Annotated in this window: 112 protein-coding genes, 5 tRNA genes, 5 pseudogenes and 1 other annotated feature (1 of these 123 cut by a window edge); of the genes and pseudogenes, 63 read left to right on the top strand and 59 right to left on the bottom strand. The window is 63.8% G+C overall.

The window, feature by feature from the left end; translation table 11 throughout:
* Positions 1–229 precede the first annotated feature (229 nt).
* The 8 genes from QFZ94_RS22620 to QFZ94_RS22585 all read left to right on the top strand — a co-directional run bounded on the left by QFZ94_RS22620 (position 230) and on the right by QFZ94_RS22585 (position 7,518).
* Positions 230–1,603, top strand: a complete 1,374-nt coding sequence (locus QFZ94_RS22620; protein ID WP_429459623.1) for an LLM class flavin-dependent oxidoreductase — start codon at positions 230–232, stop codon at positions 1,601–1,603.
* Complete coding sequence (locus tag QFZ94_RS22615; protein ID WP_429459621.1) at positions 1,596–2,456, top strand: ABC transporter permease; 861 nt, start codon at positions 1,596–1,598, stop codon at positions 2,454–2,456. The genes QFZ94_RS22620 and QFZ94_RS22615 overlap by 8 nt, the downstream gene beginning before the upstream one ends.
* 30 nt (positions 2,457–2,486) lie before the next feature.
* Complete coding sequence (locus QFZ94_RS22610; RefSeq protein WP_429459619.1) at positions 2,487–3,242, top strand: ABC transporter permease; 756 nt, start codon at positions 2,487–2,489, stop codon at positions 3,240–3,242.
* 48 nt (positions 3,243–3,290) lie between these two features.
* The gene (locus QFZ94_RS22605; protein ID WP_429459617.1) at positions 3,291–4,109 is read left to right on the top strand and encodes an ABC transporter ATP-binding protein; all 819 of its coding nucleotides are present in this window, start codon (positions 3,291–3,293) and stop codon (positions 4,107–4,109) included.
* A gap of 8 nt (positions 4,110–4,117) precedes the next feature.
* Complete coding sequence (locus QFZ94_RS22600; RefSeq protein ID WP_429459615.1) at positions 4,118–4,681, top strand: RBBP9/YdeN family alpha/beta hydrolase; 564 nt, start codon at positions 4,118–4,120, stop codon at positions 4,679–4,681.
* Between the two features lie 51 nt (positions 4,682–4,732).
* Positions 4,733–5,509 carry a class II aldolase/adducin family protein gene (locus QFZ94_RS22595; RefSeq protein WP_429459613.1) on the top strand — a complete coding sequence of 259 codons (777 nt, stop codon included), beginning with the start codon at positions 4,733–4,735 and terminating at the stop codon, positions 5,507–5,509.
* 77 nt (positions 5,510–5,586) lie between these two features.
* A complete protein-coding gene (locus QFZ94_RS22590) occupies positions 5,587–6,315 on the top strand; it encodes a gluconate 2-dehydrogenase subunit 3 family protein (RefSeq protein ID WP_429459611.1) in 729 nt (242 codons plus the stop codon).
* A gap of 30 nt (positions 6,316–6,345) precedes the next feature.
* Complete coding sequence (locus tag QFZ94_RS22585; protein WP_429459609.1) at positions 6,346–7,518, top strand: alpha-hydroxy acid oxidase; 1,173 nt, start codon at positions 6,346–6,348, stop codon at positions 7,516–7,518.
* On the opposite strand, the gene QFZ94_RS22580 is transcribed toward QFZ94_RS22585, so the two are convergent.
* From QFZ94_RS22580 to cysK, 5 genes are all read right to left on the bottom strand, one after another.
* On the bottom strand, positions 7,515–7,883 hold the full coding sequence (locus QFZ94_RS22580; RefSeq protein WP_429459607.1) for a c-type cytochrome: 369 nt from the start codon (positions 7,881–7,883) through the stop codon (positions 7,515–7,517). The genes QFZ94_RS22585 and QFZ94_RS22580 overlap by 4 nt on opposite strands.
* 21 nt (positions 7,884–7,904) lie before the next feature.
* Positions 7,905–9,677, bottom strand: coding sequence for a GMC family oxidoreductase (locus QFZ94_RS22575; protein ID WP_429459605.1), 1,773 nt, complete (start codon positions 9,675–9,677; stop codon positions 7,905–7,907).
* Positions 9,678–9,751: 74 nt separating this feature from the next.
* Positions 9,752–10,657, bottom strand: coding sequence for an ABC transporter substrate-binding protein (locus tag QFZ94_RS22570; RefSeq protein ID WP_429459603.1), 906 nt, complete (start codon positions 10,655–10,657; stop codon positions 9,752–9,754).
* A 275-nt stretch (positions 10,658–10,932) separates the two neighbouring features.
* Positions 10,933–13,206, bottom strand: a complete 2,274-nt coding sequence (locus QFZ94_RS22565; protein ID WP_429459601.1) for a TonB-dependent receptor — start codon at positions 13,204–13,206, stop codon at positions 10,933–10,935.
* Between the two features lie 41 nt (positions 13,207–13,247).
* On the bottom strand, positions 13,248–14,195 hold the full coding sequence (cysK, locus tag QFZ94_RS22560; RefSeq protein WP_429459599.1) for a cysteine synthase A: 948 nt from the start codon (positions 14,193–14,195) through the stop codon (positions 13,248–13,250).
* 477 nt (positions 14,196–14,672) lie between these two features.
* Here cysK and QFZ94_RS22555 point away from each other — a divergent pair, with 477 nt between their 5' ends.
* The 7 genes and pseudogenes from QFZ94_RS22555 to QFZ94_RS22525 all read left to right on the top strand — a co-directional run.
* On the top strand, positions 14,673–15,395 hold the full coding sequence (locus QFZ94_RS22555; RefSeq protein ID WP_429459597.1) for an energy transducer TonB: 723 nt from the start codon (positions 14,673–14,675) through the stop codon (positions 15,393–15,395).
* Positions 15,396–15,401: 6 nt separating this feature from the next.
* Complete coding sequence (locus tag QFZ94_RS22550) at positions 15,402–16,436, top strand: IS630 family transposase (RefSeq protein ID WP_429455271.1); 1,035 nt, start codon at positions 15,402–15,404, stop codon at positions 16,434–16,436.
* A 98-nt stretch (positions 16,437–16,534) separates the two neighbouring features.
* Positions 16,535–17,356, top strand: coding sequence for a MotA/TolQ/ExbB proton channel family protein (locus tag QFZ94_RS22545; RefSeq protein ID WP_429459595.1), 822 nt, complete (start codon positions 16,535–16,537; stop codon positions 17,354–17,356).
* A 30-nt stretch (positions 17,357–17,386) separates the two neighbouring features.
* Positions 17,387–17,812, top strand: a complete 426-nt coding sequence (locus QFZ94_RS22540) for an ExbD/TolR family protein (RefSeq protein ID WP_429459593.1) — start codon at positions 17,387–17,389, stop codon at positions 17,810–17,812.
* Positions 17,813–17,828: 16 nt separating this feature from the next.
* A complete protein-coding gene (locus QFZ94_RS22535) occupies positions 17,829–18,257 on the top strand; it encodes an ExbD/TolR family protein (protein ID WP_429459591.1) in 429 nt (142 codons plus the stop codon).
* A 40-nt stretch (positions 18,258–18,297) separates the two neighbouring features.
* Positions 18,298–19,494: a tetratricopeptide repeat protein gene (locus QFZ94_RS22530; RefSeq protein ID WP_429459589.1), complete on the top strand. Its 1,197-nt coding sequence runs from the start codon at positions 18,298–18,300 to the stop codon at positions 19,492–19,494.
* Positions 19,495–19,649: 155 nt separating this feature from the next.
* Positions 19,650–20,078: pseudogene (locus tag QFZ94_RS22525) on the top strand (tyrosine-type recombinase/integrase); the annotation flags it as partial.
* A gap of 48 nt (positions 20,079–20,126) precedes the next feature.
* Here the strand turns inward: QFZ94_RS22525 and QFZ94_RS22520 are convergent.
* Positions 20,127–20,768 carry a substrate-binding domain-containing protein gene (locus tag QFZ94_RS22520; RefSeq protein ID WP_429459587.1) on the bottom strand — a complete coding sequence of 214 codons (642 nt, stop codon included), beginning with the start codon at positions 20,766–20,768 and terminating at the stop codon, positions 20,127–20,129.
* 99 nt (positions 20,769–20,867) lie between these two features.
* Here QFZ94_RS22520 and QFZ94_RS22515 point away from each other — a divergent pair, with 99 nt between their 5' ends.
* Entirely contained in the window at positions 20,868–21,161 is a 294-nt protein-coding gene (locus QFZ94_RS22515; RefSeq protein WP_429459585.1) for a helix-turn-helix domain-containing protein, read from the top strand.
* A 24-nt stretch (positions 21,162–21,185) separates the two neighbouring features.
* Here QFZ94_RS22515 and QFZ94_RS22510 read toward each other — a convergent pair.
* From QFZ94_RS22510 to QFZ94_RS22500, 3 genes and pseudogenes are all read right to left on the bottom strand, one after another.
* Positions 21,186–22,075: pseudogene (locus tag QFZ94_RS22510) on the bottom strand (LysR family transcriptional regulator).
* 271 nt (positions 22,076–22,346) lie between these two features.
* The gene (locus QFZ94_RS22505; protein WP_429459584.1) at positions 22,347–22,580 is read right to left on the bottom strand and encodes a hypothetical protein; all 234 of its coding nucleotides are present in this window, start codon (positions 22,578–22,580) and stop codon (positions 22,347–22,349) included.
* Positions 22,581–22,629: 49 nt separating this feature from the next.
* Positions 22,630–23,355, bottom strand: coding sequence for a RibD family protein (locus QFZ94_RS22500; RefSeq protein WP_429459583.1), 726 nt, complete (start codon positions 23,353–23,355; stop codon positions 22,630–22,632).
* A gap of 223 nt (positions 23,356–23,578) precedes the next feature.
* On the opposite strand from QFZ94_RS22500, the gene QFZ94_RS22495 reads away from it, so the two are divergent.
* The 3 genes and pseudogenes from QFZ94_RS22495 to QFZ94_RS22485 all read left to right on the top strand — a co-directional run.
* On the top strand, positions 23,579–24,340 hold the full coding sequence (locus QFZ94_RS22495) for a LysR family transcriptional regulator (protein ID WP_429459582.1): 762 nt from the start codon (positions 23,579–23,581) through the stop codon (positions 24,338–24,340).
* A gap of 47 nt (positions 24,341–24,387) precedes the next feature.
* Positions 24,388–25,625 (top strand): IS3 family transposase gene (locus QFZ94_RS22490; RefSeq protein ID WP_429458928.1). Its coding sequence is split into 2 segments (ribosomal slippage): positions 24,388–24,691 and positions 24,691–25,625, totalling 1,239 coding nucleotides; the frame shifts between segments, so codons are not numbered across the junction.
* Positions 24,678–24,794, top strand: a sequence feature (AL1L pseudoknot). Its footprint overlaps the gene before it by 117 nt.
* Before the next feature lie 39 nt (positions 25,626–25,664).
* Positions 25,665–25,805: pseudogene (locus tag QFZ94_RS22485) on the top strand (LysR family transcriptional regulator); the annotation flags it as partial.
* Between the two features lie 120 nt (positions 25,806–25,925).
* On the opposite strand, the gene QFZ94_RS22480 reads toward QFZ94_RS22485, so the two are convergent.
* The 3 genes from QFZ94_RS22480 to QFZ94_RS22470 form a co-directional block, all read right to left on the bottom strand.
* Positions 25,926–27,065 carry an NAD(P)-dependent alcohol dehydrogenase gene (locus QFZ94_RS22480; protein WP_429461886.1) on the bottom strand — a complete coding sequence of 380 codons (1,140 nt, stop codon included), beginning with the start codon at positions 27,063–27,065 and terminating at the stop codon, positions 25,926–25,928.
* 175 nt (positions 27,066–27,240) lie between these two features.
* Complete coding sequence (locus QFZ94_RS22475; protein ID WP_429459580.1) at positions 27,241–28,458, bottom strand: arabinose transporter; 1,218 nt, start codon at positions 28,456–28,458, stop codon at positions 27,241–27,243.
* Between the two features lie 364 nt (positions 28,459–28,822).
* The gene (locus QFZ94_RS22470; protein ID WP_429459578.1) at positions 28,823–29,101 is read right to left on the bottom strand and encodes a cyclophilin-like fold protein; all 279 of its coding nucleotides are present in this window, start codon (positions 29,099–29,101) and stop codon (positions 28,823–28,825) included.
* Positions 29,102–29,127: 26 nt separating this feature from the next.
* Between QFZ94_RS22470 and QFZ94_RS22465 the strand changes: the two genes are divergently transcribed.
* Positions 29,128–29,292 (top strand): hypothetical protein, encoded by a 165-nt coding sequence (locus tag QFZ94_RS22465; RefSeq protein WP_429459576.1) that lies wholly within the window; start codon positions 29,128–29,130, stop codon positions 29,290–29,292.
* Between the two features lie 58 nt (positions 29,293–29,350).
* On the opposite strand, the gene QFZ94_RS22460 is transcribed toward QFZ94_RS22465, so the two are convergent.
* From QFZ94_RS22460 to QFZ94_RS22445, 4 genes are read right to left on the bottom strand one after another with little or no spacing between them, the layout of a single operon-like run.
* Entirely contained in the window at positions 29,351–30,433 is a 1,083-nt protein-coding gene (locus QFZ94_RS22460) for an alpha/beta hydrolase (RefSeq protein WP_429459574.1), read from the bottom strand.
* A 32-nt stretch (positions 30,434–30,465) separates the two neighbouring features.
* On the bottom strand, positions 30,466–31,053 hold the full coding sequence (locus QFZ94_RS22455; RefSeq protein WP_429459572.1) for a cytochrome P460 family protein: 588 nt from the start codon (positions 31,051–31,053) through the stop codon (positions 30,466–30,468).
* 45 nt (positions 31,054–31,098) lie between these two features.
* Positions 31,099–31,920: a carboxymuconolactone decarboxylase family protein gene (locus QFZ94_RS22450; protein ID WP_429459570.1), complete on the bottom strand. Its 822-nt coding sequence runs from the start codon at positions 31,918–31,920 to the stop codon at positions 31,099–31,101.
* Positions 31,921–31,942: 22 nt separating this feature from the next.
* Positions 31,943–32,410, bottom strand: coding sequence for a (R)-mandelonitrile lyase (locus QFZ94_RS22445; RefSeq protein ID WP_429459568.1), 468 nt, complete (start codon positions 32,408–32,410; stop codon positions 31,943–31,945).
* A 504-nt stretch (positions 32,411–32,914) separates the two neighbouring features.
* On the opposite strand from QFZ94_RS22445, the gene QFZ94_RS22440 reads away from it, so the two are divergent.
* From QFZ94_RS22440 to QFZ94_RS22430, 3 genes are all read left to right on the top strand, one after another.
* A complete protein-coding gene (locus QFZ94_RS22440; RefSeq protein WP_429459566.1) occupies positions 32,915–33,676 on the top strand; it encodes a glucose 1-dehydrogenase in 762 nt (253 codons plus the stop codon).
* A 70-nt stretch (positions 33,677–33,746) separates the two neighbouring features.
* Complete coding sequence (locus tag QFZ94_RS22435; RefSeq protein ID WP_429459564.1) at positions 33,747–34,484, top strand: SDR family oxidoreductase; 738 nt, start codon at positions 33,747–33,749, stop codon at positions 34,482–34,484.
* A gap of 97 nt (positions 34,485–34,581) precedes the next feature.
* Positions 34,582–35,592 carry an aldo/keto reductase gene (locus QFZ94_RS22430; protein ID WP_429459562.1) on the top strand — a complete coding sequence of 337 codons (1,011 nt, stop codon included), beginning with the start codon at positions 34,582–34,584 and terminating at the stop codon, positions 35,590–35,592.
* Between the two features lie 264 nt (positions 35,593–35,856).
* Here QFZ94_RS22430 and QFZ94_RS22425 read toward each other — a convergent pair whose 3' ends face one another.
* From QFZ94_RS22425 to QFZ94_RS22390, 8 genes and pseudogenes are all read right to left on the bottom strand, one after another.
* Entirely contained in the window at positions 35,857–36,963 is a 1,107-nt protein-coding gene (locus QFZ94_RS22425; protein WP_429459560.1) for an IS5-like element ISBph2 family transposase, read from the bottom strand.
* A 309-nt stretch (positions 36,964–37,272) separates the two neighbouring features.
* A pseudogene (locus QFZ94_RS22420) lies at positions 37,273–37,791 on the bottom strand (hypothetical protein); the annotation flags it as partial.
* 788 nt (positions 37,792–38,579) lie between these two features.
* Positions 38,580–39,383: pseudogene (locus QFZ94_RS22415) on the bottom strand (NtaA/DmoA family FMN-dependent monooxygenase); the annotation flags it as partial.
* A gap of 46 nt (positions 39,384–39,429) precedes the next feature.
* Entirely contained in the window at positions 39,430–40,293 is an 864-nt protein-coding gene (locus QFZ94_RS22410; protein ID WP_429459558.1) for a MetQ/NlpA family ABC transporter substrate-binding protein, read from the bottom strand.
* A gap of 80 nt (positions 40,294–40,373) precedes the next feature.
* Positions 40,374–41,597: an SfnB family sulfur acquisition oxidoreductase gene (locus QFZ94_RS22405; RefSeq protein ID WP_429461884.1), complete on the bottom strand. Its 1,224-nt coding sequence runs from the start codon at positions 41,595–41,597 to the stop codon at positions 40,374–40,376.
* 26 nt (positions 41,598–41,623) lie between these two features.
* On the bottom strand, positions 41,624–42,874 hold the full coding sequence (locus QFZ94_RS22400; RefSeq protein WP_429459556.1) for an SfnB family sulfur acquisition oxidoreductase: 1,251 nt from the start codon (positions 42,872–42,874) through the stop codon (positions 41,624–41,626).
* Between the two features lie 508 nt (positions 42,875–43,382).
* Positions 43,383–44,177 (bottom strand): phosphate/phosphite/phosphonate ABC transporter substrate-binding protein, encoded by a 795-nt coding sequence (locus tag QFZ94_RS22395; protein ID WP_429461882.1) that lies wholly within the window; start codon positions 44,175–44,177, stop codon positions 43,383–43,385.
* A gap of 54 nt (positions 44,178–44,231) precedes the next feature.
* Positions 44,232–45,287 (bottom strand): fatty acid desaturase, encoded by a 1,056-nt coding sequence (locus QFZ94_RS22390; RefSeq protein ID WP_429459554.1) that lies wholly within the window; start codon positions 45,285–45,287, stop codon positions 44,232–44,234.
* 445 nt (positions 45,288–45,732) lie between these two features.
* On the opposite strand from QFZ94_RS22390, the gene QFZ94_RS22385 reads away from it, so the two are divergent.
* On the top strand, positions 45,733–46,176 hold the full coding sequence (locus QFZ94_RS22385) for a winged helix-turn-helix transcriptional regulator (protein ID WP_429459552.1): 444 nt from the start codon (positions 45,733–45,735) through the stop codon (positions 46,174–46,176).
* A gap of 101 nt (positions 46,177–46,277) precedes the next feature.
* On the opposite strand, the gene QFZ94_RS22380 is transcribed toward QFZ94_RS22385, so the two are convergent.
* Positions 46,278–47,060, bottom strand: a complete 783-nt coding sequence (locus QFZ94_RS22380) for an HAD-IIB family hydrolase (RefSeq protein WP_429459550.1) — start codon at positions 47,058–47,060, stop codon at positions 46,278–46,280.
* Positions 47,061–47,266: 206 nt separating this feature from the next.
* Here QFZ94_RS22380 and QFZ94_RS22375 point away from each other — a divergent pair, with 206 nt between their 5' ends.
* From QFZ94_RS22375 to QFZ94_RS22345, 7 genes are all read left to right on the top strand, one after another.
* Positions 47,267–48,064 carry an ABC transporter ATP-binding protein gene (locus tag QFZ94_RS22375; protein ID WP_429459548.1) on the top strand — a complete coding sequence of 266 codons (798 nt, stop codon included), beginning with the start codon at positions 47,267–47,269 and terminating at the stop codon, positions 48,062–48,064.
* The gene (locus tag QFZ94_RS22370) at positions 48,064–48,924 is read left to right on the top strand and encodes an ABC transporter permease (protein WP_429459546.1); all 861 of its coding nucleotides are present in this window, start codon (positions 48,064–48,066) and stop codon (positions 48,922–48,924) included. The genes QFZ94_RS22375 and QFZ94_RS22370 overlap by 1 nt, the downstream gene beginning before the upstream one ends.
* Before the next feature lie 82 nt (positions 48,925–49,006).
* Positions 49,007–50,083 carry an ABC transporter substrate-binding protein gene (locus QFZ94_RS22365; RefSeq protein ID WP_429459544.1) on the top strand — a complete coding sequence of 359 codons (1,077 nt, stop codon included), beginning with the start codon at positions 49,007–49,009 and terminating at the stop codon, positions 50,081–50,083.
* Positions 50,080–51,234 (top strand): LLM class flavin-dependent oxidoreductase, encoded by a 1,155-nt coding sequence (locus tag QFZ94_RS22360; RefSeq protein WP_429459542.1) that lies wholly within the window; start codon positions 50,080–50,082, stop codon positions 51,232–51,234. The genes QFZ94_RS22365 and QFZ94_RS22360 overlap by 4 nt, the downstream gene beginning before the upstream one ends.
* A 71-nt stretch (positions 51,235–51,305) precedes the next feature.
* Positions 51,306–51,752, top strand: a complete 447-nt coding sequence (locus QFZ94_RS22355; protein WP_429459540.1) for a MarR family winged helix-turn-helix transcriptional regulator — start codon at positions 51,306–51,308, stop codon at positions 51,750–51,752.
* Positions 51,753–51,799: 47 nt separating this feature from the next.
* Positions 51,800–52,072: a hypothetical protein gene (locus QFZ94_RS22350; RefSeq protein ID WP_429459538.1), complete on the top strand. Its 273-nt coding sequence runs from the start codon at positions 51,800–51,802 to the stop codon at positions 52,070–52,072.
* The gene (locus QFZ94_RS22345) at positions 52,060–52,323 is read left to right on the top strand and encodes a hypothetical protein (protein ID WP_429459536.1); all 264 of its coding nucleotides are present in this window, start codon (positions 52,060–52,062) and stop codon (positions 52,321–52,323) included. Before QFZ94_RS22350 ends, QFZ94_RS22345 begins: the two co-directional genes overlap by 13 nt.
* 280 nt (positions 52,324–52,603) lie before the next feature.
* On the opposite strand, the gene QFZ94_RS22340 is transcribed toward QFZ94_RS22345, so the two are convergent.
* Positions 52,604–52,690, bottom strand: a tRNA-Leu gene (locus tag QFZ94_RS22340).
* A gap of 367 nt (positions 52,691–53,057) precedes the next feature.
* The gene (locus QFZ94_RS22335; RefSeq protein WP_429459534.1) at positions 53,058–53,645 is read right to left on the bottom strand and encodes a glutathione binding-like protein; all 588 of its coding nucleotides are present in this window, start codon (positions 53,643–53,645) and stop codon (positions 53,058–53,060) included.
* A gap of 131 nt (positions 53,646–53,776) precedes the next feature.
* On the opposite strand from QFZ94_RS22335, the gene QFZ94_RS22330 reads away from it, so the two are divergent.
* From QFZ94_RS22330 to QFZ94_RS22315, 4 genes are all read left to right on the top strand, one after another.
* Complete coding sequence (locus QFZ94_RS22330; RefSeq protein ID WP_429459532.1) at positions 53,777–54,130, top strand: winged helix-turn-helix transcriptional regulator; 354 nt, start codon at positions 53,777–53,779, stop codon at positions 54,128–54,130.
* Between the two features lie 144 nt (positions 54,131–54,274).
* Entirely contained in the window at positions 54,275–54,748 is a 474-nt protein-coding gene (locus QFZ94_RS22325; RefSeq protein ID WP_429459530.1) for a MarR family winged helix-turn-helix transcriptional regulator, read from the top strand.
* On the top strand, positions 54,741–55,442 hold the full coding sequence (locus tag QFZ94_RS22320; RefSeq protein WP_429459528.1) for an SDR family NAD(P)-dependent oxidoreductase: 702 nt from the start codon (positions 54,741–54,743) through the stop codon (positions 55,440–55,442). Before QFZ94_RS22325 ends, QFZ94_RS22320 begins: the two co-directional genes overlap by 8 nt.
* A gap of 475 nt (positions 55,443–55,917) precedes the next feature.
* Positions 55,918–56,379 (top strand): hypothetical protein, encoded by a 462-nt coding sequence (locus QFZ94_RS22315; protein WP_429459526.1) that lies wholly within the window; start codon positions 55,918–55,920, stop codon positions 56,377–56,379.
* A 316-nt stretch (positions 56,380–56,695) separates the two neighbouring features.
* Here QFZ94_RS22315 and QFZ94_RS22310 read toward each other — a convergent pair whose 3' ends face one another.
* From QFZ94_RS22310 to QFZ94_RS22300, 3 genes are all read right to left on the bottom strand, one after another.
* On the bottom strand, positions 56,696–57,982 hold the full coding sequence (locus QFZ94_RS22310; protein ID WP_429459524.1) for a tyrosine-type recombinase/integrase: 1,287 nt from the start codon (positions 57,980–57,982) through the stop codon (positions 56,696–56,698).
* A gap of 165 nt (positions 57,983–58,147) precedes the next feature.
* A tRNA-Leu gene (locus QFZ94_RS22305) sits at positions 58,148–58,234 on the bottom strand.
* Positions 58,235–58,461: 227 nt separating this feature from the next.
* Positions 58,462–58,548: transfer RNA gene (locus QFZ94_RS22300), tRNA-Leu, on the bottom strand.
* Between the two features lie 413 nt (positions 58,549–58,961).
* Here QFZ94_RS22300 and rnr point away from each other — a divergent pair.
* The 5 genes from rnr to QFZ94_RS22275 all read left to right on the top strand — a co-directional run bounded on the left by rnr (position 58,962) and on the right by QFZ94_RS22275 (position 65,875).
* Complete coding sequence (gene rnr / locus QFZ94_RS22295; protein ID WP_368582790.1) at positions 58,962–61,457, top strand: ribonuclease R; 2,496 nt, start codon at positions 58,962–58,964, stop codon at positions 61,455–61,457.
* 132 nt (positions 61,458–61,589) lie between these two features.
* The gene (rlmB, locus tag QFZ94_RS22290; protein ID WP_013089240.1) at positions 61,590–62,333 is read left to right on the top strand and encodes a 23S rRNA (guanosine(2251)-2'-O)-methyltransferase RlmB; all 744 of its coding nucleotides are present in this window, start codon (positions 61,590–61,592) and stop codon (positions 62,331–62,333) included.
* 266 nt (positions 62,334–62,599) lie between these two features.
* Positions 62,600–63,295 carry a ribose-5-phosphate isomerase RpiA gene (gene rpiA, locus QFZ94_RS22285; protein WP_368582791.1) on the top strand — a complete coding sequence of 232 codons (696 nt, stop codon included), beginning with the start codon at positions 62,600–62,602 and terminating at the stop codon, positions 63,293–63,295.
* Positions 63,296–63,727: 432 nt separating this feature from the next.
* On the top strand, positions 63,728–64,957 hold the full coding sequence (locus tag QFZ94_RS22280; RefSeq protein ID WP_429459521.1) for a glycosyltransferase: 1,230 nt from the start codon (positions 63,728–63,730) through the stop codon (positions 64,955–64,957).
* 495 nt (positions 64,958–65,452) lie between these two features.
* Positions 65,453–65,875, top strand: coding sequence for a helix-turn-helix domain-containing protein (locus QFZ94_RS22275; protein ID WP_368582793.1), 423 nt, complete (start codon positions 65,453–65,455; stop codon positions 65,873–65,875).
* 173 nt (positions 65,876–66,048) lie between these two features.
* On the opposite strand, the gene QFZ94_RS22270 is transcribed toward QFZ94_RS22275, so the two are convergent.
* Entirely contained in the window at positions 66,049–67,434 is a 1,386-nt protein-coding gene (locus QFZ94_RS22270; RefSeq protein WP_429459518.1) for an undecaprenyl-phosphate glucose phosphotransferase, read from the bottom strand.
* Positions 67,435–67,470: 36 nt separating this feature from the next.
* Complete coding sequence (locus tag QFZ94_RS22265; RefSeq protein ID WP_006048767.1) at positions 67,471–68,205, bottom strand: Crp/Fnr family transcriptional regulator; 735 nt, start codon at positions 68,203–68,205, stop codon at positions 67,471–67,473.
* A gap of 222 nt (positions 68,206–68,427) precedes the next feature.
* Here QFZ94_RS22265 and QFZ94_RS22260 point away from each other — a divergent pair, with 222 nt between their 5' ends.
* Positions 68,428–68,670, top strand: coding sequence for a hypothetical protein (locus QFZ94_RS22260; protein WP_368582796.1), 243 nt, complete (start codon positions 68,428–68,430; stop codon positions 68,668–68,670).
* A gap of 164 nt (positions 68,671–68,834) precedes the next feature.
* On the opposite strand, the gene QFZ94_RS22255 is transcribed toward QFZ94_RS22260, so the two are convergent.
* From QFZ94_RS22255 to QFZ94_RS22235, 5 genes are read right to left on the bottom strand one after another with little or no spacing between them, the layout of a single operon-like run.
* Positions 68,835–71,486: a glycosyl hydrolase 2 galactose-binding domain-containing protein gene (locus QFZ94_RS22255; protein ID WP_429459515.1), complete on the bottom strand. Its 2,652-nt coding sequence runs from the start codon at positions 71,484–71,486 to the stop codon at positions 68,835–68,837.
* 15 nt (positions 71,487–71,501) lie between these two features.
* Positions 71,502–72,575, bottom strand: coding sequence for a DUF1839 family protein (locus tag QFZ94_RS22250; protein WP_429459513.1), 1,074 nt, complete (start codon positions 72,573–72,575; stop codon positions 71,502–71,504).
* Complete coding sequence (locus tag QFZ94_RS22245) at positions 72,572–73,645, bottom strand: amino acid--[acyl-carrier-protein] ligase (protein WP_429459511.1); 1,074 nt, start codon at positions 73,643–73,645, stop codon at positions 72,572–72,574. The genes QFZ94_RS22250 and QFZ94_RS22245 overlap by 4 nt, the downstream gene beginning before the upstream one ends.
* Positions 73,646–74,953 (bottom strand): acyl-CoA dehydrogenase family protein, encoded by a 1,308-nt coding sequence (locus tag QFZ94_RS22240; RefSeq protein ID WP_410851980.1) that lies wholly within the window; start codon positions 74,951–74,953, stop codon positions 73,646–73,648.
* Positions 74,950–75,201, bottom strand: a complete 252-nt coding sequence (locus tag QFZ94_RS22235; protein ID WP_368582801.1) for an acyl carrier protein — start codon at positions 75,199–75,201, stop codon at positions 74,950–74,952. Before QFZ94_RS22235 ends, QFZ94_RS22240 begins: the two co-directional genes overlap by 4 nt.
* 368 nt (positions 75,202–75,569) lie before the next feature.
* Here QFZ94_RS22235 and QFZ94_RS22230 point away from each other — a divergent pair, with 368 nt between their 5' ends.
* A complete protein-coding gene (locus QFZ94_RS22230; protein WP_368582802.1) occupies positions 75,570–76,103 on the top strand; it encodes a GNAT family N-acetyltransferase in 534 nt (177 codons plus the stop codon).
* 9 nt (positions 76,104–76,112) lie between these two features.
* Here QFZ94_RS22230 and QFZ94_RS22225 read toward each other — a convergent pair whose 3' ends face one another.
* A complete protein-coding gene (locus QFZ94_RS22225) occupies positions 76,113–77,582 on the bottom strand; it encodes an oligosaccharide flippase family protein (protein ID WP_429459508.1) in 1,470 nt (489 codons plus the stop codon).
* A gap of 456 nt (positions 77,583–78,038) precedes the next feature.
* Here QFZ94_RS22225 and QFZ94_RS22220 point away from each other — a divergent pair, with 456 nt between their 5' ends.
* The 5 genes from QFZ94_RS22220 to QFZ94_RS22200 all read left to right on the top strand — a co-directional run bounded on the left by QFZ94_RS22220 (position 78,039) and on the right by QFZ94_RS22200 (position 84,415).
* Entirely contained in the window at positions 78,039–79,901 is a 1,863-nt protein-coding gene (locus QFZ94_RS22220) for an alpha/beta fold hydrolase (protein WP_410851978.1), read from the top strand.
* 116 nt (positions 79,902–80,017) lie between these two features.
* Positions 80,018–81,598 carry a mannose-1-phosphate guanylyltransferase/mannose-6-phosphate isomerase gene (locus QFZ94_RS22215; RefSeq protein WP_429459506.1) on the top strand — a complete coding sequence of 527 codons (1,581 nt, stop codon included), beginning with the start codon at positions 80,018–80,020 and terminating at the stop codon, positions 81,596–81,598.
* Positions 81,570–82,133 carry a flavin reductase family protein gene (locus QFZ94_RS22210; RefSeq protein ID WP_368582807.1) on the top strand — a complete coding sequence of 188 codons (564 nt, stop codon included), beginning with the start codon at positions 81,570–81,572 and terminating at the stop codon, positions 82,131–82,133. Before QFZ94_RS22215 ends, QFZ94_RS22210 begins: the two co-directional genes overlap by 29 nt.
* Before the next feature lie 338 nt (positions 82,134–82,471).
* Positions 82,472–83,191, top strand: a complete 720-nt coding sequence (locus tag QFZ94_RS22205; RefSeq protein WP_368582808.1) for a FadR/GntR family transcriptional regulator — start codon at positions 82,472–82,474, stop codon at positions 83,189–83,191.
* A 177-nt stretch (positions 83,192–83,368) separates the two neighbouring features.
* Positions 83,369–84,415, top strand: a complete 1,047-nt coding sequence (locus tag QFZ94_RS22200) for a Gfo/Idh/MocA family protein (RefSeq protein ID WP_429459503.1) — start codon at positions 83,369–83,371, stop codon at positions 84,413–84,415.
* Between the two features lie 33 nt (positions 84,416–84,448).
* Here QFZ94_RS22200 and QFZ94_RS22195 read toward each other — a convergent pair whose 3' ends face one another.
* From QFZ94_RS22195 to QFZ94_RS22165, 7 genes are all read right to left on the bottom strand, one after another.
* Complete coding sequence (locus QFZ94_RS22195; protein ID WP_368582809.1) at positions 84,449–85,108, bottom strand: amino acid ABC transporter permease; 660 nt, start codon at positions 85,106–85,108, stop codon at positions 84,449–84,451.
* A gap of 185 nt (positions 85,109–85,293) precedes the next feature.
* Entirely contained in the window at positions 85,294–86,088 is a 795-nt protein-coding gene (locus tag QFZ94_RS22190) for a cystine ABC transporter substrate-binding protein (protein WP_429459501.1), read from the bottom strand.
* A gap of 107 nt (positions 86,089–86,195) precedes the next feature.
* The gene (locus QFZ94_RS22185) at positions 86,196–87,218 is read right to left on the bottom strand and encodes a quinone-dependent dihydroorotate dehydrogenase (protein ID WP_368582811.1); all 1,023 of its coding nucleotides are present in this window, start codon (positions 87,216–87,218) and stop codon (positions 86,196–86,198) included.
* A 126-nt stretch (positions 87,219–87,344) separates the two neighbouring features.
* Positions 87,345–88,190, bottom strand: a complete 846-nt coding sequence (locus tag QFZ94_RS22180) for an arginyltransferase (protein WP_429459499.1) — start codon at positions 88,188–88,190, stop codon at positions 87,345–87,347.
* A 102-nt stretch (positions 88,191–88,292) separates the two neighbouring features.
* On the bottom strand, positions 88,293–89,030 hold the full coding sequence (gene aat / locus QFZ94_RS22175) for a leucyl/phenylalanyl-tRNA--protein transferase (protein WP_368582813.1): 738 nt from the start codon (positions 89,028–89,030) through the stop codon (positions 88,293–88,295).
* Between the two features lie 9 nt (positions 89,031–89,039).
* On the bottom strand, positions 89,040–89,585 hold the full coding sequence (locus QFZ94_RS22170) for an NUDIX hydrolase (RefSeq protein ID WP_074284429.1): 546 nt from the start codon (positions 89,583–89,585) through the stop codon (positions 89,040–89,042).
* Between the two features lie 378 nt (positions 89,586–89,963).
* Positions 89,964–90,040 (bottom strand) — tRNA-Met (locus QFZ94_RS22165).
* Between the two features lie 223 nt (positions 90,041–90,263).
* On the opposite strand from QFZ94_RS22165, the gene QFZ94_RS22160 reads away from it, so the two are divergent.
* Both QFZ94_RS22160 and QFZ94_RS22155 read left to right on the top strand, forming a co-directional pair.
* Positions 90,264–90,761, top strand: coding sequence for a heme-degrading domain-containing protein (locus QFZ94_RS22160; RefSeq protein WP_429459496.1), 498 nt, complete (start codon positions 90,264–90,266; stop codon positions 90,759–90,761).
* A 4-nt stretch (positions 90,762–90,765) separates the two neighbouring features.
* The gene (locus tag QFZ94_RS22155; protein WP_368582815.1) at positions 90,766–91,104 is read left to right on the top strand and encodes a DMT family transporter; all 339 of its coding nucleotides are present in this window, start codon (positions 90,766–90,768) and stop codon (positions 91,102–91,104) included.
* Positions 91,105–91,149: 45 nt separating this feature from the next.
* Here QFZ94_RS22155 and QFZ94_RS22150 read toward each other — a convergent pair whose 3' ends face one another.
* Positions 91,150–91,539, bottom strand: a complete 390-nt coding sequence (locus QFZ94_RS22150) for a hypothetical protein (protein WP_368582816.1) — start codon at positions 91,537–91,539, stop codon at positions 91,150–91,152.
* 82 nt (positions 91,540–91,621) lie between these two features.
* Positions 91,622–91,813: a hypothetical protein gene (locus tag QFZ94_RS22145; protein WP_429459493.1), complete on the bottom strand. Its 192-nt coding sequence runs from the start codon at positions 91,811–91,813 to the stop codon at positions 91,622–91,624.
* Between the two features lie 284 nt (positions 91,814–92,097).
* Between QFZ94_RS22145 and QFZ94_RS22140 the strand changes: the two genes are divergently transcribed.
* Both QFZ94_RS22140 and QFZ94_RS22135 read left to right on the top strand, forming a co-directional pair.
* Positions 92,098–92,385 (top strand): hypothetical protein, encoded by a 288-nt coding sequence (locus tag QFZ94_RS22140; RefSeq protein WP_429459491.1) that lies wholly within the window; start codon positions 92,098–92,100, stop codon positions 92,383–92,385.
* Between the two features lie 198 nt (positions 92,386–92,583).
* Entirely contained in the window at positions 92,584–92,868 is a 285-nt protein-coding gene (locus QFZ94_RS22135; RefSeq protein WP_013089272.1) for a DUF1488 domain-containing protein, read from the top strand.
* 42 nt (positions 92,869–92,910) lie between these two features.
* On the opposite strand, the gene QFZ94_RS22130 is transcribed toward QFZ94_RS22135, so the two are convergent.
* Positions 92,911–93,885 (bottom strand): NAD-dependent epimerase/dehydratase family protein, encoded by a 975-nt coding sequence (locus tag QFZ94_RS22130; protein ID WP_429459489.1) that lies wholly within the window; start codon positions 93,883–93,885, stop codon positions 92,911–92,913.
* A gap of 145 nt (positions 93,886–94,030) precedes the next feature.
* On the opposite strand from QFZ94_RS22130, the gene QFZ94_RS22125 reads away from it, so the two are divergent.
* Together QFZ94_RS22125 and QFZ94_RS22120 are read left to right on the top strand one after the other, a co-directional pair.
* Positions 94,031–94,864 (top strand): TetR/AcrR family transcriptional regulator, encoded by an 834-nt coding sequence (locus QFZ94_RS22125; protein ID WP_429459487.1) that lies wholly within the window; start codon positions 94,031–94,033, stop codon positions 94,862–94,864.
* Positions 94,865–94,910: 46 nt separating this feature from the next.
* Positions 94,911–96,047 (top strand): enoyl-CoA hydratase/isomerase family protein, encoded by a 1,137-nt coding sequence (locus QFZ94_RS22120; RefSeq protein WP_429459485.1) that lies wholly within the window; start codon positions 94,911–94,913, stop codon positions 96,045–96,047.
* Positions 96,048–96,122: 75 nt separating this feature from the next.
* On the opposite strand, the gene QFZ94_RS22115 is transcribed toward QFZ94_RS22120, so the two are convergent.
* Together QFZ94_RS22115 and QFZ94_RS22110 are read right to left on the bottom strand one after the other, a co-directional pair.
* The gene (locus QFZ94_RS22115) at positions 96,123–96,548 is read right to left on the bottom strand and encodes a hypothetical protein (RefSeq protein ID WP_368582824.1); all 426 of its coding nucleotides are present in this window, start codon (positions 96,546–96,548) and stop codon (positions 96,123–96,125) included.
* Between the two features lie 162 nt (positions 96,549–96,710).
* Complete coding sequence (locus QFZ94_RS22110) at positions 96,711–97,052, bottom strand: hypothetical protein (RefSeq protein WP_429459482.1); 342 nt, start codon at positions 97,050–97,052, stop codon at positions 96,711–96,713.
* Positions 97,053–97,072: 20 nt separating this feature from the next.
* Between QFZ94_RS22110 and ssuD the strand changes: the two genes are divergently transcribed.
* From ssuD to QFZ94_RS22090, 4 genes are all read left to right on the top strand, one after another.
* Positions 97,073–98,233: an FMNH2-dependent alkanesulfonate monooxygenase gene (gene ssuD / locus QFZ94_RS22105; RefSeq protein ID WP_429459480.1), complete on the top strand. Its 1,161-nt coding sequence runs from the start codon at positions 97,073–97,075 to the stop codon at positions 98,231–98,233.
* Between the two features lie 25 nt (positions 98,234–98,258).
* Positions 98,259–99,107 carry an aliphatic sulfonate ABC transporter permease SsuC gene (gene ssuC, locus QFZ94_RS22100; RefSeq protein WP_429459478.1) on the top strand — a complete coding sequence of 283 codons (849 nt, stop codon included), beginning with the start codon at positions 98,259–98,261 and terminating at the stop codon, positions 99,105–99,107.
* Positions 99,104–100,105, top strand: a complete 1,002-nt coding sequence (locus tag QFZ94_RS22095; protein WP_429459476.1) for an ATP-binding cassette domain-containing protein — start codon at positions 99,104–99,106, stop codon at positions 100,103–100,105. Before ssuC ends, QFZ94_RS22095 begins: the two co-directional genes overlap by 4 nt.
* A gap of 66 nt (positions 100,106–100,171) precedes the next feature.
* Complete coding sequence (locus tag QFZ94_RS22090; protein ID WP_008922916.1) at positions 100,172–100,387, top strand: TOBE domain-containing protein; 216 nt, start codon at positions 100,172–100,174, stop codon at positions 100,385–100,387.
* A 35-nt stretch (positions 100,388–100,422) separates the two neighbouring features.
* On the opposite strand, the gene QFZ94_RS22085 is transcribed toward QFZ94_RS22090, so the two are convergent.
* Positions 100,423–100,683, bottom strand: coding sequence for a hypothetical protein (locus tag QFZ94_RS22085; protein ID WP_368582829.1), 261 nt, complete (start codon positions 100,681–100,683; stop codon positions 100,423–100,425).
* Between the two features lie 158 nt (positions 100,684–100,841).
* Between QFZ94_RS22085 and QFZ94_RS22080 the strand changes: the two genes are divergently transcribed.
* Together QFZ94_RS22080 and QFZ94_RS22075 are read left to right on the top strand one after the other, a co-directional pair.
* Entirely contained in the window at positions 100,842–101,039 is a 198-nt protein-coding gene (locus QFZ94_RS22080; RefSeq protein ID WP_013089281.1) for a hypothetical protein, read from the top strand.
* A 119-nt stretch (positions 101,040–101,158) separates the two neighbouring features.
* Complete coding sequence (locus QFZ94_RS22075) at positions 101,159–101,401, top strand: DUF6566 family protein (protein WP_410851964.1); 243 nt, start codon at positions 101,159–101,161, stop codon at positions 101,399–101,401.
* A gap of 157 nt (positions 101,402–101,558) precedes the next feature.
* On the opposite strand, the gene QFZ94_RS22070 is transcribed toward QFZ94_RS22075, so the two are convergent.
* The 4 genes from QFZ94_RS22070 to QFZ94_RS22055 form a co-directional block, all read right to left on the bottom strand.
* The gene (locus QFZ94_RS22070; protein ID WP_368582832.1) at positions 101,559–101,828 is read right to left on the bottom strand and encodes a hypothetical protein; all 270 of its coding nucleotides are present in this window, start codon (positions 101,826–101,828) and stop codon (positions 101,559–101,561) included.
* Between the two features lie 351 nt (positions 101,829–102,179).
* Positions 102,180–102,255: transfer RNA gene (locus QFZ94_RS22065), tRNA-His, on the bottom strand.
* 89 nt (positions 102,256–102,344) lie between these two features.
* Positions 102,345–103,346, bottom strand: coding sequence for a tRNA dihydrouridine(20/20a) synthase DusA (dusA, locus tag QFZ94_RS22060; RefSeq protein WP_410849200.1), 1,002 nt, complete (start codon positions 103,344–103,346; stop codon positions 102,345–102,347).
* 141 nt (positions 103,347–103,487) lie between these two features.
* A complete protein-coding gene (locus QFZ94_RS22055; RefSeq protein WP_429459473.1) occupies positions 103,488–103,859 on the bottom strand; it encodes a hypothetical protein in 372 nt (123 codons plus the stop codon).
* A 390-nt stretch (positions 103,860–104,249) separates the two neighbouring features.
* On the opposite strand from QFZ94_RS22055, the gene QFZ94_RS22050 reads away from it, so the two are divergent.
* Complete coding sequence (locus QFZ94_RS22050) at positions 104,250–104,483, top strand: hypothetical protein (protein ID WP_368582836.1); 234 nt, start codon at positions 104,250–104,252, stop codon at positions 104,481–104,483.
* Here the strand turns inward: QFZ94_RS22050 and QFZ94_RS22045 are convergent.
* Together QFZ94_RS22045 and QFZ94_RS22040 are read right to left on the bottom strand one after the other, a co-directional pair.
* Positions 104,459–104,704: a hypothetical protein gene (locus QFZ94_RS22045; protein WP_176367880.1), complete on the bottom strand. Its 246-nt coding sequence runs from the start codon at positions 104,702–104,704 to the stop codon at positions 104,459–104,461. The two genes, QFZ94_RS22050 and QFZ94_RS22045, sit on opposite strands and share 25 nt — an antisense overlap.
* A 246-nt stretch (positions 104,705–104,950) precedes the next feature.
* Complete coding sequence (locus tag QFZ94_RS22040) at positions 104,951–105,178, bottom strand: DUF3820 family protein (RefSeq protein WP_368582837.1); 228 nt, start codon at positions 105,176–105,178, stop codon at positions 104,951–104,953.
* A gap of 169 nt (positions 105,179–105,347) precedes the next feature.
* Here QFZ94_RS22040 and QFZ94_RS22035 point away from each other — a divergent pair, with 169 nt between their 5' ends.
* Positions 105,348–106,400: an NADP(H)-dependent aldo-keto reductase gene (locus QFZ94_RS22035; RefSeq protein WP_410849198.1), complete on the top strand. Its 1,053-nt coding sequence runs from the start codon at positions 105,348–105,350 to the stop codon at positions 106,398–106,400.
* Between the two features lie 96 nt (positions 106,401–106,496).
* Here the strand turns inward: QFZ94_RS22035 and QFZ94_RS22030 are convergent, their stop codons facing one another.
* Positions 106,497–107,921 (bottom strand): M20 family metallopeptidase, encoded by a 1,425-nt coding sequence (locus tag QFZ94_RS22030; protein WP_429459470.1) that lies wholly within the window; start codon positions 107,919–107,921, stop codon positions 106,497–106,499.
* 208 nt (positions 107,922–108,129) lie between these two features.
* On the opposite strand from QFZ94_RS22030, the gene QFZ94_RS22025 reads away from it, so the two are divergent.
* Positions 108,130–109,113, top strand: coding sequence for a LysR family transcriptional regulator (locus QFZ94_RS22025; RefSeq protein WP_429459468.1), 984 nt, complete (start codon positions 108,130–108,132; stop codon positions 109,111–109,113).
* Positions 109,114–109,394: 281 nt separating this feature from the next.
* A complete protein-coding gene (locus QFZ94_RS22020; RefSeq protein WP_013089291.1) occupies positions 109,395–109,817 on the top strand; it encodes a hypothetical protein in 423 nt (140 codons plus the stop codon).
* Positions 109,818–109,864: 47 nt separating this feature from the next.
* Here QFZ94_RS22020 and QFZ94_RS22015 read toward each other — a convergent pair whose 3' ends face one another.
* Positions 109,865–110,284: the 3' portion of an ABC transporter permease gene (locus QFZ94_RS22015; protein ID WP_368582841.1), read on the bottom strand. Its footprint extends 408 nt past the window's final position; 420 of the gene's 828 nt are visible here — the last part of the coding sequence; the start codon falls outside the window, past its right edge — the gene reads right to left on this strand; its stop codon occupies positions 109,865–109,867.

Raw genomic sequence — 110,284 nt, 5'->3', positions numbered from 1 at the left:
GGAAGTGTGGAATCTTCAAATAGATATTCATTCCGGATTGAATTGTTTGTCTTGGGTTGCGAATAACGAGGCTTGGAAGCGGTAGTCGTGGGAATATAGTTAGGATATCTTTTTTTACTAAAGAAGCCTGCCGGATGGACCGCATCGGGATGGGATCGGGTTACTTGCCGGAAGCACGGCCGGTAGCCGTCGACGGGCCGGATTTGACCGAAGGATGGAGAGGGATGGTATGGCAAACAGAACGAGGACCCAGTTGCGGCTCGGCATTTTTCTGCAGGGAGGCGGAGGGTATTGGCGGGAACCGGGCATTCGGCCCGATGGCGCATCGAATATCGACGCCTATATCGAATCCGCGAAAATCGGCGAGGACGGGAAATTCGATTTCGGCTTCATTGCGGATTCGGCGTACATATCGAGGGAATCCACCGAGCCGTTTCTCACGCGCCTCGAACCGCTGAGCGCGCTATCGGCCATTGCCGCCCGGACTTCGCGTCTCGGTCTGGTGGGGACGTTCACCACGTCGTACAGCGAGCCTTTTACCACCGCGCGCCAGCTGGCGTCGCTGGACCGGATCAGCGCGGGCCGCGCCGGCTGGAACGCGGTCACGTCGGCGCTCGAAGGGCTGGCGCGCAATCATGGGCACGACAAGCTGTACGACCACGACCTGCGATATCGCATTGCGCGCGAATACATCGACGTCGTGCGCGGACTGTGGCATTCGTGGGACGACGACGCGTTCCCGAGAGACCGGCAAACCGGGCGATATGTCGACTGGGACAAGATGCACACGCTCGACCATAAAGGAGCGTTCTTTTCGGTTCAGGGGCCGCTGAACATCGAGCGCTCGCCGCAGGGGCATCCGGTCATCTTCCAGGCGGGCGCTTCCGAAACTGGCCGGGATCTGGCGGCAAGGGATGCGGACGCCGTGTTCTCCGACTTCGAAACGTCGGGCGACCTGGCGCGCGGCAAAGCGTACTACGCCGACCTCAAACACCGGGCGGCTTCGTACGGCCGCAACCCGGACGAGCTGCTGATCTTTCCGTCCATTTCGCCGGTCGTCGGCCAGACGGACGAAGAGGCGCGCCTTTTCCATCAGCAGGACAACCGCTTCATCGACGTGCAGTTCGCGCTCAAATACCTCGGCAGGTACTTCAGCTTTTTCGATTTTTCCCGTTTTCCGCTCGACGAACCGCTGCCCGATCTCGGCGATATCGGACACAACAGTTTCAAGAGCACGGCGGAAACCTATCTGCGGCTCTCCCGCGAAAACGGGCTCACGCTGCGGCAGCTCGCGCTGCGCGCCGCCAGCACCAATGACGACTTCGTCGGAACCGCGGTCGCGATTGCCGACAAGATCGAAAAATTTTTCGTCGAGGGCGCGGTGGACGGCTTCATCATCGGCGGCCCGCATCGGCGGCTGCGCGATTTCACGAGCCAGGTGATTCCGATTCTGCAGGAGCGCGGACTGTTTCGCCGCGAATACGAACATACGACGCTGCGCGGCAATCTCGGCTTGCCGCTGCGAACGAGGCGCGAGGGGCTGGAGCGGATTGCGGACGACGAACGCGGGGTGCCTGAAGGTGCAGTCGGACGTCATGACTGATCGGTCCGGCGACGCCGGCGGGCCGATGGCCCGACGCCTGTCGCCGTTCCGACGATCGGCGGCGTTCGCGGCGGCGGACCGCTTGCACGCGGGCCAGTGGACGAAGCTCGGCCCGTCGTTGCTGGCGTGGCCGGTGCCACTCCTGCTCGGCGTGCTTTGGTGGTACGGATGCCGGCATGGATGGATTTCCGCGCAGGTTCTGCCGCCGCCGTCGCAGGTCGGCCAGGTGCTGGTGGACGACTGGTCGAGCGGCGAGCTGCAGCGCAACCTGACGATCAGTCTCCTGCGCGTGGCCGGCGGCGCGTCGCTCGGCGTGTTCGTCGGACTGCTGCTCGGCGTGTCGATGGCGCTGTCGGAAACGGTGAAGGACTATCTGTACCCGACGTTCCGCGTGGTGGCCTACATCCCGTTGCTCGGCTGGCTGCCGCTGCTCGTGCTTTTCGTCGGCATCGGAGAAACGCTGAAGATCCTGCTGATCGCCAAGGCGGCGTTCGTGCCCGTCACGTTGAACACGTATCGCGGGATCCGCGACGTGCCGGGTCATTACCTCGAACTCGGCCGCGTCTATCGCTTCAGCGCGTGGCAGTCGCTTTGGCGCATCGTGGTGCCGGCGGCCTTTCCACAAATCTGGGCGGGCGTCCGGTACGCGCTCACGCAGTCGTGGCTGCTGCTCGTCGTGGTGGAATTTCTCGCTTCGTCGGAAGGGCTCGGCTACATGATGATCAGCGGGCAGCAACTGTTCCAGCTGGATCAGGTCGCCGCGGCGATAGGCGTGGTCGGCGTGATCGGGCTGCTTCTCGATCGCGCGCTGCGGGCAGTCGAGACGGTGATGTCGAAACACAGAAAGAGATGAGTGCGAATGGCGACGCGACGAAGTGACCGTATGCGCAGATTCCGCCGGGGCGCGCTGCTGCCGTTGGCGCTGCTCGCGACGTGGTGGTGGTTCAGCGCGTCGGGCGGCGCGGCGTCCCGGCTTTTCGTTCCGCCCGGCCGGGTGCTGGAGACGGGCTGGCACATGCTGCTGTCCGGGGAGTTGCTCACGGCGCTCGGCGCCAGCATCTGCCGCGACGTGGCCGGGCTCGTCGTCGGCGCCGCGGCGGGCGTCGTGGCGGGCGTGCTGCTCGCGTTGTCGGCCACGGTCCGGCATCTGTTCGCGCCGACGCTCGACGCGGTCAGGCAGGTCTCGCTGTTCGCGTGGATTCCGCTGCTGATCGTGTGGTTCGGCCTCGGCGAGCTCGGCAAGATCGTCTTTATTTCGCTGTCCGCGTTCTTTCCGGTGGCGTTGAACACGATGCAAGGCGTCGCTCACGTGCCCAAGCAATACACCGAGCTTGCGCGGGTATTCCGCTTTTCCGCGGGGCAGCTATTTTTCAGGATCGTGCTGCCGTCCGCGTTGCCTTCCGTCTTCACGGGCATCTACGTGGCGCTGGTCAGTTCGTGGATCGCCACGCTGGGCGCGGAATATCTGATGACGTCGGGTGCCGGAATCGGAAACCTGCTGACCGACGGACGCGAGAACTTCCTGATGGACCAGGTGCTGCTGGGCGTGGCGATCGTCGGCGGCGTCGGCGCGCTGCTGCACTACGTTGCGAGCCGCCTCGAACTGAAGGTTCAGCGTTCTTCGGGAAAGGACGCCTGATGGGCGGCGCAGATGCCAATTCAAGGAGCCGTTTTGCCGGAACACAGGATGAATCGCATACCCATGCTCGAAATCGACCGGGCCAGCAAGCATTACCGTTCCGCGGTGGGGGATCTTCCCGTGCTGCAGGACTTGACGTTATCCGTCGCGGAAGGCGAATTCATCAGCATCGTCGGGGCGAGCGGATGCGGGAAGTCGACGCTGCTGCGGCTCGTGGTCGGTCTCGACGACGACTACACCGGTGAAATCAGGCTAAGGGGCAAGAAGGTTCGGGGCACGGCGCTCGAGCGCGGCATCGTGTTCCAGGAGCCGCGTCTGCTGCCGTGGCTCACCGTGCGCCGCAACGTGGCCATCGGTCTTCTGAATTCGGGACTCGGCGACAAGGAAAAGGCGGAGATCGTCGCGGACCATATCCGGCTCGTGCGCCTCGAAGGTTTCGAGGACGCCTATCCGCATCAGCTGTCCGGCGGCATGTCGCAACGGGTCGCGATTGCCCGCGCGCTGGTGAATCGCCCCGCCGTGCTGTTGCTGGACGAGCCGTTCGGCGCGCTCGACGCGATGACTCGCGCGCATATGCAGCGGACGCTGGAGGACATCTGGTCGAGCCAGCGCGTGACGATGCTGCTCGTCACGCACGACGTCGAAGAGGCGGTGTTTCTCGGCGATCGCGTCGTGGTGATGGATGCGAGGCCGGGACGGGTGAAGCGGATCGTCGACGTTGCGCTTCCGAGGCCGCGCCGGCGTGCGGCAGCCGATTTTTCGCTGATCGAACGGGCAATCCTGAACGAATTCTCCGACGACTGCGTTGCCGGACAGCCGGATCGGACCGGCGAATCGCGGGTGTTTTTTTCGGATCATCAAGCTTAGGCGAGGCAATGAAAAACGAACACGAATTCAGAGTATTGATTCTGCCGGGTCGCGGCGACTCGGGCGCCGATCACTGGCAGACGCACTGGGAGAACAAACATCCGGCCTATCGGCGCGTGATCCAGCGCGAGTGGGACAACCCCCGCCGCGAAGACTGGGTGGCGCGCCTCGACGCCGCCATTCGGGACGATCCACGCCCTGCGCTGCTGGTCGCCCACTCGTTGTCGGTCAGCCTCGTCGTGCATTGGGCCGCGCGCCATGCGGGGCCGGTGGCGGGCGCGCTGCTGGTCGCGCCGAGCGACGTCGAGTCCGATACCTATCCGCCCGGCACCACGGGCTTTGCACCGCTGCCGACGTCACCGTTGCCGTTCCCGTCGATCGTCGTCGCCAGTACCGACGATCCGCGCGTCACGCTGCCCCGCGCCGGCGCGTTCGCCGACGCGTGGGGATCGAAGTTCGTCGTGGCGGGCGCGTACGGCCACCTCGGCTCGGCGTCGCGGCTCGGCGACTGGCCGTTCGGCGAGCAGCTGCTTTCGGATCTTGCGGCCACGGCCGCCCGCACGCCGGCGTGAAGCGCGCTGCGGGCAACGCATGCGGACGGATAACGGATGGAGAGACTCACGATGACTCACGAAACGATCACCTTCGCAGAAACCGCGGCGTTCGACAGACCGGCGAAACCGGTGTTCGACACCTGGGACGACGAGCGTCAGTACCGGAAGCAGCGGCTCGCGGCGGCATTTCGCCTGTTCGCGAAGTACGGCTTCGACGAGGGCGTGATGGGCCACATCTCGGCGCGCGACCCCGAGAAGGTCGACGAATTCTGGATCAATCCGTTCGCCGTCAGCTTCGACCGGATCACCGCGAGCAGTCTTATCCGGACGAACTATCGCGGCGAGCGGCTGGACGGAAGCGGCTACCTGCATCCCGGCGGCATTCCGCTGCATGCCGCGATCCTCGCTTCGCAGCCCGACGTCGTATCGGCCGTGCACACGCATTCGCAGTTCGGCAAAGTGTGGTCGTCCGTTGCCGCGGAAATCGTGCCGGTGTCCAACGAAGCGGCCGTGTTCTATCGACGCCACGCGATATACGACAGCCATGCGAACGGCGAAGGGCGTCTTCTCGGCGACGCATTGGCCGGCAACAAGGCGCTGATCATGAAGAATCACGGCATCCTGACCGTCGGGCAGAGCGTCGACGAAGCCGCCTATCTGTTCATCTCGCTGGAAAAGGTTTGCCGCGAGCAGGTGCGAATTCTTTCGATGAACGTCGCGCCCCAGGCGATCCCGCACGAACGCGCGGAAGCGATGGCCGCGCGGCAGCAGCCCTATAACGGCTGGCTGAATTTCCAGCCGCTTTATACGAGCATCGTCGCCGAGCAGCCGGATCTGCTCGACTGAACGCGGCGGCGCCGTCGGTGCGCCGTCGGCGCGAAACGATCACGGGCGCACGCCGCCCGGCTAACAGGAGAGAGCGCATGAGCGCCGTTTCATCCAGCAGGCGCCGGTTCATGCAGGCGACCGTTGCCGGTGCCGTCACGTTGCCGGCATTGCGCAGCGAGGAAGTGGCGGCGGCTTCGTCCGCCGGCGGCGGGGAGCCCGGCGCGAGACGCGCGACCGTGGCGGAAGTGCAGGGCTACCTGTTTCTTCAGCCGGCTGAAGCGGATTTCGTCGAAGCGCTGGTCGATCACATGGTGCCGGCCGATGCGCTGTCGCCGAGCGGAACCGGCGTGGGTATCAACACGTATTTCGACCGTGCGCTCGGCGGCGAGTGGGGGCGCGGGAGCCGCCTTTATCTCGCGGGGCCGTGGGCGCCTGGCGTGCCGAGCCAGGGCTACCAGTTGCCGTTGACGCCGGCCGAGCTGTTTCGCGCCGGTTCCGCCGCGCTGGCGCGCCATCTCGACGGACAGTTCGGCAAGCCGTTTTCCGCTCTCGACGCCGATCAGAAGGAGCAGGTGCTGCGCGAACTCGAATCGGGCCAGCTCGCCGTCGAATCGGGACCACCTTCGCACGAGTATTTCAGGCTGCTTTATCAACTGGTAGTGGAAGGATTGTTCGCGGATCCGATCTACGGCGGCAACGTGAACAAGGCGGGGTGGAACATGATCGGCTTTCCTGGCGTGATCGCCGTGCACGCGGATGATGTTGTGCGTTTTCGCGACCGGCCTTACGTTGCGCAGCCGGCCGGAATCGCCGACGTTTCGTGAGCCTTCGCGGTACGAGGCGACGGGAGCCCGATGCGAATCAACAAGCTGTTGTCGGTCGCGGACTTCGAGCGCAAGGCGCTTTCGATCCTGCCTCGCGCCGTGGTGGGATTCCTGTGCGGAGGGGCCGAGGATAACGTGTCGTTGAACGAGAACCGGCAGGTCTTCGAGCGCCTGCTGTTTCTTTCGCGCTCGCTGTCGGGGGCGACGGAGGTGTCGAGACGCGTATCGCTGTGGGGGCGGCAGTACACGGCGCCGATCGGCATTGCGCCGATGGGCGTCGGCGCGCTTTTCGCGTACGAGTGCGATCGCGCGCTTGCCGACGCTGCAAGCGCGCACGGCATTCCGCACATCGTCAGCGGCATGTCGACTGTCCCGCTGGAGCGTCTGCAGAAGACGGCGCCCGGCGGTTGGTATCAAGCCTATGTGTCCGCGGATACGGCATCGATCGGCCGTCTCGCCGATCGGCTGCACGCGGCGGACGTCGACGTTTTCGTGCTGACTGTCGACACCGCCGCCCGCGGGAACCGCGAAAACAACCTGCGTGCCGGCTTCTCGATTCCGCTGCGCCCGAACTGGCGGCTTCTGGCCGACGGCGTGCTGCATCTCCGCTGGGCGGCTACGGTGTTCGTCCGCACGCTGATAGCGGACGGGATTCCGCGCTTTTGCAACGTCGGCGATGGAGCGGGGCAGCGGATCACAGCCGCCGCGCCGCCCGGCCCGCGCAACGGCGCGGGGCTATCGTGGACGCACGTGGCGTGGATCCGCGAACGCTGGAAGGGCAGGCTGGTGCTCAAGGGGCTGCTTCATCCCGGCGACGCCGCGCGGGCGGCTGCACCCGGCGTGGACGGCGTGATCGTATCGAATCACGGCGGCCGTCAGCTCGACGGCGCGTCGTCGCCGCTGCAGGCGCTGCCCGGCGTGCTGGCGGCCGTACCGCAAGGGTTTCTCGTGATGATCGACGGCGGCTTCCGGCGCGGCGCCGACGTGCTGAAGGCGGTCGCGCTGGGCGCGTCGCTGGTTTTTCTCGGACGTTCGATGATGTACGGCGCGGTGGTCGGCGCCGCCGCCGGCGTCGGCGCGGTCATCGACCTGCTCAATGCGGAGATCGACCGGAATCTGGCGCTACTCGGATGCCGCGGCATCGCGGATCTGTCCGCCGACCTGCTCGTCGCAGCGGCCGCGCCCGCGTTGGGACGCGGCTAGCGCAGCGTTTGCAGATACCGCACGACCTGTTTTCGTTCGACATCGTCCGTGATGCCGGAAAACGGCATGTGATTGCCCGCCACCACACGTTGCGGATTCCTCAGGAAATCGTCCAGCGTCTGTTCGTTCCATTCGATGCCGCTGTGCTTCATGGCGCGCGAATACCGGAAGCCGGCCACGCTGCCGGCAGGCCGGTGAAACACGCCGGACAACGACGGTCCTATGCGGTTGTCGTTGGGCGCCGTGCCGTGACAGGCGATGCACGACGAGAACGCCGCCGGCGCGGCGGGCGGCGTCTGCGCGTCGGCGCAGACGCTCGCCGAGGCTACGGCGAGCGCAACCGCAAGGTGTTTGAAGAGATGCATCGTGAAAAGGATTCCTTCAGGTCAGACGAGCGGCCCCGGATGCCGCGTATAGCGGCGGCGAATCGCATCGGCCGCGAAATAGGCGAGCGCGCCGATCGTGCCCGTCGGGTTATAGGCCGCGTTGTGCGGCATGATCGCGCCGCCGGCGACGAACAGATTGTCGAAATCCCATGCCTGTCCGTATTTGTTGACGAACCCGGTGTCGGGGCTCGCGCTCATGATTGCGCCGCCCGTGTTGTGCGTGCCCTGATAGCGGTCCACCGAATACGGTGCGATGCGAGACTGCGCCGCTGCATGATGCGTCGGGTTGGTGGCCCTGGCGACGGCGTTGACGACCGACGCGGCGTGCTGCGAAACGCGCCGTTCGTTGTCGGGGAAGTCGAAGGTCAGCCGGAGCATCGGCCGGCCTGTCGTGTCCCGGTAGGTCGGATCGAGGTCGAGGTAGTTGTAGCGGTTCGGCATCACGCTGGCCATGGCGCCGATCGGCATCGACTTCTGATACCACCTGGCCATGCCGCTTTTCCAGTCGCTGCCCCAGCGCGGCGTGCCGGGAGGGACCGGATGATAGCCGATCGGCCGCCCGCCCGGATGGCCCGAAACGAGCACCGACCCGCCGACGAAACGGGCTGCCGAACGGTCGAATTGCCGGTTGGTGTAGAAGTCGTCGATCGCCGCAAACGAGCCGCCGGCTCCGATGAACGGATTGAAGGTGCGATCCTCGAAGAACAGCATCGAGCTTGCCCCGGTGTTGTAGCAGTAGTTCTTCCCGATCGTCCCGCTGCCCGTTGCCGGATCGTACGGGCGCCCGATGCCCGACGTGAGCAGCAGATGCACGTTGCTGAACGTGTATGCGCTCAGGATCACGATCCGCGCAGGCTGAAAGACCGACTTGCCGGTCAGCGCATCCAGGTATTCGACGCCGGTCACGCGCCGGTTACCGTCGTCGGTGGTGACGCGGGTGACGCGGGAGTGCGGACGCAGCGTAAACGTAGCGCGCTTCATCGCTGCGGCGATCACGGTGTTGTGCGGGCTCGCCTTCGCATTGGCCTCGCAGCCGAAGCGGTCGCAGAATCCACAGTACTGGCATTGGCCGAGCGCGATGCCGTCGGGATTCGTGTAGGCCCGCGACGCGTTCGACGCCGGAACCGGGAACGGGTGGTAACCCAACTTCCGTGCGGCGTCGGAGAATAGCTCCGCCGCGAGGCCGGCGTGCAGCGGCGGGAGCGGGTAATCGCGCCGGCGCGGCGCCTCGAACGGATTGCCGCCGGCGACGATTTTGCCGCCGAGGTTGCCGGCCTGTCCCGACGTGCCCGCCGCGTATTCGAACCTGTCGAAGAACGGCTCCAGCTCCGCGTAGGTCACGCCCCAGTCCTGAATGGACATGTCGTCCGGGATGAACTGTTTGCCGTAACGTTCCTCGTAGTAGCTGCGGATGCGGAAGTCCATGTCCGTCCATCGCCATGTCAGTCCGTTCCAGTGCGCGCCGGACCCGCCGACGCCGTCGCCGGGCAAAAAGGAGTCGAGGCGGCGCATCGGCAGCGCGGACTGCGCGGGATGGTTGCGGAACGTGAGCGTGTCCTGGCGGATGTCCTGCATCAGTTCGTAACGGATTGCGTAGCGTAGCTCGTCGCGGATGAGCGGAATCGAGAAGTCCTGTTCGGTGCTTCTCGGTCTTCCGCGTTCGAGCGCGACGACCTGCAGTCCGTGCGCGGACAGTTCGTTGGCGAGAATGCCGCCGGCCCATCCCAGACCGACGACGACTACGTCGGTCTCTTTCAGTTTCACGTCGATCATTGGTTATCCGGATTTGTGTTTCCGCTCGTGTCGTGGTCCGGCGCGCCTGCCGTAGCGGGTGCGCCCGTCGGCGTTCAGCGCCTGGAGGCGCGGCCCTGGCTGTCGAGTACCGGCCAGTAGTTCTGCAGCCCCTGGGCGGCGACCGAGCGGTCGACGAAGCTGCTGTCGATCCACTGGCGGACGTCGAATCGCGGGCCGCGAAGCAGGCCGAGCGCTGCGAGTTCGTCCTCGGTCTGCTGGTAATGGGCGACGAGAAACGAATCGAGACGCGGGCTCAGCCGGTCCTCCCACGGGCGGTCGCTATAGTCCGCGGCGAAGTTTCCGGGTCCGAAGAAGCCGGCGAGGATCGGCGTCACTTCCTGCCGGTTCGCGGGATCCGACGCATAGCGGGCGGCGCGCACGAGCACGTCGATGAAGCGTTGGGTAATGTCCGGATACCTGGCAATGAAGTCCTGGCGCGCGATCAGTCCGTTGTAGGACGTCAGTTCGGGATGCCCGCGGGTGCTGTAAGCGATGCGCGCGATGCCCTTGTCCTGCGCCGACAGCAGATCGGCGCCGCCGAAGGTCGCATCGATGTCGCCGCTGACGAGCGCGGTCAGGGCCGTGCCGGCGTCGAGGTTCACCGACTGGATGTCCTTCTCCGACAGTCCGTTCGCGGCGAGAATGCGCAGCACCTGAAGATGGATCTGATTGCCCTTGAAATAGGCCACGCGCTTGCCGCGCAGATCGGCGATGGTGTGGATGGGCGAATTGGGCGGCACGGCCAGGTAAGCGTTCAGCAGCTTGCTGAACGGCAGCACAAGACGCGTATTCATGCCCGCGGACCGCCCGATCACGGACAGCAGATCGCCCTGCCACGCGAAATCGATCTGGTTGTTCGCGAGGGCCTGGCCGACCATCGGCGCGCCGCCGCGAAACCCGGCGAATTCGAACTTGATGCCGTCGCGCCTGAACGCTTCGTCCAGCCAGCCTTTTTGCACGGCGAGGCCCAGCGTGCCGCCTGCGAAGAACTGCTGCTGTTTGCCCGGCTGGCTGAACGCGGGTGCGCCAATGCGGATTACACGCGGCGCCGGGGCATCCGTGCCGGCGGAGTGCGCAAACGAAGAGAACAGAACGATGCCCGCACAAACGGCGGTACGGACGATCGATTTTTGAAGAGAGTGGTTTGGATTGCGCTCAATCTGGAGGCTCCTGTGCGGGGAATCTGCGTTTGTGATTCCCCTGGGTCCGACGGTGGGACGGCGGTGGCTGCGACTCAGAAGTCGTAACGTAGTGACGCTGTGAACGTGCGGGGCTGGTTGTACGCGATGCCGTAGATCTGGTACGACGGAACCGATGCGATGCTGACCGGATAGACGCGGTTCAGCAGGTTCCTCGCGAGGAACGTCACGCTCCAGTGCCGGCCCGGGAACTGGTACACGAGGTCGAGATCGACGTCGGTGTGGCTCGGGATCTTCAGCGTGTTGCCGTTGTCGGTGAACGAGTAGGACTCGTAGTAGACGCTGGCGTCGGCGGTGAGTCGGCCGGGAATCCTGACCGGAACGTGATAGTTCACCGTCGTTCCGAGCGTCAGGGTCGGCGTATTCGGCAGCCGGTTGCCGGCGTAATCGGCGTTGGGGTTGCCGGTCGGATTGGCAAACTGGATAAAGCTCGCGTGCAGCGCGGTGGCCGTTACGCCCCAGCGCAGATCCCGCGTGACCTGCAGCTTGCCGTCGAACTCGACGCCATACGTATGGGCCTTGCCCGCGTTGACCGTGACCGCGCCGTTGACCACCTGACCGTTCACGATCGGGTTCTGCACCGCAGACTGCAGATCCTTGTAGTCGTTGTAGAACAGCGCGAGATTGGTCTGCGCGCGGCCGCCCAGCCAGCTGTTCTTGAAGCCGACTTCGTAGGCGGTGACCTTTTCGGGGTCGACCGGAATCTGCGCGACGGCGAGCGCGCCGGCCACCGGATTGTAGCCGCCGGCTTTTTCGCCCTTGGTGATGCTGGCATACGTAAACGCATTCGGCGTCAACTGGTAATCGATGCCGAATTTCGGCGTGACTGCCGTCGTTCGCTGGCCGAGGTTGTTCAACGAAGCCGTCTGCGCGAGATGCTCGAATGCGGCATTCGATTTATACGCCTGCCATGAATAGGCATCGTTCTCCACGTTGTAGCGGATCCCCGCAGTCACGCCGAGGGCCGGCGTAATCGCATAGCGGGCCTGCGCGTACGCTCCGAGGTTGCTGACGTTCGTCTGGCTGCTGATGCCGGAGTAGACGTTGTTCGTGTAGTTCGGACGATCGACCCAAAACTGCTCTCTCGATGCGGCGACGCCGCCCGTGAAAGTCCATCGGCCGTAATTCCCGAGCAGCTGGAATTCCTGCGAAATCTGGTGCTCCTGCAGATTCAGCTGCCATCCGTAAAGGTTGCCCGGATAGCCGTCGTACGACCAGGGGTCGGGTTTGTCGGTGAATCCGCGGTAGGCGGTGATCGACTTGAACGTCAGATGGCTGTCGATCACCTTCGACACGTGCAGCGTGACGCCGCCGCCGTCCGTGTGAGTCGTGAGGGAGCGCGGGTCGTAGGTCGTGCGTTCGGACCAGCCGGGCACGTTCGTGCGGGTGTACGAGCCGTTGTCGGAGCGATCGCGAATGCCGTCGATGGCGAGGACGGCATCCCAGCCGTCGCCGGGGGTGAGATGGAACTTGACCCGGCCGAGATCCGTATGGACGGCGTTGACGTGGTGGCCGAGCGCGGGATTGTAGACCGTTCCGTTCGTCTGGTTGTGCGCATACGCCACGCTCGCGGAAAGGAGGCCTTCCTTGATCGGCGCGCTCGCATAGCCTTTTGCCTCGAACATGCCGTAGCTGCCGACGGACGTCGCGACCCACGCAGTCGTTTCGTCGCCGGGGTCGCGCGACACGATCTTGATCGCGCCTGCGCTCGTGTTCTGTCCGTACAGCGTTCCTTGAGGGCCGCGCAACACCTCGATCCGTTCGACGTCGGGCAAGCCGAAAATGCCGCTGTTGATGATCCGCGGAATGTAGACGTCGTCGATATAGAGGCCCGCCGCGCCGTTCAACGTCGGCGCGGCGGTTCCGATGCCGCGGATGTACAGATACTGCAGGCTCGGCGAAAAAGGCTGCGGCAGCACGAGGCCGGGAACTTGTCCCGCGAGATCGCGCAGCAGCGACATGCTTTTCTTTTCGATGTCCGACGAACCGATTACCGCGACGGCCACCGGCGTTCTTTGCAGCTTCGTCTCGCGCCGTTCCGCGGAGACGGTCACCTGCGGAAGCGTCGCGGTCTGCTGTTGTGGCTGCTGCTGCTGCGCTTCGCGCCCGCGCTGCGCGTCGGAGGACGAGGCCGCCGGCGCGGCGGCCGGCGGCTGTCCGGCCGATTGACCGAACGCGGCCGCGGCGGGAAGCAGCAGCGACGCGCCCAGCATGGTTCGTTTGCGCGCGAGAGAAAGCACGCCGGAGCGAAGGCTCGTTTTGGTGTTTGCCCGTGCGCCGTAGGCCTTTTTATGATTTTCGCGTTTCATGTTTATATTTCGTGCGTGGAGTATGAATTGAAATTCCGGCTTCAATCTTTATCGAACAGGTCGGTCGACAGATACCGTTCCGCAAAGCTGGGGACGATCGCGACGATCAGCTTGCCGGCGTTGTGCTCGCGTTGTCCGAGCCGGATGGCGGCGGAAATCGCCGCGCCGGAACTGATGCCGGCCGGAATCCCTTCGAGCGTCGCCGTCTGCCGCGCGATGCCAATCGCTTCGTCGTCGGTGACGGTCAATATCTCGTCGAGAATCGAGCGGTCGAGAATGTCGGACAGGAAGCCCGAGCCGATGCCCTGGAGTTTGTGAGGGCCGGGCTTGCCGCCCGAGAGCACCGCGCTGCCGGCGGGCTCGACGCCGACGACCTGCAGGCCGGGCCTCAATTTCTTCAGCGCCTGCCCGACGCCCGTAATCGTTCCGCCCGTTCCGATGCCGGCCACGAACACGTCGACCTCGCCGTTCGAGTCGCGCCAGATTTCGTCGGCCGTCGTATCGCGATGAATCGCCGGGTTGGCCGGATTGCGGAATTGCTGAAGGATCAGCGAGCCCGGATGCGCGGCCCGGATTTCCTCGGCGCGCTCGATCGCGCCTTTCATGCCGTCGTTCGCCGGCGTCAGCTCGACGGTCGCGCCGAGCAGCGAGACCATCTTTCTGCGCTCGACGGATGCGCTTTCGGGCATGCACAGAACGAGGCGGTACCCCTTCGCTGCGGCGACGAACGCCAGTGCGATGCCCGTATTGCCCGAGGTCGGTTCTATCAGCAGCGCGCCGGGGGAAATCGCGCCCGCCCGTTCGGCATCTTCGATCAACGCGACGCCGATGCGATCCTTGACCGACCCCAGCGGATTGAAGAATTCGAGCTTGGCGACGAGCTGGGCGCGACAGCCGTGAGCCGCGGCGAGCTTGCCGAGCCGCACGAGCGGCGTGCCGCCCACCGTGCCGGTGATGCTGTCGTAAATCCGGCCTCTGAAATAACTCACGTTTTTCCTTAATGAACGGATGAGGTCGTGCCAATCGCACGTTGAACGCATGCCTGCTTCGTTTCGGAGAACGGCCGAATTGACGAAGCGTTGCCGTCACCGATGGTACGGGGACGTCGCCGGCGCGTTGTCGGCGCCGCGGTCAATTTCTTTTGAGAATCCGACAGATCCCGTCAGAGCGTTATGGCTTGGGAAAAGCAGCAGCTAAGATGCGCATATTGAAATTCCGTAGCGTGCGCAACAGGCACGTTACGGCGGCCGTCGTCGACGGCATTCGATGCAGCGAGCCGGTTATCGGTCATGCCGATTCCGTGCGGACCGATTTGTTTTCAATGAAAGATCATTTTTGAATTCGGTCCGTTGTGGATAGCATGAGCAAGCTCGCAACGCGAGCGATGCCGCCGGGCTGTCCCGAAGGCGAACATGCCGGCAGCTCGATCGTCGGCGCGAACAGGACGTAATAGTGAGGAGTGCGTTATGGGTAACGGCGTCGCTGCCGGAACGAGGTCAGGTCGGCGCGTGCCGGGATATTCGCCGCATCGGCAATGTCCTGCGCGTCGCTATGCCGGCATCGCGGCCGTTCTGCTGCTGCACGTCGCGTTCATCTACGCATTGATGAACGGCCTCGCGAACAAGGTGGTGCAGGTGATCCGCAAGCCGATCGAGACGAAGATCATCGAGCCGGTGGCGCCGCCTCCGCCGCCGCCGATGCCGACGGTCAGGCTTCCCTCGCCGACGCTCGCGCCGCCGCCTCCGCCGTTCGTCCCGCCGCCGGAGGTGCCGGTGCAGGCGCCTGCGGCGCCGACGATCGTCCATCAGGCGGTTCCGCCGCCGACGCCGGTTGCCCCGCCGCCGGCTGCGCCGCCTGCGCCGCCCGCGCCGGCGCCCGCGAAGCCGGTCAGCCACGAAGTCGGCGTCGTGTGTCCGAATTCGGACGAAGTACGCCGTTCGATCGTCTATCCGCAGGAAGCACAGGAAAACGAAATTACCGGCGACGTAGTGGTCTCGTTCGTCGTCGACCCGCAGGGTCGCTTGACCGACGAAAAGGTGGATCAGTCGGCCGACCGGATCCTCGACCGCGCAGCGTTCAACGCGGTGAAGAAATTCAACTGCATCTCGCAGGGCCAGCCGGTGCGCGTGCAGGTGCCGTTCTCGTTCAACCTTACTGACCGGTGCACCAAATACTGCCCTGTGCGTTAGAGAGGTATGAATACGCAAACTGATGCAAGGAAGCTGGGCGAGGCAACGCAGGCGCACCTGAGGAAGATGGTGGTGCAAGCGGTGCGTAGCGGCATGACGCGAGTGGAAGCGGCTCGAACGTATGGCGTTAGCCTGCGTGCGGTGGGCAACTGGATGAAGTTGGCACGAGAGGGTGGCTTGAGGGCACTGAGGTCCGGCAAGCGTGGCCGTCGGCACGGAAGCGGCCACCTGACTCATCCACAAGCCGTGAAAATGCGCAAGCTTATCATCGAGCGCATGCCCGACCAGCTTGCGCTGCCGTTCTACCTGTGGACCCGCGAATCGGTGGCAAAGCTGATTGAGCGCGAGTGCGGCGTGAAAGTGTCGAAGTGGACGGCGGGCCGATACCTCAAGGCATGGGGCATGACCGCCCAGAAACCTGTTCGACGCGCGTACGAGAGAAAGGACGAGGAAATCGAGCGCTGGCTGAACGAGGACTATCCGGGCATTGCGAAAGAGGCGAAGCAGGAAGGGGCAACCATCTATTGGGGCGACGAAATGGGCTTGCGCAGCGACCACGTGAGCGGTACCAGCTTTGCCCTGAAGGGCGAAACGCCGGTCGTCAGGGCGACCGGAAAGCGCTTCGGCTGCAACATGATTTCTGCGATCACGAATCGTGGAGAACTGAGCTTTATGGTCTTCGAAGGGACGTTCAAAAACGCGACCTTCATCGATTTCCTGAAACGCCTGCTCAAGCAGGCCACGCGCATGATCTACCTGATCGTCGATGGGCATCCTGTGCACCGGTCCAAAGCAGTCAAGCGGTACGTCGCCGATAACGCTGCACATCTGCGCCTGATCCGGTTGCCGGGGTATTGCCCCGAGCTCAATCCTGACGAGCTGCTCAACCAGGACGTCAAAACCAACGCGCTCGGCAAAAGCCGACCGGCGACCAAGGCGGAACTGATCGGCGCGATCCGGCGACACCTGCATCGCCGACAGAAGGAGCCTCACATGATTCGCAACCTCTTTAAAGAAAAACATGTCCGGTACGCAGCCTGAGAAGAGGCACTATTTGATGCACCAGTCAGTAACTGAGCGCGCTGTGCGCGCAGTTCGACTGCCTGACAACCTCTTTGCTGAAGGCATCTGGAGCATTCATGAACAAGCGTTCTATTGCCGCGCGGGCGGCCAGCCTGATGATCACGGTCCCGGTGGCCGCCACTCTCGTCGTTGCGCCGCGCGCATGGGCGCAGGCCGGTGCCGGCGGCGACTCGCCGGCGGGCGCCGGCGGGAACCCATATGGTCTCGGCGCGTTGTGGGCGGGCGGCGACTTCGTCGCGCGCTTCGTGCTGGTGATTCTCGTGCTGATGTCGATGGGCAGCTGGTACATCATGATCACCAAGTTCTTCGAGCAGGCGCGGGCGAACCGCCGCGCGAAATCGGCCGACGAGCAGTTGTGGGCCGCGCCGTCGCTCGCGGAGGGAGCGGCCCAGCTGGATGCGAATTCGCCGTTCCGCTTCATCGCGCAGACGGGCATCGAGGCAGGCGAGCATCACGACGACGCGCTGCTCGAACAGGTGGACCGTAACACGTGGATTCAGGTGTCGGTGGAGCGTGCGATCACGAACGTGTCGAACCGGCTGCAGGACGGCCTGGCGTTCCTCGCGACGGTCGGCTCGACTGCGCCGTTCGTCGGCCTGTTCGGCACCGTGTGGGGCATCTATCACGCGCTGACCGCGATCGGCATCGCGGGGCAGGCGTCGATCGACAAGGTCGCGGGTCCGGTGGGCGAGGCGCTGATCATGACGGCGATCGGGCTGGCCGTCGCGGTGCCGGCGGTGCTCGGCTACAACTTCCTCGTGCGTCGCAACAAGTCGGTGATGGAGCGGGTGCGTGCGTTCGGCGCGCAGCTGCACACGGTGCTGCTCGCCGGCGCGAAGCGTCCGGTGCGCGTCGCGGTGGCGGTGAACGGCAAGTAGCGCGCACGGCTTCACGGGGAGCATCCACGCATGGCAATGAACGTTGGACAGGAAGGCGACGAGGACGAGGTGATCGCCGCCATCAACACGACGCCGCTGGTGGACGTGATGCTGGTGTTGCTGATCATCTTCCTGATCACGATCCCGGTCGTCACGCACACGGTGCCGGTGCGGCTGCCGAAAGAGACGGTGACACCGCTGCAGACGAAGCCCGACAGTATCGAGGTCGCGGTGAACCGCGACGGCGCGCTGTTCTGGAACGAGCAGCCGGTGGACGCCGCGACGCTGCTGGCGCGGCTGAAGGCGGCGTCGACGAGGCAGCCGCAGCCGGAGGTGCACGTGCGCGGCGACGAGGCGTCGCGCTACGAGGCGATCGGGCGCGTGGTGAGCGCCTGCGAGCGGGCGGGCATCGCGAAGGTGTCGTTTATCACGCAGCCGCCGGCGCGCGGCGGTTAGGCAGGGAGTCGGGACGATGGCGATGAACGTGGGTTCGGGTGGAGGAGGCGGCGAGCCGGAGGTGATGGTGGACATCAACACCACGCCGTTGATCGACGTGATGCTGGTGCTGCTGATCATGCTGATCATCACGATTCCGATCCAGATGCACGCGGTGCAGATGAACCTGCCGGCGGGCAACCCGCCGCCGGCGGAGCAGCCGCAGGTGGTGCAGGTGAACGTGGACTTCGACGGCACGATTACATGGAACGGTGCGCCGGTGTCCGGCGAGGCGGAGCTGGACAGGCACATGGCCGATGTGGCCGCGCAGGCGGAGCAGCCGGAAATCCATCTGTTTCCGAACCGGCTTGCGCCGTATCGCGTGGTCGCGCAGGTAATGGCCGCGGCGCAGCGCGAGGGCGCGACGAAGATCGGCCTCGACGGCGGCGAGCAGTACGTACAGTGAGCGGCGAGTGCGACAGACGGACAACAGCAAGGAACGACGCGTGACGACGATTTGCCGAAGCTTTCAGCGCGTAGCGACCGCGGCCGTGCTCGGCGTAGTGCTGGCGCTTGCCGGGCCATCGGCCCATGCGGACGACAGACTGCGCCCGGAAGTAGCGAAGCCGTTGAACGACGCGCAGAGCCAGTACCGCGCGCACAACTATCGCGGCGCGCTGGAAAAGATCGCGCAGGCCGCGGCGGTGCCCGGCAAGACGCCGCATGAAACGAGGATCGTCGAGGAGATGCAGGGCGCGGCGGCAATGGCGGCCGGCGACACCGGCACTGCCGCGCAGGCTTACGAGGCGCTGCTGTCGTCGGGACAGCTCGACGTCGCGGGTCAGCAGCGCTTCGCGGCGGCGCTGGCCGGCATCTACTTCGGACAGAAGAACTATCCGGCGACGATACGCACTGTGCAGCGTTACGCGAAGGCCGGCGGCGACGCGTCGGTGCGCGAACTGCTGCTGCAGTCGTATTACCTGGCGGGCGACTGCGCGAACGTGGTCGCGACGCTGAAGCCGGCCGTCGACGCCGCGCTGAAAGCCGGCCGCGCAGCGGCGGAAACGCAGCTGCAGATGCTCGCGGAATGTGCGCAGAAGGTGAACGACGGCGGAGCGCGCGCAGCCTCGCTTGCGGCGCTCGTCGCGTACTATCCGAATCCGGCCTACGAGGCCCGGCTGTTCGGCGAAGTGCGCCGCCGGCCGGGCTATCTTGCGTCGCTGGACCTCGACGTCTACCGGCTGCGGCGCGCGACCGGCACGCTGACGACGGCGGACCAGTACATGGAGATGACCCAGCTTGCACTCGTCGCCGGGCTGCCGGCGGAGGCGAAGCAGGTGATCGACCAGGGCTTTGCGTCCGGCGTGCTTGGCCGCGGCGAGCAGGCTGCGCGTCAGAAACGGCTGCAGGTGCTGGTGATACGGCGTCTTCAAGGGCAGCAAGACGGCGGCCGTGCGCCGGTGGACCCGCTCGACGGTGCCCTCGATCTCGTGTTCGCGGGCCGGTCGCAGCAAGGGATCGAGGCGATGAAGGCCGGGGTGGCGAACGGAACTCCGCATCCGGATGCGGCCAGGCTGCGGCTCGGCGAAGCTTACTACTACGCAGGGCAGAAGGAGCGTGCGATACAGGTGTTTCGCACCGTGAAGGGAACCGACGGCTCGGCCGAGCTTGCGAGCCTGTGGGCACTCATAGCGGGTAGATGAACGTCGTGGTTCGCGGCCGCGCGGGCCTGCACGGCCATCCCCTGCGATACGGCCATCACGAACGCAGCCAGCGTCGCGCAGTCCGCCGAGCGAGGCAGATCGCCGTCCTTCTTCGCCCGTTCCAGCCGCTTGCGCAGCGCCTCCTGTGACGCCGTTCGCCGAACAATCTGCCGGTGCCGCTGTTCGGTAAGCTGGCCGGGAAATCCAAGGACCAGATCAACCGCGAGCTGAAGGCGGGCAAGCTGCTGTCGATCAGCCTGGGCAACCGGGGGCAGCGGGTTCCCGACTGGCAACTGGTGCCGCTCAAGCACAAGCTGGCTCAGGTGCTCATGAACCAGTGCCCGGACGCGGATTCGTGGGACCTGTACCGCATGCTGACCCAGCCTCATCCCGACCTGGGGGATCGTGCGGCCATTGATGCGGTCACCCCGACCAACGTGCCCGCGGTCATTCGGGTCATCATGGGCGACTACCAGCGTCATGAGGATGCGCCCGAAGCGATTGCCATGCGGCCCATCCCCGAGGATGTGCGGTTGAGCGTCCGTCGGCTGGTGGATAGCGCTGTGGTGCTTGAGGGGGCCTAAACCATGGGTCGGCCTATGGGCGGAATGACGCTTCCGGCCATAGGCCCATCACCTTGCCCCTGTACCAGCAATTTGTAGTGCTCTGCGCTCGAAGCGCTCAGTCGCCGAGCCGGCTTGTCCATGAGGCCGTTGCAGGTACGTCACAATCTCGTAGGGGCCATCGGCGAGCGGCCGCATCGTGATCCCCCATCCATGGCCATGCTCGATGCGTGATTGTGCGGACACCCCGACGCCGTAGCCGGCCGCAACCCAAAGCGCCATCATCTCGAATGAAGACACCTGCTGGATGCTCTCCCGGTCCAGCGGCGTGAGCGAGGCCAGCCTCTCATCCAGCAGGGGACAAGCCTCGGCCTGCCAGCGGTAGATGGGGTAGTTCTGGAGGTCGGCGATGGTGAGCTTTGCTCGGTCGAGTAAATGGAATCGCGGCGGCATGGCAACTGCCAAGTTCTCAGTCCACAAAGGTTGTGTCTTGAGTGCCGGGTCGGTCGCCCCTTGGAGCGACAGCCCTGCGTCGTAGCGGCCTTCACGAAGCCCCTGAAGCAGGACGTCACCTGCGACCTCGAAGAACGCGAGCGCGACGCCTGGATCTTCCGCGCGTAGTCGCGCGAGAAGCGACGAAAGGTTTGATGAAGGTATACCAGGCGCTACCGCAAGCCTGAGACGTGGGGGCTGGCTGGTGGCTGCGCACATAAGAGCCCTCAAGAAAATTGGTCAATAAAACACAGCCATGATAACAATGAGTTAAATTTGACGTGGTTAAATTTTAGTCATTGCTTGACGCTTCTGCTAATGCAGAAGCGTACTGATCAACGAGGTCGCCCCCCAGGCACAACCAGATATGAAGCCGAACCAGCCCTGGCTTTCGGCAAAGCTGTGCGCGCGTTTCGCAAGGATCAGGACGTTGCCCAAGAAGAATTGGCTGCGCTGGCTGGGATCGAGCGCTCGCACATGGGCAAGATCGAGCGGGGGGAGCATATGCCCTCCTTGACCCTGATATTGAAGATTGGCACCGCGCTCGGAATCAGTGCGACAGAGTTGATGAGTGCCACTGAACGCAATCTCCAGGCCGGCAATGGGGCGTGAGGCGGCCAGGCAACGATGGATGCGTCAATCTGACCAGGGTCCGCGTAGGCGATCAATAAATCGCTCCAACGAAGCCAGCGAGCGGTCGCTATCGGGACGCAGCAGGTACGTGGTGATTACCGCGGAATCCAGGTCCAAGGAACGGATCACGACGTCCGGCCGTTGGCTTGCCGTATTTTCGTTGCCGTCATGAAGCCGATGCCGTAGCCGGCGCCGACCAAGGTGAGCATCATGTCCAGCGAGGATACCTCCTCCACGACATTGAGCTTATGCTCTACCGCCTGCAGCACTCGAGTCAGTTCGCGACAGTAGCCTTCGCACGCTTGCGGATCGCAAAACACTAGGGGATGGCCCCGAAGTTCGTGGAGTGGAACCTTCTTGTGGGCGAGCAGCGCGTGCCGGGCTGGTACAGCGATGACCAGCGGATCTTGCCAGATGGGTTCGGCAACGATGCCGTCGCCGACATCCGCTGTATGCGCGAACCCGATCGTGAAATCGCCCGATCTTAAACCCCGTAGTTGGTCGGCCAATGGCACTTCAGACATGCGTATCTCGACTTCCGGCTCTTCTGCGCGGCACCGGGCCAGGAACGCAGAAAGCCTCGGATCAGTCGCACCATCGGATACTGCAATTCGCAGGCTGCCCCGCAGCCCCGATGCAACGGCCTTGGCGTTCTCCCGGGCTTGCTCCAGGACAGTGAAAAGTCGGCGAGTGTCCTGCAAAAAAGCGGCACCGGCTGCGGTCAAACGGGTGCCCCTGCGATCCCTATCGAAAAGCACGACGCCCAGTTCATCCTCTAACTCCTTGATCGCCCGGGACAATGGTGGCTGCTCGATATGCAGTCTCTCCGCGGCCCGCGTGAAATGCAGCTCCTCGGCCAACGCGACAAAGCAACGCAGGTGTCGCAATTCCATGGAGCGGCCTCCTTCAGATGTGATCCCTTAGAAGCTTGCTGCGCTCAAGGGCATCTAAGGCGACTGTGAAACAAGGAAGAGAACGCCTTGTGTCCAGGCGCCTCCAAAAAGTCTTGGAAACTAGTGTTATGAATTTACACAGCCATACACGCTGGCACCAGATGGAAAGGTGCGAATGCAGCCATGAGCAACTTTCATGAATCTCGGCGGCGGCTGCCTGCTCTAAGCGGCTTGATGCAAGTCCGTCGTGCCTGTCATGCACCGTCCAAGGTCAATCTACGCTGACCGACCATCTGGTATAGCCTCGGATCGCGTCATCGATCCAGATTGGTTCGCCGATCCTAGGAGTCACGAGTCGAAAGCTCCGCTCTTCGCTGGCGGCCGCGATCCGCTTGAGTCGTCCGTCCCAAGGATGGACGCCCATGGCGAACCGCCCGACGTGCGCAGGCAGCAGCACCTTGGCATGCAACAACTCTGCGGCATCGGCGGTCTGCTCAGATGTCATGTGCCGGCGAGCCAGCGTATGTCGCTGCCGTTCATCACAACCCGGCCCACTACGCCGCAGTCCGTCTATCGACGGCATAGCGCATCCATACGATGTCGGCAGCAAGAGTTTCAACGGAAAGCAGGCGGAGAGTGCGCCCGGCCGCGGGTAACTCATTGGCCGATTTGCCGTGGTACTCGAAGATGCTGGGTATGCCAGCCAGACCATCGATGCCGGGATACACCAATAAGCTGATCTCATCGATCAGATCGGCCTTCAGGAATGCCCCGTTGATCGTGCCACCTCCTTCCAGGAGCACGGTCTCGATGCCAAACTCATCGCCAAGTGTTGCCATGGCCGTGTGCAGATCCTGGCCGTCGGCGCCAGCGAATAGATAGGACACCCCGTCGTTGCGCAACTCTGCCAGGTACTCGTCCGATACCTGCTCACCCAGTATCGCTACCAGATGCTCAGCCCCGACATGAGCTGTGCCGTAGTGGAGCTTTCCGGCAGGATCGACGGCAGCCGCGACGGCACGATCCCCGCGGTTCCCGATGTAGGTGCTGCGGGCGCTTGACGTGGCGGCAGCGCCATGCGAGCGAGCGGTCCCACTGACCATATCGGCCATGGTCTTGCGGCCGACGATCCACCCCTGTGCGTTCAACCGTTGTGCGGCTTCGTCATAGACCGAGAGGATGGTGCCTGGCTCCGCTTCTTCGGGAAGTGGGGTCCAGCGATCAGATAGGAGTCTGCCGTCAATAGAGCCGATCATGTGACAGATGATTTTCGGGCGCATGTGCGTTCTCGATTCGATGGATGCAGGTCAAGACAGCGTCCATCCATCAATGGTTGGTTCCAGCGGCGGGCTTGCCCAAGGGATACGTCTCCCAGAGCTGGCGAGCACAGATCAGCCAAGGGCGCACATGCTGCCGGACTGTGAATGTCTTGACATTGTGGCAAGAGATCAGTAAGGGGATAAGCTGGTATAATAAGAATACACTCATGAAGGAGTTTCATGAATGCCTCGTGACAACTACAGCGGCTTGCTCGCCTTCGTGACCGTTGCTCGTGAAGGCAATTTCACTCGCGCGGCAGCTCGATTGGGTGTCTCTCAGTCGGCGTTGAGCCATAGCATTCGAACGCTTGAAACCAATCTCGGCATTCGACTGCTGACACGGACGACTCGCAATGTTTCGCCCACGGAGGCCGGTGAACGCCTTTATCGGAACATCGCCCCACAGATGGCCGAGATCGATAACCAGGTACAGGCGCTCAGTGAATTCCGGGATAAACCTACTGGAACCATCCGCATTACAGCAACTGACTATGCGATCAAGACGATTCTTTGGCCGACGCTTGTGAAGTTTCTTCCAAAGTATCCTGATATCAAGGTTGAGTTAGTCAGCGACTATTCGATGAGCGATATAGCGGCTGATCGCTACGACGCAGGTGTCCGCTTTGGCGAATCACTGGCGCAGGACATGATCGCAGTCAGGGTCGGCCCCGACATGCGCTTTGCGCTCGTGGCAACGAAGGGGTACCTTGCCAAGAACCCACCTCCCAAGACACCCCACGACCTGGTGCATCACCGATGCGTGAACCTGCGCCTGCCCACGCATGGTGGCCTGTACGCCTGGGAGTTCAAGAAAAAGGGAGGGCGAGAGTTCACTGTTCGTGTCGATGGCCAACTGGTTGTCAATAGCATCTATGAAGCTCTCGACGGAGCTCTTGCGGGATTCGGATTCGCATACATGCCAGAGCCCATGGTGGAATCGCATTGAACCGCCCCGGGTTTTCCGGAGACTCCACTTCTTGAGAAAATGGAGCTATGGAAAACACGAAGAAGAAATCCCCAAGATACTCGCCGGAAGTGCGTGAGCGGGCTGTGCGAATGGTGCTGGAACATCAAGGCGACCGGGAATCGCAATGGAAAGTGATCGCGTCGATTGCGGCGAAGTTTGGCTGCTCGGGCGAGACGCTGCGTAGCTGGGTGCGCAAGGAGGAGCGGGATCGGGGTTTGCGCCCGGGCACGAGTACGCAGGAGCAGGATCGGCTCAAGGAACTGGAGCGGGAAGTACGTGAGCTTCGGCAGGTCAATGAAATCCTGCGCAAGGCGTCAGCGTATTTCGCACAGGCGGAGCTCGACCGCCGACCGAAGTGATGATCACGTTCATCGATGATCACCGGCACGTCTACGGGGTCGAGCCGATCTGCAGGGTGCTGCCAATCGCACCGTCGACGTACTACACCCATGTGGCTCGCCGCGCCAATCCTGACCTGGTGCCGCCGCGGGCCCAGCGTGACAGGATGCTCAAGGATGAGATCCGGCGCGCGTGGGAAGAAAACTTCCAGGTCTATGGCGCAGACAAGGTCTGGACGCAATTGAAGCGCGAAGGCATTGTCGTGGCGCGCTGCACGGTCGAGCGGCTGATGAAGCAGATGGGCCTGCGCGGCGTGGTGCGGGGCAAGACGGTACGTACGACAGTGAGCGATGGTTCGACGCCGTGCCCGAAGGATCTGGTGAAGCGGCAATTCACGGCCGAACGGCCCAATGCGCTGTGGGTTTCAGATTTTACCTATGTATCGAGCTGGCAGGGCTTCGTCTATGTCGCGTTCATCATCGACGTGTTCGCCCGACGCATTGTCGGCTGGCGCGTGTCGAGCTCGGCGCGCACGGACTTCGTTCTGGACGCACTGGAGCAGGCCTTGTACGAACGACAGCCGGCGCAGCAGGACGGGCTGATCCATCACAGCGACCGCGGCGTGCAATACGTATCGATCCGCTATACGGATCGGCTGGTCGAGGCGGGCATCGAGCCGTCGGTGGGCAGCGTGGGCGACTCCTACGATAACGCACTGGCTGAAACGATCAACGGCTTGTACAAGGCAGAGGTCATCCATCGCCTCGGACCGTGGCGCAATCTGCAGGCCGTTGAAATGGCGACGCTCGAATGGGTGGACTGGTTCAACAATCGTCGGCTCTTCGGCCCCATCGGCAACATTCCACCCGCGCAGGCCGAAGCCGCTTATTATGCAAATCTCGCTGGGTCTGCCGCCGTGGCATGACTCAAGCAAAATAGTCTCCGGGAAACCCGGGGCGGTTCACATGTTGCGAAGGGGCGTCTCGTGCGAATCCTTGAGGACTGGTGCCCTCTCTGGTCGGGTTATCACTTGTACTACCCCAGTAGAAGGCAGCCCTCGCAAGCCATGAAGCTGTTCATCGAAGAACTGCGCTACCAACCCTAGTTCCCTCTCTTGACCGTGGCATGCCGAGTATTGAGCAAGCAAAATGCGATGTCGCCCGTGCCGAGCACAGCAAACAAGCTCGGTTGCTGCACGAACTGCACGCAAATTGCTCATACGTCCTCACGCCCGGTTATCTTTGTTGAAGTCGATGACGAAACGGTACTTGACGTCCTTCTTCTTGATACGTTCGAAGGCTTCATCGATTCGGTTTGGCTGAATCAGCTCGACATCCGCCCCAATATTTCTGCTCGCGCAATAGTTGATGAACTCCTGCGTTTCAGCCATGCCTCCCATCAAGGACGCGGAGACGTTTCGACGCTGAAGCCAGAGGCCAGAACCTCGTACGTCTTCGATAGGTTCGCGAGCCCCGACGATGACAAGCGTTCCATCAAGTCTCAGCATGTTCGTAAATGGATGAGTTGGGACGGCCTGAGGGACGGTGGAGATCAGAAGGTCAAACTGGTTCGTAAAGGGCTCCAGGCTCGCCGCGTCCGACCACATGACAGCACGCTCCGCGCCTAGGCGCTTCGCATCGCTGACCTTGAACTCGGTTGTTGTAAAAACGGTCACATTCGCTTTTCGAGCTGCGGCGAGCTTGACGGCCAGATGCCCCAGCCCCCCCAGCCCAATGACGCCAACACGTTGCCCGGCTTTGAGGTTCCAGTGCTGCATGGGAGAGAAGGTAGTGATGCCGGCACACATGAGGGGAGCCGCAGCCGCCAGGTTCATGCCGGGGGGGATGTGCACGGTAAAACGCTCAGGGATGACGACCCGTTCTGAGTAGCCGCCGTAGTTATATCCACCAGAGATTTTGTCTGGCGAGTTGAAATTGAGCGTCCATCCCTTCAGGCAATACTGCTCCAAGTCGGCCAAGCAGTTATCGCACGTTCCGCAGGAGTCAATCATCGCTCCTGCGCCGGCAATGTCACCAACCTTGAGCTTCTTCACAGCGCTCCCAACAGCGACCACGCGCCCAATGATTTCGTGGCCGGGAACGCATGGATAATTTGTCGCGGGGTATGGAGGGCCCCATTCTTGTCGCGCAATATGAATATCCGAGTGGCACACTGCGCAGTACATGATGTCGACGAGCACATCGTTGGGACGCACCGCACGTCGGGGAATTTGAATGGCTCGGAATGGTGCGTTGGGGCTGGCATTTCCGTAGGCGCGCACCTTGGAAGCAGCTCCAGATATAGGCGTGCTCGCTGACTCCTGGGAGGGTGCTGCGTTGGCCCCCCCGACGAAAGGTGCGGCCATGAGGCCGACTGCGCTGCTCAACAGGACTTTCCGGCGGCCGGGGAGCAATAGTTCTTCGGTATGCGTGATGTCGCCACAGTTTTGGCACATGACTACCTCTCAGGTTTGATATCGTTGAAACAACGAGTCCTCAGTCCATCAGTCCTCATCGACTTCAAGCGCGAGCCCCGAAACCTCAACTGCTCTTGTGCGGCTGTGTGACGGCTGGACGTTGTATGAGGCGAACAGCTATGCCGGCAGTGCATAACACGACAACCGCGCTGGCGATAAACACCGCCCCCAAGCCCGCCTGCCCGGCGATCCAACCCAGGGCCGGGCTTCCGATCGCCATAGCCACATCAAGAAACGCCGTATATATGCCCATGGCAATGCCACGATTCTCTGGCGACGTTCCCCGCACGGCTTCCACGCCCAGCCCTGGATAGACCAGCGAATAGCCAAAGCCGGCAATCGCTGCCCCAGCAGACGCAATCATGGGGTTGCGGGCGAGCCACATGAACACAAGGCCGGCCGTCTGGACGAGCACGAACACCAGAGCGACCTTCGCGCCGCCGAATCTGTCGGGCAGGTGCCCGGCGATCATGCGTGACACGATGAGGGCCGCACCAAAGGCCGTGAAGGCGAGCCAGATCGGTTGCCAGTGCTGCTCGGCGTAGAACAACGAGCTGAACGCCAGGATGGCGCAGTAGCCGATGCTGGCCGTGGCGGCACCGAGGCCCGGCAACCACACGGAGCCCATCACGGACTTCAGGGCGGAATTGGCCTTATGCGGGTGCGGCGGCAGGGCTGGCAGGCGCCACAGGCCGCCAAGCACGAGAAGCGGCAGCATTGTCGTCACGAGAGCAATCGAGGTGAAGCCAAAGGATGAGAACATCATGGTGCCGAACGGGCCGCCGAAGGCCATGGCGGCGAACATCGCCGTGCCGACCCAGGCGATCACCTTGCCCGCGTGGCCCTTATCGACCAAGCCTAGTCCCCAACTGACGCCGCCGGTGATGATGAAGCTCTCTGCGCCGCCGAGCAGCGCACGGCCCACCAGCAGGATCGAAACCGACACCACGGGCATGCCGACGAAGGCCAGCGACAGCAGGTAGAGCAGGCCCGAGACCGCCGCCGCAATGAGGCCGGTGACGACGCCACGCTTGGCGCCGTACTTGTCCGAGAAGGAGCCCGCCCATACGCGGGAAACGAGCGAGGCGGCGAACTGCGCGCCGGCAACAAGGCCGACCACGAAGGTGCCATAGCCGAGGTCGCTCCTGACGTGCAGGGGGAGCACCGGAAGCGCCAGGCCGATGATGAGAAAGCCCGCCAGCACCGCGGCCATGATGGGCCAAAGGACGCCGAGGACCGAGGAACTGGATGAATCCGAAGGATGGGGTGTGCTGTCTGTCATGAAAGATTCCTGTACGCGGTTCAGTCAAGCCCAATGCCGTTGGCTGCGGCAACCGTTCAGCCAACGCGTTGACTATCGGCTCGTAGCGAACCCTGCTGCAAAGCGAGGCAGTGCGAGAAGCTGCTGCCATGACGCCTATTTTTGCGACAGTCGGACTATTTTGGAAGATGGCACAGTTTGAAAGCAGCCATGAGGAACTTTCATGATTTCCTTGGAGGAGCCCCTCTCATCGCAGAGATTCGCCAGCGTGTCGAATTCGGTTCAAGGGATAAACCGCGATCCGAATTGAATCCTGTGCGCTGAACGGCAAACTGCCTGCGCGGACTGCGCCGCCAGGCCGGCAGCGTAAAAAGCTGCGCTTGGGTCAATCCTTCAGAAGCTCGAATGTGACGTCGGTGTTGCCCGTGCGGCCGAGCACTTCCACGCCGGCGTCGATGCGTCCAACCTTCTGCAAGTCGCTGATGCGCTCGCCGTTCTGCGCGTACATGATGACGAAGCTGTGGCGCGGCGCCCAATAGACGATCTCGCCAACCTCGTAGCCGCTGGTCCGTTTCTCGTTGGCGGGCAACGGCTCGGGGAACCGATAGACCAGCTCGCGCGAGTACAGATCCATCATCGGCACGGTCAGCGGAAACTTCGCCACAAGCGCCCGCCGTGGTGGCGTTGTCAATGAACGTCGCGGTAAGCACATGCTTGCCCGCCGTCACCTTGACTTTGAGGCCACTGCTGCTACCACCGCCACCACCTTCAGCGGCCATGACCGACATCGGCAGCGCGGCCATGAGCGTCATCGCCAGCATTTTCATTTTCAGCATTGCCCTGCTCCTGACTTAGTTTGTCGGCCCAGGCGGCTCTCGGAAGTGCCGCCTGGTGCCCTCGTGTGTCGCTGGCTTTACGCGGTGCTGCCGAGATGTTGGTTGAAGAACGCGGTCAGCTTCGCCCAGGGAATGATCTCGGTGCGGTCGTACAGGTCGATGCGGTTGGCGCCCGGGATGACGACCAGTTCCTTCGGCTCGGCGGCGATCTTGAACGCGGTCTCGGTGTAGCCGCGCGAGGGTGCGATTTCGCCGACCACGAATAGGATCGGGCGCGGCGAAATGGCCTCGATGCCATTGAACGGGTAGTAGTTCATGAACTTCGCGTAGGTCGCCGGGGTCGTCCTGCGGTCGTTGGAGGGCACCTTGCCGCGCGCAGTCTCATAGAAGTCTCGCGACTCCGCCGCTTCCAGGAACACGGGATCGTTTTGGCCCGGGCCGTAGATGGGCTGGCCGGTCTCGAACTCCTTCCAGCGGTTTGCCGCCGCGAGTTGGAGATCATTGCTGCGCGTTTCCAGCGTGCGTTCGCCCTTGATTCCCGTGCGGTAATACTCGCCCATGTCATACATACTTACGGTGGCGACAGCCTTGATACGCGGGTCGATCTTTGCCGCCGCGAGCGAGAAGCCGCCGCTGGCGCATACGCCGATCACGCCGATATTGTCGCGGGCCACGAAATCCCGCGTGCCCAGGAAGTCCACGGCCGCGCTGAAGTTCTCGACATAGACGTCGGGCAGCACGGCGCCGCGCGGTGTGCCGGCGCTCTGCCCCCAATAGGACTGGTCGAACGTCAGGGTCACAAAGCCTTGTTCGGTCATCTTGGTGGCGTACAGGTTGGCGGCCTGCTGCCGGACCGCACCGTAGGGGTGGCCGACCACAAGGGCGGGAGACTTCTTGCTCCGGTCCAGGCGCTTGGGCGTGAACAGCGTGCCGACGACTTCCAGGCCGTAGGCGTTCTTGTAGCGAACCTCCTGGCTGTCCACATCGCTGCTCTTGTAGAAATTGTTCGCGCCGCGAGACATGTCGGGGCCAGCCGCGTAGGCAATACCCGGCCCGCCGGCCAGCGCAACAGCGGCCAGGGTGGCGCCACCGGCCAGCACCTTACGGCGTTCCGGCGATTGCAGATCGGGTTGATCGAAAGTGGTGTTGGTATGGGACATGGATAGTTTCCTTTCAGCGATGACTTGTTTGATCAGCCGATGCCACGAGCGTCAGCGTTCGGCTCGCCGGCTTGCGCCAGCAGCGCGAGGATGCTCGCGTCGAACGCGGCATCGCGCGCTTCGGACATCGACGCGGCATGGCGCAGGGCTGATTCCGCCTGGCTCACCTTTGCACTGCGCATCCGGTCGAGCGTGAACACGAAATCGTTGTTGCCCTGCGCCTTGTGACAGCCCATGCAGCGGCTCACGTTCTCCGACCGATTGACGGTGCGGTCAGGCTGGAAGGACTGAAACTCCCAGTCGCCATTCCGCACGTCCTGGGCATACCGCTCGCCCCAGCCCGTGCGCTTTTCCATGACGATGTAGCGAAACAGGCGACCGTCGCGATAGTCCTCCATCGTGATGATGGTGCCGCTGGGCAGTGGCTGGCCCTTCTTCGCGGCCTCGATGGCTTCGCGGTTGGCGTAGATTTCTTCCCGGATGTTGCCGCGCTCAACGGTGGTGTAGTGGATGCCGTCCTTGTAGTTCGCGGGGAACGCCACGCGGTCGTTGCCCTGCGCCAACGCGAAGGTGGCTGCGGCAGCCGTCGTCACAAGAGCTGCGGACATGATGGTTCGCATCTTCACGCTGGCACTCCTTTCTGATCCGATTGCTGATGCGGTTTGTCAGCCGGGACGCTTGGCGAACACGTCCTTGACCACCGGCATGGCGGAGAACACGTTCGGCCAGCCGGCGTAGTAGGCCAACTGCGTCAGGGCTTCGGAGACTTCGCCTCGGGTCAGCCCGTTGTCCATGGCCTTGTTCAGATGCACCGGGACCTGGGCTACTTGGCCGACGGCGATCAGCGCGCTCACCGTGACCAGGCCACGGTCGCGCAGGCTCAGGCCGGGGCGTAGCCACAGGTCGCGGAACAGCACGTTGGTGGTGGCTTCCACCACGCCGGGGGCGACGGCGCCGAAGTTCGATTCGACACGCTCTGCGCGGGCAGCTTCGGACTTCTCATCGAGTGGCAGCAGCCCGCCCTGAGCGGCGGGCAACTGGCCGGCGTCGATGCCGTGCTGGGCAAATACGGCCTTGGCCGCCGGCACGGCGCTCATGGCGTTGCCCATGCCCGAGTAGAAGGCTAGGTGCGTGATGATCTCGGACACCTCGCCGGGCTTGACGCCGTTCTGCAATGCCAACTCGATCTGGTTTTCCAGCTCGTCCTTTTGGTTGCGCGCGATCAGCGTCGTCAGGGTGACGATGCTGCGGTCGCGGCGTGACAGGCCAGGCCGGTTCCAGAGTTCGGCGTCGATTGTCTGGCTGGTGAAGCGGGCCAGTCCCGGAGAGACGGCGTGAATATCCTCCACCGACGGACCCGTCGTGCGGGGTGTGGTCTTGTTCATGGATGTTCCCTGCGTACTGGCGCATGCCGAGAGCAGCAGCGCAACGGCGATGGTGGAGACGGTGGCGAGCAGACGGCGCGATTTCATGTCGTTGCCTTTCATCAAACGGATCGGAACGGCGCGATCACGGTTTGCGATAGTCGGTGTCGCTCACTTGCTCCATCCACGTGACGTTCTTGCCGTCGTGGTAGGGCGTGATCCCGATATGGCTCATGCTGGTCTTGTCGGTCGCGCCATGCCAGTGTTTGACGCCTGCTGGAATCCAGATCGCATCGCCAGCCTTGATTTCCTGCACGGCCTGGCCTTGCTGCTGAATCCAGCCCTTGCCGGCCGTCACGTACAGCCATTGGCCTGCGGGATGCGAGTGCCATGCGGTGCGGGCGCCAGGCGCGAAGCTGACCAGGCCCGAGCCGAAGGAGGCCACGCTGCTCTTGGTGGTCAATCCGTCCAGCAATACCCGGCCCTCGAACTGCGAGGAATCGGCATTGCGCGTCGGGGTCGAACCGTTCGCGTTGATCTCGATGTTTTGTGCCTGCGCAGACGCGGCTGCGACAGAGGCCGCAATGCCGGCACTCGCCAAAAGTTTCTTCATAGCGGTTCCTTCCAAGACGGGTTGCAAGTGGGTCAGCTCTCGCTCAACAACCGATAGAGCCGTAGCGCCGGAAGTGGCTACATGTGCCCGTCGAAAAACAGGGCATCAGAGCGCGGGGCCGAGGTTGAGCAGCGTTACGGAAGAGCGACCGCATCCTGCTTCACTCCGACACGAACCGATCAAGTTCCGACGGGGGCTGGGAGGGGATTGAGGGAGCTATACGTTCGGAAGTCTGGCAGAGAAATTACCCTCTGTTAACGGCCGAAATGCGAATGCAGCCATGAGGCCGTTTCATGAATCTAGCCGCTTCGGCGAGAGTCTATTGATAGTTGTAGCCGACTAAGAATCTTAGCGGCTGGTACTGCATGCCAGTGTTTACGCTGCCTGCGATCATGCAGGTGCATCGGTCATGAGGTCTTCTCATGACTGCAAGATTATTTTGGCTATTTACGGGTGAAAAAGGACGTACTGTAATGAAGGCATCCCCAACTCATGGAGGCGTTTATGAACGATAGCTTTGCTGGCAAAGTCGCACTGGTCACAGGCGCGAGCGCGGGTATCGGCCTAGCCACCGCGAAGGCGTTTGCAGAGGCCGGCGCGCGCGTCGTCCTGGCGGCCCATGACAAAGACAAGCTGCAAGAGGCCGCGGACTCGCTGAGCGCGAAGGGCCATGAAGTGCTCGCCATTACATGCGACGTCGCCGACGAGGCGCAGGTTAAGGCGATGGTCGAGCAAACGGTCCAGCAGTTCGGCCGCCTCGATGCTGCCTACAACAATGCCGGTATCCAGAGCCCAGTGGCGGAGACGGCAGATGCGGATGGTAAGGAGTTCGATCGCGTCCAGGCCGTGAACCTTCGCGGGGTTTGGAGCTGCATGAAGTACGAGCTGATCCAGATGCGTCTGCAAGGGAGCGGCGCCATCGTGAACTGCTCCTCCATGGGCGGCCTGATCGGCATCGCCGGGCGTGCTGCCTACCACGCTTCCAAACACGGCGTGATCGGCCTGACCAAGAGCGCTGCTCTGGAGTACGCGGCAAGAGGTATCCGCATCAACGCTGTCTGCCCCGGGATTATCGAAACGCCCATGGTCAGTCGCATGCTGAAGACGGAACCCGAGGCCATGGATATTTTGATGAAGGATCAGCCCATCGGGCGCCTGGGCCGGCCCGAGGAAATCGCTTCGGCGGTGCTCTGGCTGTGCAGTCCGGGAGCCAGCTTCGTCATCGGCCATGCGCTCGCTGTCGATGGCGGATACACCGCACGTTGAGCGTCGTGTGCGACCGGGTTATCACGAAGGCTCGCGCATGCGCGAACCGACCTCATAGGACATTGCAATCATGACAGAGAACATCAAGGACAAAGTGGTCGTCATCACGGGTGCGAGCAGCGGCCTGGGCGAATCGACCGCGCGACTGCTGGCACAGAACGGTGCGAAGCTGATCCTGGCGGCACGCCGGCTGGATCGGCTTCAAGCCTTGGCCCACGAACTGGGTCTCGGAGACGATGCGACCGTGAAAGTGGACGTCACCGACCGCAAGCAGGTCGAGGTACTGATAGCGCATGCGGTGAAAGTGCACGGGCGGGTTGACGTGCTTCTCAACAACGCGGGCTTGATGCCCAGCTCGATGCTGGAGAGCCTGCACATCGACGAGTGGGATCGCATGATCGACGTGAACATCAAGGGCGTACTTTATGGCATCGCCGCGGCTCTGCCTTTGATGAAGCGCCAGATGAGCGGCCATATCATCAACGTCTCTTCGGTGGCGGGCCACAAGGTGGGCCCCGGGGGCGCGGTGTATGCCGCCACCAAACATGCCGTGCGGGTCATCTCCGAAGGACTGCGGCAAGAAGTGAAGCCATACAACATCCGCACGACCATCATCTCTCCCGGTGCGGTGGCGACGAACCTGATCGACACCATCACCGATCCGGCTATCGCAGCCAACATGAAAAAAACCTACGAGAAGGCCATTCCCGCGGATTCCTTCGCCCGCGTCGTTGCCTTTGCGATGAGCCAGCCCGAGGATGTGGACATCAACGAGGTGCTGTTCCGGCCCACCAGTCAGGCCTACTGATCGCGCGATCAGCGAGCAAGCACGGTAAGGCCCGAAAGGCGCGACCAATACATTTGTACGGCGCAATTCTTAACGGCCATTGATAAGGAGTTGAATGATGGACTATCGATACCTGGGGCGAAGTGCCTTAAAGGTCTCTCCGCTTTGCCTCGGAGCGATGATGTTCGGCGGCGAAACGGACGAGGATGTGGCACGGCGCATCATCGCCAAGGCTGCGGGCCAAGGCGTTAACTTCATCGACACGGCGGACGTCTATCACGCGGGTCGATCGGAGGAGATCGTTGGGCGTGCCATCGCGGCGGACCGCGACCGCTGGGTCGTGGCGACGAAATTCGGCTTCGCGGCGAACACCAACGGAGGACCTAACCAGCAGGGCCAGTCGCGTAAGTGGATCACCCAATCCGTGGAAGCCAGCCTGAAGCGTCTGAATACGGACTATATCGACTTGCTTTACTTCCATCGCGCGATTCCCGGCGTTCCGCTCGAAGAAGGTGTGCGCGCTGTCGGCGACCTGATCCGCCAGGGCAAGGTGCGCTACTTCGGTGTCTCCAACTTCAAGGGCTGGCGCATCGCCGAAATCGTTCGTTTAGCGGACCAACTTGGCATTGACCGTCCGGTGGCCAGCGAGCCGTTGTACAACCTCGCGGATCGCACCGCGGAAGTGGAGCAATTGCCGGCCGCAGGTCACTACGGGCTGGGAACGGTGCCCTACAGCCCGCTTGCCCGAGGTGTTCTTACAGGGAAGTACGGGGTGGATCTAGCCCCGCCGCCCGACAGCCGGGCGGGCCGGGGCGACAAGCGCATCCAGCAGACTGAGTGGAGACCAGAATCCCTGGCGATCGCGCAGAAGGTTGCAGCCTATGCCGCCGAGCGAGGAACTGATTCGATCGCCTTCGCATTGGCATGGGTGCTGCACAACCGATTGGTCAGCTCGGTCATTGCCGGGCCTCGCACGGAGGCGCACTGGGACGGGTACATCAAGGCGCTCGATCTGCAGATAAGGCCCGAAGATGAGGCGTTCGTGAACGGCTTGGTGCCTCCAGGTCATGTTTCGACCCAGGGCTATACCGATCCAGGCTACCCAGTCGAGGGCCGTGTGGTCATGTAGTTCAACCGCCGATATGAGGGTCGCAAGATTAAAGATTGCACCAATGAGCTTTACTCATAGGTGCAATCAAACTCTGTGTCTAATACGCAAGCATATCTGCACTTAAAGTCTTGTTTTACGTCTAGCAGGCTGTTGAAAAACGCCTTGCCGGCTTTGAGCACTTCGTTTCATCGAGTCGCTGCGCCGATTTGATTGATGTCGGTTTAATGCTCGAAGCCTTTCATTCAAGTGGATGCAATGCCATTTCCTCGCTGCCTGTCGCTCCTATGCCGCTTTCGCGGCGAGCGTGCGCATGCGAGTCAGGTTGTAGGCCGCCTGAGTCAACAGGAAGAGCTGGTCAACTCGTTGCAGGCCCCGAAACGTCGCCTGCCGAATCCTGCCAACCGTCTTGCTCCAGCCAAAGACCTGCTCAATGCATTTGCGCTTGCGCTGACTGACCGCATAGCCGGCCCAGCGCGTTGTGCGTCCGTCGATGGCGGAGCCACCCGCGCGGCCATTGTTTTGCGCAACATGTGGCGTCACGCCGTGTGCGCGGCACGTCGCCACGAAGCCGGCCGTGTCGTAGTTCTTGTCTGCACCTACCGTAATCGACGTATCGGCAAACTGCGCAGCGTCCGCAAGCATTTCAGCTGCTATGTCCCGCTCGGCTGTGCCATTCGCCTGCGTCACCTGTGCGTTCACCACGAGGCCGTGTCGGTTATCAGTCAGCACGTGCCCCATGTAGCAAAGCATCGCGCCCGTGCCACGACTCTTGCGAAACAGCCGGGCCTGACTGTCCGTGCTGGATTCATGCGTGTCGTTGCTACGCTTCTCGCCATGCCAGTTCTCGTGAGAGCCGGCACCGCCGTTAGGCGGCGAGTCGTCATCCGACTTCGCCTTCGGCAGAAAGCTCTTGTGTCCGGCCCAAGCCTGAATGAGTGTGCCGTCGACGCTGAAATGCTCGCCCGACAGGTGGCCACGCACGCGTGCTGTCTCGACCGTCTCATTGAACAGACTGACCATGACATCATGGGCCATCAGTCGGTCGCGGTTCTTACTGAAGGTGGAGTGGTCCCAAACAACATCGTCCATCGCCAGTCCGACGAACCAGCGGAACAGCATGTTGTAGGAGATTTGCTCCATCAGCATGCGTTCGCTGCGAATCGAATACAGCACCTGCAACAGCAGTGCGCGAATCAGCTTCTCCGGCGCAATACTTGGGCGTCCGCCCTTCGCGTCGCTCTCGTACATGCGCGAAAAGACCGAATCCATGCGAGTGAGCGCTTCGTTCAGCCACAGCCGAATCGGTCGCAACGGGTGATTGGCCGGAACCAAGTCATCGAGCCTGGACATCGTGAACATCGACTCTGTATAGCCGTCCGCTCCGCGCATCGCTTCAGTCTCAGTGTTGTTCGATTCTTCATTTCAACGTTTACCCCTCCCGCGCGGATGACGTGCGCGGGAGGTATTTCAACAGCCTGCTAGTGGGAGCAGACACGGTGCCTAATCGTTGATTCTGCTGGGATTTCATATTCGCAAGATTGGGGTTCGATCATGGTCAGCTTCACCACCAGAGCCGCGGCATTCTTTACGCTGCTTTCCTCCATCGCTCTGTCGTTTGTTCTTGCATCGCCGGCTTTGGCGCATCACGGATGGAGTTCATTCGACACACGCTATGCATATTTCGCATCGGGCACCATCACATATGTACGCTGGGGCAATCACCGTGGACTGCTTGAGCAGCGCGTCGTGCTTGTCCTGCAGCTCGCGAAGTTGGCGCTTGGACTGCTCCAAGGCGGATTTCAGCGCCAACTGTTCGACCAGCATGGCTTGCCCAGTCTCCAGCGAGATCACCGGATGGGCGATGCGTTCGCTGCGCGAGAATAGGAAGCCCGGCCGGTGCTCGGGGTAATGCTGGTGCATCCAGCGCTTCAGATCGATGTGGCGAACGGTGATATCAGGGGAGTCGATCGATGCGGCATCATGTGTCGTGATGCCGTTCTGACCGAAGGGCAGTTCCCCGTTAAGGATCCCATCGTAAATGCGGTCGGTGTACAGACGAAGCTCGCTCCAACGGGGGCAATCCAACGAGTTCGGTAGATTCCTTGGCGACGAGATCGAGGCCAGGATGACATGTTTGAACCGCAGCAGCCCAGCCCACCTAATGGAGGCTTCGATCGGGCGATAGAACACCTTGGACAGAGGTGGTTTGTCGTACATGCTCCCATCTCCTTCTAGGAGAACCACATAGCGACTCCTTTGGTGCCGACCTCATGGTCGGCCTGTGCAGAAGCGAGATCCGAGGTGCGCTCGTTCATTGGCTCAGTCGCGTTGCTACGGTTCGCGTTGCTCGTAGCCGGCACGTGTTCGGTGTGCAAAAATCGATGTATCTGTTGAGGGCAAAGCATCGGGTTGTGGACCCGACAGGGACGCTCACGCTATCAGGGTCGTAAGAAGTTGCGGCCTCTGCAAAACCGTTTGGGTATGACCTGATATGCCAACGGTCTCAAGGGACGCGAAGAGGAGGAAATTCCCATCCGACGTCCAGTCGGACGTAGCGAATGCGCTCCCGTCATGCTTATCCTGGCATCCTGATATACCCAAAAAGAATCGCGCGCCTAAGCATCATGGCTAGGGTGTGCGTTTCATTGACGCGGCCTGTGCCGGTGAGTGCCACAGTGTGCGGTGCGTGCACTTCCACGGTGGCATCCGAACTGCGCCGACATCGGCGACATCGGCGACATCGGAAGGCTGCTACCTGGTCGGCATCGCATTCGATGTGGAAGCAGACAACTAGGTGAGGTGTGGCGAGTTCGAGGCCGTCCGCATGGCGGTGTTGCCGTATGCGGCTCCGGTGCGGAGTGCACGTCTCTGGACGTCGTTGGATTTCTTTGGACGATCTTGTTGTCGGGGACCAAAAACAAGGCTACAATTGAGGTCTTCGCTGAGCACCTCGGCGAAGAAACTGTTCGGGAAACAACGACTTACGCGCCTAGTGCAAGTCTCGTCTCCGCCGCCTGTTGGCGCAATGCGTGCACGAGCCGGCGTGTGCCTTCCTTGCTCTGGCTCGAAACGAACACGCATTCGGCGTGACGCACGGCGAACGCCTGGCCGCGTCCTGACGATCCCGCCTGGAACAGGACCGGCGTGCGCTGCGGCGACGGTTCGCTCAGGTGATAGCCTTCGACGTCGTAATAACGGCCGTGATGGTCGAGCTTATGGACCTTCGACGGATCGGCGAACACGCGGCCCTCACGGTCACGCAACACGGCGTCGTCTTCCCAGCTTCCCTCCCACAGCTTGTACAGTACGTCGAGATATTCGTCGGCGCGGTCGTAGCGCTCGTCGTGCGGCGTCATCTCCCCGCGGCCCATCGCACGCGCCGCGCTGTCGAGATAGCCGGTAACGATGTTCCAGCCGATACGGCCTTCGGTCAGATGATCCAGCGTCGAGAAGCGGCGTGCGAGCAGATAGGGCGCCTCATAGGTGAGATTCACCGTGATGCCGAAGCCGAGGTGCCGCGTCGCGGCCGCCATCGCCGAGACCAGCATCATCGGATCGTTGACCGGCAGTTGTACCGATTCCTTCAGCGTGACGTTCGCCGATTGCTGATAGATGTCGTACACGCCGACGATGTCCGCGATGAACAGTCCATCGAACAGGCCGCGTTCCAGGAGCCGGGCGAGATCGGTCCAGTAGCCGAGTTTGCGATAGTCGGTCGAACGGTCGCGCGGGTGCGTCCACAGACCGTGATTGATGTGACCGACGCAGTTCATGGTGAACGCGTTCAGGATGATCTGCTTTTTGCTCATGGGGGAAAGTCGTGCGAAGCCGGAACGGGTCGTATCGGCGTGTCGCCTAGAACGCCGGGATGATCGCGCCTCGATAGCGCGCCAGAATGAACTGCTTCACTTCGGGAGACTGATAGGCGGCCACGAGCTGACGCACCCACGGCTTGTCGGCATCCTGTTCCCGCACCGCAATCAGGCATGCGTACACGCCTGAACCGTCCTCGACGAGGATCGTGTCTTTCGCTGGGTTCAGTCCCGCCTTGATCGCGTAATCCGCATTGACGGTGGTGGCGTCGAAATCGTCGAGCGTTCGCGGCAGTTGTGCGGCGTCGACTTCAGTGAAACGGAAATGCTTCGGATTGTCGGTAATGTCGAGCGGCGTCGCGTTGATGCCGGTAACCGGATCGATCCCTTGCCGCAGCTTGATCGCGCCGGATTTCTGGAGCAGCAGCAATACCCGGCTTTCATTGGCTGGATCGTTGGGGATACCGATCGTCGCGCCTTCCGGCAGGTCGGCGAACTTCCTGTAGCGTTTCGAATAGATGCCGATCGGGCCGATCCACGTACGCCCGATGCCGACGAGCTTGTAGCCGCGCGCGCGGATTTGCGAGGCAAGAAACGGCCGGTGCTGGTAGCTGTTCGCATCCAGGTCGCCGGCGTCGAGCGCCGCGTCGGGCTGGATGTAATCGTTGAATGCGACGATCTTGATGCGCATACCGTAGTCGCGCTCCGCGACTTTCTTTACCGCCTCGAAAATTTCCTCATGCGGTCCGCTCGTTACGCCGACCTTGAGCACGGGCGGCTCGGCGTGAGCCGGGCCGCTGACGACGATTGCAATAAACACCCAGCATAACGCACGAAAAAGCCGAAGAGAAGAGAGCGCCTGCACGATGGAGCGGTCCTTGCCATGGAGAGAGGAAAGACGGGTCATTCTATGGACGGGCGCTGGTTCTCCTAACCAATCCATTCACATATCCATATGCGGCCCGCCCGCCGTCAGCGGAGCGCTTGCTACAGCGCGCCGTGGCGCGGGGGGAGTGTGCCGTTCAGATAGTAGTTGCCCACCGCGTGATATTTCCATCGCACCGGATCGTGCAGCGTGTGGGTGCGAGCGTTGCGCCAGAAACGGTCGAGGCCGATATCGTCGAGCGTGGCCGCGGTGCCGGCCAGCTCGAACAGCCGGGAGCCGGCATCGAGCGATGCCGTGGTGGTCAGCACGCGCGCTTCGGCCACCGCCACCGATGCGGCGGCCACGGTCCCGGCATCCGGTACCGCCTGCGCGGCATCGACGAAGCGTGCCGCGCGTTTCAGCGATGCCTCGGCCGCGCGTATGCGAATCGCGATCTCGCCGAACTGCGCGATGGTTAGCGGATCGTCGACGGCGCGTTCGACCTTGGCATCGATCCACGGCCGCGAATGCTCGCGGACGAACGCGCGCGCTGCGTCGAATGCGCCGCGCGCCTGCCCGAGATCGATCGCCGCATGCATGATCTGCGCGAATGGGCCGATCGGAGTCGGCCGTTCGAGCGACGCCTGGAAGGGGACGATCCACGCGCCGTCGACGCGCACGCCGTCGAACTGCACCGATCCGCTGCCGGTCACGCGCTGGCCGAAACCGTCCCAGTCGTCGGTGATCGTCACGCCCGGAGAATGACGGGGCACGAAGACGAGATACTGGACGTCCTTGCCGCCTTCGTCCGCGACGACGAGCGTCGGAATCCAGTCGGCGAACAATGCGCCGGTACAGTAAAACTTGTGCCCGTCGATGCGCCAGCGCGAGCCGTCGCGAGCCAGTCGCGTGCGCCGCTTGAAATCCCGCGCGCCGATCTCCGCGAGTGCGTTGCCGAAGCGCTCGCCTTCGAGCACGCGCTCGTAGAAGTAGCGCTGCTGCGCGCGGCTGCCGCCGACGCGTAGCACTTCGAGCGCGTAGTAGTGATTCTGCGGAATCTGGCCGATCGAGCCGTCGGCGGCGGCTATCGTCGCGATGGTCCCGGCGACCGTGCCGCTCGAGACGCCCGGGCCACCGAACTCGCGCGGCACGGTGATCGTCCACAGTCCGCTGCCGACATAGGCGTCCAGCTCGGTCCACGGCAGGCGGCGTTCGCGGTCGCGCAGCGCTGCATCGGGGGCGAACCGATCGGCGAGGCGGCGCGCGGCTTCGAGCGCGGCGTTGTCGTCGGCAAGGCGTTCCGGAAACGCACGCTCACGGGCGTTCAACGACGGATCGGATGGGATTCCAACGGGTGACGGAGAGATCACGGTCAGTTCCACGAGTGGCGCGGGGGGAGCGCGCCGTTCAGATGGTAATTGCCGAGCAGATGCAGTTTCCAGCGTACCGGATCGTGCAGCGTATGAGTGCGAGCGTTGCGCCAGTGGCGGTCGAGATTGTGGGCGGCGCGCGTCGAAGAGGAGCCGGCGAGTTCGAACAGCTTTTCGCTCGCTTCGAGCGCGATGCGCGTCGTCAGGATCTTTGCTTCCGCCACAGCCACTGACGCACGTGCGCTTGCCGCATCGTCGATCGGCGTGCGCGCGATCTCGTCGAGCGTTTCGCCGGCCTCGCGCAGTACTTCGTGCGCGGCGTGCAGGTCGGTCTGCAGACGACCGACGTCCGCGATGATGTAAGGGTCGTCCACCGCGCGTTCGACGCCCGAATCGACCCATGGCCGCGCACGCTCGCGCACGAACGCGAGAGCGTCGGCGACGGCCGCTTCGGCGATGCCCTGGTCGATCGCCGCCTGCACGAGTTGCGAGGCGGGGCCGAAGATGCCGGGACGCTCGGCAAGTCGCCAGATCGGCAGAACGTTGTCGGGCTCCACCGGCACATTGTCGAATACGACGCTGCCGCTCGCGGTCGTGCGCTGTCCGATTGCGTTCCAGTCATCGATCACGGTGACGCCGCGCGCCTGCCGCGGCACCCAGACCTGCACGGCGTGGCCCGCGTCGTCGGTGGCGCGCGTCGGCAGCCAGTGTGCGAACAGCGAACCCGTCGAATAGAAGCGCCGCCCGCTCAGGCGCAAGCCCTCGGGTGTCGTGGTGAGCCCCGTCGTGCCCTGCACGATCGTGGCCGCGGCGGCCGAGCGACGCTCCGGCCCGGCGTTGCCCAGACGACGCCCGGCCAGCACTTCACCATAGAGCCGCCGCTTCTGCTCAACCGTGCCGACTTCGCGCAGTACCCCGAGCACGCCGAACTGATTTTGGGGGATCTGGCCGAACGCCGGATCGGCGGCGCTCAGGATCACAAACACTTCGGCGAGCGTTGTATAGGACACGTCGGCGCCGCCGAACTCGCGCGGCACGGTGATCGCGCCGAGGCCGCTTTCCGACCAGCGCTCCATTTCTTCCCACGGCAGTTGTCGCTCGCGGTCGCGCGTGGACGAGCCCGGCGCGACGAATTCGGCCAGCGCTCGAGCCGCGGCAAGCGCACCCGCGTCGTCGGCGATCAGGGCGACGCGCGTGGGGTCGGGCGGGCGGGGGAGCGAGCCTTGAGCTGGCGGAACGGCGAAATCTGGCATGGTCGGGCAGACGGGGCGGGAGTGGGCTGGCGCGACGCGGTTGGCAATGCGATGTGTCATTGAATCATCGACGGGGTGCGCTGGCTAACGAGTATTCGTGCAAAGCATATGAGCGCGATGCAGGACGGTTCGGGCAACCTGATGTGGGCAGGAATGTGGGTTCGCCGCGGCTCGTAACGATGGGAGCCTTACCTGGCGGGACTTCGCTGGTAATTGTTGCACTCAGTTGCCTTCCGCCAATTGGGCTTTTCCGGCCACTTTCAGACGCTCTTGGATTTTCCTGCAACTTCACGATTTTGGGTGGCTTCGCAGGTAATGCCGTGCTTGTCCAGTCCCGGTCTGCTCCACACAATTACGGGGCGGCGTCGCACAGTTCCACGCGCGGCTTTTGCGATCAATACGCATCTGGACAAGACCGGCCGGTTGTCGCGATCCATTACGTGCGTTATACAACACCGGGCCGTCGGCCGCGATTCCGTCGGCTCCGATGGGGTCGAAGGCGTCCCGATCAAGCCAGCGTCGCGTAACCCCTCGCAATCGCGTCGCGCTCGAGCAGCGCGACCTCTGCATAGTCGCTGTAGGCGAGCCGCGCAAACCCCCTCACACGCAACCGGCGCGCCCGTTCCGGGTCAGCGGACAACGCGGCGTCAAGCGCATCGCGCACGCGTGACAACCGCTCCGGGCCGAGCGCGCGCGACGCGATCAGCGGCAGCCCCGGCGCGCTCGCCGTGACCCCGATCACGCGCACCCGCTTCGCGAGATCGGGCAACTCGTCCTGCACGAACGCGAACGTCACGCAGTCGATCGCGGCCACATCGGCGCCTCCGTCCGCGACCGTACGCAACGAACGTAGATGCGATCCCGTCCGGACGGCGGATGCAAAAAAGCGTCCGCCGCGCGCGTGCGGTGCAACGGCGTGACGCAATGCGTTCATGCCGCTGTTCGAGTCGTCGTCGTTATACGCGGCGCGCAAACCGCGACAATCAGCCAGCCTGTCGATACCGTGCCCGCGGCCGCTCGCCCGCACGACGAGAACGCTGCGATAACGCGCGCCATTGCAGCCATGGGCGTCGAATATCGGTGCCGCGACCACATCGACGTGATCCCGCAGTTCATGTACGAGGGGATAACCGCAAGTCTGCGACAACAGCAGATCGCCGCGTCGCCAAAACTTGCGCAATTCTCTGAGCGGTTCGTCGAGCACTGACACCTCGTTCGCAGGATCTTCGCCGAACGCGAGCGTCGCGACATCCTGCGCGAACGTGCGCCACAGCGCGCCCAGTGTCGGCGTGACGTTGTACATCGGCAGCGCGGCGACCCAGTGCGTCGGCATTTCGCGTCCGTGTCGGGCCATGGTTCAGACGAGGTCGCCGGATCGGCGCGCGAGGCCGCCCGGATACGGCGGATGCACATGCGCCGGGTCCGCTGCCGCATCCCGCGAATGCCGCGTCACCTCGGTGGCGGGATACATCGCCGCGTCGAGCGGATGCTGCACCGGCTCCGCGCACCGGAATCCAAACTCCGCGAACCAGCGCCAATAACCATCGACGACAAAATGACCGTTGCGTGCGCAGTAATGGTCGCGCCGATCGAGATAAGCACGCCGCAGTGCAAACCACGGTACGCCCGGCAGATCGTGATGAACGAGATGATAGTTGTTGTTCAGGAACAGCATGCGCCATAACCACCCGGATTCGTTGATCACGCTGCGTTCGGCCACCGACACCGCGGGTCGATGCTCGCGAAACGAGCGCACCGCGCCGAGCGACAGCGCCGGGTACGTGACCCCTGCCAGAAAGCGCAACGGGCCAATGCCGCAATCGCGCTCCAGCCAGACCAGCAGCAGGGCAAGCAGTCCCAGGTGCGCGATCCACGTCCCCAGTTCGCGTCGATCACCGGCCGAAATCCTGCGGCATGCTTGCGTCAGCACGCCGGCGATGGCGAACGCGGGTCCTGTCGCGATGCGTCCGACAAACGTGTTGCGAAACCTCAGCAGGGTTTGCATCGGCGCAGACGTGGCACGCCATCGGCGCGACGACATGAAGTAGCTTTCGGGATCGTCGGGCGACGTCAGCCGCTCGTCGTCGTGATGGCGTAGATGCTCGGCGCGGTATAGCGGATACGGAAACCAGACGGCCAGCGGCGCGATGCCGAAAATCGCGTTGACGACCGGCCAGCGCGTCGGATGGCCGTGCACCAGTTCGTGCTGCAACGACGTGTACCACGTGGTCGCGAGCGCCAGGAGCACGGTGGTCGCCGGCAGGCCGAGTTGCCTTGCATGCAGCGCAATCCCGAACCAGCTTGCATGGACGGCGACGATCAGCAGCCACGTCGGCCATTCGCTGCGCCACAGCCACGACCTTGCACGCCGCAAAAGCGGCTCGCGCTGCGCGTCGTCGAGATAATGAGCCATTGGACCTTCGCCGGAGCGTGCGGATGAAAGTGCCGATACTACGTAGCCGCTGCGGCAAGGCGAAACAATCTGTCGCTCTTTGGAAAGCACCGTTTCCGCGATTTATATTTCATGCTCCCAGATATCTCGATGTCAGCGGCTTTGGTATATCGGCGGTCTATGGCCTCATCCGGCTTACCACGTTGAACACCCGGCAATCGGCCCGTGTCGCCGGAACGATCGCACGAGAGCCCGACAGTCGCCGCAACCCGACAGGCGGACGTCAGACGCCGGCGCGGATACGGTGGCCGACCGTCACTATCAGGGCTAGTAGCGCATCGATATCGGCGTCCGTCGTGCCAATTCGGTTTTAAAACGAAACTGATTGAATGTTATGGGTGTCTTATGGGTGGAAGTTTTAAAATGCAACTACATTGCGGGCCATGCAGGCCGGAAGACAGATGCCATGCCACGCCGTAAATCAGCCAGTGGGGGAACCTGCCCCGTCGCCCGTTCAGTGGCGGTGATCGGTGACCGCTGGTCGCTGCTGGTCCTGCGCGACGTCTTCGATGGCATTCATCGCTTCGGCGACATTCAGCGCAATCTGGGCGTCGCTCGCAATATTTTGTCCGATCGCCTCGGCCACCTGGTCGAGGAGGGGATTCTGGCGACCCGGCCGGCATCGGATGGCACCGCCTATCAGGAATACTTGTTGACGGCCAAGGGGGAACATCTGTTTCCTGTCGTCGTCGCCCTGCAGCAATGGGGCGAGCGGTATCTGTTCGGGCGTGGCGAACGCCATTCGACGCTGGTCGACAAGCGTACCGGCAGGCCGATTCCGTTCATGGCACCGACGGCGAAAGGCAGCACGGTGCTGATGCCGTCCGCAACCGAGGTTCGGCAAAAGTAGCGTGAAGTAACAGGCGATCGGCTTATCCGTCGTCCGTTCAGGATCACGGTGTCGTGCAGAACCCGGCGCGGGCGTTCGCGACGTTGCGGCCAACGTCGGGACTATTGCCTCGCGCGAATGACGGCGTCTGCCGCTTCGACGAAACCCGCGCCGCCGGGGCCACGCGTGATCCAGCGCGGCGGGACTGGAATCTGATGCAGGTACCGCGTTACGGTGCTGACGCCGACGGTATGCGTGAAGAACGCGAACATGGGCGCGTCGTTGATCGAATCGCCGCTGTAGAGGATGGCGTCGCGTTCGCGGTCGATATCGATGCCGTACTGTTCGGCAAGAATGCGACGCGTCATTAAAAGCTTGTCGTATCCGCCAAGCCAGCCAAGAATCCACAGGTTGTTGATCGTGACGTCGGCCCCCGCGCTTCTCAGCGCGCGGACAATCCGATCGCTGGCGGCAGGGTCGTCAGGCCGGGCAAAAGCAATGCTGCTCGACCTGAATGGCTGGTCTTCGGCGAACTGGGCGTCCGGCAGTTTCGTCATCACGGAGTCCGCAATTTCCCTGAGACGTTCGGAGACTTTGGCCCGTGATTCATCGGGATGCCAGTAACGCCGGACGACGCCATGTCCGGCTTCTGCCCGTGCGAAATACAATCCGCCGTTTTCTCCGATGACACCGTCGACCGGCCACATCCGGGCCATCTGATCGCACCAGCCTGCGGGTGCCGCGGTGACTGGAATGACGCGCACGCCGGCGGACTGAAGGCGTTCGAGCGAGGTATAGGTTCGGGCTGACAGCCTGCCCTGCCAGGTGAGGGTTTCGTCCATGTCTGTCAGGACGAAACGGACATGGCGGAATTCGTTGTCTGGTGCTTCGGAGAGTGCGCGCATGGATTCCCCGGATTCCTTGATGGTTCGCTATTCGGCCAATGTCGATTGGCCAATGGAGTATGACGTCATGGCCCGGATTGGATTCATGATTCTGTCATTTTTTTCCGGGCCGACATAGGTGCGGCGGGGAACGTAAGGCCATATTTGGTTAGCACGAAAACTTCCTTTGCACATCGACGTTGCGCGTTTAGCCTGTTCGCCTTTCATTGAGCACGTCGCCGTCGCGGCTGCCCGGGCAGGCCATGTCGCTGATCCAGCTTTCCAACGTAACCAAACGGTATGACGCGGCCGGCCAGGCGCTGACCGTCCTGTCCGACGTCAGCTTCGAGGTCGGGGAGGGCGAATTCATCAGCATCGTCGGGCCGTCCGGATGCGGGAAAAGCACGCTGCTGCACACGATCGCCGGCTTCACGAAGCCGACCGAAGGACGCGTGCTGAAAGGCGGCCGCGCGATCGAACAACCCGGCCCCGACCGCGCAGTGATGTTCCAGGAATACTCGCTGTATCCGTGGAAAACCGTGCTCGACAACGTCGCGCTGGCGTTGAAGCCCAAACGCGTGTCGCGCGCCGAACGCGAAGCGATCGCGCGCGACTACCTGCGCCTCGTCCAGCTCGAAGGCTTCGAGCATCACTATCCGTCGCAACTTTCCGGTGGCATGCAGCAGCGGGTGAGCATCGCGCGGTGTCTCGCGAGCGGGCCGGATGTGATCCTGATGGACGAGCCGTTCTCCGCACTCGACGCCTTGACGCGCGACCTGATGCAGGAAGAGATCCTGAAGATCCGCGAGCGCGAACGCAAGACCGTGCTGCTCGTCACGCACAGCATCGACGAAGCCGTGTTCATGAGCGACCGCGTGCTCGTGATGTCGCGGCGCCCCGGCCACATCAAGGAGGTCGTTACGATCGACCTGCCTCGGCCGCGCACGCTCGCCATGCGCGCGGCCGACCCGGCGTTCATCGCCTGTCGCGAGCGGCTGACCGCCAGCTTGCGCAAGGAGGTCTGATGCCGGGTTCCGATCGCGTCAACGTCATTCGGGCGGACGAGCCGCCGCGCGCGGCGCACAGAGGGCATAAAGGTCGCGGAGGGCGCGCCATCGACGTGCTGCGCCACGGTGCCGGTTTCGCGAACCGCTGGGCGCTCGTCATCACGCTGCTGCTGCTCTGGCAGGCCGGGTCGGGCCTCGGCTGGATCAATCCGAATGCCTTTCCCGCGCCGCTGACGATCGGCCGCACGATCGTCGCGCTGGCCGCTTCGGGCGATCTGGAAGCGAACCTGTGGAGCAGCATCACGCGCGTGTTCGTCGGTGTCGCGGCGGCGGGCGTCGCGGGCATCGCGCTCGGCATGCTGTGCGCGCGTTACGCGCGGCTCGCGTTTTATCTGACGCCGCCGATCGAACTGGTCCGCCCGATTTCGGTCATCGCGTGGATTCCGGTGGCGATCATCTGGTTCGGACTGGGCGATGCGTCCGCGTGGTTCATCATCGCGCTCGGCGCGTTTTTCCCGATCTTCACCAATACCTTCGCCGCGATGAAGCAGATCCCGCCAGTCTATCTGCGCGCTGCGCAGACGCTCGGGCTCGACCGCCGCCAGCTGTTGCTCGACGTGTTGTGGCCGGCGGCGTTGCCCGGCGTGCTGTCGGGGATCCGGATCGGGCTCGGCGTGGGCTGGATGTGCGTGATCGCAGCGGAGATGATCGCGTCCACCGCGGGCCTCGGCTACATGATCCAGACCGCCCGCGTGATGATCGAAACGGAGCAGGTGTTTGCCGGCATGATCGTCATTGGCGTGGTCGGCTTTCTGATGAACCTCGGCATGGTGGCGATCGAACAGCGCGTCACGCGCTGGCAACCGCGCGGGTTGTAGTTGTCGTTCGTTGATTCTTTTTCGCCGGGTCGCGAGAGCCGGCGCTTTCGCCCGTCCCTCGCGGGCATCACAAGGAAAATCGGTGCAAACTCCGCTGACTCATCGCCTGTCGCTTTTCGGATCCGCCGGCCTGCTGGGCCGGGCGCTCATGGCCGCCGCCGCGTTCGCGTGCGCGTCGGGGGCGTCGGCCGCGCCGCCGACGAAGATCGTCCTCGGCTACCAGGCGCTGTGGGCGTCGGGCGGCGACATCTTCGAGACGCTGCGGCATACCAACATCCTGCAGCTGTACGGTTTCGACGCCGAGTTCAAGACCTTCACGTCGGGGCCGCCGCTGGGCGAAGCGGCCGTCGCGGGCGCCGTCGACAATTTTTACGCCGCCGACGCGCCGGTGTTGCGCGCGGCGAGCCGGCTGCCCAGCTCGAAGGTGCTCGCGCGCTCGCACGATTCGAGTTACGCGATCGTGGCGCAGCCCGACTTCCACGGCGGCATCACGGACCTGAAGGGAAAAACGCTGTCGGGCCTGTTCGGCACGACCGTGTTCCCGCGCGCGATCCGCCAGATCACGACGGCCGGCATCGCCGATCCGTTCCGGCAGATCCACATCGTCAACCAGGACATTCCGGAGGCCGCGGCCGCGCTGCAGGCGAAGCAGATCGACGCGACGGTGACGTGGGACCCCATGGAGGAAAAACTGCGGCGGCTCGGGTATCGCTCGATCTACGACAGCAAGCCCGGCGAGAACTTCGGCTGGCTCGGGCTGACCGGCAACTGGCTGCAGAAAAACGGCGACGACGCGGCGGTGCGCTTCCTCGAAGCCTGGATCACGGCCGCATGGTGGACGTCGAACCACGCCGACGAGGCGCGCGGCTGGTTCGCGAAGACGTCCGGCATCGACAGGAGCCTGCTCGAAGTGGCCGACCGGTCCGACCGTTATCTGCGCGCGCCGGTGCCGGACATCAGGCAGTACGATTTCCGCATCGACGATCAGACCATTGCCGGATCGCAGAGCGTTGTCGATTTTCTCGTGCAGCAGAAGCTGCTGCCTACGCGTATCGATGTTAAGCAGTACGTCGCGTCGTCGTACATCGAGCGCGCGCAGCAGGCCGTTCGCGACGGCAAGACGCCGGATCTTGCGGCGATCAAGGTGATCGCGCCATGACCGCGCCCATCGATGCGCTGTACGCGGACAGCCCGCTCGAACGGGCGTTCCGGCAGCCGCTGATGCTCGGGCTGTTTCTGCCGGTCTACGACGGAGGCTGGTCGCCGTCGGCCGCGCCGCGCACGACGACGTGGACCTATCCGTACAACGCGACACTCGCGCAGCGCGCCGAGGCACTCGGCTTCGACCTGCTGTTCGGCCCCGCCGAGTGGGTGGCGAAAGGCGGTTACGGCGGGGCGATTCGTTTTCGCGAGAACTCGATCGACCCGTTCATCACGACGGCGGCGCTGGCGTCGGTCACGCGCCGCATTCTGCTGGTGTCGACGGTTCACGTGCTGTATGGCGGCCTGCATCCGCTGCTGCTCGCGCGCTACGGCGCGACGCTCGATCACATCTCGGGCGGGCGCTGGGGCGTCAACGTCGTGACCGGCCATTCGGTGCGCGAGGCGGCGATGTTCGGCCAGTCGCGCGCGGAACACGACCTGCGCTACGAGATGGCCGACGAGTTCGTTACGGTCATGAAGCGATTGTGGCAGCGCGAAGACAACCTGACGTTCGACGGCCGGTTCTGGAAGCTCGACGCCGCATTCGTCAGTCCGGCGCCGACCTTCGGGCGGCCGGTGCTCGTCAGCGCGACCGGTTCGCCGGCCGGCTTCGATTACGCGGCGCGCCATTCCGACATTGTGTTCATTACGAGCCCCGCCGGCGCGCAGATCGACAACGCGCTGGCCGCGTTGCCCGCGCACGTCGCCGCGTTGAAGGCCGTGGGGGAGGGCCACGGCCGGCGCCTGCGCGCGCTGATCAATCCGATGGTCGTCTGCAAGCCGACCGAACGCGAGGCGCGCGACTACTACGAACACATCGTGCACGACGCCGACGACGATGCGGTGGACGGCTATTTCCGGCACTTCGCGCTGGCCGACAGCAAGGCGTGGGGCCAGCACGACCGGAGCGGCCGGATCGTCGGCGGCAACGTGCAACTGGTCGGGGATCCCGAACAGATCGCGGACGGCATCGAGAAATTGCAACGCGCGGGATGCAACGGGGTTCAGCTGTCGTTTTTCGATTTCAGGCCGGATCTGGAGTTCTTTGGTGAGCAGGTGTTGCCGCTGCTGGTGGAGAGAGGACTGCGGACGCCGGCGAGTCTCTGACGGTTCGGCCGTCGGCCGAGTGCTTGATCCCGCGACGGACGAAGGTCGCGTCGACCGCGAAGATGGTTGTCTTGCTAATCGATTTGTGGTTCAATCGCTCCATGTTCGATCATTGCCTGTACTTCAATTCTTCCGCCCTCGCGCGTCTGGTCGAGCGTGAATGGGGCGCCGTGTACGCCCGGTTCGACCTGACGCCGCCGCAGGGGTTCGTCCTGCGTGTCGTGCTGGCGTCGCCCGGGTGCCTGGCCAGCCAGGTGGCCGACACGCTGAAGATCGCCCGTCCCACCGCGACACGACTGATCGACAGTCTTTGCGAAAAAGGCTTGATCGAGCGCCGGCAGGGGGAGGCCGACGCCAGGGAGCGGGGCGTTTATCCCACGGCAGAAGGCAAGGCGCTGGACAAGCCGATCAATGCGGCCAGCGCGCGGATTGCGAAAACGCTCCGTTCGAAGATCGGATCGGCACTGTTTGACGCGGCAGTTTCGGATATGGCGAAAGTGAGAAAGGCGATCGGGTGATTTCCGTTTTGGCCAATGATTGTCTTGCTAATTAATATGGAGCGCGTATGCCGTCGACGACGCGGGGCCCGGAAGGGTATCGTCAGCAGGACTTCATGAGGGTTGGCCGGCGGCGCTGGATCGCGGGCGTTTCGGTTGTGATCGTGACGATGGCGTTAGTCGGCGCGGCGGCCTTCTGCTCGACGTCCAGCGTTCGGGCGAACAACAAGCGGTGCCTGGAGAGCCTTGCTAACGACGAAGACATAGCATTGGAGGCGTTTTTCCAGAATCCCGCGGAGCAGGACGCGCTCGTCCAGGCCGTGACGCAGTGCGCGAGATAATCGGTATTCTGACGGGGGTTAATCCTCGGACGGCCGAGGCGACCAAACACAAAGGACGCAGCATCGGCGAGTGGCTAGCAGCGGAGCGCGACGCCGTATTTCGCGAAGCGACGCTTCAAGCGCAAAGGCTCGGTCTGCGCGTTCCAACAATGGATGAAGTTGTCAGCGGAGAACGCTATGCCGCCGGATCGGTGGACTATTGTGCGAAGTGGGCGTACTGCGTTGTGGAGGCGATGCATAAGGCCGCTTGAACGTACCACCGCGCCAGAAGTCAGGTTGCGGAGCACGTGACGCGTGGCAAGAACGCGGATCAGCGGAGATCGGGCCGTTCTTCGTTCCGGTTACGGGAAAAGAGAACGACGACGTCATGTCGACTTCTGCAAGTCAGTTGGGACAGCACGGGGCGATGCACTGTGCACTGCCTTGGCACGCACTTCAGCTGAGCTAAGAGCATTCCCCCAAACACCGCCCTGCGACGAGGCTTTGTGAGGTCTTTCTGGTCTGCATTGTTCGCCCATCATGGAATAATGATGGTGCCCGAGAGAGGATTTGAACCTCCACGGTGTTGCCACCGCCAGGACCTGAACCTGGTGCGTCTACCAATTCCGCCACCCGGGCCTGCATTCAGATAAGTCGATTATTATAGCTTCGCCCAGTAGATCGTGTCAACAAGAATTCTCCCTTCTGCATCATTGATCATGACGCAGTGCGCTGTCAATCTGGTTGCCAAAACACGCTCAAGACGGCATTGAACTGGCCGCCTGACCAATGTCGGGATCCAGTGCCAGCGCCCGGGCAATCGCGACTCGCTGCTGCTGGCCACGACGGGTGCGGCGTTGCGCGTCAATGGTGGTGTATTGCGCTCCATTGCCTGACGGTACAAGAGACGCGGCCATCGCGTTGACGGCCAAAGCCGGCAGCCATCGTGCCCTTGGTCACCGTGCCGTCGAGAAGGCGGCGCACTCGCGTCCACGTGGTCAGGCAGTCATGCGGCCAGTCCCTCGGCCGTGAGCGCCTTGACGACAGAGGGCTCAGCCTTCATTCGCGCGAGATAGTCGCCAAGCCGCTCGGGCACCCCGATTCCGAACATCGTCGCCCAACTCAGCATCACAAACAGATACGGGTCGGCGATCGTCATCCGGTCGTCGACGAGAAATGGTTTATCGCCAAGCTGTTCCGCAACCGTGGCAAAGCGACGATCCAGCATCTGCCGCGCCTTGGCTTTTTCCGGCTGCGGCGCATCGTAGAAGAAGGGCTTGAAGTGAGGATGGATCTCAGTCGTCAGGAAGGTCAGCGATTCCAGCGCTCGCCATCGGACCAGGCCGTCAGCGGGCAGCAACTTGCCAGACTGCTGCGCGATATAGACCAGAATGGCGAGATTCTCGGTCAAGAGCGTTCCGTCGTCGAATTCGAGCGCCGGCGTATAGCCCTTTGGGTTGATCGCCAGGAAATCGCGGCCGTCCGCGGTGCGCTTGTTCCGATCGACAGCAACGAGGTCATGGGGCAATCCGGCCTCGATCAGCGCGATATGGTCGGCCAGGCTGCAAGCACCCGGGGCGTAGTAAAGGATCATGTTGGCGTCTCCGTGCAAGTTGAGGTGGCGGGTAGCGTCGGCGGCATGGTCATCGATGTTGACCAGCGGAATTTAATTGACTAGATTCGACCTGCCAAGAACGCATATTTTCAGGACCAGGTCATATCGCCATGACTGCCCCCTCACACTTCGATTGCAGCCATGTCCGCGAGATTCTCAGCCGCGTGGGCGACAAATGGACCATGCAGGTCATCGTTGCGCTGCGCGAACGGCCGCACCGGTTCAACGATTTGAAGCGTCAGGTCGGCGGTATCTCGCAACAGATGCTGACGCGAACGCTGAGAGTGCTCGAACGAGACGGCATGGTCACGCGTTCGGTCTGCCCGACCACGCCGCCGCAGGTGGAATACGCGCTCACGGACTTCGGGCGCTCGCTCGCCGAGCCTGTCCGCAATCTGGCGATATGGGTGCAAACGCATCTGGCCACCATTCACGAAAACCGTTCGCGATACGACATGGAGTGACCCTAGGCGGACGGCCTCAAATTCGGGGAACGGCATTGCCTGCTGCATTTGCAGACTTCCTCCGATGCGCGTTCATGCCTTTCTGCTTTGCCGGGGATATCAGGCAATCTTGACATTTGACAGTGTGTTGTCAATAATTCGTCCATGGATAAAGATAGCGCACGGCGGTTTCGCCGATTTTCCCGCAGCCTGATCGCGGCTCAGGTCGTACTGTTGAAGCATGGCGATGCGATGACCAGCCACTTTGGACAGAGTTCGGCGCGTTGGCGGGTGTTGTTGAGGATTAGCGAGGGCGACCAGACCGTTCCTGCCGTTGCCCGATCAAGCCAACTGACGCGGCAGGCGGTGCAGCGCGTCGCCGACGAATTGGTGGCCGAAGGCTGCCTCGTCTTCTCGCCGGATGACACCGACAAGCGCACGCAGCGGGTGTCGTTGACCGCCAAGGGCAAGAAGGTTCTCGCCCGGCTGGAGCGCAATTTCGCGGCGTGGGCCAGTCGCACAGCCGGGTTGTTTCCATTAGAGAAGCTGGAAAAGCTGGCGCAACAACTCGATGCCGTTACCGAAATATTAGCGGCCGATCTGGCACGCGGCGTCACGATGGAGCAGGACAATGACTGAACGCATCGCATTCGTCACGGGCGGAAACAAAGGCTTGGGCCTCGAGACAGCGCGCCGGCTGAAAGACATGGGGTTTCGCGTTTATATCGGCGCGCGCGAATCCGGGCGGGGAATGGAAGCGGCATCACGGCTCAATGTCGAGTGGCTTCAGCTGGACGTCACCGATGAAGCGAGCGTGCGCGATGCCACCGCCCGACTGCGCGAGCGCGAAAGCCGTCTGGACGTGCTTATCAACAACGCCGGCATCGCAGGTTCCCGAAAGCCGGCCGCCGAACTGACGGGCGAAGATGCCGAGTCCGTGTTCGCCACCAATGTCGTCGGGCCGGTGCGCGTCATGAACGCCTTTATTCCACTGATGGAAACGTCCACGAACCCCATCATCGTGAATGTGTCCAGTGGCCTCGGCTCATTTGCCGTCACACAAGACCCGCAGCGGTTCGAGTCGCAAGTTCGTTTGCCCCTCTACTGCGCGTCGAAAAGCGCATTGACCATGCTTACGGTGCAATACGCGCGCGCGTTGCCCAACTTCCGCATTAACGCGGCCGATCCCGGCTATACGTCCACGGACTTCAATGCTCACCGTGGCCTGCAAACCGTCGAGGAAGGCACGGACGCGATCATCCACTTGGCGACACTTCCGCCAGAAGGGCCGACCGGCACTTTCGTCGATCGCCACGGCGTGGTGCCCTGGTAATTCCGCGTCACGTCTTTCGCGTCGGCGCGGCGTATTCCACTTCCGAAGCCGCAACGGCTGATCGGATAAACGTACCAGATCCACGCCACACACATCTTCACGACTGCATCGGCGTCTCCGGCCAGGAAGCACGGCTGGTCGCGCTGTCGTGCTTCGCATCGAGCCTCGCGGTGCGAGTCTCGCCTACGGGCTTCCATGCCATCACTGACGCCTACGGCCCGGATTTCCTCGATCCGGGCCTGCGCGCTTCGCTTGCGTGCGGTCGGCACACGGGCTGGCCGTTGCCTGCCTAGCCGTCTCCCCTGGCTTCATCACCTTGTCCGCGACTGTAGCCCGCGGTCTTGCGCCATCAAGGGGCGCAGGGCCGTGTCCTCGCTGCACTGCGGGCCGTACCAACCCTGCGCTTGTTTCCTTGACTGAGACACTCGCTCCTCATCTGCGAGATAGAACAAACGTTGTATTCGTCGTTTCAGCCGTGGAAGACCCCGAACGCAAGCCAGCCATCGCAGCCGGCTTTCGTGGCGGTCGCTATATTTCTGCCGAGGCGAGCGCACGGGGTGAATGGATGCCCGACGGTGCCAAGCAGCCGGGCTTCGATGCCTACGCAACTTCCAAGCAAGCCATTCTGGCGTCGGCGATGGTATTTGCTCGCGAGACTCCGCGGCTGCACTTCAACGCGATCGAACCGGGGTCAATCCAACGACCGGTCTCGGGGGGGGGCGATACTGGAACTCTTATGCGATTGCTTCAGAAATTCGTCATCCCGCTCCTCGTGCCGTTGGTTATATCTTTTATGAAAATCCTGAGCATACCAAAGCGGTCTGCCAAGGTAATCACCGGAATCATGACCGATGGGTCGGGTCAGACCGGGGTTTACTACGACGAGCGCGGTAATCCGATGCGAGGCTCTGCACTTGTTCGCGATCCTAAATTTTAGGAGCGCGTGGTTACGGAAACGCGGGCCCTTCTATCAACAATTCACACCGGGACGTGAAGATGGGGAGCAACACGCAACTTGCGCTGGTAACCGATGCATCCTCGGGTAGGCTGCTTGAACTTGAGTGGGAGCAGGACATGAAGAGACCGAGTGGGAATAGCGATCCGCTCGTATCGACGTTCGCCTTCTTTTCCGAACAGGGAGGGATCCACGGTTCTTCCGCATTTTCGATTTTGATCGGGTGATGGGCAAACGGAGCCCATGAGGCCGCATAGAGCTGCCGGCTGAAATCGCAGCCTGCGTGGCGACCGATGCTTCAGGCAGCGATCTCGTCAGTTTCGTTGCGTTGTGACGGGGTTGGTGCTAGCTGGGGATGCGTTGCGTTGACCCGGCGGGCGAAGCTTGCCTGCTGGGCAGGAGACATTCCGGTTCCCAGTGCATCGAGGTAATCCGCATACCACTGCATCATCGAGCGACGTTGCCGGAGGTATTTGGCGTGATTATAGTCGCCTGCGATACCTCCCTCGAGGTGCGACAGTTGTGTTTCGACATGGTCTTTTTCCCAGCCGTGATCGCGAAGAAGAGTGCTCGCAGTATGGCGGGTGCCATGGCCGACCATACGGCCCTTGTAGCCGATCTTCGAGAAAACGAGATTGATCGTGTTCTCGCTGATGACTTCGTTCTTTATGCCGATGCCGGGAAAAAGATAGCGGTGGCGTCCAGTCAGCTTCTTCAGTTCACGCAATGCGCTGACGAGTTGGGACGGCAGCGGCGCGACATACAGACGCCGCATCTTCATCTTTTCGGCCGATATCGCCCAGAGGGCGCCGTCGAGGTCTACCTCGGTCCATTCGGCATAACGCACCATGCCGGGCCGGCTGGCCGTCCAGATCGTCATCCACGCCGCAGTGTAGGCGATGAGGCGGCTCGTTGATTTCCCGAGTGCGCGAAGGAATTCAGGCAACTCGGGTTCGAGAAGATGAGGGTACGGCTTTGACTTTGGCGCCGCTTTGGCAATGGTCTTGAGTTCGGAGGCTGGGTTGAACTCGCAACGTCCCTCTGCGATTGCCTGGCTGAAGATCTCACGTAGCCAACCGCGGGCTTTCTTCGACACGTTCAGGGCATCCCGTTTTTCGAAGCGCTCCTGGACGCGGGCGCAGTCTGCGCGGGTGATGTCCTGGAGCATCATCGACCCGATCTCGGGCAGGATGTCCTTGTCAAGGTACGTGCGCATCTTGTCAAGCGTTGAGCTGGCCCGACCAGCAACCTCTTTGCGCTTGTACCATCGCTCGGCGGCCGAACGGAAAAGCTTCTCCTCAGTTTCTTTCGAGACCTTTCTGGCGGTGCGCCGATGGTGGCCGGGGTCCGTGCCGTGAGCCAGTTGCGTCCGGGCTGTAGACGTAAGTTCACGGGCGTCCTGAAGAGAAAGCGCGGGGTAGGTTCCGAAGGAGATGCGCCGCTGTTTTCCGGCGAAGCTGTACCGGAAATGCCAGCATTTGGGGCCGGCGGGGGGCACAAACAGGAACAGGCCGCGGCCGTCCTTGAGCGTGTAGTCACGGCTGGCGGGTTTGGCCAGTTGGACCTGTCGGGCAGTCAGAAGCATGGTAGTACATCCAGTCAGCTCGAACTTTCGATGTACTGGCCAGTGTACTACTTTGACACACGCTTCAGTTGAACAACGATGGACCCTAAAAAAACACAAAACCCCGCTGCGATAAGGCTTTGCGGGGTCTTGCTGGACTGCGTTGTACGACTCTGAACAGCTTTATGGTGCCCAGGAGAGGACTCGAACCTCCACGGTGTTGCCACCGCTAGGACCTGAACCTAGTGCGTCTACCAATTCCGCCACCTGGGCACGTCTTCAAGCTAGACCGCTATTTTAGCAAGATGATTAAGTTTGTCAATCTCTGCTTCAAACAAACTTGCTTTTCTCATCCGCCTGGTTGAACGTGCAGCGAAGTGATGCAACCGCTACCGAACCACCGTCCTGCTCATCCGGCAATCGAAACACGAACAGCGATTTCGACTACCAGGCCTTACACAAAAAAGAGAGCCGCCAGAAGGCGGCTCTACTTTCGAATCTGGTGCCCAAGAGAGGACTCGAACCTCCACAGTGTTGCCACCGCTAGGACCTGAACCTAGTGCGTCTACCAATTTCGCCACCTGGGCAGGTGATGAACTGCAAAGACCGCCATTATAGCGACCGATTTCGACCTGTCAAGCGATTTGCCGAGCGCGTTTCAACCTCGCTGCGAGCCGGCGCACGACGCGTCCGAACCACCGGCGCAGGCCCGCGTGGCGCCCGACACGGGTGTTAGAATGCCTCGCAGTAGTTCGTTGGCACGATGCACATCCGGTGCCGCGACGCGAGTGTCGACATGCGATCAGCCAGTCGCGCGCCGGCCTTGCGTTGAACGAGCCGAACCCGGGCAGTTTCCTGTGCAATCGCAGTAGAGCAGAAGAGCAGCAAGCAGCAGGTGCAATGACCGAGGCAGCGCAGCCGCCCGACAGATCCAGCCGAGCGCAACTGCGCGCATTAAGCAAACGCCTTCCAGGCCGGACCACATCGCCGACCGACGTCCATGCAACGAGAAAAAATCATCGACAAGCCCTTGAGCAAATTTCCGTATCCGATTCCAAGCCGCGAAGAAATCCTCGGCGTGCTGCGCACGAGTGAAACGCCGCTTGCCGCGAACGACATCGCCGAAGCCCTGTCGATCAAGCGCCAGGAGCGCGAAGGATTTTTCAAGCGTCTCGGCGCGATGGAGCGCGACGGCCAGATCCGGCTCGATCAGCGCAATCTCTATCAACTGACTCATCCGTCGAACTTCGTCGCGGGCCGCGTGCAGGGCCATCGCGACGGCTACGGTTTCCTGATTCGCGACGACGGCCAGGACGACCTGTTCCTGCCCAACGGCGAGATGCAGAAGGTCATGCACAACGACCGCGTGCTCGCGCGCATCGTCGGCTATGACCGGCGTGGGCGGCCCGAAGGGCACATCGTCGAGGTCACGGACCGCGCGAACAAGCGCGTGATCGGACGCCTGCTCAACGAGAACGGCGCGCTGATCGTCGCGCCCGAAGACAAGCGCATCGGCCACGACATTCTGATCACGCAGAACACCCGCAAGGCGAAGGTCGGCCAGGTCGTGGTGGTCGAGCTGACCGATTTTCCGAGCCGTCATTCGCAGCCGCTCGGCCGCGTGGTCGAAGTGCTCGGCGACATCGACGACCCCGGCATGGAAATCGAAATCGCGGTGCGCAAGTACGGCGTGCCGCACGAATTCAGCGAGGCCGCGCTAGGCGAAGCGGCCAAGCTCCCCGATGAAGTGCGCCCGGCCGACATCCGCCATCGCGTCGATCTGCGCGACGTGCCGCTCGTCACGATCGACGGCGAGGACGCGCGCGACTTCGACGACGCCGTCTATTGCGAGCCGGTCAAGGTGGGCCGCGGCGACGGCTTCCGCCTGATCGTCGCGATCGCGGACGTGTCGCATTACGTGCTGCCGCAAAGCGGGCTCGACACCGACGCGATCGAGCGCAGCACGTCGGTGTACTTCCCGCGCCGCGTGATCCCGATGCTGCCGGAGAAGCTGTCGAACGGACTGTGCTCGCTGAATCCGCAGGTCGACCGCTGCGTGCTCGTGTGCGACATGATCGTCACCGCGCGTGGCGACGTGAAGGCGTATCAGTTCTATCCGGGCGTGATGCATTCGGCCGCGCGGCTCACCTACACCGAAGTTGCCGCGGTGCTGACGAACACCAAGGGTCCCGAGGCAACCCGCCGTGCCGCGTTGCTGCCGCAACTGCAGAATCTGTATGGCGTCTACAAGGCGCTGTTCGCGGCGCGCCAGAAACGCGGCGCGATCGACTTCGATACGACGGAGACGTACATCGTCTGCAACGCGCAGGGCAAGATCGAGCAGATCGTGCCGCGCACGCGCAACGACGCGCACAAGCTGATCGAGGAATGCATGCTGGCCGCGAACGTGTGCGCGGCGGATTTCCTGAAGCGCAACAAGCATCCGGGCCTGTTCCGCGTGCATGCGGGCCCGAGCGCGGAAAAGCTCGAGAACCTGCGCACGTTCCTGCGCGGCATGGGCCTGACGCTCGGCGGCGGCGACACGCCGCACGCGAGCGACTACGCCGCACTGATGGCGCAGATCCGCGACCGGCCCGACGCGTCGATGCTGCAGACCATGCTGCTGCGCTCGATGCAGCAGGCGGTCTACAGCCCCGACAACATCGGCCACTTCGGTCTCGCCTACGAGGCCTACGCGCACTTCACGAGCCCGATTCGTCGCTATCCGGACCTGCTCACGCATCGCGCGATCTACGCGATCCTGCAGGGCCGCAAGTATCAGCCGCAGCCGCCGCACGGCGTCGAGCTCAATACCGCGCTGTCGCCGCGCGCCCGCGCAATGCAGCAGGCCGACGAGGAAAAGCGCGGTGCCCGCGCTCGCACGAACAACGTAGCGATCTGGGAAGAGCTCGGGCTGCACTGCTCGGCCAACGAGCGCCGCGCGGACGAAGCATCGCGCGACGTCGAAGCATGGCTCAAGTGCTATTTCATGCGCGACAAGCTCGGCGAAGAGTATGGCGGCATGGTCAACGGCGTCACGTCGTTTGGCATCTTCGTGCAGCTCGATTCGCTGTTCATCGAAGGTCTCGTGCATGTGACCGAACTTGGCTCGGACTACTTCCAGTACGACGAGATCAGGAACGAGCTGCGCGGCGAGCGCACCGGCATTCGCTACCGGCTGTCGGATCGTGTGCGCGTGCAGGTGAGCCGCGTCGATCTCGACGCACGCAAGATCGACTTCCGTCTCGTGCGCGATACGCCGATCAAGCCGCCCGCGCCACGCGGTATGGCGGCGGACAAGGGCGAAGGCGCTGGCCCGCGCGTGCGCGTGTTGCCGTCGGCGGAAAGCGGCGCGTCGGTGCCGGGTCAGCGGCGCAAAAAGGCCGCGCCCGCGCAGAGCGTGGCGGTCAAGGAAGCGCGCGCCGCGCGTGGCGCGGCGAGGAAGCATGGCGTCGCGAGCAAGGCGGCGTCGAAGCAGGCACGCAAGAAGCGCTGAGGCTTTCACAGCGCCGCGACCGCGCGCAGCGGGCACGTGAACGCGTGCCGGTTGCGCGCGGTCTGCCTTTTGGTTTCATCTTCATCACAGTGGCGCGCGTTGAATGCGCGTCCAATCAAAGGTTGTTCAGTCATGGCACGTCATAAGGTTTTATACGGTTTCCACGCAGTGACCGCGCGTATCCGGCACGATGCGTCGACGGTCGAGGATGTCTATTACGACGCGACGCGCAAGGACCGTCGTATGACCGAATTCCTGCAGGCCGCGAAGGACGCGGGCGTGCGTCTGATCGCCGCCGACGAAACGCGTCTGTGGGGCCTTGCGCGCACAGAACGTCATCAGGGCGTGGTCGCGCGCGCGGGCGATCTGCCGCTCGCGCAGAACCTCGCCGAACTGCTCGACGGCATCAGCGGCTCTCCGCTCATCCTCGTGCTCGACGGCGTGACCGATCCGCACAATCTCGGCGCCTGCCTGCGCGTCGCCGACGCGGCTGGCGCGCATGCGGTGATCGCGCCGCGCGATCGCGCGGTGGGACTGAACGCGACTGCCGCGAAGGTCGCGAGCGGCGCGGCCGACACGGTGCCGTACATCACGGTCACCAATCTGGCGCGCGCGCTGCGCGAACTGAAGGACGCGGGCGTCTGGGTGGTCGGCACGGCCGGCGACGCGCAGAAGAGCGTCTACGAAACGGAACTCGACGGGCCGGTGGCGCTCGTGATGGGCGCGGAAGGCGAGGGCATGCGGCGTCTGACGCGTGAAACCTGCGATGTCGTCATGAACATTCCGATGGCGGGGACGGTGGAGAGCTTGAATGTGTCCGTGGCTAGCGGGGTGTGTCTGTTCGAGGCGGTGCGGCAGCGGGCGGTGAAGAAGTAGTTTTCTGTCGTCGGACTCGTTGTTGGACGATTGTTGGCGCCCGGAACGCGGTGGTGGTTTCGGGCGCTTTGTTTTGGATGTGGAGGATGAGGCTGTCTCCGCAGGAGACTCCTTGGCTCATCAAGAAAAGACGTATTCCCGTGAAAAGCTGTCCGGCAAATCAGCGGACTGCACGACACAAAGCGCCCCCACCGCGCGCCCAAACCGAACCCTCCCCCCGCCACTCCGGTAAACTATCGGTTTTTCACGCTTTTCCCGCCTCTCCCATGACTCAAGACGAACTCAAGCAACTGGTCGGCCAGGCCGCCGCCGATTACGTGAACGCCAACGTACCGCAAGGCTCGGTGGTCGGCGTCGGCACGGGCTCCACCGCGAACTGTTTCATCGACGCGCTGGCCGCCACCAAATCCCGCTATCGCGGCGCCGTGTCGAGTTCGCTCGCCACCACCGCGCGTCTGCAATCGCACGGCTTCAAGGTGCTCGACCTGAACGAGATCGACTCGCTGCCGGTGTACGTCGACGGCGCCGACGAAATCGATCGCAGCGGTGCGATGATCAAGGGCGGCGGCGGCGCGCTGACGCGCGAGAAGGTCGTCGCGTCGGTGTCGGAAGTATTCGTCTGCATCGCGGATGCGAGCAAGGTTGTCGAGACGCTCGGCAAGTTCCCGCTGCCGATCGAAGTCCTGCCGATGGCGCGCACCGCGATCGGCCGCCGCGTGACGGCTCTCGGCGGCGTGCCCGTCGTGCGTGTGACGAAAGAGGGCGCGCCGTTCATCACCGACAACGGCAACGAGATCATCGACGTGAAGGGCTTGAGCATCAGCGACCCGCGCACGCTCGAGGCGCATATCAACGCATGGCCCGGCGTCGTCACGGTCGGCCTGTTCGCGGGCCGCGGCGCGAATGTGTGCCTGCTCGGCACCGACACCGGCGTGCAAACGATCACGTACGGCCAGAATTAAGCGGCTGCATTTCTGTTCGCTCTGACGCGTGCGAACCGCTCCAGCGGTTCGCACGCGTTTTTTATTGCGCTCGCCCGTCGCGGCGGCAATCGCGCACCCATGGCGGAAAATGCCTGGCTCCGCGCGCAGACCATTCGCCGTCGATGCTAGCCGCGCGCGATGCCCGCCACGTCACGTGCCGCTCGCTCGCGCAGCGCTCCGATCGCAACGCGTGAGTTGGACTAGTGAGAAGACGTGACGACGTAAACATCAGCCGTGTGCACAGACGAAAGCTCAGCAATAAAGCCGTGGTTTTGCTGACGCAAACGGACTCTGCGAATTACTCGCGCACTGTCGCACGTCGAATGTGTGCACGCGCACGCACAGTCAGGAACGTGGCACATACACTCTTCTCTGAGGCCAGGTGGCGTTTCGTGACAGATAGGGCGGAATATGAAAGTGGCGATCGTGCACGATTGGCTGGTCGCTCCCGGCGGCGCCGAGAAAGTGCTCGAGCAGATCATCGAGTGCTTTCCCGACGCCGATGTTTTCAGCGTCGTCGATTTTCTCGAAGATCGCGCGCCGCTAGCCGGTAAGCCGGTCACCACGTCGTTCATACAACGCCTGCCGTTTGCGCGCACCCGGTATCGCGCGTATTTGCCGTTGATGCCGCTTGCCGTCGAACGGTTCGATCTGTCGAGCTACGACCTGATCATTAGCAGTTCTTGCGCGGTCGCGAAGGGCGTACTGGTCGGCCCACATCAGACGCACATCAGCTACGTGCATTCGCTGATGCGCTATGCGTGGGATCTGCAGCATCAGTATCTGCGCGACGCGAATCTGCTGCGCGGACCGAAGTCGTGGGCCGCGCGGGTGTTGCTGCATTATCTGCGCGGCTGGGACGCGCAATCGACGAATGGCGTCGATCGTCTGATCGCGAATTCGCAATCGGTCGCGCGGCGCATGCTGAAAACCTATCGGCGCGATGCCGCGGTGATTCCGCCGCCCGTCGACGTGAACGAATTCGAACTGCGCGCCGAGAAAGACGATTTCTATCTGAGCGTGTCGCGGATGGTGCCGCATCAACGCATCGATCTGATCGTCGAGACATTCAATGCCACGCCGCAGCGCAAGCTGATCGTGATCGGCGATGGGCCGCAGATGGCGTCGATTCGCGCGAAAGCCGGACCGAACGTGACGGTCCTCGGTGATCAGCCACTGGGCGTACTGAAGGGTTATCTGGCGCGTGCGCGAGCCTTCGTGTTCGCCGCCGAGGAAGATTTCGGCATCGTGCCGCTCGAAGCGCAGGCCTGCGGCACGCCGGTCATTGCGTTCGCCAAGGGCGGAGCGCTCGAAACGGTCGTACCGGTCGGCGATCCGCATCCGACCGGCGTTTTCTTCGCGCGTCAGACGGCGGTATCGCTGCTCGACGCGATCAACCGCTTCGAGCGGCTGAGCGCGTACATCACGCCAGCGGCCTGTCGCGCGAATGCCGAACGGTTTTCGGCTCAGGTGTTCCGGCGCGCGTTCATGGCCGAGGTTACGCGCACGATTGCGGCAGTCGCTCAGGGTCTGCCGGCGGCGGAACTGGGAGATCAGGTGACGTGGGCGGAGTCCGATCTCGCGACGCGCGAACTCGGCATCGCCAGCGACACGGCGCCGAAAAGCAGGTGGAGGCAATGAGGTGAGGGTCTTTCGCTGTACTCGCCTCGTGGAGTTTTCGATAGGAGAGGAAAGGGTTTTCGTCGTCATGCAGTGATTTCGCAACAGGCAGTAACGAGCCGTTCTGACCAACGCGTCCGGGCGGCTATTGGTGTGGGCGCGTTCGCTTCGCGCTTTGTGTCGGCAGTGCGTATCGCGTATCGCGCGAAACGCACCGCGCGTGCAAGGCGAGCCGCGGCGGGCCATTCTCAAGCAGGCAGGACTGGACTTCAAAAAAACGACATCGGGGTGCGCGCCACGCGCTACGGGCGAGATTTTTCGCTGGCGCAGCATGCCTCGCGTGGCCATAACGACCTGAAGCAGACGTTCGCTATCGTGACCGCTGAATGACCTCACTGCGAAGTTCGCAGTGCTGGCAATTCGGCGTGCCACGGCGATTCACTACAACAGGCAGTCGTCATTCGCGCGTCACCGATTAACGCGCCGACGGCTTTGGACGAGGACGAATTTAAACTCATGAATGCCGATCGCCTTCCGGGACCCTTTCCCGACATTGCCGCAACCTGGGCTGCGCTGAAGAGCCAGTTGCCGATCACGCCGATTCGCACCGAAGAGGATTATCACCAGATGGTGCGCATCGCAAACTCGCTGTCCGATCATCTAAGTGGCGAGGACAACGATCCGCTCGCGGATCTGCACGCGATCGTGAAGGAGCTGGTCGGTCACTGGCAAGCACGCAACCTGACGATTCCAAAAGCGGAGCCGCGCGAGGTGCTGCGCCATTTGCTGATCACGCATGGTCTCAAGCAGAAGGATCTGGCCGGCATCGCGTCGCCGACCGTGGTCAGCGATATTCTCGCGGGGCGCCGCGCGATCAGCAAGAAAGTCGCCAAGGCGCTCGCGGTACGGTTCCAGACCGACGTCAGCCAGTTCCTGTAGCGGCGGTGTCGCGCGGCGGGCCCGTCGATGACGGGGGCCGCCGCGGCTCTTTGTCTTGCGTCAACGATGGCGGCTGTCGATCGAGCCGCCGGAGTTGGCGTTTCGATTTGCAGCGCGCCGCGGCGCCGTCACGATGACCGGCACTCCTGGATGCGATCCGCTCGACGGCTTGATCAGAACGCGTTGCGGCCGACGAAGCCCTTGAAAATCGTGATGAAGACGATCTTCATGTCGAACCAGAACGACCAGTTCTGGATATAGAAGAGATCGAATTTGACGCGCGCTTCCATCTTCTCGACCTTGGTGGTCGCGCCGCGATAGCCGTTGACCTGGGCCCAGCCGGTGATGCCGGGCTTGATGCGGTAGCGGTGCATGTAGCCATACACCTGGTCTTTGTACAGATCATCGTGTTCGATCGCATGCGGACGCGGACCCACCACCGACATCTGACCGAGCAGCACGTTCAGAAACTGAGGCAGTTCGTCAAGACTCGTGCGACGCATGAAGCTGCCGAGCTTCGTCACGCGCGAGTCGTTGCGGGTCGCCTGCGTGATCTGACCGTGCTCTTCCCGGTGCACGCTCATCGAGCGGAACTTGTAGATCCAGAACGGCTGACCATCGACGCCCTTGCGGATCTGCCGGAAAAACACGGGTCCCGGCGACGTGAGCTTGATGCCGATCGCGAGCACGACGAACACCGGCGCGAGCGCGAGCAGCGCGAGCGCGGCCAACAGGCGGTCGAATATCAGCTTGGGCCACATCTGCGGCGGCGAGATCGGCGTCGCGCTCAGATTCAGCGTCGGCAAACCGACAACATCGGCGATCGCATGATTGAACAGCGACAGACCGCGCACGTCGGGAATGAAGCGCAGATTGACGAAGTCGTGTCTGAAGATGCGCGTGAAGCGGTAGATCGTGTGTTCCTCTGAAAGTGGTAACGCGAGCCACACTTCGTTGACGCGTTCCTCGCGCACCTTCGTCGCGAACGCTTCCAGATCGGTCATCACGGGTAGGCGGGCCAGACGCGCGCCGTACGCGTCGGGGCCTTCCACGCTGGTGTCGAACACGCACACCGGTTTGAAGCCCGCTTGCGGCGCGTGTTCGAGATGCGCGAGCAGCATGCGCGCAAAGCCCGGTGCGCCGACGATCGCGACGGTGCGCGCGTTCATGCCGCGGCGGCGCACGAAGCGCAGCACCACGTGCATGATGCAGCGGGTCGCGATGATCAGCGCGCCGGAGATCAGCGTCGAATATCCGAACCATAGGCGCGACACCGCATCCGTCCGATGCAGCGTAAACGCGAGCACGAGCGAGGTTGCGACCACCACGACCCACGCGGCGGCGATTCTCGCGAGCACTGGCGCGAGCGCCTTGCCGCGCCACGTCTCATAGGCACCGAAGCCCGGAAACAGCAGCAGAACCAGCACACAGTTGAACGCAATCAGAAGGCGCTGGGTATCGGCTAGCGCGATTGCTGTGGGAAAGCGCATCCAGTGCGCTAGCAGACCGCCTGCAATCACGAAGAGAACGTCGAGACATCGAGAAGTAGCCCTAAACATAGGCAAATCGACCGCGGTCATCGAGCGGCGTCCCGCTTATTCGACGGTCTCCGCCTGGCGCAGGCGCGGCAGCAGACGATCGAATTCGCGTTTCACGAGGCCGTAGCATTCGCACGCGCGGGCTTCGAGGCCCTTGCGGTCGAGCACCTTGATGTGACCGCGGCTATGATGGATCAGGCCTTCGTCGTGCAGCTTGCCGGCCGCTTCGGTGATGCCTTCGCGGCGCACGCCAAGCATGTCGGCGATCAGCTGCTGCGTGACGGTCAGGTCGTTCGACGCGACGCGATCCACCTCGATCAGCAGCCAGCGGCACAGTTGCTTGTTGAGCGCGTGATGGCGATTGCATGCGGCAGTCTGCGCGACCTGGGTCAGAAGAGCGTGCATGTACAACAGCATCAGGCGGCGCAGAAAGTCGGACCGCGCGAACTGCTGCTTGAGCGCCTGTGCGCTCATCCGGTAGGCGAAGCCCGCGCATTGCACCTGCACGCGGTTGGGCATGGTTTCGCCGCCCGTCAGGACCGGCACGCCGGTCATGCCTTCGCGGCCGACCGCGGCGATCTCGACGGAGCTGCCGTCTTCCATCGTCGAGAGCATCGAGATGATCGCGGTGGTGGGGAAGTAAACATGATGGATCCGTTGACCCGAGTCGCATAGCAGTTGCTCGGTGCGCAGATGAACCAGTTCGAGGTGGGGGGCCAGCGCTTGCCATTCGTGCGACGGCAATGCGCCCAGCAGATGGTTACCGTGCAAATCGGATTGAAGTGTCAACATGATCGGTCCTCGCATGACAGCCGCGCCTCGCGCGACTCTCTCCGTTTATTTGATCCGATGCCCGCATCCTCGGGACAGGGCTGCCCTGCGAGCAGCTAGGATGAACAGCACCGGCCCCGTTTTAGGCCTGTCTGCCGCCGCCTCTGTTGTTGCGCTCGTGTGCGGTGGCACTCTGTTGCGTGAAGGTAATAGCGAGGACCGTGCCAACGTTAGGGAAAACGCGTGCTGATGCGGCGCAGCGAACAAACCCGCAGTGCGTCGGGAGGGGAAAAGCGGCTTTTTGTTTCAGTTCTGCACACCCCCTCCGGATGGGCAATGCATCCGATGAAAGCTTCGGGTTTCGGGGAACCCCTTGATATCAAAGGCTTCACGGCCAAAAACAGGGGGGCTGTCGAAGCTGTCTCAGATTTGAACCTGGCGCCGCATGCACGTTTTGAAGCGCTCGACCTGAAGTGTCGGAAATGATTCAGAAGTGTTAAATGGAGTGCGTACGCTGTCGCACGCAAAGCCTCTCAGAGCCGCTAACAGTCGCGTTCGAGCCAACAGTGAGTGCGCGGAGCAGACAGTTCGAGAGATGCGAAGCGGGCTCTGGCGCGCCTCGCGGGCCTGCGACTAGTTCGGAATCACCACTAGCCGTAAAAGATGGCGGAAAGCGCATTGATCGCGCGGACTTCCCCTTGGGGCGCCGCGCTTGTTGCATCCACTTTAAAGGCCGCGTTCGATGCAGGTGCAACGACTTCTTGCGGCGATGCGGCGAACGCGCTCGGCAGCAGCGGTTCGAGCGGATGAAGCGGCACGATACAGCGCCGGTTCGGCGCGAGATGGAACCAGTCGCGCGCCGCGCGATAGTGCCGGTCAATGATATGAACGAAGCGCGCAAAGCGCTTCGTTTCGATCGCGAGCTGCCAGCCGCTGCCGTCGCCACGACGCTCGACCTCAACGGTCATACCGAGGTCATGATGCGCGTGCACGTTACGCTCGGGCAGGTGAAACGCCTCGGAGACGATCTCGCCGCTCGCGCCATCGTATAGCGTTGCAATCGTGACATCGTGCGCGCGCGGGCCGAAGCGGTACGCGTGCGTCAGATCGAAGAACTGGCCGAGCAGCGCGGCCGCGCTGAGGCGTTGCAGGCTGCGCGGGGCAAGCGTCAGCGCGCTGCGTGCGGACGTGACCTTCACGCTGCCGTCGCGCAGACAGACCAGTTCGAGTTCGCCGCTAAACGTTTGCGCCCGCTCGTTGATCAGATGGATATCGAGGCCGTTGAGGCCTTCGTCGGTCAGCGTGACCTGCAATGGCTGAAGCGTCTGCGCGAAGCCGTGCAGCGCGCTTTTCGGCCGTCCCGTCGCGTCGATCAAGCCCCAGCCCGCGCCCGCGCGCAGATCCTGCAACTGCCACACGAGGCCGCCGCCGCACGGTGAGCCCGCGCGCCGCCACTCGGCGAACACGTCGCTGATCAGATCGGCAACCACCGCGCGCGACAGATCCAGATAGCGCGCCGGGTCTTCATAGCGCAAGCGCGCCGGCTCGACGCCGTAAAGCGCCTGCAGATAATGATCGCGCACGTCGTCGAAATCCCAGCCTGCGCCGGCATCGCGCGGCACGGCGGCTTTCCAGCGCGGATCGTGCGTGTGGATCGTGCCGAGCGCGTCGTGCAGCGTCGCGTCGTCGGGGACGTTGGCGAATGCCAGGCATTCTGCCGCGAAGCGCACCTGCGCGCGTCGCACGTCGGCGAGCGGCCGTTGATACGCGCCGACGCCGTAGTAGTGCGTGACGCCCTCGTTAGTCGAAAACGGCCATGCGCCGCCCGATGGCGAATTGCTGACATAGGGCACGTCCGCGCGTTCGCGCGCGACGAGCGCGGGCAGCAGCTCGGTAAACAACGGTTGCGCGCGCCGCGCCGCGGGCAGTCCGAACATCGCCGCCTGCTGGTCGACCTCGCTGCCGCCGCACAGCACCGCGAGCGACGCGAAGCGACGCGTGCGGGTCAGGAACTGGCTCGCTTCGCGCTCGATCAGTGCGCTGAATGCGGCATCGTTCGGGTAATCGAAATTCGCCAGCGCGAAGTCCTGCCATATCAGCATGCCGTACTCATCGGCGAGGACATAAAACAGATCTGATTCATACAGCATCGTGCCGCCGACGCGCAGCATGTTCATGCCGGCGGCGCGCGCGAGCTCGAACGTATGGCGCAACTGCGTTTCGGTGCCTGCCAGCGTGACGAGATCGGCGCTGGTCCAGCACGCACCGCGACAGAACACTGGCACGTCATTCACGCGCAAGGTAAAGCCCGCAGCATCGGCGCCGTGATCCACTTCGATACGACGAAAGCCGATCGAGCCCAGCGACTCACTGATCACGTCGCCATCGGCGAGTTGCAACGTCAGAGGATATAAAGCGGGCTCTCCGTGCGTATGCGGCCACCAGCGTTTCGCGTCAGGCACGCGCACGTCGCCGGTGAGTGTATATGCATCGTGCCATTGCAAAGACGAAACATGGTTGCCGCACGCAAGTGACGCGCGGCAGGCGACGACGTCGTGGGGGTGTACGAAACGTAACGTCAACGAAACAACCCCATCCTCGTGCTCGAGCCGGCTGGTCAGATCAATGGTGTCGAATGCGTGCGGCGCGTCGCCGAGCAGCTCGATCGGACGCCACGGCCCGACCGCCTGGATGGACGGACACCAGCCGGGCATATGGCCGAGCAGCGTGGTGCGCACGTTGCGAAGCGTCGGCGGCGAGACGAGCCGTGGCCGCCAACGCGCACGCGAGCGTTTGGCCGCCAGCGCCGGCGTCAGCGAGCGAAAGCACAGCACGAGCGTCGCACGGCCATTCAGTTCGATATCCAGATCATGGGCGATGAACATCGATGCGCAATCGAGCCGCTTCACATCGTCGAGCCACACTTGCGCGAGCGTCGCGAGTCCATGAAAGCGCAAGCGGCGCCGACCGGTGCCGATCAGCGTAACGCGATACCAGTGATCGTCGAACGCGAGCGGCGGCGGGTGATCGACATCGAGCAGTCCGGCGGCGCGCCGCGCGCTCGCGATGGTGCCGGGTACGGGCGCGGCGAGCCAACCTTGCGCGGGCAGATCGACTGGCGACGCATAGGCGTTGGGTGGGGTGCTCAGACAAGCCCAGCCGGTGTCGAGCCGTTGCGGCCATAGAGAGAGCGCGCCGGCCGCGCGCGGACGGCCGGCGCCGCTCTCGTCAGCCGCCGGATCGAGTGTCGATACATCCACGGTCAATTCCCGGAAAAGCCGCGCGGCACGAAGCACGCGCATCAACGGATCAACGCATTAGCGCACCAGAGCGGCTAGCGGCGGCAGCGTTTGTTCATAGGCGCTTTCAAGCACATCGAAGCAGTCTTCACAGCTATCGCGACGACCGCGCGCGAGCGCGCGAATCAGCCGGAACTGCATCACCATCGACTCCGACGCGATGCGTTGCGCGGCGGCCGGGATCGTCGGCGGCGTCTCGAAGCCTTGCGCGGACAGCCATTGCAGATACTTCGACAGAAACTCGAAGTTCGCACCGAGTTGCCGCATCAGATTGAACGAGTACAGATGGAAGTACGCCTCGTCGCGCTCGAACAGCGTATCGAGATGGGCGGGAAACGCCGCACGCCATTGCGAAATCGGATTGCTCAACGGACGCCGCTCCAGATGCGCGCACAGCAGTTCCGCCGACGCCTTTGCGAGCGCGGTGCCTTCGAGCGCGGGCCGCGCCTGCTTGGCGAACTCGACGTACGGAAACAGCAGATCGGGCTGGCCGGTGAAATGCGGAAGCTTGCGAAACACGCCGTCGTAATCGTCGCCTTCGAGCTGGTGGTAGCCGGTATTGTGGAAATAGCCGAGGCGGCGCGCGGCGGTGTCGACGAAGTCGATGCCGATCGTGGTCTTCGGATGCTCGCTGCGATACGAGGTCGCGCGCGTATCGGGCAGGTAGTAGCCGTCGACTTCGACGAGCACGGTGTGGCCGCGCAATGTTTGCGCGAGCACGCGTTCTTCGAGTGAATCGTAGATCGCGAGCTCCTGCACCTGGGTGCCATACAGCCGTTCGAGATCGTCGAGCGGAAACTTGAAGAACGTGAACTGGTCGCCTTCGAAATCCTGCGTGACCGTGAACGCGAGCGCCGCGCGCGGATCGAGCCCGAAGCCGTGCAGCAGCTCGATCCACAGATCGACGTAGCAGTTGGTCTCCTGCCACACGCGTTCGCCCTGATGCAGCGCGTGCGCTACGTGCTCGCGCGGCTGCCTGCCGGCACGGGGCGCCGCGTGGGTCTCCCGATGCGTCGGCGGATCACCTGCGCGTTGTGGCAGCGACGAGTCGGCGAGCGAGCCGGCAAGCGCGGAAGTCGGCGATGGATTCATGCGTGCTCCCCGGCGACGGCTGCGGTTTGCGTAGACTGCGCCGCCTGCAGCGCATCCGCGACGCGGGTCCCGGTATCGCCCCACAGGAGCGCGCGCACGTCGTCGGGCCACGCGTCGACGTCGAGCCCATGATGACGGAACAGCGCGAGCGTGATGCGTTCCATGCCGAAGCCGACGCAACCCGTATGCGCGGTCGTGCCGTCGTCGCACGCAATCTTCCAGATCGCGCCGAAGTGGTCCATGTGATAGTTGAACGACAGGCAGGCCGTCTTGCCGCGCGGATCGGCGACCGAGATCAGCAATTCGAACTTGAGCGCCTGCGCGCGCTGGCTATCGGCGACGATCTTTCCGCCGCGGCCGAAGAACGGATCGTTCGCGAGATCGACTTCGACGGGCAGGCCCAACAGCTTCACGAGCAACGATCCGCGCTCGATCCACATCTGCCGGAACGCCATCACCTGCTCGGGGCTGCCGAGACGCACGTATTCGCGTTGACGGAACATTTGCATCCGGCCCGGATCGAGCGACGGCTCATGGCGGAAGCAGTACGACAGCACGTCGATAGTGCGGCCGCCGGCGGGCAGGGGGCCGCGCCGCGCCATCACCGGATAGATCGGATAGCAGGCGGCCGGCGTCAGCACGACGCGCGTCGGTTTCTGTTGCGCGAGCCACGCGTCGCCGCGGTCGTCGTCGCTGTCGGCCATCGCATCGTCGAGCGCGCGCAGCAGACGGTGGTGGCCCATGTCGTCGCCGCAGAACGAATGGATGGTGCCCGCGAGATTCGGAAAGCTCTTCAGGTACTCGCTGTCCTCGAAGTCGGTGCGGCGCATCGCGGGCGGAAAGCGCAGCACTTCGGGTTGCTGATCTTTGCCGAGATGCGTGATCGCCACGTTCAATCGATCGATCACGTCCTCGAAAATCTGGCTGCGGCCATACAGTCCGTTCTCGCCGGTGTCGATCAGCAGGCCGGCGGCCAGCATCTCGTCGCGCAGCGTGAGCGAAGGCCCCACTTCGGCGGCGCAGGCCGCCGCTGCAGTGGCAGCAGCGGCGGTATCGGTCATCAGCTTCATTCAGGGTCTCCCCGGCGCGGCAGGACGTTGTGCGAGCAGCAGACTCGCGGTGTTCTGCGCGATACGGTCGTTATTGATCATCAGGGGCGCCGAGTGCAGGTCGCGCAGATGGCGGCCGACGCTATACGGGGTGCCGTTTTTGTAACCCGCCATGCCGCAGATCATCAGCACTTCCTGTACGACCTGCAGCGCGGTGGTCGAGATGCTGGTCTTCAGCGTGTTCATGTCCGACGCGAACCCGAGCATCGCCGCGAGCGGGGCGTCCGCCGGGATTGCGCCCTCGCGCGCCTGATGCGCGGCGCGCGCGGCTTCCAGCGCGACCGACAGACGCGCCTGCATCATCTGCAGCAGCCCGACCGCTTCGGCAAGCCGCAGACCGGCCGGCGGCATGGTGCCGGGCTTCGCGCGCGCCTGTGCGCGGAAGAACGCTTTCGCGCGATTGACCGCGTCGATCGCGATGCCGGTCCACACCGACGCCCACAGCGTGTGCGACACGGGCAGCATGGTCTGATCTGCGATGTCGGCGAACGGCGTCGCGAGGATCTGTTCTGCGAGTCCCGTCGCGATGAGCCGGAAGCCCTCGCTGCAGGTGCCGCGCATGCCCATCGCGTCCCAGCCGCCGCGTCGCTCGAGCTGCGTTTCGGCGCGCAGCGCGACGATCAGCACTTGGTCGGACGCGGCCGCTTCGGCGGTGCGCCGCGCGGTCACGAGAATGCCGTCGGCGTGCGCGCCATACGAGATCGTCGGTGCGAGCTTTTCGATCCGGAAACGCGCGCCATCGAGCTCGACCGAGCACGCGCTCGTGCGCATGTTGCCGCCGATCGTTTCTTCCGACGTCGCCGACGCGAGCAGCCATTGCTGCTCGGCCAGTTGCGAGAGCAGGCTCGCTTGCCAGGCCGAGTTGCCGCGATGAGAGTCGATGCACGCGACCTGGATCTGATGCATCGCATAGATCATCGCCGTCGATGCGCAACCCTGGGCAAGCGTTTCGCAGATCGCGCCGATATCGGCAAGCGACAGACCCGCGCCACCGTAAGCGGTCGGCACCATCGCTGATAACAAACGCTCGGCCTTCAGCGCGTCGAACGCCTCGACCGGAAAGCGCGCGTCACGGTCGACGGCGTCCGCGTACTGCGCGGCGATCGCCGCGCACCGATGCGCTGCAGCACGCCATTCGGGACCGCTGTCGAGCGCGGTCAGCGCCCCGGCGGCAGGGCTCTCGCCAGCGCCGGTCTGTGCATCGGTAGTCGAGTTCGCGGCCGCCCCGCAGGCCGCTGCGGCGGCCTGATCCAGCAGCGGCGCACTCATGCTGCCGCCTTGGCCTGCTGCAACTCCGTCATCGCGGCGGCCATCGAGTCGATGCTCGAGAACAGGCGGCGCGTCAGCATTCGGTCAGGAATTTCGACGTTGAATTCGTCTTCCATGGCGAGCATCAGATGCACGGTCGCGAGCGATGAGAGTCCGGCAGCATAGAGATCGGCGTCGTCGGCGAGGTTTTCCACCGGGACATCCAGGCGTGCGGATTCTGAAAGGATGCGTCTCAATGCAGTTTTCATGCAGTGCTCCCCCTTATGGTCAAAGGTCTGCCGATGGGTGCCGCGATCGAATGATCGTGGGCGCCTGATTTTCGTAGGTAGGTTCGTGCGGTGCGAAGACCGCAGTGTGTGTGCGCGATGGTGCAGTGCGGTGATGCAGGCGGGCTGTGTGAAGCCATCTGCGATACCGGGGCACGTGGTGAGACTGCGCTTCGTTGGCTCGTATTTAAGAATCGGCAACCCCGAGCGTCAGTGCGATGGCGCACGGAAGCACGTCTTTCGCGCAGGCTACCGTGTGGTCGATGATGAGGGACCGTCATGGATCGGCCTGCCGTCGCGCACGGCAGCCATCGCCGGTTTCGCCAAATATTTTGACCGCCGGGGGCGTGATGAACTGGAAGACGCTGGAGTTCGATCAGCTATCTGCACGTGAGTTGTATGTCCTGCTGCGTGCGCGCAGTGCGGTATTCGTCGTCGAGCAGTCGCATGTGTGCCTCGACGCGGACGGTCGCGACGAGCACGCTTTGCATGTGTTCGCGGTCGACGACATGGCACGTCCTATGCCAGTGCTCGCCTATGCGCGGGTGCAGCCCGGCGATTCGGAAGATCCGGAAGTCACGATCGACAAGGTGCTGACGAGTCCGCTGCGGCGCGGCGACGGCACCGCCGAGATGCTGATCGAGCGTGTGCTCGAAGCGGTCGCCGAACGCTGGCCGGGCCGCGCCACGCGCGTGAGTGCGCCGCTTGGCTTGCGCGGGTTCTACGAGCAGTTCGGCTTTCGCAAAACCGAGGGCCCGTACCTCGAACACGGTGTGCCGTACATCGGTCTCACGCGTCAGGTGCGCGGCGCTCAGGCACGCTTCGGGCAGCGGCGGCGCGAGCGCGACGGCGCATCGTTCGTCAACACGTTCGAACTGTTGTGATGGGGGGTTTCAGCCTTGTGCCCGACCGGAGGACGGCACCAAACGCAGCCAGAGCCGGTAAAGCGCGGCGCGCAACTCGCTGGACCCGCGCAGCGACATGCCGAAGTTCGCTGCGCTCAACGCGAGCGCAGCGATGATCGCCAGCAGCAGAGCGTTGATCCAATCCGCGAGCGCCAGCGCGACGAGCAGAAACGCCAGATGCGCGAGCATGTTGCGCACGATCGTCCACGCATGCAGCCGTGAAAACGCGAGCAGCACCGCGTAATCGAAGAGCGCCTTCAGCACGACGACGAGCGCCGCGCCCATGATGCCGAACCAGTGGATGCCGCACCACAACGCGCCGGTGAAAAACGGCAACTGAAGCCAGCTGACGCTCGCTACCGCCGCGGGATGGGTCTGCGCCTGCAACAGGCTGCCGAGGATGCTCGACTGGCCGCTCAGCCACACGCCGACGATCAGCACGCTCGCGACCGGCGCCGAGGCGGCGAGCTGCGGACCGAGCCACAGCAGCAGGAACGGCTTCAAGGCGAACAGCGCGACGATCACGCACGGCGTAAAAGCGCCATTGAGAAACGCGAGCGCGTGGTGCGCGAGCGCATCGGCATCCTCGCGCGACGCCGCCGACAGGCGCGGAAACAGCGTGCGCACCATCGCGAGCGGCAGCATGTTCAAACGATTGATCAGATTTTGCGGGGTCGCGTAGTAGGTGACGAAGCGCGCGCCGAGCAGTCCGCCGACGAACACGCGGTCGAGCGTCGAGGCAATCATGTTGGCGCCGGAAAACATCAGCAGCCAGCGGCCGTAGCGGAACAGCCCGATCATCAGGCGCCATTGCGGCAGCCGCATCCGGCGAATGCCGAGCGCGCGAATCGCGGCCACGCCGAGCATCAGGCCGGCGATGAAGCGCGCGATCACCGCGGCCGGAATCACGAACGCCAGCGACGGCGAAAAGCAGAAGATCGCCGCGATCGGCAGCAGCTGGAACAGCGCGGTGCCGAGCATCTGGTTGATGTTGTAGCTCGCGAAGCATTCGACGCCGGTAATCGCACCCGCGAAGACCCACGTGACGTTCGTGATCGGCACCGCGACCGCGATCCACGGCAGGCTCGCCATCACTTCATGCTGGAACGCCGGCTCGATTTTTACGCCGTAGGTGATGTAGACGATGGTGCCGCCATAAATCAGCGCCCCGCCGATGATGCCGGTGCCGAGATTCATGAACCACGCACTCCAGAAAATCGGTTCGATCGAATCGTCGTTGGTTGCGCGCGCCTTGGCGATCTGGTTTTCCGTCGCGAGGCTGGTGCCCAGATCGAGGACGCTGAAGTAGCCGATCAGCGCCCACACCAGATTGATCACCCCATAGCGCTCGGCGCCCAGCAGATGAATGTAGGCCGGCACGGTCACGAGGGACACGAAGGTCGGCGCGACGGCTCCGGCAAAGTTGATGAAGATGTTCCTGACGATGCTTCGTTCCATGGTCCCTTGTCCGGCGGGTGACGGGCGAGCCAATCGTATGACTTTCCCGGTCGGCGCCGTCGCAGGTCTTGCATCTTGCCCCCACGCGCCGCGTAACTGTGTGGGTGGCCGTACAGATGGCCGCGATCGGGGGGAGTTAAATGGCAATGGTCATAGGGTAGCGTGGTGATTGGCCACGAGCCTTGGTGTCGCGTGTCCGAGCGCGGCGCACCTTCTCCATCACCTGATGCTCGCGGCACGCGCAACCTGGCCGCCGGCATTCAATACAGCGCATGAACGACGCGATCAGCCGCGCTTCGGTCCATGCGCGGGGCATGCTGCACTGCACAGCCTGCTCATCGACACACGCGAGCCCTGCTCGATTCGGAGCCCAAACCAATGTGGCAGGACGCACATATGGGCGACAGCACCTTTGTTGTAATCACATCAAAAGAAAGAAAACGTAAGGAGCGGACTGTGAGACCCATCGTCTTCGACGGCAACTTCGGCTGGTTGCATTCAGCCCACGGCCCGGATGGCGTTGTGATGTGTTCCCCGTTTGGCTATGACACGCTGTGCACTTATCGCGGCATGCGCCGGCTCGCCGAGCGCCTCGCCGCCCGCGGCATGCCGGTGCTGCGCTTCGATTACCCGGCGACCGGCGATTCGGCCGGCGATCCGACCGACGCCGGCCTGTGGCGCGCGTGGATCGACAGCGTCAAACAGGCGGTCGCGCAGCTGCGCGCGGCGACCGGCGTCGAGCGGGTCAGCTTGTGCGGTCTGCGTCTTGGCGGCATGCTGGCCGCGCTTGCCGCGCAGGAACTCGGCGACGTGCACGGTCTCGTGCTGATGTCGCCGGTGCTGTCGGGCAAGAATTACCAGCGTGAATTGCGCGCGCATTACCGGCAGTGGCTGAACGATCCGGCGGCGATGGATTGCGTGGTCGAACCCGATACCGACGAGTTCATTGAAGCGTATGGCTTTCGCATGTACCGCGATACGCTGGAAAGCCTGCACACGGCGGATCTGTATCGCGCGACGAGCCGGCCGGCCGCGCGCGTGCTGCTGCTCGATTCACTGAACCCCGTGCGCACCGGTGCGCTCGCCGCGCATTACAGCGAACATGGCGTGGAGCTCGAACGTCACCCGTTCGACGAATACAGCCGCTTCATGATGGAGCCGCTCGAAAGCGAAATACCGCACGCCGCGTTCGAGACCATCGAGAACTGGCTGCTCGCGGGCAGCACGCGAACAAGCCAGGCGGTGGCGCGCGTGCCCGAGCGAGGCGAAGAGCCGGCGGGCGGCCATTATGTCGCGCCGACGCTGCACGAGACGCCGGTATGGCTGAACGACGGCAAGGTGTTCGGCATCTACTGCCGGCCCGACGGCGCCGCGGCGGCGCACGCGCCGGCGGTGCTGCTGCTCAATACCGGCGCGGTGTCGCGAATCGGCAACGGGCGTTTCGGCGTACATTTCGCGCGGCGGCTTGCCCGCCAGGGGATCGCTTCGCTGCGCATCGACGTCGGCGGTGTCGGCGACAGCATGCCGTCGTGCGACACGCTGAGCCTCGACGCGCTGTACTCGCAAGCGGGCGCCGCCGACGCTGCGTGCGCATCGCGCTGGCTCGTCGCGCGCGGTCATGCGGGCGCGGTGCCGGTCGGTATCTGCTCGGGCGCCTACACCGGCCTGCATGCAGCGACGCGCGAACCCGCGGTGGTGGGCGCGGTGATCGTCAACGTGCAGAAGTTCAGATGGCATAACGTCTGCGATGAACACGGCAAGCCGATGATTCCCGTCTCCGCGTTCGGATCGACGCGCAACTACATGCGCTCGATGAAGCAGCCGGGCAAATGGCTGCGCGTGCTCAAGGGCGAGACGGGGGGCTGGGGCCTCGTGCGCGAGCTGGTGGTACGGCAGCTCGCGAAGACCGGCGAAACGCTGGCCGACCGGATCGAGCGGCTATGCGGCCTCGAACTCGGCGCTCGGGACGAGCGGCATATGTTCGCCAACCTCGATGCGCGGGGCGTCGACACGCACCTGGTGTTCGGTGTGCTCGACGAAGGCGTCGAGGAACTCGAGCGCTACTTCGGTGCTCGCGGCACGCGGCTCGCGCGTTTCACGCGCATTCACGTGGCCTTCTGCAAGCACACCGATCACGCGATCCTGTCGTCGGTGGCGCAGGAAAACATCATGTCCTACGTCGAGAACGTCTATCGCGGCGGTTTCACGAAGCTGCGTCAGCCCGACAGCGCCGCGCTCGACGGCGAGCTGCACAGGCAGCAGCCGGAACACGATGAGCATCGCGGCGCGGGGGCGTTGCGTCCGTTCGGAGAAGCATAGGGAGCACGCGCGCACAGAGGGGGCACGCGCGTACGACCAGAAACGATTGCGACCACGAGGCACTTGCTGGCGTGATAACGGCCGGTGAACAGGAGTTGGATTCGAGAGGATCGCAAATGAACCGAATAGTAGAGCCAGGTAATCCGCTCGCGCCGCGGGCCCGATCCGCCGCCGCGCTTCACGAGCTGACCGCGCAGCCGGTGATTCTCGTGGGCGGCTCCGGTAGGAGGCCGTGGCCGCCGTCGCGCGAACGCAATTCGAGGCAGCTGGCCGGTCCGATGGACGACCGCTCGCGGCTCGAAGCGACGCTGCGTTGGCTCGGCGATGCATTCGACTCGGCCGCGCACGACGCGGCCCGTACCACGCCGTGCGCCGCGCCGCTGGTGGTCTGCCGCGAGGATCTGCGGCTGCCGACGCTAGAGCGAGTCGAGCCGTACCGCAAGCCTGCGCGCTTGCTGCTCGAACCGATGGCGCGCAACACTGCGCCGGCGCTGACGGTCGCGGCGCTCGCCGCGCGCGCGTCGGCCGTGGCTGGCGACGATCCGATCCTGGTCGCGCTGCCCGCCGATCATCCGAGCGCCGATCACGCTGCATTCGGCGCGGCGCTCAACGAGGCGCTCGCGCATGCTTCGCGCGGCGCGATCGTCGCGTTCGGGGTGCCGCCGCAGCGCGCGGCGATCGGCTATAGCTACATCCGCACCGACGCGCCCCTCGGCAACCGGGGCGCGCGGACGATCGAGCGCTTCGTCGAGAAGCCCGATGCCGAGCTGGCCGAGCGCTACTTCGCAGCGGGCGAGTACTGGTGGAACAGCGGCATGTTCGTGGTGCGCGCGTCGGTGTGGCTCGACGCGATCGGCTTGTGCCGTCCGCTGATCGCGGCGGCCTGCAAGGACGCATTCGCGGGCGCGAGCATCGACGATGCCGGTGCGCTCCATCTCGCGCACGACGCGTTCGCCGCGTGTCCGTCCGACTCGGTCGACCATGCGGTGATGGAGCGCATCGGTACCGACGCGCGTCTTGTCGGCGTGACGGTACCGCTCGGCGCGGGCTGGCCGGACGTCGGCGCGGCGGACCCGGTGTGGGATGCGTCGAACAAGGACAGCGATGGCAACGTTGCGCACGGCCGCGTGATGTTCGACGGTTCGCGCGACCGCTTCGCGCATTCGGACGGCCGGCTAATCGCGTGTGTCGGCGTGAGCGGCGTGGTGGTGGTCGAGACCGCCGACGCCGTGCTGCTCGCCGCGAAGGATCATGTAGAGGACGTGAAGGCGATCGTCGCACAGCTGAAGACGCAGCAAGCCGGCGAGGCCGACGGGTATCGCAAGGTCGCGCGGCCGTGGGGTTTTTACGATTCGCTCGAACACGGAGAGCGCTTTCAGGTGAAGCGCTTCGTCGTGAAGCCGGGCGGGCGGCTGCCGCTGCAGAGGCATCATGATCACGCCGAGCACTGGGTCGTGGTGCGCGGTACCGCGCTCGTCACGCGCGGCATCGAGCGCTTCGCGCTGTCGGAGAATCAGTCGACGTTCATTCCGCTCGGTGTCACGCATGGGCTCGAAAATCCCGGCAAGACGCCGCTGGAAATCATCGAAGTGCATTCGGGCGGCTATCTTGGCGAAGACGACATCGTGCGCTTCCACGAGCGGCACGGCCGCGAGCAGGGGAGCGCCCATGCGCGTCAATGCAGCTCAAACCGATAAGCCAGCCGATGAAGCGCGGTCGCCGTCATTCGACGAGCGGCGCTTTCGTCACGCGCTCGGGCGCTTCGCAACCGGCGTGGTGGTGATCTCGACCGGCAGCGGCGACAGCCTTCACGCGATGACCGCCAACGCGTTCATGTCGGGGTCGCTGAAGCCGCCGCTGATCGTCGTGTCGGTCGGGCATCGTGCGCGCATGCATGCACGGCTGATGGATGCCGAGCTGTTCGGCGTCAGCGTGCTGTCGGAGGCGCAGGAGTCGCACAGCCGCCATTTCGCGGGCGAGGCTCAAAGCCGCTTCGCGCCCACTTGCGCTCCGCGCTTCGCGGCGGTCGATGGCCTTGCCGGCGTCGTGCTGCTCGAGCACGCGGCCGCGCGCTTCGCGGCGCGCGTGGTGGACCGCCATCCGTGCGGCGACCATACGCTGTTCGTCGGCGAGGTGCTGGTGTTCTCGCTCGACGAGCACGCGCCGCTGCTGTTCTTTGGCGGCCGCTATGCGTCGGTGGCGGCGAGCGCGTCGAACGAAGACTCGGCCTGATCGGCTTGCCCCCGCATGTTTGTTCGCCGTAACACGCAATCGCCGGACCACGTCCGTGCAAATCAGACAATTTCATCGCGCCAACGTGCGAATGCGCACTAATTAAACCCAGTAACGCAGGCACGCTTTGACGAGCGAGCTTTGAGCCTGGCGGAACAGATTGCGTTACACGAACGAAACAAATCTTCAGAGGGATAACCCTGTCAGGAAGTGTCCCAACTGGCGCAACCGTTTCGAAGCTAGCAACGTATCGGAAAACGATCCTATTTGCATAACAGATACGTACGGGCCCTTCATTAACAGGCCACGCGGGGTCAACACCGCTTCGGGGATATGTCATGGAACACGCAAACAAGGATCGCTCGCTGGTGAGCAAAGTAATGGACGGGCTCGTCAGCGGCATCGTCGAGGAAAAGTACGGCGCGATTTTGCCGCCGCAGGATGTGCTGTCGAAGGAATTCGACGTGAGCCGCACCGTGATGCGCGAGGCGCTATCGATGCTGCTCGCGCGCGACATGCTCGACGTGCGCCCGAAGATCGGCACGCGCATCCGGCCGATGAGCGACTGGCGCATGATCGACGAGGACGTCGTCAACTGGCGTTTTCGCGCGAAGCCCGATCCGATGTTTCTGCGTGACGTGATCGAGTTTCGCATCCTGATCGAACCGCGCGCTTCGGCGCAGGCGGCCGCGCGCGGCAGTGCCGCGGACGTCGCGGCGATTCGGGAGGCCTTCGAGGCGTTTCGCGTGATCCGTCCGGGCGAGCCCGGCTATCAGGAAGCCGACGAACTGTTCCATACGCGTATCGTGATCGCGAGCGGCAACCAGTTCTTCAAGCAGATGGCGGCGATCATTCGCGGCGCGCTGTCGACCGTTACCCCGATCGTGCACGACCGGAGCGGGGAGTGGGAGGGCGCGATCGCGTCGCATCAGCGTGTCGTCGAAGCGATCGAGCGGCGCGATCCGAAGGAGGCCGAGCTCGCCTCGCTCGCGATGATCGATTACTCGGCCGAGGAAGTCGGCGGCCGGTTTTCCGCGGAGCCGCCGGCGCGGGTTTGAGCCTCGGTGTGAGCCTGGATGCGTGAGTGCCTGGCCGTGACAGCGGCGGCGCGGGTGTGGAAGGTCGGTGCGCGGCGGTGATGCCGCATGGTTCGTATTGGTCGCGGACGCCGCATTCTCAAACGGCATCGGCGACAATAGCGGCTGTTCTGAACCGCATGGACCCTTGCACACACGATGACAGACACGACAGCGGCACCGCAGGCAGCCACCGCCCAACCGACCGATCGGGCAGCGCAAGACACCACTTCATCACGTGAGATCCGTTGGGGGATCGTCGGCACCGGCCGGATTGCGCGCCGCTTCGCGCAAGGTCTCGCCTTCGTGCCGCGGGCGCGGCTCGCCGCGCTGTGGTCGCGTCGCGCGGAACCGGCCCAGGCGTTCGCCGATGAATTCGGCGGTACCGTCTACGACAGTTTCGATACGCTGCTCGCGAGCGGCATCGACGCGCTCTATATCGCGACGCTGCAGGACAGCCACGCCGACTATGCGATCGCCGCGTTGCAAGCCGGGCTGCACGTGCTGTGCGAGAAACCCGCGTGTATCAATCGTGCCCAGCTCGAGCGCGTGCTCGAGACCGCGCGCGCTTCGCAACGGCTCTTCATGGAAGCGATGAAGCCGCCGTTCTATCCGCTCTACAGAAGGTTGCGCGAGCACCTCGCGGCCGATCCGATCGGCGAGGTCGGCCTTGTGCGCGCGGGCTGCTCGGTGCCTGGCGTGCCGGCCGATCATCCGTCGCTGTCGTTCGAGCACGCGGGCGGCGCGCTGCTCGATATCGGCATCTACGAGATGTTTCTCGCAGTGGACTGGCTCGGCGCGCCGCGCGACGTGCAGACCTTCGGCCGGCTCGGCACGACCGGCGTCGATACGTTCGCGAGTCTGAACAGCCAGCACGAGCGCGGCGGCATCGCGCAGCTCTTCTGCGGGCTCGATCTGCATGGCAAGGGCGATGCGCTGCTGATGGCCAAAGGCGGTCACGTGACGCTGCACGAGCCGTGGTGGAACCCGTCGCGCGCGACCATCCGTTACGCGGACGGCCGCGTCGTCGAACTCGACGAGCCGTTCGAAGGCGGTGGTTTGAACTACGAGACCGCGCACTTTTGCGAGCTGATCCGCGCGGGTGTGCTGGAGAGTCCGCTGATGCCGCACGACAAGTCGCGACAGATGATCGCGATGGCCGACGCGGCGCGCGCGGCGTTGGGGCTCAAGTTCGCTGGCGAATGAGCCGCCACGGCGAAGAAAGGGTGTGCGCGGCGCTCAGTGCCGCGTCGGCAGCGACAGCCGCCGCTCGTACCAGCGCTGCGCCCACTCGAGCACCTGGCACAGCACCCAGTACACGGCCGCAGCGGCCAGATAAAGCGGCAGCGGCTGATAGGTCGACGCGATCATTTCCTGCGCGCTGCGCAGCAACTCGGTCACCGTGATCACGGACACGAGCGAGGTGTCCTTGACCAGGCTGATCAGGCTGTTCGACAGACTCGGCACCGCGATGCGCAGCGCCTGCGGCGCGATCACGTAGCGCAGCGTCTGGCGCCGCGACAGCCCAAGGCTATACGACGCGAGCCACTGGCCCTGGTGGATGCCCAGAATCGCGCCGCGCATGCTCTCGGACAGATAGGCTGCGACGTTCGCCGACAGCGCGATCACGCCGGCCGGCGTCGGTTCGAGCGAAATGCCGAAGCTCGGCAGGCCGTAGTAAATCACGAAGATCTGCACCAGTAGCGGCGTGCCGCGCATCACGCTCACATAGACGCGTGCGATCCAGTTCAGCGGCCGGCTGTGGCTGATCCCCATCAGTGCGAGCACGGCGCCGCCGATCAGGCCGAAGATCATCGACAGGAGCGCGAACTTGATCGTCAGCAAGGCGCCTTGTGCGAGTACCGGCAGCGATTGGAGCAGCAGGGATGTGATGGACATGGGTAGTGTTCTTATTGACGCACAAAGCGCACATCATAAACTTTGGCGCGCGTTCAGGCGCGGGTCGCGCAATGCGGCTTGGGGTATACGCGACGCGTGGTTCGGGTCCAAGGCCCCACACGGGCCGCAAAAACGCGAAGGGCGGCATCGTGATCGATGCCGCCCTTCGTTTGACTACGCGGTTGTTACTTGATCGGCTTGCTGACGTCGATGCCGAACCACTTGTCCGAGATCTTCGTGAAGGTGCCGTCCGCTTCGAGCTGGGTCATCGCTTCGTCGATCGCCTGCGCGAACTTCGGGTTACCCTTTTTGAACGGAATGCCCGACGGGTTGCCGGTGCCGACATTAGCGCCGGTGCGCAGCGGCAGGTTCGAGTTCTTCAGCAGGTACGCGAGCATCAGCCGGTCGTTCAACGCCGCGTCGAGCCGGCCGGCGGCCAGATCGCGCAGGTATTCGGGTGCGCCCGGATAGGTCTTCACGTCGATGCCGGGTACCGACTTCGCCATGTCCATGTAGTTGGTGCCGAGACCGACGCCGAGCTTCTTGCCCTTCAGGTCTTCGAGCGACGTGAACTGGCGCGCGTCGTCCTTGCGCTGGATCAGCTGCGCGGCCGAGTACGTGTAGGCCGGCGAGAAGTCGAGGGTCTGCTTGCGCGCGTCGGTGATGCCGACCTGGTTGACGATCACATCGAACTTGCCCGCCTGCAGACCGGCGATGATGCCGCTCCATTCGGTCGTGACGAACACCGGCTTCACGCCGAGCTTGGCCGCGACGGCTTTGGCGATGTCGACGTCATAGCCGACCAGCTCGCCCGACGGCGCTTTCGAATTGAACGGCGGGAAGGTGCCTTCGAGACCGACGCGCAGCGTGCCGCGCTGCTTGACCTGGTCGAGCAGGTCTTCCGCGTGCGCGGCGACGGCGGTCAACGACGCGCCGATCAGCGCGGTGGCGAGGAGTTTCTTGAGCAGGCCAAATTTCATCGTGTTCCTTTGTACGTCTGACGTTTTGACGGTCGAGAGCATAGCAAACGAGACTATCGCCATCTAAATACCGTTTGTTTATGTCTATATGCCGCCGGTGCGGATACTTAGCGCAGCGCCTGCGCGCATTCGGCGACGAGCGCCGGACCGCGGTAGATGAAACCAGTATAAAGCTGCACCAGTGACGCGCCGGCCGCGAGCTTCGCGCGTGCGTCTTCCCCCGAGAAGATCCCGCCGACGCCGATGATCGGCACCGCCTCGCCGACTTCGGCGCGCAGCTTGCGGATCACCTCGTTCGACGCATCGAACACCGGCTTGCCCGACAGGCCGCCGGCTTCGTCAGCATGGGGCATGCCGGTGACGGCAGCGCGCGACAGCGTCGTGTTGGTCGCGATTACGCCTTCGAATTGGTGGCGCAGCAGGGTGTCGGCGATCGACTTGATCTGCTCGTCGTCAAGGTCCGGGGCGATCTTGAGCGCGAGCGGCACGAGCTTGCCGTGCATGTCGGCGAGCCGTTGCTGCTTGTCCTTCAGCGCGGCGAGCAGCGCGTCGAGCTCGTCGGCGCCTTGCAGCTGGCGCAGGTTCTTCGTATTCGGCGACGAGATGTTGACCGTCACGTAGCTCGCGAACGGGTACACGCGCTCGAGGCAGTACAGGTAGTCTTCAGCGGCGCGCTCGATGGGCGTGTCGGCGTTCTTGCCGATGTTCAGACCGAGGATGCCGCGATAGCGCGCGGCCTGGACGTTCTTCACGAACTGGTCGACGCCGGCGTTGTTGAAGCCCATCCGGTTGATCACCGCGTTCGCCTGCGGCAGCCGGAACATGCGCGGGCGCGGATTGCCCGGCTGCGCGCGCGGCGTCACGGTGCCCACTTCGATGAAGCCGAAGCCGAGCGCCGCCAGACCGTCGATGCACGCGCCGTCCTTGTCGAGGCCCGCCGCGAGTCCGACCGGGTTGCGGAACGTGAGGCCCATCACGGTGCGCGGCGAATCCGGTACGCGCGAGGCGAGCGCGCCCGCGAGGCCGGTGCGGCCGGCGGCGCCGAGCATGCGCAAAGTCAGATGGTGAGCGTCTTCCGCGTCCATGCGAAAGAGTTGGGCGCGAACGAGCGGATAAAGGGAACTGAACACGAGATGAAGCCGGACGGCCGGAAAATGGGAACCCGCTATTTTACCGGCTTTGGGCTTCGATGAGACTGGTAGGGCGTTGCTGGCGGCGAGCAGGACCTGGCGACGACTCGACGGACGGCGCTTTGGCTACGGCCTGAGCGGTCCGCGTCGCCCATGCATCGGCAGATCGACCGGCGGAAGGTCGATGCTGTCCGGATCGAGCACGCGCCACTCGCCGTCGATCAAGCCTTCGAGCGGGCGGAAATTCGCCTTGTACGCCATCTTCGGGCTCTCGCGAATCCAGTAGCCGAGATACACATACGGCAGGTTCAGGCTGCGCGCCTGCTCGATCTGCCAGAAGATGTTGTAGGTGCCGAAGCTCGCATGCGGCTGGCTCGGCTCGAAGAACGTGTATACCGACGACAAGCCGTCGCCGAGGATATCGATCATGCTGATCATGCGCAGCGCGCCTTGGGCATCGGGGCGCGGATCAGGCCGTCCATCGGGCCGCAGCGGCGCCGGCTCGCGAAACTCGACGAGCCGCGAGTTGATCCGGCTTTGCAGCAGGAACTGCTCGTACTGGTCGCGGCTGTCGCGATCCATGCCGCCGCCCGCGTGGCGCGCCGACTGGTAGCGCATATACAGCGCGTAATGCTCCTCGTCGTAATGCAGCGGTGCGACGGTCGCGATCAGGTCGCCGTGCTTTCTCCATACACGCCGCTGCGTGCGGTTCGGCTGAAAACGCTCGACCGGCACGCGCACCGGCACGCACGCGCGGCAGCCGTCGCAATACGGACGGTAGGTGAACACGCCCGAGCGCCGGAAGCCGGCCTTGACGAGATCCGTGTAGACGTCCGAATTGATCAGGTGACTGGGTGTGGCGACCTGCGAGCGCGCGATGCGGCCGTCCAGGTAACTGCAGGGATAGGGCGCCGTTGCATAAAATTGCAGCGCGGAAAGCGGCGAAAGAGGCAGCTCGTTGGGATGAGTCACGTTGGCAGCTCTCGAAGCGTCTCTGGTAATGCAAACCCGGCGCGCCTGGCGGTTGATGCCGCGATTCGATGGGCGGCGGACCCGGATTCGGCCTGATTTTTCCTACGCCGCGCGCGCGAGGATTTCGAGCAGGGCGGTCTTGTCGAAGCGCCAAGGGATGGCCGGTGCGCCGACAGACGCGCGAACATGCGCGACGAACGCCTTGCGCGCTATCTCGCGGCCGCCGAGCGACGCCAGATGCGACGTGTTCTGCTGGCAGTCTATCATTTCTATTTCGTGACGTCGCAAGTGGCCGACCAGCGCGGCCAGCGCCATTTTCGAGCCGTCGGTGACGTCGGTATACATCGATTCGCCGAAGAACATCCGGCCGAGCGACACGCCGTACAAGCCCGCTACACGCTTACCCTCGAACCAGGTTTCGATGCTGTGCGCGTCGCCGAGGCGATGCAGCGACGAATAGGCTTCGACGACGTCGGCGGTGATCCACGTGCCACGCTGGCCGCGGCGCGGCGCCTGCGCGCAGGCGCGCATCACGGCGGCGAAATCCTGATCGACGCGGATTTCCCACGCGTCGTCGCGCAACATCCGCTTGAGCGTCTTACGCAGCGACGGCGACAGCTTGAATTCGACGGGGCGCAGGATCATGCGCGGATCGGGGCTCCACCACAACACCGGCTGGCCGTCCGAATACCACGGGAAAATGCCGCGCCGATAAGCGTCGATCAGGCGCGACGGCAGCAGATCGCCGCTTGCCGCGAGCAGACCGGGCGCGCCGCTCGCGGCGCCGAGTGCGCGCTCGACGGGCGGAAACGGATCGTCAGCTCCGAGCCAGGGAACCATGCGCGCCGCTCAACCTTCGCGCAGGGAGCGGAAGATGTCGCCGGTATGCAGGCCGAAACTGCCGGCCGCGCGGTCGGCGAAAAAAAAGCGCAGCGTCTGGCCGACGGTTGGAAACGCGATCTCGTCCCACGGAATCTCGTGCTCCTCGAACAGCTTCACTTCGAGGCTTTCCTCGCCGGCGGCGATGTCGAGATCGAGCAGACGCGCCATGTAGAACAGATGCACCTGATGCACGTGCGGCACGTTCAGCAGCGAAAACAGGTTCTGCACCTCGACGCGCGCGCCGGCTTCCTCGAGCGTTTCGCGCGAGGCGGCTTCGGCCGTCGTTTCTCCCATTTCCATGAAGCCGGCGGGCAGCGTCCAGTAACCGTAGCGCGGCTCGATCGCGCGGCGGCACAGCAGCACCTTGTCGTCCCACACGGGAACGGTGCCGACCACGTTACGCGGATTCTGATAATGCACGGTGCCGCAACTGCCGCATACGAAGCGCTCGCGATTGTCGCCCGGCGGAATGCTCAGGCTGACGCCGTGGCCGCAGACAGAACAGAATTTCATTGGAAAGGGAACGAGAAAGGGTGATAGGAGTTTATCACCCGGCCGGGCGATTACTGAGGCGCCGGCAGGGACTGCGCGATGGGAGGTTCGATGCGGCGAGCGCCGCCGCGTCTGACGTTGCTTGACAGTCGATTTTCGGATGCGCTGATAGCATCGGTCGTGATGGTTGCGATGGAGGCTCCCGCGTCCGTCACAGTCATCTCATCTTTTCTCTCTTGTACATTGCCTCGTAGTTTGGCGCGCCATTCAGTTGACGCGCTTTTTTTTTCGCCTGAGGTTGGACTGAGGCTTGACGGTCAAGAGAATCGACAGCTCATGGCTACAAAAACAAAAAAGGGTTACACGCCAATGCGTTGTAACCCTTCAATGATTTCGTTCTGGTTGCGGGGGTAGGATTTGAACCTACGACCTTCGGGTTATGAGCCCGACGAGCTGCCAGACTGCTCCACCCCGCGTCCGTCGAAGAAAAGATTATAGACCAGCCAGACAGCCAGCGCAATAGCCATGTAAGGATTGGCTTCATTGAGCTTCGCGCCGCCACCGCTACGGCACCTATCGGAAAGGCTCTGGAAAGCCGCGCGCAGACGCTGCGCTAGAATTCAGATTCTTCACGAGGCTCGCCGGATCTTCACGACGGCGACCTCATCGACTCCGATTCTCCGACCGGTTCTGAACTCCATGGATATCGCTCACGATCTGCAGGTCATCGCCCTTCAGGAAAAGACCCTCGTATTTCCCCGTTTCGATGCCGATCGTGCGTGGCAAGTCGGCGCGTATCTGCATGAGGTCGCGAAAGCGCGCGGCATTGGCGCCGCGATCGACGTGCGCACGTTCGGCCAGCCGCTGTTCTTCAGCCTGCTCGACGGCGCGACACCCGACAACGTCGACTGGGTGCGCCGCAAGGGCAACACCGTCGCGCAATTTCGCCGTAGCTCGTATGCGATCGGTCTGAAAATGCAGCTCGCGGGCGCGACGCTCGTCGACAAGCACGGTCTGCCGGCCACCGAGTACGCGTCGCACGGCGGCGCGTTCCCGCTGACGGTGGAAGGCGCGGGCGTGATCGGTTCGATCACGGTGTCCGGTCTGCCGCAGCGCGCCGATCATGAACTGGTGGTCGAAGCGCTGTGCGCGCATCTGGGTCACGATTACGGCAAGCTCGCGCTCGCGAAAAGCTGACGCGATGCGCGTACCCCCGTATGCGCTGCTCGCGATCGCGATCGTCGCCGAAGTCATCGCGACCTCCGCGATGCGGGCCTCTGACGGTTTCTCGCGCCTGCTGCCGTCGATAGTCGTCGTGCTCGGCTACGGCATCGCGTTTTATTGCCTGTCGCTGACGCTCAGGAGCATTCCGGTCGGCATCGTCTATGCGATCTGGTCCGGTGCCGGGATCGTGCTGATCACGCTGGTCGCGCTGGTGCTGTACCGGCAGGTCCCCGACGTGCCGGCGATCATCGGGCTGGGATTGATCGTCGCTGGCGTCGCGGTGTTGAATCTCTTCTCGAAGATGCAGGCGCATTGAGCGCCCGCGCAAGTCGGCACGCTCGCCGCACGGAACTTAATCGGCCTATTTGCAGCGCACGATCATCGAGCGGCCTTTCACATTCGCCGACGCCACGTTCGTGACGCTGCCTCCAGCGGTGCCGCCTTCGTCGTTGTCTTTCGACACGATGTCGTAGCCGGTCGCGCCGCAGGCCTTACCCGCTTGCACGTAGCACGAGGCCCAGCTCGAGCCGGCGTTGGCGCCGCTGCAGTTGACCGCGAAGCCGGTCTGGCCGTTCGGCAGATTGATCAGCGTGGTCGTGTTCGACGACGCGCAGCCGCCCAGTCCCGCGGCGAGCAGCAGCGCGGCGGGCAATGCGGCCGACAGCGACGCGCGACGCACGAGGGCAAGCGCGGCGCTGGATCGGAGGCGGTGGAATCGGCCGGCGCGCCGCGGTTGCGTCGTGAATTGCATCGTGTTGTGTCCTTTCATTCAGATTGAGGTTGCTGCGGGGTTGGAGGCGGTCGGTGTGCAACGCGGGGGCGCGCGCCGAGGCTCAGGTCGTTTCGACGGTGATGCCCGCCGCGCTGACAAGCCGCCGGGCTTCCGCGCCTTCTTCGGTGGCCGCGTCTTCCCAGATGCTGATCGCTCTGGGGATGTCGATGCCATGACTTTCGGCGTACTCAAACCAGCGGTTCGCCGCATCCGGCTCGGGCAGTTCGTGATTCTGCAGAAAATATTTTCCCATATTGCGCTCGCTGGCCTCGAAATGGCGTCGTCATAGGTACTTTTCGACAGCATGGAGCATGCCGATCTGCACCGTTCGACCGGCGCGCGTGGCTGACGTGCAGCGCGACTCCGGTACGGGGCGAGTGCGGCTCGCGGGCAGAACTTATCGCGCTGCAACGCGCCTTATCGTAATGGGGCGGGCCGCCCGCACACCTCCAGTGCAGCGGCGCGCCGCATGCTGAAGCATCAAGGCGGCGCCGTCGCGACTGGCGCCAGCTCCGCAACCGCAACAGGAGGACGAAGATGGCTGAACGGGTCAGTGGCCCTTATCGCGGCTATTACATCAGCGCCGCCGCGCGCCTCGTGCCAGGGGGCAGCACGTCGGGCGCGTCGGGCGAAGCGCACGCCAAAGCGGATGGTACTTACGTCGGCTCGGTGAGCCTCGCCGAAGCCGGCCCGGACGATCCGCATCGGATGGAAACGTTGCTCGAACTCGGCGACCGGCAACGCTTCAGCAGCGAAGAAGAGGCGTTCGCGTTCGTCGAACGGGCGGCCCGCGAGTACGTCGACCGCTTGCTGGATGGGCAGTGAGCGTGTCGGCGATTGCCGCGCGAAGGGCCGGCCGAAGCACTCGCCACCGTAGCGCGCGATGCCCTGAATCAGGCGCCCGCGCACGCTGGACCGTGATCCGGCGGCGCGAGTACCATAGCGGGACCCGCGAGGATCGGCGGCGCATAGCGGCCTTCCTCGCGTGCTACGTTCCCGCCGCCACCTTTTGACGAGGCGACCATGGAAATCCGTTTTCCCGAAGACGCGCCTGCTTACCGCGACTCCAACCTGACCGTCGTGTTTTCCGCGCTGGTAGACGGTGAGCCGGTGCCGTGCGCGATCTCGGTGGAAGCGCTCGAGGATCATTTCGGCGCTTACAGCGAGGACCTCGACGGCTGGCTGCGTGCGTTCGATGCGGGCCGGCCGCGCATCGAGGCCGTTGCGCGCGAGCATTTGCAGATCAGCAACGGCACACCCGTACTACTCAAGAGTGGTCATTTTCCGCCCGGGCAGATGGCAGGCTGAGCGGAACTGTCCTTCCGCCAACGCATCGCCAACGCGTTGCCGCTAATTCACTCCGTGCACCGGCACTGCCTCGCGCGCCGCTTCGAAGCACCGCCTGATCCCTTCCTGATACGAAGTTTTGTTGAGCGGCCCTATCAACGTGGCCAGCGCCGAATCATCGAGCACGACAGGCTCGGTCAACAGATAGTTCATCTCGACCAGTTCGCGCATCAGCGGATTGAATAACCCGAGCACGCGCAGCATGCCCTTACCGGCCACCATCAGCTTCGGCTCGCGGCCCGCGAGCGCGTACGCCTCGCGTGCCACTTCCCGCTGCGTGATCGTGCCGGCGCCCCCGAGATGCCACCAGCGGCCGTAAGCCTCGGGCGTGCGCGTGAGTCGTTCGACCACGGGACCGACATCCGGCAGAAAGATGAATTCGTGCGATACGTCGATGGGACCGAGCACCTGCGCGCGCTTACCGGTAGCGGCGCCAACGAAGACACCGTGCAACAGGCTACGCTCAACCCCCGGTCCGTAGAAATCGGGCAGCCGCAATACCAGCGTTTCGAGACCTTTCTGGCCATGCGCGGCCAGCACGAGCTTTTCCTGTTCGAGCCGCATGCGGCCCTTGAACGTATGCGGCTCGCGCGGATGATCTTCGCGAATCGGATTGCCGCGCGCGCGGCCATACGGATAGACGGTGCCGATCAGAATGAAGCGCTCGACGCCGGCGGCCGTCACGCCAGCCAGCGTCTTCTCCATCAACGGCGGGTGCTGCGCGAACTGGTCGTAGGGCACGCCGACGAGGTAGATCACGGTCTGCAGACCGGCGGCAGCGGCGCGGATCGAGGCGGGGTCGTCGGGGTTCCAGGTGACGATCTCCGCGTGCGGGTCGTCACCGAAGGTCCGTTGCAATACCTCGCGTGAACGGCCGACCACCCGATAATCGCGGCCCGCCGCACCAAGCGCCGCGGCAATGCTTTGACCCGCCGCGCCCGCGGCACCGAATAAACCGACCTTTCCCGTGGCTTGCATGACGACTCCTTCAGATGGCGGCGCGACCTCGTCGCGTGCGCTCGTGGCTACTTCGTTGACTGACGAAAATTTACTGAACGTCGTTCAGTAAACGGTGTTCAGTTTAAATTGACTTTTCAGTTTGTCAACCTGTAAATTGCGGATCATGGGAATCGCTGAACGAAAACACCGCCAGAAACAGGCGCTGCGCGAACGCATCCTCGATGCCGCGCGGCGCATCGTCGTGCGCGAAGGCTTTGCCGCGCTGTCGATGCGCAAGATCGCCGACGCAATCGAATATTCGCCCGCCACGTTGTATCTGCATTTCGCGAGTCGCGACGACATCGCGCGGGCCTTGTGCGAGGAGGGCTACGCGCAGTTGCTCGCGAGCTTCGTGCCGCTCGTGCACATCGCAGATCCCGCCGAACGGCTGAAGGCGCTCGGGCGCGCGTACGTCGCGTTCGGCGTCGAGCATCCGGAAACGTACCGGCTGATTTTCATGGAGGATCCGAGCTATACGGGCGCGGCGCTCGGTGGCGCGGCGGCTGCTGGCAAAGACGGCGGCAACGCGGAAGATGCAAGCGCGAACGGCGGGACCGGTGGTTCAACCGCGTCCCGAGGCAACGCCGACGACGACCCCGGCGACGCTGCGCTGCGCATCATGATCGACGCGCTCGACGAGTTGCGAGCAGCGGGGCGTCTGTCGGCGTCGGTTGCATCGATGGAGTCGGCCGTGTGGGCCGAAGCGTTGTGGGCGAGTTTGCATGGCATCGTCGCGTTGAATCTCACGTGTCCGGTGTTTCCGAGTGCGCCGCTCGAGACGCTCGTCGGCGTCACGCTCGACGCATGGCTCGGCGCGCCGCAGCCCGTGGCAGCGGGCGCATCGAAGAGCGCCGCAGTGCGCGGCAAGAAAACCGTCGCGCGGCGCCACTCCGAACCTGCCGAATCGCCGGACACGGCCCCCAAGCCCGTCACCAAACGCAAAGCGGCAGGCACGTGATAACGTTCAGTTCCACGTCAACCCGCGCCGCCGCGCCCAGTTCTCCATGTCCACGTCCGCCTCGCCCGCCACTAGCGACGAAATCGCGACCCACGTAACCAACCGCATCGGTTTCATCGAACTGGAGCGGCCGAAAGCGCTGAACGCGCTGTCGACCGGCATGATCCGCGCGATCCATGCGGCGCTCGACCAGTGGCGCGACGACCCCGAGGTGCTGGCCGTCGTCGTGCGCAGCCGGCATGAGCGCGCGTTCTGCGCGGGCGGCGACATCCGCTTCATGTACGAGGCGGCGCAACGCGGCGACCAGCAGGCACGCGACACGTTCTTCAGCGAGGAATACCGCCTCAATCATGCGATCTTCGTGTACCCGAAACCGTATATCGCGTTGATGAACGGCATCGTGATGGGCGGCGGCATGGGCATTTCGCAGGGCGCGCATCGCACCGGCGGCCTGCGCGTCGTCACGCAATCGACGAAGATGGCGATGCCCGAAACGCGTATCGGCCTTTTTCCGGACGTCGGTGCGAGCTGGTTTCTCGCGCGCACGCCCGGCGCGATCGGTCGCTATCTTGCGGTGACGGGCGAGACGTTCGGCGCGGCCGACGCGTTGTACGCGGGCCTCGCCGATGTCTATATTGACGACGCGGCGTTGCCCGCGCTCGTCGCTACGTTGAGCCGCGAAGAGTTCGAGCGCGGCGCGGATGTGGTTGCATGCGTCGAGCGCGAGACGCTCGCGTATCAAGTCTCGCCGCAGCCCGAGGAGAGTGCGCTCGCGAAGGCGCGTCCGTTGATCGACCGGCATTTCGCGCTGCCCGACGTCGCGCGGATACTCGCGTCGCTCGAACAGGAACGCGAGCGCGGCGGCGACTCGGCCGAGTGGGCCGAGCGGACGATCGCGGTGCTGCGCGAGCGCTCGCCGCTGTCGATGGCGGTCTCGCTCGAAGTGGTCACGCGCGCGGAAGGGTCGATGGCCGATGTGCTGCGTGTCGATCTCGATCTGACTCGCTCGAGCTTCCTGCTCGGCGATACGGTGGAAGGCATTCGCGCGCGCATCATCGACAAGGACAACGCGCCGCGCTGGCGTTTCGCGCGCATCGAGGACGTCGACCAGGCCGATGTGGAGAAGATGTTCGACAGTCCGTGGCCGGCGGACGGACACCCGCTAGCCGCGCTGCGCGGGTGAACGTGCACTGAGCGCGCCGTCTCCCGAACCCGCCCGCGCGAATCTACGCGTTGCGCGAACTGACGCGCTACGCGCTTATTCCTCAGCCTCGCTCGCCATGAACGCGCGCATGAACACGAGCGCGCCCCAGCCCCACATCGCATTGGCCGCGAAGCCCACTGCGAGGCGCGGCAGCATGTTGCCGCTCGGCCAGATGCCGCGCAGCGGATCGACGACGAACACGCTCGCGGCCGTCAGCACGATGCCACCGAACACGAACGCCGGTACCCACGGCGCGTGCCGATGCGGCGCGACGCGCAGCAGCCACGCCATCAGCACGGCCCAGAACGAGCTCCAGATTGCGTTCGCGATGAATTCAGGCAGGCCGAGCGGCAAAAACGGCGCGGTCGAAAAACCTGTGGGGTCGATCATGCCGGCGGCGTGCATCAGCGCCAGCGTCGATTCGCGGAAGAACAAAGAAGCCAGAAAACCGGCGACGAACGGCAGAATTATTTTGTGCATGCATTGCACCGGCAACGTACTGGCGACGCGAATCGCGAGGCCTGTACCGGGTGATTGGAAACGAGCGCCATTATATCGATCGGGGTGCGGCGGCCATGGCCGCGTGTGTAAAGCGCAACAACCGTATGCGGTAGCGCCGGGCTAATCACGAAAGCGGAATTCCTAAGCTAAAAAAAATCGTTCAAAAGCCGCGGACCGCTCCATAGACTGTTTCCTCATGCAGACGGCGCCGGTGTCGCCGTCATCCGTTGAATCGAGCGCACCACGCGCACGTTGGTCGAGGAAAACCGTCGCCATGTCGAGCCTCATGCCGAATCTTCGTTGCAGCAGGGCCCGCGCGTGGTCGTGTCCGCGGTGTCGTCCGCCCGGCGCATAGGCTTTCAGCGCTTTTGCCGGTGGCCTGAGTCCACCGTCCGTTTCGCAATCCTTCAACACGTCGCAGCGCCTTGCCGATTGCCGGCTCGATGCGTGCGGCCGGCGCTCGCGCCCACCGTTTTCTTTCAAGAGCAGGCAGGAGCAACAACATGAATGTGTTCTGGTTCATTCCGACTCACGGCGACAGCCGCTATCTCGGTACGTCCCAAGGCGCACGCGCAGCCGATTACGACTACTTCCGGCAGATCGCCGTCGCCGCCGATACGCTCGGCTACGAGGGCGTGCTGCTGCCGACCGGCCGCTCGTGCGAGGACGCCTGGGTCGTCGCGTCGAGCCTGATTCCCGCGACGCAGCGGCTCAAGTTCCTCGTCGCGATTCGCCCGGGACTGTCGTCGCCGGGACTCGCCGCACGCATGGCGGCGACGTTCGACAGGCTGTCGAACGGGCGGCTGCTGATCAACGTGGTGACGGGCGGCGACGCGGCCGAACTGGCCGGCGACGGCGTGTTCGTCGATCACGACACGCGCTACGAAATCACCGACGAATTCCTGCATATCTGGCGCAAGCTGCTTACGGCCTCGCACAGCAACGAAGCGATCGATTTCGACGGCGAGCATCTGCAGTCGAAGGGCGGCAAGGCGCTGTATCCGCCGGTGCAGAACCCGCATCCGCCGCTGTGGTTCGGCGGCTCGTCGGCGGCCGCGCACGATATCGCGGCCGAGCACATCGATACCTATCTGACGTGGGGCGAGCCGCCCGAAGCGGTCGCGAAGAAGATCGCGGACATTCGCGCACGCGCCGCGGCACGCGGCCGGCAGATCCGCTTCGGCATCCGTCTGCACGTGATCGTGCGCGAGACCGAGGAAGAAGCGTGGGCCGCCGCTGACAAGCTGATCAGCAAGCTCGACGACGACACGGTTGCGCGTGCGCAGGCGTCGTTCGCAAAGATGGATTCCGAAGGGCAGCGCCGCATGGCCGCGCTGCACGGCGGCAAGCGCGGCGGGCGCGAGCAGCTCGAGGTCTATCCGAATCTGTGGGCGGGCGTCGGGCTCGTGCGCGGCGGCGCGGGCACCGCGCTGGTCGGTAGTCCGGAGCAGGTGGCCGCGCGTATGAAGGAGTACGCGGCGCTCGGCATCGAGACGTTCATCCTGTCCGGCTATCCGCATCTCGAGGAATCCTACCGGTTCGCCGAACTCGTGTTTCCGCTGCTGCCGCAACGCTTGAGCAAGGTCGCCAACGGGCCGCTGTCGGGACCGTTCGGCGAAATCGTCGGGACCAGCGATCTGCCGAAGGCGGCGAGCGCGAGCTGATCGACCGGCAAGGAGAAAAGCCAACATGAGTGACACTGCTTTGAGCGCGGCCACGGGGGCAACCCCGCAGCCCGCGTCCAACGCCCGCGCTGCCGCGTTGCGCCGTTTCGGCGCGCATCTGGTGCCGTGGCTCGCGCCGATCGCGATCCTGCTCGCGTGGGAAATCGCCGCGCGCAGCGGCGCGCTCTCGACACGTGTGCTGCCCGAGCCGCTCGCGGTCGTGAAGGCCGCATGGTCGCTGATCCAGTCCGGCGAAATGTGGGCGGATGTGAAGGTCAGCACGTGGCGCGCGGTGTCCGGTTTCGCGATCGGCGGCGGCATCGGCCTCGTGCTCGGACTCGCGACGGGTTTGTTCAAGCCCGTGGAAATCGTGCTCGATTCGACGGTGCAGATGATTCGCAACATTCCCGCGCTGGCGATGATTCCGCTCGTGATCCTGTGGTTCGGTATCGAGGAACAGGCGAAGGTGTTCCTCGTCGCGCTCGGCGTGTTCTTCCCGGTCTATGTGAACACGTTCCACGGCATCCGTTCGGTCGATGCGAACCTGATCGAGATGGCGCGCAGTTATGGCGTCAAAGGTTTCGCGCTGTACCGCCACGTGATCCTGCCGGGCGCGCTGCCGTCGATTCTGGTCGGCGTGCGCTTCGCGTTCGGCCTGATGTGGGTCACGCTGATCGTCGCCGAGACGATTTCCGCTCAATCGGGCATCGGCTACATGACGATGAACGCGCGCGAATTCCTGCAAACCGATGTGGTGGTGGTCGGCATTCTGCTGTACGCGGCGCTCGGCAAGCTCGCGGACATGCTTGCGAAGAGCCTCGAGCGCGTGTCGCTGCGCTGGCATCCGGCCTATCAGCGAGGAGCAAAAGCATGAGCGCAACGACGCTAGCGACGACGTTCGGCGGCATCGCCGGCAGCGACCTCGAGACCGAACTCGCGCAGCCGCGGCTCGCGGATCACGACGCCAACGAGGCCGCGGAGAGTGAGCGGGACGGGGCGGCCGGCTCGCGACCCGTCATCGCACTGACCCGTAGCGACGCGCGCCCAGCAAGCGACTACGCGGTGCAGTTGCGCGGTGTCGGCAAACGCTATGGCGAGCGCGAGGTACTGTCGGGCTTCGATCTGTCGATCGAGCGGGGCAGCTTCGTCGCGATCGTCGGCCGCAGCGGCTGCGGCAAGTCGACGTTGCTGCGACTCGTCGCCGGTCTCGAAGAAGCCAGCTCAGGCGTGCTCGAAAAACGCGCCGGTAATGGCGGTCCGCTCGACACCCGCATCATGTTTCAGGATGCGCGTCTGCTGCCGTGGAAAAGCGTGCTGCAGAACGTGATGCTCGGCCTCGGCCGCGGCCGAGGCGCGCGCGACGATGCGCGCGCGGTGCTCGCCGAAGTCGGCCTGCTCGAACGCGCGAACGACTGGCCCGCGCAACTCTCGGGCGGTCAGCGGCAGCGCGTCGCGCTCGCGCGGGCGCTCGTGCATCGTCCGCAATTGCTGCTGCTCGACGAGCCGCTCGGTGCGCTCGATGCGTTGACGCGCATCGAAATGCACACGCTGATCGAACGGCTGTGGCGTGAGCATCGCTTCACCGCGCTGCTCGTCACACACGACGTGCACGAAACCGTCGCGCTCGGCGACCGGATTCTGCTGATCGAGGACGGCCGCATCGCGCTCGATCAGCCGGTCGCGCTTGCGCGGCCGCGTGCGCGGGCGTCGGCGGGCTTCGCGGCGCTCGAAGACCACGTGCTGCAACGCGTACTGAAAAACGCGCCGAACGACGACACGCTCGCGCATCGCGCGTACGAGGCCTATGACCCGTACGGCCTGCCGGAACCGGGCCGTCTGACGCGGCCGACCGAGGTGCGCTGGGCCGTCTGAGCTTTCCAGCAAATCGATCCCATTTGATCCATTCCGTTATCAACCGCTTCTGTGGAGTCATCTGAAATGAGCATTTCCGCCATCAACGTGCGCAATCAGTTCAAAGGCAAGGTCAAGGAAATCATCCGCGGCTCGGTGGTGTCCGAAGTCGACGTGGAGACGCCGTTCGGCATCGTTACGTCGGTGATCACGACGCGCTCGGTCGACGAACTCGAACTGAAAGTCGGCTCGGAGGTAGTCGCGCTTGTGAAGTCGACCGAGGTGTCGATCGCGCGGCTTTGATCACGTTGCGCTAGTGCGAGCGGCGTGCGCGGCGGCTACTTCGCGTTTGCGCCGCTTGCCGGCGGCTCGTGCGACATGTGGTCGTTGGTCGGCTTCGCCGGTCGCTTGATCGGCATGTTGTCCGGGTTGCTCGAACCCCCGGCGCCCGATGCCGCCTCGGGCGGTTTGACCATCGGCGCATGGCTTTCCGGCGGCGCGCTGGACGCCGTCTGCGCGACGGCGTTCACGCCGCTCGCGAGCAGCGCCGCCAGCGCTGCAGCAGTGGCCGTTACAGTGGCCCAATTGCCTCGCTTCATGTCGTTCTCCTTCGATGTCGCGCGTCGTTTGTAGACACGCGGCTGTGTGCACAATTCACTAGTAGCAGACCGTGTTCCGGGGCCGCTGCGGACGCGGCACGCCTGCATCCGCCGATGAAACTTGCTACGATGAATTGAGCATTCCGACGGAGACGGCCATGTCGAAGTCCTTGAGTCCCGAAGCGGTCGAAGCGTTGCGGCGTCTGAACGACGTCGGCGTCGGACAGACGGCGCCCGAAGTCGCGCAGTCCGTCGCGGCGGAGTTGCTGGCATGCGACCTCGTTGCCGAAGCGGGCAGCGGTGGGGTCGAAATCAACTGCAACGGCCGGCAGTATCTTTCCGGCGACTGCAACTGATCTGCTGCTAGGCGGCCGGCCGCATGGCGGGGGTGAAGAGCGAGGCGGCGCGTCGCGGGTGAGTCGCGCGCGTTCGTTTCGTTCATTTGCCCGCGATCAGCGAAACCACGGAGACGAACATGGAGCCGAAGGGCGTCGACATGGGCGACTACGAGGCGCGCTACGGCGACTATGACATCGAGGTGGCCGTCGAACAGGTACTGACCGGCGTCAAGGCGCATTTCCGCGTGCTGCGCGAGGATTCGACGGTGGTCGACTGGCAACTCGTGCATATCGATAGCCTGTGGTCCACCGAGAATGCGGCCGCCCAGGCGGCTTTTAGCGCGGCGCGCGAGTTGATCGATGCGGGGCTGGCAAGCTAAGGCGGATAGCCGGATCGCGACGGAAGGATGCCGGGCGCACTAGAGCCGGCCGGCGTAAACGCAACTGGGCGCCGGCATCGATACTGCATGCGCGGCGCCCACTTTGATCGCTGCCTTCAGCGGCAGCGGATCTGACGGTACTGCTACTGCTGGTGGCTTAGTGGCCGAAGTACACCGATTGCGGGCCCGACTTGGGTTCGCTGCGCGAGCCCGATTGGGTCGACACGCTATTCACGCCACCGTACGCATTCGATTGCGCGTCGGCGCGTTCCGCAGCGACGGTCTGAGCGTTCTGGCCTTGTTGCGAAGCCGGCGCGCCAACCGACGGACGATAGTACGGCGCCGGACCATAGCCGCTTGCGAAAGCGGGAGCGGCGATCGAGGCGGAAGCGGCAACCAGCAGGGCGGCGATAAACTTGGTCTTCATGGTAGGACTCCGATAACGTTTCGACTGCATTTCAGGAAGATGTTGCAGGAGCCAGTGAACCAGGTGTCTGCAACGTCGATGGAAGGCAGTGTATACCCCTACTATCGAGAATTTGTGCCGATAATCTGAAATTACTATTCCCGGCGAAGAAACAATCGTTCAGACGTAAGCGCGGCAAGGCAGAGCGGGGATCCGGCCCCGTTGGCCAAATGGTTTTTGCGGCTCGGAAGAGGGCGAGAAGGAGCGGTGCGGGCCCGGAAGACCGCACGTTCATCATGGGAAACGGGAAAAGCGGCCAGCAAAACAAAAACGGCGTTGTGATTGCTCACAACGCCGTTTGCTTGAATTCTTTGGGGTGGCTGATGGGACTCGAACCCACGACGACAGGAATCACAATCCTGGACTCTACCAACTGAGCTACAGCCACCACTAACATCCGCTTGACTTGCTTTAAAAACCTGTCTCGCCGACGAAGAAACGAGATTATAGGGACTAGATTTTGGTTTGCCTAGTCCTTTATTCAAAAACTTCGAGAGGCTCGCGCAGATGCTGTCTCGCTTCGTCGAAGATGGTCAGATCGCGGGCCGCAAGCCGCTTGCTGTCGGACAAAACGCGACGCCAACCGCGTGCGCCCGCTTCGCCGCGATACAGCCCGAGCGCATGGCGCGTGATCGCGCCGAGATAGGTGCCGCGCGCCATTTCGGTCGCGCAATACTCGATCAGTTTCGCTTCGACCTGGTCGCGCGTCAGCGGCGGTTGCGTCGACCCATAGAAGCGCGCGTCGACATCGGCGAGCACGTACGGGTTGTGATACGCCTCGCGACCGAGCATCACGCCGTCGACGTGCTGAAGATGCATGTCGACTTCGTCGAGCGTCTTGATGCCGCCATTGATGATGATCTCCAACTGCGGAAAATCGCGCTTCAGCTGATACGCGTAGTCGTACTTGAGCGGCGGGATCTCGCGGTTTTCCTTCGGGCTCAAGCCCTTCAGGATCGCGTTGCGCGCATGAACGATAAACACCTCGCAGCCCGCTTGCGCGATCATGCCGACGAAATCGCGGACGAAGCCGTATTCCTCGACCGTATCCACACCGATGCGGTGCTTGACCGTGACCGGCACCGATACGACGTCGCGCATCGCCTTCACGCAATCGGCGACGAGTTGCGGCTCGTTCATCAGGCATGCGCCGAACGCGCCGCGTTGCACGCGCTCGGACGGGCAGCCGCAATTCAGGTTGATTTCGTCATAGCCCCATTGCTCGCCGAGCTTTGCCGAACGCGCGAGATCGTCAGGCTCGCTGCCGCCGAGTTGCAGCGCGACCGGCGCTTCTTCGGGCGTGAAAGCGAGATGACGCGCCACATCGCCGTGCAGCAGCGCACCGGTCGTCACCATTTCCGTGTAAAGCCACGTATGGCGCGAAATCATTCGATGCAGCGAGCGGCAATGACGATCCGTCCAGTCCATCATCGGGGCAACGGACACGCGGCGAGGGCTGGGAGTGCGGGGTAAAGACATGGAACGGCCGAGCGGGCTTGAATCAAAACGATAATTTTACCGCAAGGCCAGAAACCGCCGGGCGCGCTGAAGCCGTGTCACTGTCGCGACGGGGGCGGACACCGGTTCGTCGATGCATCAAGACCTCAATGCCTGAATGCCTCAGTGTCCATGTGCCCCCATTCCGCCACCACCGGTCCACGCGCTGCCGCCGCCGTGCATGCCGCCGAAGCCGCCACCGTGCCAGCCGCCGGTCCCGCCATGCCATCCGCCGTGGCCGCCGTGCCAACCACCGCCATGCCATCCGCCATGCCCGCCGTGCCAATAGCCATGTCCGTAATAGCAGCATGGCCCGCCAAAACCGCCGTAGAAACCAACCGAGCCGTACACCGGGCCATAGTAAGGCGGTCCATACGCGTAAGGATAATAGGGTTGCGCATAGCCGTAGTCCGCTGGCGGCGCGACGGCGCATCCAGTGACGCTCGCTGCTACGGCCGCCGCTAGCAGCGTCATCGATGCAATGAGCCTGGTCACGATTTTCTCCTCCAAGTAAACCTGAGAAAGACCGCGCGCAACGGAGTTCAGCCGCGTTTGTGTCCGAGCGTTACCGGCGTTGGCGCGGCGCTCCGCGCTCAGGGCCGCGACCATGCGAGCCGTTGCCGCGACGCTCGACCTTTCCGCCAATCTTCCCGCGTCTAATCGAACGGCGCTGCGGTAACACTTCGTTAATCATTCGAAACGCTACTCAAGGGCAGCGCTGCTAACTTCCGCGGGACGATTCGTCTCTTGAGTCGCAAGCGATGCGACGTCGAGGCGTTGAACAAAGCGGACGCGGCGCAGTAGGGCGCGCTCGGCGCGGACTAACTGTCATCGCACCTACGGTCAGTCGACGGCGCACTGACGGCACGCTCTTCCCCGGGCGCGATGCTCGAGATCGCGTACGAGGAACTGGTCGACGATTTCGAAGCGAACGCACTCGCATTTCCTGAGACGACGCGGCCTGTGAGCACCGCGAGTTCGGCGCAGGTGCGCCGACCGTTGTACCGCACGTCGATGCGGCGCTGGCAGCCGCGACGCGAATTGCTCGAACCGCTATGGGAAGTTTTCGGCGCCGAGCTGACGGCGGCCGACGCTCAGTGCGCGATCACCGACACGTGATGCAGCCACGGGTACACCCCGGCAATGAACGCCGCGTAGATCGCCGCCATCGTCACGCCGGCGGCCGTGCCCCAAACGTCGCGCGACGCCGCGCCCTGGCGGAAATGCACGGGCAGTCCGACCACGACGTAGCCGATCACGAAGAACAGGATGACCGCGCGCACCGGCGACAGATCGTGACCGATGAAGTCGAGCAATGCGGACAGGTTGAATTGCGACATGGATACAGGCAGTCACGAAGGCGGGGGATCGCACGGCGCCGGAACACAAGGAAACAGTGGAGCGGACGATGACTGAACCGCTTCACTATCGACGTTCCACAGCGCGACGACCTATGCCGATTAAAGGCCATGCAAACGCGATCCGCAAGGAAAAAACCTGTATGAATTCGGACTGCCCGACATTGCTTGCAGCTTGCCTGCGCCGCGACTTTCAGCGGGCTTGGCAACGCTTTCACGCAGACGGATTCAGCCCTCGTTGGGCTTCGGTTTGCGCAACGGATCGAGCAGCGGTTTCAAACCGTTGTGATCGATCTCGTGCATCAACGCGAGCAGCCGGCCGATCTCGCCGGGCGGAAAGCCCTGGCTCGCGAACCAGTTCAAATAGTGGCCGGGCAGGTCGGCGATCACGCGGCCTTTATATTTCCCGTAGGGCATCACGCGCGTGACCAGCAATTCGAGGTGTTCGTGATTCATGGCAACGAAGTCATGATGAAGCGAGGGCCGTGAGCGCAAAGCATGTGCTACGCAACTCGCCAGGCGGCGTGCAGCAACGCATGGCCCAGCATTCTAGCCTTGCTGCAGGTAATGCGCCGGCGTGGTAACGTCTGCGCTTTCCGTTCACCTCTTCAACAGGACAAGTTAGATGGAATACCGCAGACTCGGCGACTCCGACGTGCAGGTCAGCCTGATTGGTCTCGGCACGATGACGTGGGGCGAGCAGAACACCGAGCAGGAAGCGCACGCGCAGATCGACTACGCGCTCGATCACGGCGTGAACCTGATCGACACCGCCGAAATGTATCCGGTGCCGCCGCGCGCGGAAACGCAAGGTTCGACGGAGCGCTACATCGGCACGTGGCTCGCGCAGCACAAGAGCGCGCGCGAGAAGATCGTGCTCGCCACCAAGATCGCGGGTCCCGCGCGTCAGCCGCACAATCCGCGTCATATTCGCGGCGAAGGGAACCAGTTCGACCGCAAGAATCTGACCGAGGCGCTCAACGACAGCCTCAAACGTCTGCAGACGGATTACGTCGATCTGTATCAGCTGCACTGGCCCGATCGCAGCACGATGACCTTCGGCCGTGCGTCGTATCCGTGGGTCGACGACGCGTACACGGTGCCGATCGAGGAAACGCTGACGGTGCTCGCCGAATTCGTGAAGGCTGGCAAGGTGCGCCATGTCGGCGTGTCGAACGAAACGCCGTGGGGTGTCGCACAGTTTCTGCGCGCGGCCGAAAAACTCGGCTTGCCGCGCATCGTCAGCATCCAGAATCCGTACAGCCTGTTGAACCGCACCTACGAAGCGGGTCTGTCCGAGTACGCGCATCGCGACAATATCGGTTTGCTCGCGTATTCGCCGCTCGCGTTCGGCTGGCTGTCGGGCAAGTACGAAGGCGGCGCGCGTCCGGCCGGCGCACGCATCACGCTGTTCGAGCGCTTCGCGCGCTACAGCAAGCCGCAAGCCGTGCAGGCGACCACGCGTTATGTCGAGCTCGCGAAGCGCCACGGCATGTCGCCCGCGCAATTCGCGCTCGCGTTCGTCAATAGTCGGCCGTTCGTGACCAGCAATCTGATCGGCGCGACGTCGCTCGAGCAGTTGAAGGAAAACGTCGCCAGCGCGGACGTGAAGCTGTCGCCCGAAGTGCTTGCGGAAATCGACAAGCTGCACGAGCTGCAGCCGAATCCGGCGCCTTGATGTCGATGTAAGCGCGACCCGCTTGCCGCGGTGGCCCCGGTCGAATGTCGGGGCCGGCCGCGGCAGGTACAGCGAATCAATCGACGCTAGCCGAACTCAACTCGCGGCCTTTGCCGCATCCACGACCTCGCGCTTCGCCGCAAGCGGCGCATTCTCGCCGAGATCCCAGAACAGTCCCGCCATCATCTGCAGGCCCTCGCGCACCACCGGGCCGAGAAGATGCTCGTTCGGCGCATGCTGCGAGCAGGCCGGATAGGAATGCGGCACCCAGATCGTCGGCAGACCGAGCGTGTCGGCGAATACCTCGTTCGGCAGCGTGCCGCCGAGATTCGGCAGCAGCGCGGTCTTCTTGCCGGTGGTCGCTTCTAGCGACGCGAGCGCCCATCTGACCCACGGATCGTCCGGATCGAGCCGCGTGGCCGGTGCGCCGCGTTCGACGTCGATTTCGACCAGCTGAAAGCCGTGCGCATCAAGATGCGCGCGCAGATGCTTGCCGAGGTTTTCCCAATCGGTGCCGACCACGAAACGCAACTGGCAGACCGCGAACGCCGACGGCGGAATCGCGTTGACCGGGTTCTCCGGATTGCCCGCCTTGAACGCAAGCACTTCGAAGCTGTTCCAGCCGAACACGCGCTCGGGCGCGGAAAGACCCGGTTCGCCCCAGTTGTCGTCGACGGTCGGGTCGCCGGGACCGTCGCCCACCGTGATGTCGGCAAGCGCGCGGCGCACGGCCTCGGGGATCGGCGGCGGACGCAGGCCGTCGACTGCGATCACGCCGCGCGCATCGACCAGACTCGCGAGCGCGTTGGCGAGCACCGTCGCCGGATTGCGCAGCAGGCCACCCCAGTTGCCCGAGTGATGCGCGCCGTCGCGGAGATTGAGCGACAGCTTGAAATTGACCGCGCCCCGCGAGCCGAGAAACACGGTCGGACGACGCGCGGCGAGACGCGGGCCGTCGGAGGCGATCAGCACGTCGGCGGCGAGCTCGTCGCGGTGCGCGCGGCAGATCGCATCGAGCCCCGGCGAGCCCGTTTCCTCGCCCATTTCGATCAGCAGCTTCGTGTTGAAGCCGAGCTTGCCGTCGCGCGCGGCGAGCGTGCACGCGAGCGCGGCGAGGTTGATCGAGTGCTGGCCTTTGTTGTCGGCGGTGCCGCGACCGAACCAGCGCTCGCCTTCGACGGTCACCGCCCACGGCGTCAGCGGCGCGCGCCACTGGGTGTCGTAACCGCGCACGACGTCGCCGTGGCCATAGATCAGCACGGTCGGCAGATGATCGCCTTCGTGACGGTTCGCGATCAGGAACGGACCGAAGCCATCGACCGGGTTATCGACGATGCGCGTGCCGAAGCCGAGGCGCTCCGCTGCGGGTTGGATTTCGTCGGTCAGATAAGACAGCAGCAGCGCGCCGCGATCGCTTTCCTGGCTTTCGGTGCGAATGCCGACGCGGCGGTTCAGGTCGGCGAGAAAAGCGCCGGATTCAAAGTGCCGGGTGGCAAGCTCGATCGCCTGGTTGCGGCTCATGTCGGTGTCTCCAATGCGGGGGATGGGTGAGGCCGGCAGAGAGCCGCGGCCCGATGGCATGGTCTTCGGGCGAATTGCCCGCGATGCCATTGCGACCGATTCTAGAAGCGCGTCATTTTTGTCACAATGATCATGTTTCGAAGCTTGCATTGCCGCAAAGGCAAAGCGTCGCTACACCATTGCAACCGATTCGATCGAGGCGTCCCGGATGGCACGTTCACTGCATGGCATCGCGTTGCGTTATTTCGTCGAAGTCGCGCGCAGCGGTTCGCTGAGCGACGCATCCGAACGGCTGCATGTCGCGGTATCGGCGCTTAGCCGGCAGATCGCGCGGCTCGAGGGCGAACTCGGTGTCACGCTGTTCGAGCGGCGTCCGCGCGGCATGGCGCTGTCCGAGGCCGGCGAGCGGCTGCTCGCCTACGCACAACGCAGCCTGCTCGAAGCCGAGCACGTGATGAAGGAGCTCAGCGGTCTCGCTAGCTTGCACGGCAGCCGGATCAAGATCGCGACCGCCGAGGGCTTCGCGGTCGACTTTCTGCCCGCTGCGATCGCGGATTTCCGCGCCGAGCATCCCGGCATCGATTTCACGCTGACCGTGATGTCGCCGGCCGACGCGACCCGCCATGTGCGCGACGGTGACGTCGACATCGCGTTGTCGTTCAGCCTCGCGCCGGAGAAGGGCGTCAAGGTGGAGCACACCGAACGCGCGCCGGTGTTCTTGCTGGTGCGCGCCGATCATCCGCTCGCGGCGCGCGCGAAGCTGTCGCTCGCCGAGGTGAGCGGTTATCCGCTGGTGTTGTCGGAGACTGGCACAACGCTTCGCCAGTTGATCGACATCACCTGCGCGCTCGAAGGCATCCTGCTCGAGCCGGACCTGATCTGCAACAACAGCGGCGCGAGCTATCGCTATGCGCAGAAGTCCGGCGCGATCATGTTCACGGGGCTGCTATCGGTGCGCGACCGCTATGCCGACGACGGCTTCGTCGTGATTCCGCTGACCGACCCGCAGATGCGCCAGCGCAGCATCCAGGTGCAGACGATGGCGGGGCGCGAGTTGCCGCCGTCGGTGCGGGCGTTTCGCGACCATCTGATCGCGCGGATCGCGGATCCGAAGCCGGCCGGGGCGCAGGCGTCGAAGGCGGACCGAGGGCGCGGCAAGCGCACGCCGCGGCGTCCGCGAGCCGATGCATGAAATGCGACACATGCCACGCAATAAGCGGCAAATGTTCTCCCTGAATCCGAATCACGACCTAAACTGTGGTGGACGGCAAAGACGGCCCTGAAAAAACGGCCCTGATGGTGCGCGCCACGATCGGGGGAAACGGCAGAACAACGACAGTCGAAGCGCGGACCGGCCGCGCAGCCCGCGATGCTGCAATGCACATAAGCGGCAATAGAGGGACCAAAAAAGAAACGCGGCGCGTCGACCCGATGGCGCGTTGCCCACAACAGAGCGATAGGACCAACACATCCATGGCGCAACAGAAAACCAATCCGAAACTCGAGCAGGCGCTCACACGCGGCGATCTCGCGATCCGCCAGGCCAACTCGGCGAGAGCGACCGCGCTGTTGCGTGCGCTCGCCAAGATGATCGTCGATGCGTCGGCGACCATCGGCGTGGAAGCCTTCACATTGATTCACGACGGCGACAAGATCTACGATCCCGCCGATGGTTTATGGCCGCAGGCGTTGCTGATCTCGCTCGACGGTCCGGTCGAAGACGCCGATCCCGACGAATTGCGCACGGTGCGGCTGATCGCGGATGATCCGGCCACCGTGTTCCGGGTCGAATGGCAGCGCGCCGATGGCAAGATCGGTCGTCACGAGGGCGGCCCGTTCGCGACGGTCGCGTTCATCTCCGACGTCGACATTCCGTGGACCGATGACGAGGACTGAGCGCGCGACGATAGCAAACGCGCAGAGCGACGACCGGCGCGTTCGGCTTACTTCATCATGCGGCGCCGAAACAGGATCGCCGACACGATAAAGCCGCCGACTGCATACGCGGCGAGCACGCTCACATGCAGCGCCGCGTGCTCCATCGGCCGGCCGAGCATCGCTGGGCGCATCAGATCGACCGCATTGGCGAGCGGCAGCGCGGCGGTCACCGCTTGCGCGGCGCCGGGCAACTGCGAGATCGGAAAGAACACGCCGGAGAGGAGCAGCATCGGCGTGAGCACGAGGGTCTGATAGAACATGAAAAAGTCGTACGACGGCGCGAGCGCCGTCACGATCATCGCGAGGCTCGCGAACGCGAGACCGGCCAGCACGATGACCGGCAGCGCGAGCAGCATCGACGGAAAACTCGCATAGCCGAGCGCGCCCGCTACCAGCATGATCGCGACACCCGACAACACCGATTT

Origin of the sequence: Paraburkholderia sp. JPY465, assembly GCF_050436725.1 — a bacterium.
GTDB lineage: Bacteria > Pseudomonadota > Gammaproteobacteria > Burkholderiales > Burkholderiaceae > Paraburkholderia > Paraburkholderia youngii.
The sequence above is the reverse complement of the archived record's forward strand: the minus strand, read 5'-3'. Positions and strand labels throughout refer to the sequence as shown.

Coding starts and splice junctions, on each gene's coding strand:
- QFZ94_RS22580 (WP_429459607.1), bottom strand. CDS start 7,883: ATGCATCTCTTCAAACACCTTGCGGTTGCGCTCGCCGTAGCCTCGGCG.
- QFZ94_RS22435 (WP_429459564.1), top strand. CDS start 33,747: ATGACAGAGAACATCAAGGACAAAGTGGTCGTCATCACGGGTGCGAGC.
- QFZ94_RS22350 (WP_429459538.1), top strand. CDS start 51,800: ATGCCGTCGACGACGCGGGGCCCGGAAGGGTATCGTCAGCAGGACTTC.
- QFZ94_RS22385 (WP_429459552.1), top strand. CDS start 45,733: ATGCCACGCCGTAAATCAGCCAGTGGGGGAACCTGCCCCGTCGCCCGT.
- QFZ94_RS22225 (WP_429459508.1), bottom strand. CDS start 77,582: ATGGAACGAAGCATCGTCAGGAACATCTTCATCAACTTTGCCGGAGCC.
- QFZ94_RS22460 (WP_429459574.1), bottom strand. CDS start 30,433: ATGTCCCATACCAACACCACTTTCGATCAACCCGATCTGCAATCGCCG.
- QFZ94_RS22095 (WP_429459476.1), top strand. CDS start 99,104: ATGAGCGCAACGACGCTAGCGACGACGTTCGGCGGCATCGCCGGCAGC.
- QFZ94_RS22170 (WP_074284429.1), bottom strand. CDS start 89,585: ATGAAATTCTGTTCTGTCTGCGGCCACGGCGTCAGCCTGAGCATTCCG.
- QFZ94_RS22245 (WP_429459511.1), bottom strand. CDS start 73,645: ATGAAGCTGATGACCGATACCGCCGCTGCTGCCACTGCAGCGGCGGCC.
- QFZ94_RS22325 (WP_429459530.1), top strand. CDS start 54,275: ATGGATAAAGATAGCGCACGGCGGTTTCGCCGATTTTCCCGCAGCCTG.
- QFZ94_RS22045 (WP_176367880.1), bottom strand. CDS start 104,704: ATGTCGCAATTCAACCTGTCCGCATTGCTCGACTTCATCGGTCACGAT.
- QFZ94_RS22270 (WP_429459518.1), bottom strand. CDS start 67,434: ATGTTTAGGGCTACTTCTCGATGTCTCGACGTTCTCTTCGTGATTGCA.
- dusA (WP_410849200.1), bottom strand. CDS start 103,346: ATGTCTTTACCCCGCACTCCCAGCCCTCGCCGCGTGTCCGTTGCCCCG.
- QFZ94_RS22360 (WP_429459542.1), top strand. CDS start 50,080: ATGACCGCGCCCATCGATGCGCTGTACGCGGACAGCCCGCTCGAACGG.
- QFZ94_RS22550 (WP_429455271.1), top strand. CDS start 15,402: ATGAATACGCAAACTGATGCAAGGAAGCTGGGCGAGGCAACGCAGGCG.
- QFZ94_RS22090 (WP_008922916.1), top strand. CDS start 100,172: ATGAGCATTTCCGCCATCAACGTGCGCAATCAGTTCAAAGGCAAGGTC.
- QFZ94_RS22140 (WP_429459491.1), top strand. CDS start 92,098: ATGGCTGAACGGGTCAGTGGCCCTTATCGCGGCTATTACATCAGCGCC.
- QFZ94_RS22030 (WP_429459470.1), bottom strand. CDS start 107,921: ATGAGCCGCAACCAGGCGATCGAGCTTGCCACCCGGCACTTTGAATCC.
- QFZ94_RS22025 (WP_429459468.1), top strand. CDS start 108,130: ATGGCACGTTCACTGCATGGCATCGCGTTGCGTTATTTCGTCGAAGTC.
- QFZ94_RS22070 (WP_368582832.1), bottom strand. CDS start 101,828: ATGAAGACCAAGTTTATCGCCGCCCTGCTGGTTGCCGCTTCCGCCTCG.
- QFZ94_RS22605 (WP_429459617.1), top strand. CDS start 3,291: ATGAATCGCATACCCATGCTCGAAATCGACCGGGCCAGCAAGCATTAC.
- QFZ94_RS22620 (WP_429459623.1), top strand. CDS start 230: ATGGCAAACAGAACGAGGACCCAGTTGCGGCTCGGCATTTTTCTGCAG.
- QFZ94_RS22515 (WP_429459585.1), top strand. CDS start 20,868: ATGCAGAAGCGTACTGATCAACGAGGTCGCCCCCCAGGCACAACCAGA.
- QFZ94_RS22600 (WP_429459615.1), top strand. CDS start 4,118: ATGAAAAACGAACACGAATTCAGAGTATTGATTCTGCCGGGTCGCGGC.
- QFZ94_RS22205 (WP_368582808.1), top strand. CDS start 82,472: ATGGAACACGCAAACAAGGATCGCTCGCTGGTGAGCAAAGTAATGGAC.
- QFZ94_RS22020 (WP_013089291.1), top strand. CDS start 109,395: ATGGCGCAACAGAAAACCAATCCGAAACTCGAGCAGGCGCTCACACGC.
- QFZ94_RS22575 (WP_429459605.1), bottom strand. CDS start 9,677: ATGATCGACGTGAAACTGAAAGAGACCGACGTAGTCGTCGTCGGTCTG.
- QFZ94_RS22050 (WP_368582836.1), top strand. CDS start 104,250: ATGCTCGAGATCGCGTACGAGGAACTGGTCGACGATTTCGAAGCGAAC.
- QFZ94_RS22155 (WP_368582815.1), top strand. CDS start 90,766: ATGCGCGTACCCCCGTATGCGCTGCTCGCGATCGCGATCGTCGCCGAA.
- QFZ94_RS22455 (WP_429459572.1), bottom strand. CDS start 31,053: ATGCGAACCATCATGTCCGCAGCTCTTGTGACGACGGCTGCCGCAGCC.
- QFZ94_RS22390 (WP_429459554.1), bottom strand. CDS start 45,287: ATGGCTCATTATCTCGACGACGCGCAGCGCGAGCCGCTTTTGCGGCGT.
- QFZ94_RS22505 (WP_429459584.1), bottom strand. CDS start 22,580: ATGACATCTGAGCAGACCGCCGATGCCGCAGAGTTGTTGCATGCCAAG.
- aat (WP_368582813.1), bottom strand. CDS start 89,030: ATGGTTCCCTGGCTCGGAGCTGACGATCCGTTTCCGCCCGTCGAGCGC.
- QFZ94_RS22480 (WP_429461886.1), bottom strand. CDS start 27,065: ATGGCCGCACCTTTCGTCGGGGGGGCCAACGCAGCACCCTCCCAGGAG.
- QFZ94_RS22135 (WP_013089272.1), top strand. CDS start 92,584: ATGGAAATCCGTTTTCCCGAAGACGCGCCTGCTTACCGCGACTCCAAC.
- QFZ94_RS22160 (WP_429459496.1), top strand. CDS start 90,264: ATGGATATCGCTCACGATCTGCAGGTCATCGCCCTTCAGGAAAAGACC.
- QFZ94_RS22200 (WP_429459503.1), top strand. CDS start 83,369: ATGACAGACACGACAGCGGCACCGCAGGCAGCCACCGCCCAACCGACC.
- QFZ94_RS22610 (WP_429459619.1), top strand. CDS start 2,487: ATGCGCAGATTCCGCCGGGGCGCGCTGCTGCCGTTGGCGCTGCTCGCG.
- QFZ94_RS22215 (WP_429459506.1), top strand. CDS start 80,018: ATGAACCGAATAGTAGAGCCAGGTAATCCGCTCGCGCCGCGGGCCCGA.
- QFZ94_RS22565 (WP_429459601.1), bottom strand. CDS start 13,206: ATGAAACGCGAAAATCATAAAAAGGCCTACGGCGCACGGGCAAACACC.
- QFZ94_RS22440 (WP_429459566.1), top strand. CDS start 32,915: ATGAACGATAGCTTTGCTGGCAAAGTCGCACTGGTCACAGGCGCGAGC.
- QFZ94_RS22235 (WP_368582801.1), bottom strand. CDS start 75,201: ATGAAAACTGCATTGAGACGCATCCTTTCAGAATCCGCACGCCTGGAT.
- QFZ94_RS22240 (WP_410851980.1), bottom strand. CDS start 74,953: ATGAGTGCGCCGCTGCTGGATCAGGCCGCCGCAGCGGCCTGCGGGGCG.
- QFZ94_RS22035 (WP_410849198.1), top strand. CDS start 105,348: ATGGAATACCGCAGACTCGGCGACTCCGACGTGCAGGTCAGCCTGATT.
- QFZ94_RS22380 (WP_429459550.1), bottom strand. CDS start 47,060: ATGCGCGCACTCTCCGAAGCACCAGACAACGAATTCCGCCATGTCCGT.
- QFZ94_RS22400 (WP_429459556.1), bottom strand. CDS start 42,874: ATGCCAGATTTCGCCGTTCCGCCAGCTCAAGGCTCGCTCCCCCGCCCG.
- QFZ94_RS22125 (WP_429459487.1), top strand. CDS start 94,031: ATGGGAATCGCTGAACGAAAACACCGCCAGAAACAGGCGCTGCGCGAA.
- QFZ94_RS22465 (WP_429459576.1), top strand. CDS start 29,128: ATGAACGTCGCGGTAAGCACATGCTTGCCCGCCGTCACCTTGACTTTG.
- QFZ94_RS22335 (WP_429459534.1), bottom strand. CDS start 53,645: ATGATCCTTTACTACGCCCCGGGTGCTTGCAGCCTGGCCGACCATATC.
- QFZ94_RS22330 (WP_429459532.1), top strand. CDS start 53,777: ATGACTGCCCCCTCACACTTCGATTGCAGCCATGTCCGCGAGATTCTC.
- QFZ94_RS22445 (WP_429459568.1), bottom strand. CDS start 32,410: ATGAAGAAACTTTTGGCGAGTGCCGGCATTGCGGCCTCTGTCGCAGCC.
- QFZ94_RS22145 (WP_429459493.1), bottom strand. CDS start 91,813: ATGGGAAAATATTTTCTGCAGAATCACGAACTGCCCGAGCCGGATGCG.
- QFZ94_RS22590 (WP_429459611.1), top strand. CDS start 5,587: ATGAGCGCCGTTTCATCCAGCAGGCGCCGGTTCATGCAGGCGACCGTT.
- QFZ94_RS22210 (WP_368582807.1), top strand. CDS start 81,570: ATGCGCGTCAATGCAGCTCAAACCGATAAGCCAGCCGATGAAGCGCGG.
- QFZ94_RS22195 (WP_368582809.1), bottom strand. CDS start 85,108: ATGTCCATCACATCCCTGCTGCTCCAATCGCTGCCGGTACTCGCACAA.
- QFZ94_RS22395 (WP_429461882.1), bottom strand. CDS start 44,177: ATGTACAACGTCACGCCGACACTGGGCGCGCTGTGGCGCACGTTCGCG.
- QFZ94_RS22555 (WP_429459597.1), top strand. CDS start 14,673: ATGGGTAACGGCGTCGCTGCCGGAACGAGGTCAGGTCGGCGCGTGCCG.
- QFZ94_RS22520 (WP_429459587.1), bottom strand. CDS start 20,768: ATGTGCGCAGCCACCAGCCAGCCCCCACGTCTCAGGCTTGCGGTAGCG.
- QFZ94_RS22495 (WP_429459582.1), top strand. CDS start 23,579: ATGCCTCGTGACAACTACAGCGGCTTGCTCGCCTTCGTGACCGTTGCT.
- rpiA (WP_368582791.1), top strand. CDS start 62,600: ATGACTCAAGACGAACTCAAGCAACTGGTCGGCCAGGCCGCCGCCGAT.
- QFZ94_RS22130 (WP_429459489.1), bottom strand. CDS start 93,885: ATGCAAGCCACGGGAAAGGTCGGTTTATTCGGTGCCGCGGGCGCGGCG.
- rnr (WP_368582790.1), top strand. CDS start 58,962: ATGCAACGAGAAAAAATCATCGACAAGCCCTTGAGCAAATTTCCGTAT.
- QFZ94_RS22115 (WP_368582824.1), bottom strand. CDS start 96,548: ATGCACAAAATAATTCTGCCGTTCGTCGCCGGTTTTCTGGCTTCTTTG.
- QFZ94_RS22310 (WP_429459524.1), bottom strand. CDS start 57,982: ATGCTTCTGACTGCCCGACAGGTCCAACTGGCCAAACCCGCCAGCCGT.
- ssuD (WP_429459480.1), top strand. CDS start 97,073: ATGAATGTGTTCTGGTTCATTCCGACTCACGGCGACAGCCGCTATCTC.
- QFZ94_RS22545 (WP_429459595.1), top strand. CDS start 16,535: ATGAACAAGCGTTCTATTGCCGCGCGGGCGGCCAGCCTGATGATCACG.
- QFZ94_RS22040 (WP_368582837.1), bottom strand. CDS start 105,178: ATGAATCACGAACACCTCGAATTGCTGGTCACGCGCGTGATGCCCTAC.
- QFZ94_RS22370 (WP_429459546.1), top strand. CDS start 48,064: ATGCCGGGTTCCGATCGCGTCAACGTCATTCGGGCGGACGAGCCGCCG.
- QFZ94_RS22255 (WP_429459515.1), bottom strand. CDS start 71,486: ATGCGCGTGCTTCGTGCCGCGCGGCTTTTCCGGGAATTGACCGTGGAT.
- QFZ94_RS22275 (WP_368582793.1), top strand. CDS start 65,453: ATGAATGCCGATCGCCTTCCGGGACCCTTTCCCGACATTGCCGCAACC.
- QFZ94_RS22320 (WP_429459528.1), top strand. CDS start 54,741: ATGACTGAACGCATCGCATTCGTCACGGGCGGAAACAAAGGCTTGGGC.
- QFZ94_RS22250 (WP_429459513.1), bottom strand. CDS start 72,575: ATGAATCCATCGCCGACTTCCGCGCTTGCCGGCTCGCTCGCCGACTCG.
- QFZ94_RS22410 (WP_429459558.1), bottom strand. CDS start 40,293: ATGACCCGTCTTTCCTCTCTCCATGGCAAGGACCGCTCCATCGTGCAG.
- QFZ94_RS22615 (WP_429459621.1), top strand. CDS start 1,596: ATGACTGATCGGTCCGGCGACGCCGGCGGGCCGATGGCCCGACGCCTG.
- QFZ94_RS22280 (WP_429459521.1), top strand. CDS start 63,728: ATGAAAGTGGCGATCGTGCACGATTGGCTGGTCGCTCCCGGCGGCGCC.
- QFZ94_RS22425 (WP_429459560.1), bottom strand. CDS start 36,963: ATGCGCGGAGCGGACGGCTATACAGAGTCGATGTTCACGATGTCCAGG.
- QFZ94_RS22085 (WP_368582829.1), bottom strand. CDS start 100,683: ATGAAGCGAGGCAATTGGGCCACTGTAACGGCCACTGCTGCAGCGCTG.
- QFZ94_RS22265 (WP_006048767.1), bottom strand. CDS start 68,205: ATGTTGACACTTCAATCCGATTTGCACGGTAACCATCTGCTGGGCGCA.
- ssuC (WP_429459478.1), top strand. CDS start 98,259: ATGAGTGACACTGCTTTGAGCGCGGCCACGGGGGCAACCCCGCAGCCC.
- QFZ94_RS22150 (WP_368582816.1), bottom strand. CDS start 91,539: ATGCAATTCACGACGCAACCGCGGCGCGCCGGCCGATTCCACCGCCTC.
- QFZ94_RS22535 (WP_429459591.1), top strand. CDS start 17,829: ATGGCGATGAACGTGGGTTCGGGTGGAGGAGGCGGCGAGCCGGAGGTG.
- QFZ94_RS22230 (WP_368582802.1), top strand. CDS start 75,570: ATGAACTGGAAGACGCTGGAGTTCGATCAGCTATCTGCACGTGAGTTG.
- QFZ94_RS22075 (WP_410851964.1), top strand. CDS start 101,159: ATGGAGCCGAAGGGCGTCGACATGGGCGACTACGAGGCGCGCTACGGC.
- QFZ94_RS22475 (WP_429459580.1), bottom strand. CDS start 28,458: ATGACAGACAGCACACCCCATCCTTCGGATTCATCCAGTTCCTCGGTC.
- QFZ94_RS22595 (WP_429459613.1), top strand. CDS start 4,733: ATGACTCACGAAACGATCACCTTCGCAGAAACCGCGGCGTTCGACAGA.
- QFZ94_RS22585 (WP_429459609.1), top strand. CDS start 6,346: ATGCGAATCAACAAGCTGTTGTCGGTCGCGGACTTCGAGCGCAAGGCG.
- QFZ94_RS22190 (WP_429459501.1), bottom strand. CDS start 86,088: ATGAAATTTGGCCTGCTCAAGAAACTCCTCGCCACCGCGCTGATCGGC.
- QFZ94_RS22450 (WP_429459570.1), bottom strand. CDS start 31,920: ATGAAAGGCAACGACATGAAATCGCGCCGTCTGCTCGCCACCGTCTCC.
- QFZ94_RS22500 (WP_429459583.1), bottom strand. CDS start 23,355: ATGCGCCCGAAAATCATCTGTCACATGATCGGCTCTATTGACGGCAGA.
- QFZ94_RS22540 (WP_429459593.1), top strand. CDS start 17,387: ATGGCAATGAACGTTGGACAGGAAGGCGACGAGGACGAGGTGATCGCC.
- QFZ94_RS22080 (WP_013089281.1), top strand. CDS start 100,842: ATGTCGAAGTCCTTGAGTCCCGAAGCGGTCGAAGCGTTGCGGCGTCTG.
- QFZ94_RS22430 (WP_429459562.1), top strand. CDS start 34,582: ATGGACTATCGATACCTGGGGCGAAGTGCCTTAAAGGTCTCTCCGCTT.
- QFZ94_RS22120 (WP_429459485.1), top strand. CDS start 94,911: ATGTCCACGTCCGCCTCGCCCGCCACTAGCGACGAAATCGCGACCCAC.
- rlmB (WP_013089240.1), top strand. CDS start 61,590: ATGGCACGTCATAAGGTTTTATACGGTTTCCACGCAGTGACCGCGCGT.